Raw genomic sequence first — 106,608 nt, forward strand, 5'->3', positions numbered from 1 at the left:
CTTTTGCATCTACTTGTTGTTGTTTTTCTTCAATTTTTGATTCTTTTTGCTCTAAAATCTCATCTTTTTTATCTAATAGATCAGATTTACGCTCTAAGTTTTCTTCTTTTTGAAGAAGTCGGGTTTCTTGTCTTTGAAGTTCGCTACGTCTTTCACGTAGTTCTGCTTCAGTTTGTTCTCTTAGGATTTGGTTTTCTTCTTTTGCCTCAAGTAATTTCTCTTTTTTGATATTGTCAGCTTCTTTATGTGCTTGATTTACAATATCTTCGGCAGTTTGTCTAGCTTGTGATTGCTTTTGAAGCAACAAATTTCGGGCAACAACATACCCTCCAACAACTCCTAGAATGATCCCCAGCAAAATGAGTAGGAGGCTTAATAAATTCACACAAACACCTCCTTTTCTAGGGTTTGCTCTTTATATGAAATTCAATATGACTTTATGAAATTATATATAAATCATACAAATTAATTGTACGGTTTATAGGAGATAAGTGTCAAGTTATCAATTTGCACTTTTGCACTATATTGAATGCTATTTCTACTATTTTCTAAAGTTTTGAAGCTCGATTATAAAACTATTGATAATGTAATAATAAATAAAATAAAAAACCTTATAGTCTCGATTTGAAGTGCATCCCATAAAGTTAGATATTATTCCAGCTTTATGAGATGAATATCACTTTCAATCAATCCTATAAGGATATTTGCTAAGTTTAACTATAGATATAAATTTGTGTACTATTCTTCGTCAAATAATGACTTTGGTGCATCTTCTGTTTCTTCAACATCACCATCAGATATACCTAATTTTTCTCTCAATTTACGATCAATTTCTTCTTTAATTTGTGGGTTTTCTTTCAAGTACATTTTAACATTTTCCTTACCTTGACCCATTCGTTCGCCATTGTAAGAATACCATGCTCCTGATTTATCAACGATGTCGTTTTCAACACCTAAATCAATAAGTTCACCCTCTTTAGAAATACCTTGTCCATACATAATATCAACTTCAGCTACTCTAAATGGTGGTGCCACTTTATTTTTAACGACTTTAATTTTAGTTCTATTACCTACAATTTCTTGTCCTTGTTTAAGCTGTTCTGCACGACGTACTTCTAGTCTTACTGAACTATAGAATTTTAAAGCACGTCCACCTGGTGTAGTCTCTGGATTACCGAACATAACACCAACTTTTTCACGAATTTGGTTGATGAAAATAGCAGTTGTATTTGATTTAGAAATAGCACCTGAAAGTTTACGTAACGCTTGTGACATTAAACGAGCTTGTAAACCAACGTGAGTGTCTCCCATTTCTCCTTCAATTTCAGCTTTAGGTGTTAAAGCAGCAACTGAGTCTACAACTACAATATCAACTGCACCACTTCTAACAAATGCTTCGGCGATTTCAAGACCTTGTTCACCATGATCCGGTTGCGATAAATATAAATTATCGATATCTACGCCTAATGCTTGAGCATATTCTGGATCTAAAGCATGTTCAGCATCGATAAATGCTGCCACCCCGCCATTACTTTGTACTTCAGCAATAGCGTGAAGCGCTACTGTTGTCTTACCAGAACTTTCAGGACCATAAATTTCAATAATTCGTCCTTTAGGATAGCCACCTACACCTAGCGCATTATCTAATGTAACTGAACCAGTTGATGTAGTTGAAACTCGGCGACCTATATTGTCACCCAACTTCATTACGGCACCTTTACCGAAAGATTTCTCCATATTTTTAATTACTGTATCTAAAGCTTTTTGACGATCGTTATCCAAAGCGAGACCTCCTAATTGAAATTGCTATCTTTTAATTATCTTACCAATACTATACAAGGATTCAAAATAAAATACAAGTGTTTTGCGAATATTTGTTCGTATAAAATCTTGAAATCAAAACACAAAAACGAACAAACGTACTTATATTTTTATCGATAATACAATTAATTTGTTGTTCTAAGCCAATTTAATAATCTTATAAGCGCATAATTTTGACTTCTGTTCTTTAATAAATTTCTAGATTTAGACATTTTAAATTGCTCAGTTTTAAATTCTAAGTTATTATCATAGCCTATATAGACTACACCATCATACTCTAATAGAATAATTGCTGATGGCACATTAAATAATTTATTAACAAATTGCACTGCATCTTTTAATTGCTGCTCAATAGGTTTATTAATATCAACAAAGTTTTCATTGTGATTAATCATACCCTTTAGAACATCGTTTAAATCCACTTCTTTCAATCGATGATATAAAGCACCATTAGTAATACCATCATATATTACAAAAGGTTCATGAATTTTCTTTATTACAGCTTGCTCAATTAATGTGTCATCTGAACCATAATAATATTCTCCAATACGATCAAGAATTTCTTGCTTAACAGGTTGAATCAATGATTGTGCTTGTTCTTTTGAGTCGGCATTTGCAGTCAATCTAATATATACTTCATGACTTCCTGCCAAAGGCGCAATCGTAGGATTAGTCTGTTTATCGATAAGATCTATTAATACTGTTTCTACTTTAGATTCACCTATTCCAGCAAATCTTAATAGTTCAGAGTGTATAATTCGTTTATGGTTTATAAAATGTGACAACAATTCATTTTTTACCATTGGTTGCATTTCTTTCGGTGGACCTGGTAATAAAATAATTTGTTTGTTTTCAAAATTCACCATCATTCCTGGAGCCATGCCATGATGATTTGCTAATACAGTTGAACCTTCAATTACTAAAGCCTGTTGTTTATTATTAGGTGTCATTTCTTGTCCTTGTTCCTCAAAATAGCTTTCAATATATTTTAAAGAAGGCTCATCAATAACTAAATCTTTACTAACAATCTGGGCCACTGTATGCTTCGTTAAATCATCTTTCGTAGGACCTAATCCACCTGTTAAAATAACAGTATCATATTTTTCTAACGCATGACGTACACTTGATTCTAAACGTTTTTTATTATCTCCAATAACTTTATGTTCTAATACATTTTGTCCAATTTCATTAAATACTTTAGATAGAAATTGTCCGTTGGTATTAGCGATTTGACCTAGCAATAGTTCTGAGCCTACAGCAATAATGGCAATTGACATTTGTATCCCCCTTGTATCGTTTAATTCTTTTTTTCATGTATTCCATTTAAAAATTCACATCAATTTTAGATTCAATGTATCAGATGCTACAACACATTTTCCTAATAAAATGAACAAGAGCCTGAGACATAAATCAATGTTCAATGCTCTACAAAGTTATATTGGCAGAAGTTGACTGAACGAAAATACGCTTGTAACAAGCTTTTTTCAATTCTAGTCAGGGGCCCCAACACAGAGAATTTCGAAAAGAAATTCTACAGGCAATGCAAGTTGGGGTGTGGGCCCCAACACAGAGAATTTCGAAAAGAAATTCTACAGGCAATGCAAGTTGGGGTGTGGGCCCCAACACAGAGAATTTCGAAAAGAAATTCTACAGGCAATGCAAGTTGGGGTGTGGGCCCCAACACAGAGAATTTCGAAAAGAAATTCTACAGGCAATGCGAGTTGGGGCGGGGCCCCAACATAGAAGCTGGCGGAAAGTCAACTTACAATAATGTGCAAGTTGGCGGGGCCCCAACAAAGAGAAATTGGATTCCCAATTTCTACAGACAATGCAAGTTGGGGTGGGACGACGATAAAGAAATACTTTTTCTATAGAAATTAGTATTTCTTATGCATGAGTTTTACTCATGTATTCCTATTTTTAAGTACACATTAGCTGTGGCTAATGTGTAAGAACCACTACATAATAAATCATTAGTGGCTCTTTATCATTTCTGTCCCACTCCCATCATTATAAACAATTGCGTGGCTAATTTCTAAAATTGGGATTAAAAAACTAGATTCCATATGAAAATGAAATCTAGTATAAACAAATATTTATTTTTGTTTAAAAACATCTCTACCTTTATAAAAGTATTCAATACCAGATAAGATAGTAAAAATAACGCCAATGTATAATAAAATTTGTCCTAATGACAAACCAATCAATGTTGCCAATGGATCACCTAATAACAACCAAGTAATTGCTACCATAGTAACTGCTGTTTTAATTTTACCTAATTGACCAGCTGCACTTACGAATCCTTGTTCAATTTGTAGTAAACGTAAACCAGTTACGGCAAATTCTCTGGCAATAATAATGATTGCTACTACAGAATTTGTTAGTCCTAGTTGCACAAGTACAATTAAAGCACTTGCAACTAATAATTTATCCGCTAATGGATCCAAAAATTTCCCCATATTTGTAACTAAATTCCATTTTCTAGCTAAATAACCATCAACAAAATCGCTAAGGGAAGCCAATATAAAAATAAAACCACTGATTAATAACTCAATTCTTATTTCATATCCTCCTAGAAATGACACATTGCCAAATCCAAAATCAACTAACGCAAACAATATAAAAACTGGTATTAACACTACTCTAAAAACCGTAATCTGGTTCGGAATATTCATTATACATCCTCATTTCTCACTAATTTATTTCTGTTAAAATATTAAAACTAACATGATCCATAACAATAAAGTTATTAAAACTGTAATACCCATGATTACTAATAATTGTATTGGCTCTTTTGATTTACTCTTATAATCTAAGTCTTTATTATTATTGAAAACTGTAATTACTTCGTCCCATTCGGCTTGGTTCGATGGAATTTCATCTTGATGAGCTTGAATTAATTGGTTAGGTTCAATATTTACTACGCTTGCATATTTTCTAATAAATCCTTCGCTGTAATTTTTATTCGGTAGTTGATCGAATTCATTATTTTCAATATGCACTAGCATTTCACGTTTAATTCCAGTACGTTGCTCTAATTCTGTTAAAGTCATTCCTAACCTTTCACGTCTACCTTTTAGCGCTTCACCGACCGTTTTCAATTCATAGCCTCCTTACACTTACTCGAAGAAACCAAAACCACCACCAAATGGATCTCCAAAATCTAAATTATTCTTACTTTGGACTGTCTGTTTCTTCATTTCTTCGTATTGTATTTCTTGATTTTCATTTTCTCTCAATTCGATAATATAGTCAAAATCTTCCATTGTACAAGTACTTGTTTCAACAAATAAATCTGGATGTTCAACGACTTTGATTGATGGTAACGTCATAACTTCGTTAACAAGCTCTTGATGTTTTGGATTAGATTCTCTGGCAGTAACTGCACCATCAATAATATATACATGATTGGCATCATATTCCCCTTTGATTAGAGAGCTACGTACAGTTTGTTTTATTAAAGTAGAACTAATAAATAACCATCTCTTATGTGCACAAACACTTCCCGCAACAATTGATTCAGTTTTACCAACCCGTGGCATACCTCTAATGCCAATCAACTTATGACCTTCTTCTTTGAACAATTCAGCTAAAAAGTCTACTAACAAGCCTAAATCTTCACGCTCAAATCGAAAGGTTTTCTTATCTTTTGCATCTTGCTCAATATATCTACCATGTCTAACTGCAAGACGGTCTCTTAATTCTGGTTTTTTAAGCTTTGTTATTTCAATTTCATTTATACCACGAGCTATTTGCTCAAAACGTTCAACTTTTTCAAGATTGTCTGTTTTAATTAAAAGGCCTCGTTTACCTTGATCAACACCATTAATTGTAACAATACTTATACCTAACATACCTAATAAACTAGATACATCACCTAAAAGACCCGGTCTATTAATTTCAATTTCGTATTCTAAGTACCATTCTTTTTTCTCTGCAACTGTCATGGTGAACCTCACCCCTTGTTTAATTAACAAATTATGATTCATTGTAATATTCATATTATAACATCAATCATAAAAACATTTGCTCATAAAAATAGTTCTATATTTTAAATATACCAAGCACCATTAACTTTCTGTATAGTTCCAGTAACACTTCTAGCATTTGGGTGATATAAATAGGCGCATGTATGAGCAACCTCACTCGGTAAAACCAATCGCTGTTGTGGTAATTCAGTTATCATTGCTTGAAGTTCATCTTCTTGCCACTCGCTTGCCATATTACCAGCTACAAATCCAGGTGAGATAGCATTTACTGTCACTGATGTTAGTGCAAGCTCTTGACTAAGCGCCTTAACGAAACCTAATTGTGCACTTTTCATCGTCGAATAAATAGTTTCCATACTAGCTCCTGTCTCACCCCAAATTGATGAAATTACAATAATTCTTCCATTGTCACTTTGACGTAAAACATCAACGAAATATCTACATAATCGAATTAATTGCAAGACATTTAACTGATAACATGCATCAATATCATGGTCTTTCATATCTTGTAAAACACCATATAAAGACTGACCACTTGCATATATTAAACAGTCTAATGATTTAATGTCACCAAATGTTTTGTCAATATCAATTGTTTGAGATAAATCCGCTTGTATAAAATGAACTTTATCATCGTTAAATTTGCTAGTTAATTCATTTATATCAGTACGATAATATTGCACATAAACTTCAAATCCATCAGTTAATAATTGTTTGACTATCTCAGAACCAATTGAACCAGAACCACCTAATACTAATGCTTTCATTACTTTTTAATCTCCAAACGACTATCGACTTGCTGATCTAAATTTAAATATAACGATGACGTTTCGTTAATACTATCTAACGTGATGTTTTCAACAATGTCTAACATGTCAAACACACTAACACCTTCAAAATACAATTTAGTATATTGATTAGCAATATATTCAGGTGAGTTTAAACTTGATATGAACTCACCTATAAATTGCTTTTTCAAAAGTTCAAATGCTTCTGCATCTTGGAAATTGCCTTTTTTATCACGCAACTCATCTAATAATAATTTTTTTAATTTATCTGGTTCTTCAGTAGCGCTTGTCACGATTGAAAAACTATACGTCGGCTCTAGTACAAATTGATAACCAAATGTATCATCGATAAGTCCTTCGTTTAATAAATTCTGATAAAAATCTGTTTCTTCCCCAAAAATTAACTCAAAGAATAATGACATTTCTAAATCACGTTGTACATATTTTTGAGGCGCTTCTTGTAATGGTTTATTTTTAAAACCAAGCATTAGTCTTGGTGATTGAATTTTCATAGATTCAGTAACAAATGCTTCTTTAACATCCTCCGGTTCATCAACAAGTCCTCGTTCGATTTTGGGTTGGTTAACTTTATTACGAGCATCCTCGTGTTGTTTTACTATTCGACATATTTCTTCTGGATTCACATCACCAACAACAAATAAAACCATATTTGATGGATGATAAAACGTTTCATAACATAGATACAAATCATCTTTTGTAATATCGTATATACTTTCTACACTACCGGCAATATCAACACGTATTGGATGTTGTTGATACATTGCACGCAATGTATTAAACATTAATTTATATCCAGGTTGTTCTTGATACATTTTTATTTCTTCTGCAATAATACCTTTTTCTTTATCAACAGTTTCTTTTGTAAAATAAGGCGTTTCAACCATTGTAAGTAAACGTTTAATGTTGTTTTCAATATTATCAGTTGCACTGAACAAGTAGCTTGTACGATCAAAGCTTGTAAACGCATTTGCTTGTGCATTATCTTCAGCAAACGCAGTAAATAAGTCTTCTTCTTCTTTTTCAAATAATTTATGTTCTAAAAAGTGAGCAACTCCATCAGGTACAGTAACAAATTGGTCTTGTCCAAGTGGTTTGAATTGATTATCTAATGAACCAAATTGTGTAGTGTAAGTGACAAATGTCTTTTGAAAACCTGGTTTGGGGATAACAAATAATCGTAAACCATTTTCTAATTCTTGTTCGAATACTCTTTCGTCTATTAATTCATAATAACGCTCTTTCATTATTTATCCCCTCCTTTTGTCAACACATAGATTGTATCTAAAAATGCTTTTTCAGCAACAGAAACAATATCTTCGCGACTTACCTTCTGTATATCATTTATAAATGTTTCTTTGCTTTGTGGTTGCTCTAATAATATTTGGTTATGCATAATCTCTATAATACTTTTCGGACGATCTTCAGATTCATATCGATGAGAAATGATTACTTTTTTAGCTAACTCTAATTTTTCTTCAGTGAAATCTCCTGCTTTTATTTTTTCAAATTCACTTATAATAGTGTCTTTTGCAGTTTCGTACTTATCACTTGAAACCCCACTCAAAACAAATAAATAGCCATTTTTGCCATCAATTTGTGAATGTATAGAGTACGCTAAACTTTGCTTTTCTCGCACTTCATTAAATAAAACAGATGAAGGATCTCCTCCAAACATCATGTTAAATACAACAAAGGCAGCATATCCACTTTGTCCATATTGTGTTGGAAAACGGTATCCCATATTTAATTTAGCTTGATCCACGTCATCATATTCAACAATATAATCAACTTCTTCATCGTGTAAATGATGAGTAGAATGTTGGAATTGATGTTTATCGAATGGTTTAAGTGCAAATTTTTCAAGTATTTGTTTCTCAACACTTTCAGGTTCTACATTGCCGACAACATAAACAGAACATTGATCATTATTAATCATTGATTGATATGTATGATATAGTGTTTCAGCAGTAATATGTGGGATTTGTTCTAGTTGTCCTGTAGATAAGTATTTATATGCTTCATTTTCAAACATATGGTCGAGTAATTTTAAAAACGAATATTGTGCTTTGTTATCTACCATTGCTTCTATTTTTTTGGCTAATAATGTTTTCTCTTGGTTAACAAAATTATCATTGAATGCTTTATTTTCAATTAATGGATTCCAAATGATTTCTTGTAATAAATCTAATCCTTGATTAAATAATGATTCACCGTTTCTTAAATAACGTTCATTAACAATTTCTAATGAAAATGTAATGACATGCTGATCTTTGAATTTTGAAATTGTACTATTCACATACGCACCATATAAATTGGCTAAGTGATTATTAAACGACTTATCAGTTGGCCATTTCTTAGTTGCTCGAACTAATAATTTGCTTAATAATGATCTAGCTGTTATTGTGTCATATTCTAAAGGTGCCATAAATTTAAAAACTATAGTAGTTGTTTTAAATTTAGTTGTTGGTGAAACTTTGATATGTATATTTGGTTGAGATTGTCTACTCAAATATATAGCCTCCTCTATATCTTCTTACATCTATATTTTTCTAGTGATTTTAAATTGAACTAAGCTATTTTTCATATAATTTAATGAATACAAAATAGGTTCATCTGATTCATTGTAGTGCGTAATTTTTAATAAAATCAAACCTTCGTGTGGCGAAGCATTCAGTACTTCGGATATTCGAGGTTCATAATTTACCGCTTCAATTTCTGTATCAGCATAACAAATATTATGATTACTTTGTTCTTTTATCGCACTTAGAATCGATCCATTACTCATTTGATACTCTGTACATGTTAATTCTTTTTTAGCAATTTTATCTAAACAATAGACGACCGGTTCTCCATCGGCAGTTCGTAATCGTTCTATAATGGTTACTGGATATCCTTCTTCAACGCTCAACAAATTTGTATCTAACATAGTTGCTGGTTGCTCATCAAAATTTAAGTATTCAGTTCCGCATTCAAATCCTGCATTTTTAATCATTTGCCCAATACTTATAAGTTCATTCAATGGATAAAAGAAAGGGGGCAGTGACTTAACACTTGTGCCCTCTTCAAAATTATCTTTAATGACTTGTTCAGTAATCAATGCCTGAATTGCTTCATAAACATCGTCGGTTTTTACATTTAATTCTCTGGCAATTGATAAATTACTTGGAAGTTGGTCACCATATTCCAATTTATTTTGCTTAATCAAATTTAAAATGTATTGTTTAACGTTATATACCGCATTCATTTCTGACATTTTTTTACACCTCGTCATTATTAAGATCTATTAAAACTTGTCTAGGCTTGCTTCCTTTTTGTGGACCGATTACCTGATTGCGTTCTAAATCATCCATCAACCTAGATGCTCTATTATAACCAATTCTAAATTGGCGTTGTAACAATGATGTACTTGCCTTTTGTTGTTCAACAACAAACAAATACGCTTCATCATATAAAGCATCTTCACTTTTCATTTCCGATTTATCCACTGGTGCATCTGGTTCCATTTCTTTTACATAATTTGCCTGTTGTTGTTCTACTACATAATTTACAACATCTTGCACCTCTTGGTCACTTAAAAACGCCCCCTGAATACGTGTTTGTGATGAATCACCATTTCCAACGTATAACATGTCACCTTTACCAAGTAACTTTTCTGCGCCACCAGTACCAATAATAGTTCTTGAATCTGTTTGAGAACTCACAGCAAAAGCAATTCTAGATGGAATATTATTTTTAATGATACCTGTAATTACATCCACAGAAGGTCTTTGTGTCGCTACAATCAAATGTATACCTGCTGCACGTGCCATTTGTGTGATACGTTGAATCGCATTTTCAACTTCTTTACCAGCTACCATCATTAAATCTGCAAGCTCATCTACAATAACAACGATATAAGGTAATTCTGGTTGCTTCTCATCTAATTCTTGATTTTGCTTACGGATTAATTCGTTATAACCTTTAATATTTCTAGTTGATGAATGTTGGAATAAATCATAACGTCTTTCCATCTCAGCTACAATTTTTTCTAAAGCTTGAGCAGCTTTATGAGGATTTGTAACAACCGGAATTAATAAATGTGGAATTCCGTTATAAACATTTAGTTCAACCATTTTCGGATCGATTAACATAAGTTTAACTTCATGCGGCTTAGCATTTAATAAAATACTTGTAATAATACCATTTATACAAACAGATTTACCACTACCCGTCGATCCTGCCACCAATAAGTGGGGCATTTCATTAAGTGGAACAGTAATTGGATCACCTGATATATCTCTTCCTAATCCAACTTCTAGTTTATTATTAGACGGGAATTTTTCATCTAAAACTTCTTTTAGTGAAACTAATGAAATTTTCTCATTTGGCACTTCAATACCTACTGCAGAGCGACCAGGTATTGGCGCTTCAATTCTAACATCTTTTGCTGCTAAAGCTAATGCAATATCATTATGCAAGTTTACAATTTTACTCACTTTAACCCCTTGAGCTGGTTGAATTTCATATTGAGTTACTGCAGGACCAATTTTAATTTGTGTCACTTTTGCATTTACCCCAAAATCTTTTAATGTATTCTCTAGTACTTGTCCTTTACGTTGCACTTCAGCTTTAGATGTTGCTTTTTGTTTTGCAGGTTGATTAAGTAAAGTTAACGGTGGAACTACATACGACACATTCGTAACTTCACCAGCTTCTTCAATAGTGTTTTCACTTTCAACACTGTTATGAGTTTGTTCTGTTAATTGTTCTTGCTGATCTGCTTGATGATGATTTACGATGTTATTCGAACTATTCTCTGCATCAAACACTCGTTTTTTTCGACTTGGTTGACTCTGGCTTTTACTTTCATTTTCAGTATGCCCATAAATTGGAATATCTCTTTCTTGAGGCACTTCCGTAAAATCACTCACATCTTTTATTTGTGGCTGTTCATTTTGACGTGCCTTTTGTTCTTCTTTAAGTCTCGCTTTTTCTTCACGCTTCAATTGTTTTTCTTGGTTTCTTTCGGACATTTTTTCATTAAATGAACCAAACCAAGCTTTTATATTTTCCAGTGCAACTTTTGCAACATCACGATGTTGATGGTTTGTTAATAAAATAACACTTGAGCATAATAATAAAATAGTAATAATACATACACCAAATAATGAAATTAAAGGTACGCTTAACTCTAATAAATAAAAGCCTAATACACCGCCACCAAAATTTGGAAAATGACTGTGTTGGTATGACTGATACACATAAGAAAGTACAGGTTCTCTTTCAGCTTTGATACCACTATTAAAATGAAAAACTAACTGTGATACAAATAGCAATGCAATTTGCAATACAATCGAACCAGCCGTTCGTCTAGTTTTAGGAATACGTTTAGAGTATGTAATAAAACCAGTTGCTAAGAGTACTAAAATATATGTTAAATATCTACTGTACCCAAATAAATAATTAAAGAAGCTGTCAATTAGACGACCTATTATTCCTAATTGGAAAACACCCAACACCATTAATACAATTACTAAAATAGCTATGACATAACGTATCGGATTATCATTCTTCTTTTTCCTCGAATTTGTTCTTTTTTTTGATGTTGTTTTTTTCTTAGCTGTCGATTTCTTTTTTGCTTGTGCCAATTGACGCACCTCCTTATGTTACCTTAGTTAAAACGACGTTATTATATATAATTTCCTATTTGATGTTTAGAATATGTAGTCCAAACAGACGATGAAAGAGGTTAGAACAATATCATCTATGTATCAATTTACTTAAGATAACAGATTAATCGTTACCCCTTTCAATTGACCATCATAAAATATAAGTAAATTGTCAATGACAACCATTATATTTCGGTGACTTGTTCTGACCTCTTTTATGTTAATGACTTTTTGATTAAATTTCAGAAATTACTGGAATAATCATAGGACGACGTTTTGTACTTTCGAATAATAGTTTACTAATTTGATCACGCATATTTTGCTTAATTTCAGACCATTCTATGCGTTTTTCTTGTAAACCAGCTTCTACTATTTCACGTACTTTCTCTTCTGCTTCACGTAATAAGTCTTCACTTTCACGTACATATACAAATCCACGAGATTGAATTTCAGGTCCCGCAGCTATACGTCTATTTTTAGGATCTAACGTTACTACAGCAATAAAGATACCATCTTCTGCTAAAAGATGGCGGTCTCTCAACACGATATTTCCTACATCCCCAATACCAATACCATCTATTAAAATATTTCCTGAATTTACCTTTTCATTTAATATCATATCTTTACCGTTGTAATTAATGACATCTCCTTTTTCCACAAGGAAAATCTTTTCTGGTGCAACACCTGCTTCAGCTGCTAGCTTCGCATGTGCTATCTGCATTTTAAATTCACCTTGTACAGGAATAAAGTATTCAGGTTTCATAATATTAATCATCATTTTTAATTCTTCCATGCAACCATGACTTGAAGCATGAATCTTCTTGTTATTTGGAATAATATGTGCGCCAGCACGTACAAGCTCATTTAATGTATTCGCAATGATAACTTCCATATTAGCAGAAGCCGTAATTGCTAAAAATACAGAATCACCTTCTTCGATATTCATAATTTTATGCTTATGTTGCGCCATTTGACTTAAGGCTTCTACAGGTTCTCCTTGCATACCAGTAGCTATAATTATTACTTCATTTTTAGGATAATTATCAACTTCTGTTATAGGAATTAGCAAATCTTTAGGAATGTCGAAATACCCCATTTTACGAGCAATATTAAATGAACTTTCAAGTGATCTTCCTAAAAATGACACTTTACGATTTAGCTTGCTAGCAATATTTAAAACTTGCTGAATACGTATAAAGTTCGAAGCATAACATGAAACTATCAAGCGACCTCGCACTTTTGCAAAAGCATCATACATATGATGTTCAATCACATTTTCCGGAGTATTATATCCAGGTTTCTCTGCCTCAGTAGAATCACTGATTAAGACAAATACGCCTTCTTCACCAATCTCTGCCATACGTTTAATATCTGGTGCATAATGTCCATGTAAACTTTGGTCAAACTTAAATTCACCAGTATACACAATGGCACCATATGAAGTGTGAATACAAACACCTAAACTATCAGGAATACTGTGTGTCGTATTAAAGAAACTAATATTCACGTTTTTGAATCTCATAATTGAATCATTATTAACTGTGTAGTAGCGAACTTTTTTATCAATATTACGGGCTTTCATATTTTCTTTAATTAACGCTATTGTCAATTTAGATCCATATACTGGTGCATCTAATTGTTCTAAAACATAACTCACTGCACCAATCGCGTGCTCATGTCCGTGTGTAAGGAATATCCCCTTCAATTTATCTTTATTTTCAAGTACGTATGAAATGTCTGGTATAACAATATCAATACCTAGCATTTCGTCTTCTGGAAACATAAGTCCAGCATCTAACATAAACATTTCATCGTCTACTTCAACGATATACATATTTTTAGCAATTTCGCCAACACCGCCTAATGGTATAATGCGAATATCTTTATTCTTTTTCTTTATTAAACTCAAAATCTTACCTCCTAAATTTGTTACCCGTCCATATATAAACTCACTATTCATTATAAGTTAAAAAACACTTGATGTACACTATTAATCACTATACATACAGGATAATTAACAGTTGCACACAAAATAATAAAGCGTTTTAAAATGTTCAATACAACAAATTCAAAATGGATCACTTCGTAAAAAATGGCATAAAAAAATCACATGACGATACATTGTCGTCATATGACTTTAAATATTATTCTTCTAATGCTCTGTGTGAAGCATTTACTCGACCTTGTTTATCAATTTCAGTAATCTTAACTTCAATTGTGTCACCGATTTTTAAAACATCTTCCACTTTTTCAATTCTATTTTTTGAAATTTGTGAAATGTGAAGCAACGCATCTTTACCCGGGAATAGGCCTACAAACGCACCGTATTTTTCAATACGTTTAACAGTGGCTTGATAAGTTTGACCTACTTCCGCTTCACGTGTAATTTCCTCAATGATTTCACGAGCACGATTTATCATAGCTTGATCAACGGCACCAATAAAGATAGTACCATCTTGTTCAATATCTAATTTAACGCCTGTTTCATCAATAATTTCGTTGATTTTTTTACCACCAGGTCCGATAACATCTCTAATCTTATCTGGTTTAATTGTCATAGTTACAACTTTTGGCGCGTAAGCACTTAATTCAGTACGTGGTTGATCAATTGTTTGTAACATATGATTCATTATTTCTAAACGACCACGTCTCGCTTGTTCTAGAGCCTCTTCGATAATTTCACGCGTTAAACCGTCAATTTTAATATCCATTTGGATTGCTGTAATACCTTCTTTAGTACCAGCGACTTTAAAGTCCATATCACCTAATGCATCTTCCATACCTTGGATATCAGTTAAAATCGTATAGCTATCTTCACGTGTAACAAGGCCCATAGCAATACCAGCAACTGGTGCTTTAATCGGTACTCCCGCATCCATTAATGCTAATGTTGATCCACAAATTGACGCTTGAGATGATGAACCGTTTGATTCAAGTACCTCACTTACAATACGAATTGTATATGGGAAATCAGCAGTATCAGGAATAATATATTTTAATGCTCTTTCACCTAACGCACCATGTCCAATTTCACGACGACCTGGCGCACGTACTGGACCAGTTTCACCTACTGAAAAATTCGGGAAGTTATAATGATGCATGAATCTTTTTTCTTCTTCAGGTCCTAAACCATCAATTAATTGATAATCGCCTAAAGCACCTAACGTTAAAACTGAAAGTGCTTGAGTCTGACCACGTGTAAATAGACCTGAACCATGCGTTCTAGGTAAAATACCAACTTCAGAATCTAATGGACGGATTTCATCAGGTTTACGGCCGTCTGGTCTAATTTTTTCATCTGCAATTAAACGTCGAACTTCTTCTTTCACTAATTCATTTAAAATTGCATAAACTTCTTTAATAAGTAATTCATTCTCTGGATCTTCTTCATCGATAAATTCATTGACGATTTCTTCTTTTAAGTTATCAAGATTTTCATCTCGTTGTTGTTTATCAAATGTTAAAACTGTTTCTTTAAGTCCTTTTTCTTCAGTTAAAGATTTTACACGTTCAACTAGCGCTTCATCACGCTCTGCTGGAATAAATTCTTGTTTAACAGGTTGAATGTGGTCGACGATTTGTTGTTGGAAATCAACTAAACGTTGAATCTCTTCATGACCAAAGAAAATCGCCTCTAACATTTCTTGTTCAGTAATCTCACTAGCGCCTGCCTCTACCATGTTTACTGCATCTTTATGACCAGCTACTTCAAGGTCTAAACGAGAAACTTCTTTTTCTTCTACTGTTGGGTTAATGATATATTTACCATCAATATAACCCACATTTACACCGGCGATTGGCCCTTGGAATGGAATATCCGACACACTAAGCGCCATAGATGAACCAATCATTGCAGCCATTTGTGGTGAACAATCAGGATCTGCACTTAATACCATGTTCATAATTTGAACATCATGCTTATATCCTTTAGGGAATAAAGGTCTAATTGGTCTATCAATTAATCGCGCAGTTAATGTTGCATCGTCACCAGGACGTCCTTCTCTCTTTTTAAATCCACCAGGAATTTTACCCGCAGCGTACATTTTTTCTTCATAGTTCACTGTTAATGGGAAGAAATCTCCATCACGAGGTTCTTTTGATGCAGTTGCCGTCGATAACACGACTGTATCTCCATAACGAACCAATACAGCGCCATTTGCTTGTTTAGCTAATTGCCCTGTTTCAATCGTTAAAGATCTTCCTGCCCATTCAGTTTTAAAAACTTTCTTTTCTTGAGACATTATAAATCTCCTCTCTTGAATCTAATAGTTATATCATATCATTTATTATCGTATTTTAATATTAGTTATAAAATATTGAATTGGAAAAAAAGAGAGCGGGATATCCATCTATTATTTACAAAATAGACTTATCGTCCCACCCTTATCAGTATAAATATAAGTTATATTTTTTTAAAAAACATACTTTATTTTTAATATCTTGATTATTACTCTAGGTGTACTTATATCATCTTTATCTCATTGTAACCTTATTATTCACTCAATATTAGCTTAACATATAATAAATGTTAATATTTGTAAAAAGCTTTTTTAATATAAATTAAGGTTGGAACATAAATATGCCCCAACCTCAAAGACGTTATATTAAGATTAACGACGGATACCAAGTGATTTAATTAATTCACGGTAACGTTGAATATCTTTACTACGTAAGTAGTTTAATAAATGTCTACGACGACCTACCATTTTTAATAATCCACGACGTGAATGGTGGTCTTTTTTGTGTGTACGTAAGTGTTCGTTTACTGCGTTGATTTCTGCAGTAAGTACAGCGATTTGTACTTCTGGTGAACCAGTATCAGTTTCGTGTACACGGTATTCTTTAATGATTTCGTTTTTACGTTCTTGTGAAATTGCCATAATCAATTTCCTCCTTAAAATGTTTGAATACTCCTTAATCCGAGTTAGGCGTTGGAGATTCGACCTACTAAGAAAAAGGTGTGGTATAGATTGTTTATATAACTATACGCAACTCTAAATATTATAAGCTACTTCATCACCAAAATCAACTGCTAATAAATATTTAGCACGCGATTTATCATCGTTCATTTGTTTAACTAATGGATCGATACCATCAAATTTAATCTCAGGACGTAAGAAATGATGCCAATTCACGGTCACTCGTTCACCATAAATATTATCCTCAAAGTCAAAGATATTCACTTCGATGACAACTTCTGCTTTGTTAGGATCATGAAATGTTGGCTTTACACCTATGTTAGCTACCCCTCGATATAATTTATTTTCAGTGCCGATTTCAATACTAACAGCATAAACACCTTTACGAGGTAACAAATAATCATCACTAGGTTGAATGTTAGCTGTTGGGAAGCCAATAGTTCTTCCCCTTTTTTCACCTTGCACTACAGTGCCTTTAATAGAATAAATATAGCCTAAAGCATCATTCGCTTTTTGCAACTCACCATTGATTAAATCTTGACGAATAGAAGTTGTAGAAATTTTTTCATTTTCAATTTCTTGTTTACTCACAATTGTCGTATTAAACGCATCATATTCTTGAAGAACAGTCATATTACCTTTTCCAAATTTACCAAAAGTAAAATCAAAACCAGCAATGACTTCTTTTACATTATTTTTAATTATATAATTTTCAACAAAATCTTCAACGCTCACATTAGCAAACCTAGATGAAAAATTAACCACTATACAATAATCAATATCATGTTGGCTAATTTTTTCGATCTTATCTGAAAGTGGTGTTAAATACGTTGTTCGTTTTCTTTTAGGATTCAACACGACAGACGGATGCGGATCAAATGTCATCACCGCTTTTTTTAAACTGTGTGCCTCAGCTATTTCGTTTAATATATCAAAGACTTTGTCATGACCTTTATGCATGCCATCGAAAAATCCGAATGCCATTGCAACATCCTCTGTAATATACTGTTTAGATTGTATAGGATGTGTCACTTCTATGACTTTCATAAATTCTATCTCCTTTAATTAAAGACTTTTTTAGGTTTAATTTCTGATTCTTTTGTAGGGTGTACCATATAAATTGCTAATACTTTTTCTGAATCATCATCAATAAATACAATTTGGTCTTTAATTTTGTTATCAAATTCATTTTTATTAAATTTCTGCCCATTTAAAATACGTTTTTTTATGTGCGAATCTTTAATTTTAATGCTTGGCAAACCCTTTAATCCATATTCTAAAGGAAACAATTTATTTTGCAATGAATCCTGCTCATGAAGTTCTTTTATTTGTTCTAATGTAAGGCTATCTTTCAACACAAATCCACCAGACTCGATTCGCGTTAATTTCGACATATGTGCCGGAAAGCCTAATTTCACACCAATATCAGTTGCTAGCGTTCTAATATATGTACCTTTACCACAGATGACGCGTATTTTAAAATGACACTCATTTTCTTTAAAATCTAATTCAGATATACGCCCAATGTCTTTAATATTAACTTTACGCTTTGGTCTTTCAACTGTTTCATTATTACGCGCATATTCATATAATTTTTTACCATTCACCTTGACTGATGAATACATTGGCGGAATTTGTTCAATAACACCTTTAAAATTTTCTAACAAGCGGTCAATATCGTCATTGTTGAAATCAGCTGAATGTACACCCTTCATTTCCAATGTATCACCCGTTTGATCTTCAGTCGTTGTGCTTCTTCCTATCGATACAGTTGCTTCATAAGCTTTGCCCATATCCATAACATAATCACTAACTCTCGTTGCATTACCTATACATACCGGTAACACGCCTGCAACTTCAGGATCAAGCGTACCAGTGTGCCCTATTTTTTTAGTTTTTAATATTTTACGCAATTTGAATACGACGTCATGACTTGTTAAACCACGTTCTTTATATACTGGTAATATACCGTTATACATGTTGTCACCTTCTTTTTTTAAAATATATTTTAATAGCGTATTAACTGAATTTATCCATAAAAAAACTGGAAAATGTTAACTATTTCTACACATCTATGTATTAACTGTTTAATGTTAATATACCGATATTAAGAAATTATCAAACATTTTCCAGATACCTAACACTAAATTATCTATCTTGTTTGTGTAAATCTTGAATCATTCGTTCAATTTTATTACCATATTCGATTGATTGATCATATTCATACATTAATTCCGGCATAATACGTAATCGCATTCTAGAACCTAATTCAGACTTAATGAAGCCTTTTGCTTTATCAAGTGCTTTAAATGTATTTTCTACTTCTTTATCGTTACCTAATACAGTTAAAAATACTTTAGCCTGCGATAAATCATTTGTTAAAACAACATCTGTAATTGTAATAAAACCAACTCGAGGATCTTTGACTTTATTGTTGATGATATCCATTAATTCCTTCTTCATTTGTTCACCAACACGCTCTGCTCTCATACTGCTCATTCTTGTCACCTCTTTATCTTTAAGTTCAATTGTTATTTGCATTTTTTAGTGTAACAATGCTTAAACAATTATTTTAGCTCACACGTTATTTTAATAAATTAAGCCTATAAAATCAAATAAAGTTTGCCGTAAGATAGGCATTTCAACAGAAAATTTTCCAATAATAGTCGACATTATATTTTGTCATTAAAAAGCATTCTAGGTCACCACAAAATTTTATACAAAAATTATGTCTATATAACGTAACTTTTAATAAGTAATCTATTCTAATAAAAATCCAAAAGCTAGTATCAAATATGCTCCCTATAAAGTAGACACTTAAAAAGTGCAATATTTATAGGGAGCATATCAATCTTAACTATACTTTTAGCTTGTAATTTATTTAATTAACGCTTAATTTCAACCATTTCAAATGCTTCGATAACATCGCCTTCTTTAAGGTCATTGTAGTTTTCAATTGTAATACCACATTCATAACCTTTTGCAACTTCCTTAGCATCATCTTTGAAACGTTTAAGTGTATCTAATTCGCCTTCATATTGAACAATACCATCACGAATAATACGTACACCAGCATTTCGCGTAATTTTACCTTCAGTAACATAACATCCAGCAATAGTACCAACTTTAGAAACTTTGAATGTTTGACGAACTTCAGCTTGTCCGATAACTTGTTCTTCAAATTCTGGATCAAGTAAACCTTTCATCGCTGATTCAATTTCTTCGATAACATTATAAATAACTCTGTGTAAACGCATATCAACATTTTCAGCTTCTGCAGCACGTTTTGCACCACTGTCTGGACGAACATTGAAACCAATGATAATACCATTTGAGGCATTAGCAAGTGTCACGTCTGACTCGTTAATCGCACCAACCGCTGTATGAATGATACGAACATTTACGCCTTCAACATCAATTTTCATTAATGATGCAGCTAAAGCTTCAACAGAACCTTGAACATCACCTTTAATAATAACGTTTAAGTCTTTCATTTCACCTTGTTTCATTTGTTCAAACAGGTTATCTAATGAAACATTTTTACTTTCTTGACGTTGTTGTACAATGCTAGCTTCGTGTCTTGATTCACCAATACGACGAGCTTGTTTTTCATCACTAAATACAACAAAGCGATCCCCAGCTTGTGGCACATCATTAATACCTGTAATTTCAACAGGCGTTGATGGACCAGCCGTTTTGATTCTTTGACCTAAGTCATTAACCATTGCACGGATACGGCCGTAAGTATTACCAACTACAATCGCATCCCCAACATTTAATGTACCGTTTTGTACTAATAATGATGCAGAAGGACCACGTGATTTATCTAATTCAGCTTCGATAACTGTACCAACAGCACGGTTTTTAGGATTTGCTTTAAGTTCTTGAACTTCTGCAACTAATCCTATCATTTCTAATAAATCGTCGATACCATCACCACTTAATGCAGAAAGTGGAACGAAAATTGTTTCGCCGCCCCAATCTTCAGGAATTAAACCATATTCAGTTAATTCTTGCATAACTCGATCAGGATTTGAAATTGGTTTGTCAATTTTATTTACTGCAACAATAATTGGTACTTCTGCTTCTTTAGCATGGTTAATTGCTTCAATTGTTTGTGGCATAACACCATCGTCAGCTGCAACTACTAAAATTGTAATATCTGTTACTTGTGCACCACGCGCACGCATCGTTGTAAATGCAGCATGTCCCGGTGTATCTAAGAAAGTGATTTTTTTGCCATCGTTTTCAATTTGATATGCACCAATATGTTGAGTGATTCCGCCTGCTTCACCTGCTGTAACTTTTGTATGACGAATTGAATCTAATAAAGTAGTTTTACCATGGTCAACATGTCCCATAATTGTTACAACTGCTGGTCTCTCAATTGCTTCTGGATCATCTTTTTTATCTTCGAAGTAGATTGATAAATCTTCTTCATTAATCACAACTTCTTCTTCAACCTCAACGCCATAATCATCGGCAATTAATTCGATTGTTTCTTGATTTAATGATTGATTGATATTAGCAACAATACCAAGTAAGAATAATTTTTTGATAATTTCTGATGATTCAACATTTAATTTATCCGCAAATTCGCCTACTGTAATACCTTCTTGATATGTCACTTTTGATGGTATTTCTTTTGGAGCAGCTGGTTGATTTTGTGGTTTATTATTCTTGTTATTTTTCTTATTATTTCTATTATTCTTTTTATTGCCTTTGTTGCCTTTATTATTTTGTTGTTGATTCTTTTTGTTATCTTTTTGTTGCCCTTTATTTTGGTTTTGATTGTTTGATTTTTGGTGATTATTTTGAGTGCTTTGTTTATTGTCGTTCTTTTGTTCTTTTTTGAACTTTTTATCTAATGCTTTAATTTGGTCATCTTCCAAAGCTTGCATATGATTTGAAACCTCAATATTCATGCTTTTTAACTCATCTATAATCTCTTTACTCTTTAGATTTAATTCTTTCGCATATTCGTAAATTCTTTGTTTACTCATATAATCACTCCTTATGATATTCATCTATCATTGATAGCAACTTTTTAGCAAAGCCTGGGTCAGTAATCCCTACATTAACACGCTCACCTTTTCCAAGTGCTATTCCCAATTCATTTCGATTTCCAAACTTTCTGAATGGAACTTTGTAACTCTTACATTTATCTGTAATTAATTTAGCTGTATTATCAGACGCATCATTTGCAACAATAACGAGCTTCAAATTTCCTTTTTTAATTTCATTAACAATGACTGATTCACCTGTTTTTACTTTACCAGCTCTCATTGCTAATCCTAAAAAGTTTAATATTTGATCTATACTCATTTTGGGATCTCTTCTCTATAAATTAATCTAATAATTTCTTTGTAAACAGGATCCAATTGCTCTTTAGATGCTTTAAAATATTTTTCTAAAATTTCTTTTTGTTGTGCTTTTTCAACCATAGCAACATCTTTAGAAACATATGCGCCACGGCCTTGTTTCTTTCCAGTAACATCCGCAAAGATTTCGCCTTCTTTATTAACAACAACACGAATCATATCTTTTTTGGGATGCATTTCATTTGAAAGAATACATTTTCGCATCGGAATTTTTTTCTTTTTCATAGATACTTCACTCCAACCTATTATTCAGATTCTTTCTCTACATTTGTTTCAACTGAAACATCAGTTACCTCTTCGGTTGATTCTGTTGTGTCAGCATCTTCTAAAGCAACATCTTCTTCAGTTACTTTTTCAGCTTCAACTACTGGATAGATACCCGCTTCACGCGCATCTGTTTCTGATTTAATATCAATTTTCCAGCCGGTTAATTTAGCAGCTAGACGTGCGTTTTGTCCTCTTTTACCAATCGCTAATGACAATTGATAATCAGGAACAACAACTACCGTAGATTGATTTGTTTCATCAACAATAACTTCTAACACTTGAGAAGGGCTTAAAGCATTTTTTACAAATACTTTTGGATCTTCATTCCATTGAACGATGTCGATTTTTTCGCCACCTAGCTCTTCAACAACAGCTTCAACACGCGCGCCTTTGGCACCAACACATGCACCAACAGCATCTATATCATTGTTTTCAGAGAAGACACTAATTTTAGAGCGATCGCCAGCTTCACGTGCTACTGATTTAACAATTACAGTACCATCGTAAATTTCTGGAACTTCTTGTTCAAATAAACGTTTTAATAAACCTGGATGGCTACGAGAAACATAGATTTGAGGACCTTTTGTCGTTTGTTCCACTTTGTTAACATATACTTTGATACGTTCGTTAGGAATATATTTTTCGTTAGGACTTCTTTCTGCTTCAGATAAAACAGCTTCAATACGACCTAAATTCACATATACATAACGATGGTCAACACGGTCAATAATTCCAGTAAGTATGTCTTCTTCTTTGTCTATAAATTCTTCAAATAAAATTTCACGTTCAGCATCACGAAGACGTTGCATTACTGCTTGTTTCGCTGCTTGAGCACCTACACGACCAAAATCTTTAGGTGTTACATCTTCTTCGTATATATCTCCAATTTCATATGCAGGGTTTTTAACAAGCGCTGTACTTAAATCCACTTCATCTCTGTCGTCAAATACTTCTTCAACAACATCTTTACGAGCGATAACTTTGAAAGTACCTTGATCCATATTTAATTCCACACGGACATTTCTTGCACTATCATAATTCTTTTTGTATGCAGTAATTAAAGCTGCTTCAATAGCATCAATTAATACTGCTCTAGGAATCTTCTTTTCTTTTTCTAAATACTCAGTAGCTAATAATAATTCATTACTTGACACGTTTTTTCCTCCTCATCACGTTAAATCATAACTGCGTGACGTGCTTTTGCTATTTTGTCTCTCGGTATCTCTATATCTTTCGTTCTTGCTTTGATTTTAACTTGTACTACAATTGTTTCATTATTGACTTCTTGTAAAATGCCTAACCATTCCTTTTCACCTTCAATTGGTACATATAAAGAAACAAATACAGGTTTAGTTATTGCATTTTGGAAATCTTGTTCTTTTTTAATTGGACGTTCTGCACCAGGTGACGCTACGTCTAAATAATACATTTCAGGAATAGGATCATTTGCATCCACAGCTTCACTTATTTTTTCAGAAGCTAGCGTACAATCATTTAAATCTACGCCACCTTCTTTATCAATAGAGATTCTAAGAAAATGATCTCTACCCTCTTTGACATATTCAACGTCTACAAGTTCAAAATTCAAGTCTTCCATAATTGGTTTAACAATCACTTCTACTTGTTCTGTAATTTTACTCATACAGGCCTCCCTTTTTGGCAAATAGAAAAGAGCGGGAATCTCCCACTCTTCTGCCTGAGTTCACTAATTTTTAAGCAACTTAATTATAGCATAAGTTTATGCTTGAAACAAATGACTTCACTATTAATCAGAGATTCTTGTAAAAGTTTGTCCATTTACTTCACCTTTACATTCGAATAGACTCGTAAGACGTTAAAAAGAAATACAGGCATAATTTTGTGTCCAGCAACAATTTTGTATTTCTTTAACTACGCCATACGCATTAAATAAATACCTTGATTATTTCATTTTACATATCGAATATCGAAAGTTGAGCTTTATCTGGTAAATTCGGTAATGAGCCTAACTCATCTAAATACTCAATAATTTTCTGAGATAAACCAGCTTTTTTGTTTAAATCTTCTTTTGATAAAAATGGTCCATCGTCACGAGCTTCAACAATTCGTTTCGCAACGTTTTCACCAAGCCCAGGCACTGATATGAACGGCGGAATAAGTGTATCGCCTTCAATGATAAATTCGAACGCTTGACTCTTTTCTAAACTAATCGGTTGCATTCGATAACCTCGATGCGCCATTTCATTCATAATTTCCAAAACAGTTAATACGTCTTTTTCTTTTTTACCTAGATCCATATAGCGAGAATACATGTCTTTTACAGTATTTCGTATGCTTGTTTTATCTTTAATCATCGTGATTAAATCAAAATCTGACGCACGAATTGTAAAGTAAGATGCATAGTAATAAAGTGGATGATGTACTTTGAAATATGCGATACGTACTGCCATTAAAACGTATGCTGCTGCATGGGCTTTAGGGAACATGTACTTAATTTTAAGACATGAATCTAAATACCAATCCGGCACTTCATTTTCTTTCATCGTTTCAATCATTTCTTCAGTTAAACCTTTACCTTTACGTACTGACTCCATTATTTTAAAAGCCATTGATGGTTTTAAACCAGCATACATTAAATAAACCATGATATCATCACGACAACCAATTACACTTGATAAATCACATATACCTGTTTTAATTAATTCTTGAGCATTACCTAACCACACATCTGTCCCATGAGATAATCCTGAGATTTGAACTAATTCAGAAAATGTTGTTGGCTTTGTATCTTCTAACATTTGACGCACGAATCCTGTACCGAATTCTGGTACCCCAAATGTACCTGTTTTACATAAAATTTCATCTTCAGTAACACCCAAACTTTCAGGTGTACTAAAAATCTGCATAACTTCTTTATCATCTACAGGTATTGTTTTTGGATCAATCCCTGATAAATCTTGAAGCATACGAATCATTGTTGGATCATCGTGTCCAAGTATATCAAGTTTTAATACATTATCATGAATAGAATGGAAATCAAAATGTGTCGTCATCCATGCTGAATTTTGATCATCGGCAGGATATTGTATCGGCGTAAAATCATAAATATCCATGTAATCAGGTACTACAATAATACCCCCTGGATGCTGTCCAGTTGTACGTTTAACACCTGTACATCCTTTAACGAGTCGATCTATTTCAGCGCCTCTTTTGTGGATGCCTTGATCATTCAAATAGCCTTTAACATAACCAAAAGCAGTCTTTTCAGCAACTGTACCAATTGTACCTGCACGGAATACTTTATCCTCACCAAATAATACTTTTGTGTAGTTATGGGCATTCGGTTGATATTCACCACTAAAGTTTAAGTCGATATCAGGAACTTTATCTCCTTTAAATCCTAAAAATGTTTCAAACGGAATATCTTGTCCTTCTTTAATAAGTGGCGCTCCACAAGTTTCGCACGTCTTATCAGGTAAATCGAATCCTGATCCTACTGAACCATCATTGAAAAATTCACTCGTTTTACAGTTCGGACATATATAGTGTGGCGGTAACGGGTTTACTTCAGTAATCTCAGTCATTGTCGCTACAAAACTAGAACCTACTGAACCACGGGAACCAACTAAGTATCCATCATCTAATGATTTTTTAACTAAACGTTGCGAAATTAAGTAAATTACCGCAAATCCATTACCGATAATACTTTTTAATTCTTTTTCTAATCGATCAATTACGATTTTAGGTAGGTCTTCACCATACAGTTTACGCGCATTTGCATAACTTAGTTCTCTAATTTCTTCGTTAGCACCTTCCATACGCGGTGTGTATAATTCATCTTTAATAGGAACAACACGTTCAATTCGATCTGCTAATTCGTTTGTATTTTTCACAACAATTTCATGCGCTTTTTCTTCACCTAAAAAATGAAACTCGTTTAACATTTCATCTGTAGTTCTAAAATGTGCTTCCGGTAAAGTTGAGCGATTAAGTGGATTGCCGGGTTGTGATGCTATTAAAATTTTACGTGCGATACCATCATGTTCAAACAAATAGTGTGCATTTCCTGTCGCAATAACAGGAATACCCGCTGTGTCACCTGCATGTATTAAACGTTGATAAATTTCATGTAATGTTTCAGTATCTCTAATAAGCTCTCTATCAATTAAATCTTGATAAAGTGCCGGTGGTTGAATTTCAATAAAATCATAATATTTGGCAATTTTTTCAACTTGGCTCTGGTCCTTCTGCATAACTGCCGTAAATAATTCACCTTCATCACACGCTGTACCTACCAATAATCCCTCACGATATTCATCTAACAATGAACGTGGAATTCGAGGCGTACGGTAGAAATACTTCACCAATGATGCACTTACAATTTTAAATAGATTTTTAAGACCTTGTTGATTTTGTACAATTAATGTGACATGACTAGGTCTTGCACGTTTATATGCATCTTCATTACTAAGTTTTTTGTTGATTTCGTTATGATTTAATACGCCTAATTCTTTCATTTGTTGAACCATTTTTATGAAAATGTAAGCTGTTGCCTCTGTATCATAAATGGCACGGTGATGTTGCGTTAATTCTACACCGTATTTTTTAGCTAAGAAATTTAAACCATGTTTACCATATTCAGTATTAATCGTACGAGATAATTCTAATGTATCGATAACACCATTCGTAGATGGTCCAAATCCAAGACGTTCGTATCCCGTGTCGATGAAGCCCATATCAAACGAAGCATTATGTGCTACGAATATCGCATCGCCAACCCATTCTTTAAATTCTGTAAGTACTTCTTCAATCTCAGGGGCATCTACTAACATATCATCAGTAATATGCGTCAAATTGATAATCGTTTCCGATAATCGTTCATGCGGATTACTAAACCTTTCAAACTTATCGATGATTTCGCCGTTATGAACTTTCACAGCTGCAAGCTCGATGATTTTATCATACTGATTTGATAAACCAGTTGTCTCGACGTCGAATACAACATAAGTAGCATCTTTTAATACGACATCTTGTGGTTTGTATGCAATCGGAACACCATCATCAACTAACATACCTTCCATACCGTATATCATTTTAATACCATGTTTTTCCGCTGCTGCGTGAGCATCTGGAAATGCTTGCACAACATTATGGTCTGTAACCGCAATGGCTGGATGTCCCCAGTCTGCTGCCTGTTTAACATACGCACCAATATTTGGTATACCATCCATTTGACTCATTGCAGTATGCAAGTGGAATTCTACACGCTTTTCTTCAGCCTTATCTTTTTTTGTCGCTTTTTTAATCTCTTCAATATCAGACATCATCATAACTAAATCTCTAATAAATGTATCTTCTTCAATACGACCTTGAGCCCTAACCCATTTACCAACACTTAGCGCTTTAAAATGTTCTAAATCATCTTTGTTTTTACGAGTAAACATTTTTAAAACTAAAGAGTCCGTATAGTCAGTCACTTTAATTTCTACGATATGACGACCACTTTTAAGTTCTTTTAAGTTAATATCAAAAATGACACCCTCTATTGCAACTTTAAACTCTTCCTCAATAATAGATTCAATTGGTTTAATATTTTCAATTTGAATCGGCTTACCAATTTGACACTTATCGACAGCACTTTCGTTGTTATCTTGTTGTTTCGCTTTTTCAGCTTTCATTTTTTCAAGTTTCTCTGTTGCCAATCGTGCACTTTGTTCGTCTTCTTCTTGAATATGTGCTTCTAAAGAAGCTAAGTTTTGTTCTTGATCATTATCATTTGTTTCGAATATGATTTTATCGATATCAAAACCACAATTTCTAAACGCTTTGATAAGACTTCCATTGCAAGCCTTGTCAAAATGATTACGTTCAATGTCATTTGATACCATTACTTTTAATACTTTTCCAGACATAATAAGCTTTTTCTGTTTCAATTGACCTTTAACTTTTGGAGATAAAGCTGTTTGGTCAATACAGTGCCCAAAGTATTTAATTGCATGTTCATCTTGATTCGTGCCATTTGTTACCGTAAAACGACATGTAACGTTGGCGATATCTTTAAACTCTTGCTCTATTGCATGTATAAATAATAAATAATCTTCATGAGCTAAGAATTGTGGTAATGTAATATGAAATTCCCATGTTCTGTTTTTGTTAGAAACATCTATACGTGTCAGTTCACCTGAATTTAAAATTTCAGCATCTAATTGATTTGAAATTTTAATTTGATCAGCAAGCACTTTAAATTTTTGTTGCTCTGTCATTGCCAAGACAATTACCACCTTAAATAGAAATTACTTTTACGTGTTCGAACAATATTTAGATTATGTGAGCATAGTAATGATAGAAAATTAAATGCTTTATATTTGGCTAATCATAATATTGTTAAAACAAATTTATCTTTAATTATACTATGTCTTCATTCATTTTTCATCGAATAATCATTATATCAAAAATAATAAGAGCAGGACATAAGCATCAGATTTCTTTCAGCTTTTTCCTACTCTTATAATTCATTCGATCTTAATTATTTTAAGTTATCATATTTATTTGTAATGACAGTCATTAAGTCATCAATGTGGACTTCTTCGCTATCACCTGTTAAACGTTCTTTAACTTCTACAATACCTTCCGATGCACGTTTACCAACAACAATTCGCAGTGGTAAACCAATTAAATCGGCATCATTAAATTTGACACCAGCACGTTCCTGACGATCATCGTACAACACATCAAATTTAGTATTAAATTCAGCATATAGTGCATCCGCTAGTTCTCGTTGATCATCTTTCTTAGGATTAATAGAAATTAAATGTAAATCAAATGGAGTAACTGATTTAGGCCAAACAATTCCATTATCATCGTGATTTTGTTCAACAATCGCACTTAGCGTTCTAGAAATTCCAATTCCGTAACAACCCATAATTAAAGGTTGGGCTTTTCCTTGGTTATCTAAGAATGTAGCATTCATTGATTCTGAATACTTAGTACCCAATTTGAATACTTGACCAACTTCAATACCTTCAGCAAAATGTGCAACGCCTGAACCATCACTTAACTTTTCGCCTTCTAAAATAAAACGGAAATCGCCGTATTCATCAACGTTGAAGTCTCTACCTACATTTACATTAATTAAGTGATAACCATCTTCGTTAGCCCCGACAACTAAATTATTTAAATCTTGCACAAAATTATCTGCATAAATTTTGATTTCTTTATCAATTACAGGACCTAGTGAACCAGGATTTGCACCAACTAAATTAACAATTTCGTCTTGTGTTGCTAATTCAATATTATCTGTGCCGAAATAAGATTTTAATTTAATGTCATTAATTTCATGATGTCCACGCACTAAAACCATAATATATTCGCCATCAACTTTGAAAATCATCGTTTTAACGATTTCATCTACTGGTCTACCTAAGAAGTCTGCCAATTCTTGCGCAGTCTTAACATTTGGTGTTTCAATTTTTTCTAAAGATTGCACAGTAGTATGCTTATGATTTGGTTCGTAAACGACTTCTGCTTTTTCGATATTAGCAGCATAGTCACTTTCTTTACTGTAAACGATTGTATCCTCACCGATAGCACTTAATGCCATAAATTCATGTGTATGGCTACCGCCAATAGCACCTGAATCTGCAACTACTGGTCTTGCGTTAATGCCAACTCTCTCAAAAATACGGCTATACGCTTGATACATATCTTGATACGTTTGATCTAATGATGCCTCGTCAGCATGGAATGAATACGCATCTTTCATAATAAATTCACGACCACGAAGTAAACCAAAACGTGGTCTCTTTTCATCACGGAATTTAGATTGAATTTGGAATAATGTCATCGGTAATTGTTTGTATGATTTCAATTCATTTCTTACTATTGATGTAACTAATTCTTCATGTGTTGGACCTAATGCAAATTGTCTTCCATGTCTATCTTGTAAACGCATTAATTCTGGGCCATATGCACCCCAACGTCCTGATTCTTCCCATAATTCAGCTTGTTGTAACGCTGGCATTAAAATTTCAACAGAATCGATACGTTCCATTTCTTGTCGCACAATTGCAGTAATATTATTTAACACACGTGTTGCTAGCGGTAAATAACTATAAATCCCACTTGTACTTTGTTTTATCAAACCCGATTTCAATAATAAACGATGACTTTGTGCTTCTGCTTCTGATGGCACATCACGCATCGTTGGTATAAAAACTTTGGATTGCTTCATAATTATTTATCCTCCTAAATTATAAGAAATATCGTCGAATATCATTCCACGTTACTAATATCATAATAACGACCATGAAAATGGCACCAATAGCGATAATCGTTGTTTCCGCTTTTTTATTAACTGGTTTTCTGAAAATCGCTTCATATATAACAAATAAAATACGACCACCGTCTAGTGCAGGAATAGGAATTAAATTCATAATACCTAAGTTTACACTTAATAACGCAGTGTAACCAATTAAGCTAATGATACCCGCTTTAACAACTGAGTCGACGTTATGATAAATACCAACTGGACCATTTAACATATCAAATGAGAATCCGCCCGTAAATATACTAGCCAACATACCGACTACAGCTGTAAAAATATAAGTACTACCGATTAAAAAGCTTTTAAATCCATATACAATTGGTTTGAAGAGTGTATGTTCACTCGCTGGTTGGAATCCGAGAACATACTTCGTCTCTGAACTTACTTTAGTCAGTTTTCTTTCAGTCTTTTTAGGTGTTAATTCAACTGACTTTGTTTTACCATCACGTTCAAATTTAACAGTCGTCTTATTATCTTTAACTTTATCTAACGCCTTATCAACATCATCAAATTCAGATATTTTATATTTGCCAATTTGGACAATTTTATCGCCTTTTTGTAAGCCTGCTTGTTGAGCTGGATACTTATCTGCGACTTGTTCTACAGTAGAAGTAGGTGTACCTTGATAATATGCAAGACCAATAAATAGGACTAAAGCTAATATAAAGTTAAATAACGGTCCCGCAAATAATGTTAAAAATTTCGGCCATGGCTTTTTATGTGCAAATTGTCTGTCTCTCGGAGCAATTTGAACTAAGCTACCATTTTCAACAAAGAAAGACTTTCTAGCAATTTTAAAATGATGTCTTTCGTTATCATAAGCAGTAATACCTTCTATGAATAAGTCATCTTTAAAATCACATTTTTTAACTTCGATCGCTTCAATTTGTTGAAACTTATGATGATCATCTAATATGATATGTGTTATTTCATTTTCTTCATTCAGTTTAATTTTAACGTTCATACCAGGCTCGACTGGTGGCTCTTCTAAGCCATCTCCTGCCATACGAACATATCCACCAACAGGCAATAACCTAATAGTGTAAAGTGTTTCATTTTTTCTAAAACTAAAAATTTTTGGCCCCATACCGATCGCAAATTCTGGACACATAATGCCTGCTCTTTTCGCAAAAAACATATGGCCATATTCATGAACAGTTACTAGTACACCAAAAACAATAATAAATGCAATTATTGTAACTAAATAGCTCACTCGCTACACCTCGATTGTTTATAAATTTCTTTTATTTTAAAAATGATTGCTGTATACGTAACATAAGTCATTATAATATGATACTGACAAATCACAAAATATAACGTCTAATTTTCAAAGTTAATATTGCGTATAATTTTCAAAAGGAGTTCTGAGATTCATTAAATTATCTCAGCAACTCCTCTTTACGTTTATTGATTTGTTCTCAGCATTAAGATTGTATTAATAAAATATTTAATAATGGTAACACAAACATAAAGCTGTCAAATCGGTCTAAAATACCACCGTGTCCAGGTAGTATTCGACCTGAGTCTTTAACGCCGAAATGACGCTTAAATCCTGATTCCACTAAATCACCTAATTGACCAAATAAACTTAAAATCAATGTCACTCCAAGTAATATCCATACATTCATATTGAAATCTACAAAATATAACATTGCAAGAGGCACTATCAAACTACAGAACAAGCCACCTATGAATCCTTCGATTGTTTTATTCGGGCTTATTACTGGCCAAAGCTTATGTTTACCCATCATTTTACCAAATAAGTAAGCCCCTGTATCTGTAAGCCAAACAATTAAAAAGGCATATAATATGTAATGTAATCCTTCTGATCTCGTTTCATAAAAGAACATAAAACCAATGCCTACATAAGCCACAGACATTAAGCAAAATGCAGCATCCATAAAACTAAATCTGTTTTTAGATAAGACAGTATAACTTAATACAATAAAGCTCATTGCAATTAAACTTTTTAATTGAATTACTTGTACCCATGGCCCTGCATGTTGTGGCAACATAATAATGATAAGACCAACTGCACTAATTAAACCAGGAACTGAAACAAATTTAATCATATTCATATTCAATAATTCTTTTAATGCAATCAATGCTAATATATTAGCAAATATCATTAACACAAGGCCGCCTTTTAACAAGATAGGCAAGAATACGATTAAGGCAATAATAGCTGTCAGCGTTCTAACTTTCATACTATACTACTCCTCACTCAATCCGCCAAAGCGTCTTTGACGTGACTGATAAATTTTAATACATTTAATTAATTCATCTTCGTCAAAGTCAGGCCATAATTTTTGATTAAAGATAAATTCACTATACGAAACTTGCCAAATCAAGAAATTACTTATTCTTTGTTCTCCTGAAGTACGAATTAACAACTCTGGATCAGGATAGTCTTTTGTCATTAAATGATTGTTTATATATGTTTCATCTATGATATCACTATTCAAACCTTGTTGATGAAGCTCGTCAAACATATTTTTAATACTATGAACAAGTTCTGCTCTGCCACCATAATTAATTGCAAATATTAATTTTAAGCCGGTATTATTAGCTGTTTTTTCTTTAGCATTATTTATTGCTTCTATCGTTGATTTTGGCAACTTATCAGTAAATCCAATTGTTTCAACTTTGACATTTTTTTCAATTAGTTCCGGTAAAAATGTCTTTAAGAAATTGACAGGCAAATTCATAATATAATTTACTTCACTTTCAGGTCTTGACCAATTTTCAGTGGAAAAGGCATATAAAGTTAAGTACTTAACACCAATATCACTAGCTACCCTAGTAATTTTTTTTATTGTTTGCATACCTTCGTAATGACCTTTAATTCTAGGCATTTTTCGTTTCTTAGCCCATCGCCCATTACCATCCATAATAATAGCGATATGTTCAGGTATATTAGACGAGTCTAATTCTTCATTATAATTATTTATAGTGTTCTTTTTATTTATTAGCTTTTTAAACATGGTCTTTCCTCCGAGCCTGATCATCTCTGTCATATAGTATAAGTTACTAAACAATCATTATCATTTTATCATACTCATTTAATGCATTGAATAAGCAAATAAAAAAACTGTACCAAAGTCTGACTCGGTACAGTTTACACCAGAAATGTGACATACATACTGAGGTTAAAAATTACATAACTTTATTATAGCAATATACCTAATGCCTATTATTTATATAGTATATGTTTAATTAACTTGTTTAAACACCATTTTTATGCTCATTGTGAATTTAAATTATCACATGCATCTTTGATTTAATTAAACATGCCCATTTTAAATGTTACATTATCGTTTAATACTGGCATTTTAATATGTCATTGTATATTAGTTTTATACTGACATAATATCTTTTTCTTTATCAGCAATCATTTGATCAATTTCTTTTATTGAATTGTCTGTTGCTTTCTGAACATCTTCAGTACCACTTCTCAACTCATCTTCAGTAATGTCGCCATTTTTTTCATCTTTTTTCAACTGATCATTCATATCACGACGAATATTTCGAACAGATACTTTAGCTTCTTCACCAATTTTCTTAACATCTTTAACGCGCTCTTTTCTACGTTCTTCTGTTAAGGCAGGTACAGCAATACGTATCACTTCACCATCACTTGTTGGGTTGACACCTAAGTTAGCTGCTATTATCGCTTTTTCGATGTCAGCTACAGAAGTTTTGTCGTATGGAGAAATAACAAGTAAACGTGCTTCTGGAACATTGATGCTTGCTAATTGTTGTACAGGTGTTGGTGCACCATAGTAATCAACTGTTACGCCGTTTAATAAATTTGAATTAGCTCTTCCTGCACTGATGTTAGCTAATTCACGTGATAAGCTTTCGATTGATTTTTGCATTCTTGATTTAGTTTCATTAATAATGTCACTCATTATTTTACACCTCTAAATTTATTTTGTAATTAACGTACCTATCTTTTCACCCATAACAGCACGTTTAATATTTCCTTCTTCCATAATAGAGAAAACAGTTAACGGAATGTTATTATCCATACAGAATGAGGATGCTGTTGAATCCATTACTTGTAAACCTTCTTGAAGCATTTGAATATGCGTTAAATGTTCATATTTTACCGCATCTTTGTTTACTTTAGGATCTGCAGAATATACACCATCTACATTATTTTTGCCCATTAAAATAACATCTGCTTCAACTTCTGCAGCACGTAATGCCGCTGTAGTATCTGTAGAAAAGTATGGGTTTCCAATGCCTGCAGCAAAAATAACTACACGTTTCTTTTCTAAGTGTCTAATTGCACGACGACGAATATAAGGTTCAGCCACTTGCTTCATTTCAATAGATGTTAATACTCGTGTATCACAATCCAATTGTTCTAAACTATCTTGTAATGCTAAGGCATTCATTACAGTTGCAAGCATACCCATGTAATCAGCAGTTCCACGGTCCATACCTAAGTCACTACCTGTTTTACCTCTCCAAATGTTTCCGCCACCAACGATTACTGCGATTTCACAGTCCATTTTAGCAACTTCAGCCACTTGCTCAGCAACACTTTTAATAATTACTGGATTTATGCCAAATCCTTTTTCTCCAGCTAACGCTTCACCACTTAGTTTCAAAACTACACGTTTATATTTAGAAATTTGAGCCATTTTCTTATCCTCTCTATCGTGAATATATGTAACATATACAAGTAAAGAAGACACAGTTGTCGTTTTATTAGAATGATTTACATTTTAATAAAGCAACATTAAAGGTGTCTTCTTCCTTGTTTTACTTTATGACAGATTATTTCATTTGTCCTTTAACTTCATCCGCAAAGTTTTCTTCGCGTTTTTCCATACCTTCGCCTACTTCATAGCGTACGAAGTCAACAAGTTTTCCACCTTTTGTTTTTAAGAAAGCTTCAACTGTTACATCAGGGTTTTTAACGAAGTCTTGATCTACAGCACAAATTTCTTGTAAGTATTTACGTAAACGTCCTTCCACCATTTTTTCAACGATGTTTTCTGGTTTACCTTCATTTAATGCTTGTTGTTTTAAAACTTCTCTTTCGTGGTTGATTTCTTCTTCGCTAACTTGTTCAGAAGAAACATATTTAGGGTTGATTGCAGCGATATGCATAGCAACGTCTCTTGCTGCTTCTTCGTCAGTTGAACCTTCAACAACTGTTAATACACCAATGCGTCCACCCATGTGTAAGTAAGCGCCGAAAGCATCGTTATCAGTTTTAGTTCTGATAGCAAAACGACGAACACTTAATTTTTCACCGATTGTTAAAATTGCTTCTTTAATTCTTTCATCAACTGATTTACCATTTGGTAAAGTTGTTTCCATTAAAGCTTCAACAGTTTCAGCTTTTGTATCTAATACTTGATTAGCGATTTCCTTAACTAACTCTTGGAATCCTTCGTTACGAGCAACAAAGTCTGTTTCAGAGTTGATTTCTACGATAACTGCGTCGTTACCTTTAGTTTCTACATGTACTAAACCTTCAGCCGCAATACGGTCTGCTTTTTTAGCTGCTTTAGCAATACCTTTTTCACGTAGGTAGTCAATCGCTTTATCGATGTCACCATCAGTTTCAGTTAGCGCTTTTTTACAATCCATCATACCCGCGCCAGTTTTTTCACGTAATTCTTTAACAAGTTTTGCTGAAATAGTTGCCATTCATTATTCCTCCAATAAGTTATCATTTTATATATTATGATTTTAGCATTATTATAGACAAGATTGCCAATACTCTAATTGAATATTTGTAATTTGCCTCGATTTTCTTTTTAAAAAAGGTGATAAGCATTAATATCTTATCACCCATTTAAACTATATCTAAGTCAGATTCAACAGTTGATTATTCTTCAGTTGCTTCTGTTTCTTCTGATTTTTCTTTTTCATCTAAATCGATGTTTTGTTCTGCAGCTACTTCTTCATTAGAAACGCCTTGTTGACCTTCTAAGATTGCATCTGCCATTTTAGCAGTTAATAATTTAACCGCACGGATAGCATCGTCGTTTGCTGGGATAACGTAGTCAATTTCGTCAGGATCACAGTTAGTGTCAACGATACCTACGATAGGAATATTTAATTTACGAGCTTCAGCAATTGCATTACGCTCTTTACGTGGGTCAACTACGAATAATGCTTGAGGCATTGATTTCATATCACGAATTCCGCCTAAGAATTTGATTAAACGGTCGTATTCTTTTTTAAGTTCTACTACTTCTTTTTTAGGTAATACTTCGAATAAACCATCTTCTTCCATTTTTTCAATTTCAGAAATACGTTTGATTCGTTTTGAGATCGTTTTATAGTTAGTTAATAATCCACCTAACCATCTTTGGTTAATGTAGAATTGACCAGCACGTTCTGCTTCAGATTTAACTGATTCTTGTGCTTGTTTTTTAGTTCCTACGAATAAGACTTGTCCACCATCTTCTGAAACTTGTTTCAAGAAGTTGTATGCCTCGTCTACTTTTTTCACTGTTTTTTGTAAGTCGATGATATAAATACCATTTCTCTCAGTGAAGATATATTTTTTCATTTTTGGGTTCCAACGACGTGTTTGGTGACCGAAGTGAACACCCGCTTCTAGTAATTGTTTCATTGAAATTACTGCCATTATAAATTCCTCCTATTGGTTAATTACCTCCATAGCAAACTATTGTAAAGACAATATACAAATATTGCACCCTTTACACAATCACGTTTGATATGTGTGTATTGGCTTTATAGCCGAAAATAAATATAACATAATGCCGTGTCTAAAGCAAATGTTTTTCAAGCATTTTTTCATAAATTTAAAGGTAATTCTATCATGTTAATGTGGAATATCAATTTGATTGAAAATTAGACAAAAATAAAGAAATGACTTCAACATAATCATCAAAGTCATTTCGTTGACTACTGCCAAGATAACATCGTCACGACTAGGACATTGAATTATGTCCCAGACTCATCGACTTACTTACTTTTTTCTAATTCATCTAAGAATTTTTCTTTTTTAACTTTAATGAAAGTACCTTTCATTCCTAAAGAACGTGATTCAATTACACCAGCACTTTCTAATTTACGTAGTGCATTTACAATTACAGATCTAGTAATACCAACTCTATCTGCAACTTTTGATGCGATTAATAGGCCTTCTGTACCGCCAAGTTCTTCAAAGATATGTTCAATTGCTTCTTTTTCAGAATAAGATAATGAATTAATTGCCATTGTAATAGCAGCTTTATCGCGCGCTTCTTTTTCTACTTCACTATGCTTCTCACGTAAGATTTCCATACCAATAACTGTAGCAGCATATTCACCTAGTACCAAATCATTTTCATTAAAATCATCATGTACTCGACCAAGTACTAATGTACCTAATCTTTCTCCTCCACCTAAAATTGGGAAGATAGTTGTACGACTATCTATGAATAATTCTCTGTTTTCAGGTGGGAAAACTGTTAATACATTGTCGATATCAATATTTGATTCTGTTTGTTTAACTTCCATTAATCGTTCTGTATATTCACTTGGAATATGTCTTTCTTCCAACATTTGAATAATTCTTTGACTTTTTAATAATTCATTTAGACTCGACCCTAAAATTTTACCTCGACGCGATACAATAAATACATTTGTTACAGTTACGCTACTAATCGTTTGTGCTACATCTTTAAAATCAACCGCAATACCTTTGTGTTTTTGAAGTAACGTGTTTAACTCTCTCGTTTTAGATAATAAGCTCATGAATTTTTCTCCTTTTGTATATTTTTATAGAATAAATGCACTTAAATCTTTATTTGTTGAAATTGATTTTAATTTATCATCAACATATTGTGGGGTAATATCTACAACTGCATTCGGCATACTTGGTGCTTCGAATGATAAATCTTCTAACATCTTTTCTAAAATTGTATGAAGTCGACGTGCACCAATGTTGTCTGTATCTTGATTTACTTGATAAGCAATCTCAGCTAAGCGAGTAATTGCTTCATCGGTAAAGTTTACAGTAACTTCTTCTGTTTGAAGCAATGCTTCATATTGTTTAATTAATGACAATTTTGGTTCTGTCAAAATTCTTACAAAATCTTCTACCGATAAACTATCAAGTTCAACTCTAATCGGAAAACGACCTTGCAATTCTGGTATCAAGTCACTCGGCTTAGATACATGGAAAGCTCCAGCACCTATAAACAGCATATGTTCAGTATTCACAGTACCATATTTGGTTTGAATAACGCTACCTTCAAGTATAGGTAAAATATCTCTTTGAACACCTTGTCTTGAGACATCTTGACCACTATTATGATTATTCGTCGCAACTTTGTCGATTTCATCTATAAAGATGATACCCATTTGTTCTGCTAATTCAAGTGCTTCTTGGTTAGCGCTTTCTTGATCAATTAGTTCATCCGCATAACTATCAGCTAAGATTTTCCTTGCCGTCTCAACAGCAACTTCTCGCTCAACTTTCTTTTTAGGCATTAATTGATTCATCATCTCTTGCATTTGCTGATTTTGATTTGTACCTAGCATACCTAAAGCACCAGGATCTTGTTCGACTTTAATTCTTACCTTTTCTTTTTCAAGTTTGCCTTCTTCTAATTGTCTCTTAATCTCAGAACGTTTTGTTTTAATTTCCTCAGTAGGTGGTTCTTCTTCATCTTCGTTATTTTGTCCGAAATTTGGAATTGCACCTCCGAAAAGTGACTCTAAAGGATTATTCGTTTGAGATGCTTTCTTTTTCATACTTGGAACTAATAACTTAACAAGTTTTTCATTGGCCTTAGCTGTTGCTTCATCTTGTACCAATGATTTTTTCTGCGCCTTGACTAATCTTACTGAAACATCAACAAGATCTCTAACCATACTTTCAACATCTCGTCCTACATAACCTACCTCAGTAAATTTAGTAGCTTCTACTTTTATAAATGGTGCGCCGACAACCTTGGCCATTCTTCTTGCAATTTCAGTTTTACCAACGCCGGTTGGACCAATCATCAAAATATTTTTAGGTGAAATTTCTTGCTTTGATTCCTCATCTAATAAACTTCTTCTGTATCGATTACGTAGGGCAATTGCCACTTTACGTTTAGCATCATTTTGTCCAACGATGTATTCATTTAATTTAGATACGATTTCTTTTGGAGTTAATCTTATTCCAGCTGTATCCATTAATTTCATTCCTCCGTCTTTTAACTAAAATTAATTGCTCGTAATTATTTATCGTGCTCTGATTATTATAGTGTTTCGACAACAATATTATCGTTGGTAAAGACACAAATATCAGCCGCTACTTTCAAGCTCTCATATGCCATTTCTTCAGCAGACAAATGCGATGCATGGCGCTTCAATGCACGTCCTGCGCTTAATGCGTAGTTGCCTCCTGATCCAATAGCGATAAGGTCATCATCTGGGGCAATAACTTCGCCAGTTCCACTGACAACTAAAATAGCATCTTTATCCATTACAATTAGCATAGCTTCTAATTGACGTAATTGTTTATCGCCTCGCCATTCTTGTGCCAATTCAACAGCAGCTCTTTCTAAGTTACCACTAAACTGTTGTAATTTTGTTTCGAATTTTTCAAATAACGTAAACGCATCTGCTACACTACCTGCGAAACCAGCTAACACTTTACCTTCATATAAACGTCGCACTTTTCTTGCCGTTTGTTTCATGATGACTTGTTGACCAAGCGTTACTTGCCCATCTCCAGCCATAGCTGCTTTCCCATTATGTATTACAGCATAAATTGTTGTTGCATGTAATGTTGTATTACTCATGTTTCATTCTCCTTTTTCGCTCGAGGATGTGCATTTAGATACACTTTTCTTAATTGTTGGTTAGATACGTGTGTATATTTACCAGTTGTTGACAAATTAACATGACCTAATAACGATTGTACTGTTCTTAGGTCTGCACCTTGATTCAATAAATGCGTTGCAAATGTATGTCTGAGCTTGTGGGGATGAATCTCACTTACGCCTGCTGTTCGTTTAACAATATCATTCAAAACATATCGTACACCGCGTTCAGTGATTGCTTCACCCTTCATATTTACAATAAGAAAATCATGATTGCATGACTGAATTGGTTTGAAATGTTCTAAATAATTTTCGATGCTTTGTCTACAATAAGCACCAAACGGTACAAAGCGCTCTTTGCTCCCTTTTCCTAATACGGTAACACCATTCGCGTAAAAATCTATATCTTGTTTTTTAATATTAACTAATTCCGAAACACGGATGCCTGTAGCATATAACAATTCAAGAATAACTCGATCCCGTAAACTTTTTGAAGTGTCCTCTTCTACAGTTTTAAATAACGCTTCCATTTCTTCTTCGTAAAAGAATTGCGGAAGATATTTTTCTTTTTTCGGATGTACTAATTGAACAAATGGATTAATAATGTTCTCATCAAGCGTCATCCAATATTCATAGAAAGTTCTTAACGTTGAGATTTTACGAGAAACAGATGTTCTTTTCAAATGATTTGAATATAAATAGCTCAAATAATTTCTAGCATCTCTGTATTCAAAAGTATTCAACTGTAAATGTTCTTGTTCTAAAAATTGATTAAACTGAATTAAGTCATCTTGATATGATTTCAATGTATGTTCCGAAAAATTCCGTTCAACTTTCAATGTATTTAAAAACGCTTCTTGAATATGATTCAATACATTTACCCTCCATCAATAAGAATTGTAGCATATACAGCAAAGGGCTTACAGTAATTTGATAATCAATTCTAAATCTTTTGAGAATTAAATAATTGTAACTAATCGGAAAACCTGTTAATTAGAATACCTCTTTTTTAAATTAATTACTAAAAGTCTTTATTAATAGCCTTGCCATTTATTATTTCATTGTCTTTTAAATAAAGTTTATTTAAAACATTCTCTTACATGTTACATCAATCAACTTATTGCGTGTTATTTATTTAGATATTTTTTTGAATACGAATTCTAAATTGTCAGAAATACGTAACAATTCCAAAATTAAAAAGACTAGGATAAGTATTTTCCATTTAGAAAGTCATTACTTACTCGTTGATGACTTAAGAATGAATAGCATATCTAGTCTTTCTAACTATTTTATAAAGTTTTTTTGAAATTTTCTAAGTAATCCAAAGCTCTATTAGCTTGTGCTTCATAGCGTTCTTTTTTATCTTTAATTCTAGTTTCTAAAGATGGTAATAACCCGAAGTTAGCATTCATAGGTTGGAAATTCTTATTGTTTTTAGCATGAGAAATATAGTAAGCCATACTTCCAATCATAGTTTCTCTCGGAAATACTACCTCACCTTTGCCTAATATTTTATGCGCAAGATTGATACCTGCAACTAAGCCGCTAGCTGCGCTTTCTACATAACCTTCAACACCAGTCATTTGTCCCGCAAACTGTATGTTTGGTTGTGAAATCAATTCATATTTCTCGTTTAATACGTCCGGTGAGTTAATGAAGGTATTTCTATGCATCACACCATATCTAACAATATCAACATTTTCTAAACCTGGAATTAATTTAATAACTTCTTTTTGAGCTCCCCATTTTAAATGCGTTTGGAAGCCAACAATATTGTAGAGTGTGCCAGCAGCGTCATCTTGTCTTAATTGAACCACTGCATAAGGACGTTTCCCCGTCTTTGGATCTTCTAATCCTACTGGTTTCATTGGTCCAAATAGTAATGTCTTGCGTCCGCGTTCTGCCATTACTTCAAAAGGCATACAACCCTCGAAATATTTTTCTTTTTCAAATGAATTTACAGGCGCAACTTCAGCTTCTAATACTGCATCATAAAAGCGATTAAATTCATCCTCAGTCATAGGACAGTTTAAATAGGCAGCTTCACCTTTATCATAACGGGACTTTAAGTAAACTTTATCCATATCAATTGATTCTTTTTCAATAATTGGAGCAGCTGCATCATAGAAATACAGTTGATCTTTACCAGTAATGTCCACTATTTCTTGCGCAAGGGTTTCTGTAGTAAGTGGTCCTGTTGCGATAATTGTGTATCCATCTGGAATGGCATTAATTTCTTCATTAATAACTGTGATATTTTCATGATTTTTGAGTGTTTCAGTAATATAACCTGAAAAATCGTGTCTATCAACTGCTAATGCACCACCAGCTGGAACTCGTGCCTTATCAGCCGCTTCAATAATTATAGAATTCAATCTTCTCATTTCTTCTTTTAAAACACCCACACCATTAGTTAGAGCATTTCCGCGTAATGAATTGGAACATACAAGTTCCGCAAATTTATCAGTATGGTGCGCTGGTGTTTGTTTAACAGGTCTCATCTCTATTAGATTAACTTTAATTCCTCTTTCAGCTAATTGATATGCCGCTTCTGAACCGGCAAGACCAGCACCTATTACATTTACAGTTTGAGTCATTTCTATACTCCTTTTATTGTCATTTATGTCTTTTAATTATGTTGTTATGTTTATATTATCCGCACTTATATAGATTAATCCATTACTATCTTTAAAATAAGATTCACTAATGATTCTATTTAACAATCTTAAAATGTCTCTAGGAAATAAAAATATTATTTCTGCGCTGCCTCTTTATAATCGCAATTTGAACATATTACTTGTGTTGTCTTGCCTTTTTTATTTTCAACAAGATATTGGTTACATTTTGGACAATCTCTTCCAATCGGCTTATCCCAAGAGATAAAGTCGCATTCAGGATATTTCGAACATCCATAAAAGACACGATTCTTTTTAGATTTTCTTTCTACGACGTCGCCATCATTACATTTTGGACATTTAACACCAATAGATTTAACTATCGCTTTTGTATTACGACAATCCGGGAAGTTTGAGCAAGCCATAAACTTACCATAGCGTCCCATTTTTATAACCATAGGAGAACCACAAACTTCACAGTCTTCACCGGCTGGCTCATCTTTGATTTCAATCTTTTCCATCTCTTCTTCAGCACGTTCAACATCTTGTTTAAAGCTACTAAAGAAACCGTCGATTACTTTTCTCCATGTAATGTCGCCTTCTGCAATCTTATCAAGTAACGTTTCCATATTCACTGTGAATTCCACATCAATAATCTCTGGGAAGTATTCTTTCACTTGTTCATGAACTATTTCTCCCAACTCAGTAGGAACAAAACGCTTACTTTCTAATTTGACATAGTTACGCTTTTGAATCGTATCTATTGTCGGTGCATAAGTTGATGGTCGCCCAATTTTCAATTCTTCTAGTGTTTTTACTAATCTCGCCTCAGTATATCTTGGAGGTGGTTGTGTATAGTGTTGAGCTGGTTCAATTTGAGTTGCTGTGACTTTATCACCTTGCTCTAATTTAGGCAGTTTATTTTCCTTTTCGCTATCACTATCATCTTTAGTTTCAACATAAAGTGTCATAAATCCTTTAAACTTGATTGTTTGACCATTCGCTCTAAATTTAATGTCACCTTGTGTTATATCTAATGAGACTGTATCAAGTATTGCTGGAGCCATTTGACTAGCAACAAATCGTTCCCAAATTAATTTGTATAATCGATATTGGTCTTTCGTCAAAAATGACTTCATATCTTCTGGCGTACGCATAGTACTTGAAGGTCTAATAGCCTCATGGGCATCTTGGTCACCTTGTTTCCCTGATGCTTTACGTTTAGAAGTGTAAGATTCACCGTATTTATCAGTTATATACTGTTTTGCTTCAGCTTTGGCAGTATCTGAAATACGTGTAGAATCGGTTCTCATATATGTTATTAAACCAATCGTACCTTGTTTTTTCAAATCTATACCTTCATATAATTGTTGTGCGACCATCATTGTTTTTCTAGCTTTAAAGTTTAATTTACGTGCCGCCTCTTGTTGTAATGTAGAAGTTGTAAATGGGTTTGCTGGATTACGCGTTTTTTCTTTTTTAGTCACGTTTGTAATTTCGAATTGATCTCCATCTAATGCAGCTGTAATTTTCTCAACATCTTTTTTCGTTTTTAGTTTAAAAGGTTTATTTTTATAATGAAGGAATTTAGCATTGAATTTTGATTTTTTGTATCTAAATTCTCCTTCAATAGTCCAATATTCTTCTGGTTTAAAGTTTCGAATTTCATTTTCACGGTCAATGACTAAACGAAGTGCAACAGATTGAACTCGACCCGCTGACAACCCTTTTTTTACTTTTTTCCAAAGAACTGGCGAGATGTTATAGCCAACTAATCTATCTAATATTCGACGCGCTTGTTGTGCATCGACTAAGTTCATTTCAATTTCTCTAGGATTTTTAAAACTTTCTTTAACAGCGTCTTTAGTTATTTCGTTGAAAACAACGCGATTTTCTTTAGAATCTTCAAGCTCTAAAATTTTTGATAAATGCCAAGCAATTGCTTCACCTTCACGGTCGGGGTCACTTGCGAGAAAGACGTTTTTCGCTTTTTTTGCATGTTTTTTCAATTCTTTTACAACAGGACCTTTTCCGCGTATTGTTATATATTTTGGTTCGTAATTATCTTCAGTGTCGACACCCATTTGACTTCTTGGTAAGTCTCTGACGTGTCCCATTGAAGCTATAACTTTATATTTCTTACCTAAATACTTTTCAATGGTTTTTGCTTTTGCAGGCGATTCAACAATGACTAAATTATCTGCCAATGTCATTTCCCCCTCGCTAATCTAATTACTAAAGATAAATGATAAACGCTTAATTTTGCTTTTGTCAACGTTTTATATCTAAACAAATGATTTTCACTGTCTATTTTTTATAGATTTTATTAAAAAATAAATTACAAAGGGTAACAAAAGAAATATGAAGCAACTCGTTATTTTAGTTTTAAATATAGTAGTCTTCAAATATATCATTAGCGTTTAATACTACCTTAGCTCCTTCTTGGATACGTAATAAATTACCTTTTGTCATAGGATTAAACATAGATCCAGGTAAAACATAAACATTTCTATTTTGCTCTAATGCAAAATCTATCGTGATGTGACTGCCACTTTGTTCCTTAGCCTCAGTAATTAAAACCCCTTTTGACAAACCGCTGATAATTCTATTGCGCTCAGGAAATCTATATTTAGCAATTGGTGTATGTGGTGGATATTCGGATATAACTAAACCTTTTTCTTCTATTTTATTTCTTAATGCTAATGTACTTTTGGGATAATGTATTTGATGGCCAAAGGCTAAAACTGCTATTGTAGGGAGATTGTATTTTAAAGCTATTTGATGTGCCATTGCATCAGCTCCTTGAGCAAGGCCGGAAACAATTGTTAAATATTTGCTTTTATCATTTGATAATAAAAATTCTAAAGACTGTTGGGTATAACTTGTAGAATCTCTTGCACCTACTACTGCCAAATGATGCATATTATTTATTAAATTTATGTTCCCTTTATAGAAAAGAAGTAATGGAAATTGATATATTTCTTTTAATAGCACTGGGTATTCAGTATCCATATATGTAATGTAACTTACTTTTAATTTCTGCAGTTCTTTAATAATATCGTTATGATCAAGTTTTATAAAAGCATAGTATTTACGTAATAAATGAACATTTTCTTCCCTATTCACCCATTCACATAAATAACTATCTTTTTTTCTGCCCCCCTCTTTAATTACATTAGGATATGCCATTAAAAATTGATGAATTTGTTTAGTCGAAAAGTGTGCCCAGTATAACTTAAGCAAAAATAGTCTAATCAATAAATCAACTCCTTTTTTTAATCATACAAAATCATATTCTATTTTTGTTTTACATTTCTAATACAAAAACATTGTCGATGTAATGTTAATTTAAGGAGTAAAATACCGACTTAAAAAGTGAAAAGTATGTTGGAAAGAATTTTAAATTTCAATTTCCAACATACTTTATAATCAAACCTTATAAATAAGTTTTGCAAATTTATATAGAATTGGTCTTACTGGTTTGATGAAATCACCAATTAATTCTTCAACATGTGCATTAAAACCTTTTTTAAATTGTTGTACACCAAAATCATCCGCCTCATTACTAAAGACGCCTGTTATTCCATAAAAATTATACCTATTAATATTATGTGATTTTGCATATTTTATCATATGCCATTGTAGATGATATGCGCCCATATACTGATTATATTTAGGATTTGATCCACTTGATAGATAATAAACTTCATCATCAGTACATATAAATAAAGCAGCAGCTAAATCCAAAACAGGTCCATCTTCTAATATTAGTTCTTCGGTTTTACTAATTCTATTATTAATACTAGATAATTGCATATTTAACTGATTTAATTTAGATTTATTCTTTTTAGAATTTGGATTTTCATTTAATGCTCTGTTCACAGTCATCATTTCATTTTCGATTTTCAATAATTGTATTTTTAATTTATCTTGATATTCATTAAGATCTATGCAAGCTATCTTTAACATTGCCTTATCTTTATATATTTCTTGCATTCGTTTAAAATAATCTTCATTCATGAAATGAAAACCATGTTTTTCTTCAGCCATTTGAAACAATTTATAAAATCGATTTGTTTCTTCAATAGATAAATCTTCAACCTTAACACCAATCTCAATAGTTTTTTTTATATTTCTTCTAGTTTGGTATTCCATTTCTTTTAAAAGTTGATTCTCATCTTTATCTTTTAAATCCAATACAGAAATCCACCTAATTTGGCTTTTATTTGAATATCCTGTTGTATAACCTTGATGGAGATACCCAATTTTTCCTAGCATCTTTACTATCACTGAATTATTATAATTCTTTATTATCCTACCGTTTGCATCTCTCAAATTCTCTATTAAATATGGATCAACAAGAATAAATACTCCTCTATTTTTATAAATGAATTTAGATAATTCTTTAAAAAAGTAACAAACTAATTTAGCATCGAAATAATCAAGTAAAGGACCTCTATGAGAGTAGAAATATTTGTAGAATTTAAAAATACGTGCCTCTGTTAATAAACATGCAGCTATAACTTCATTTTTATCATCCTTCACTCCCACAATATGTGCTTCATGATTTATTTTATTTCTATAATTATATAATTCTATAGACTGTGTATAATGTTTGAAGTGCTTTTTGGTGTAGTTGGTAAATTCTTCTTCACTTAAAGTTGAAAATTTCATATTTCAATGTCCTGCCTTCGATTTAAATTATGCTTTTTTAAATGGTCTAATAAAAATCATATCATTTTCATAATTATGAACAACTTTATGTGCAACCTCTGCTTTACGCCATCCACCATTATTCCAGTTTTGATCTAAACTTTGGAACTTCATTAATTTTCCATCATAATCACCATTTAAAAATGTTCCAAAACGAACTTTTCTAATTGAATCACGTAGTTTACTTTGTTATTTATTCATGATGCTATAACCCCGCTTTAATATATTGTTATTATAACATAGCGAACTATATATTATAGAAAGATATTTGATTTGTTTTAGAAATCTATTGTAGGAGGTAAAATAATTAACTTGCCTTTCCGAAATATGAAAAGTGTACTAAAATTCATCGCAAGACAAATAGCCCATTTCCGATACTTTTATAAAGTATGGAATGGGCTATAGCCATTTATATCATCTTTTAACTTTATTTATTAACTGTTAATAATGATTCATAAATACCTGCTTCTTTAGCAGCTTCAATTAATGTTGAACCAATTTCTGAAGGTGTTGCCGCTGTTTTCACACCGCAACTATTTAATGTTTTAATTTTCTCTTCAGCAGTACCTTTACCACCTGAAATGATCGCACCAGCATGTCCCATACGTTTTCCAGGAGGTGCTGTTTGTCCACCGATAAAGCCTACAACTGGTTTTGTCATATTCGCTTTAATCCATTCAGCTGCTTCTTCTTCAGCTGTACCACCGATTTCACCAATCATAACAACTGCTTTCGTTTCGTCATCTTCATTGAATGCTTTTAAAACATCAATAAAGTTTGTTCCGTTGACTGGGTCTCCACCAATACCAACAGCTGTAGTTTGACCAATACCTTCTTCAGTCAATTGGTGCACTGCTTCATATGTTAGTGTACCTGAACGTGATACTACACCAACATGACCTTTTTTGTGAATATAGCCAGGCATAATACCAATTTTACATTCATCTGCTGTAATCACACCTGGACAGTTTGGACCAACTAAACGTGTTTTTCTACCTTGTAAGTAGCGTTTAACTTTAACCATGTCTAATACAGGAATATGTTCAGTGATACAAATAACCATATCTAAGTCTGCATCAGCTGCTTCTAAAATTGAGTCTGCAGCAAATGGTGCTGGAACGTAAATGACTGAAACCGTTGCCCCAGTTTCATTTTTAGCTTCTTCAACAGTGTTGAAAACAGGAACGCCTTCAACAACTTGACCACCTTTACCAGGCGTCACACCTGCTACTATTTTCGTACCATAATCAAGCATTTGTTTTGTATGGAAAAGGGCAGTAGACCCTGTAATACCTTGTACCATTACTTTAGTATTCTTATCTATAAATACACTCATCTTAGTGCTCCCATCCTTTCCTTATGCTTCTTTGACTAGTTTAACAATTTTTTGTGCACCTTCAGCCATTGTTGCTGCTGGTTCAATTGCTAATCCTGAGTCTTTTAAGATTTTTTTACCTAACTCAACATTTGTACCTTCTAAGCGTACAACTAGTGGTAAAGTTAAATCTACTTCTTTTACAGCTTCAACGATACCTTCTGCGATAACATCACATTTCATAATGCCACCGAAAATGTTTACAAAAATACCTTTAACATTTTCATCACCTAAAATGATTTTAAATGCTTCAGTTACTTTTTCTCTAGTAGCGCTTCCGCCTGCATCTAAGAAATTGGCTGGGTTTCCACCGAAATGATTAATCGTATCCATTGTTGCCATGGCTAAACCTGCACCATTCACCATACATCCGATGTCACCATCTAATGCAATGTATGATAAATCATGTTTAGACGCTTCAATCTCTTTTGGATCTTCTTCTTCTAAATCACGTAATTCTACAACATCTTTATGTCTGAATAATGCATTATCATCAAAATTAATTTTAGCATCTAATGCCAATACATCACCATCAGCTGTTGTAACTAATGGGTTGATTTCTACGATTGAACAATCTTTTTCAATGAATACATTATAAAGTGCTAATAAGAATTTAGCAGCTTTGTTAACAGATTCTTTAGGAATATTAATATTAAACGCAATTCGTCTTGCTTGGAATGGTGAAAGTCCGATTACTGGATCGATAGTTTCTTTGAAGATCTTTTCAGGAGTCTTCGCAGCAACTTCTTCAATCTCAGTGCCCCCTTCTTCAGACGCCATCAATGTTACTTGGTCAGTCGCACGATCAATAACGAATCCAACGTAATATTCTTTTTGAATAGCACAACCTTCTTCGATATATAAACGCTTAATTTCTTTACCTTCTGGACCAGTTTGATGTGTCACCAAAGTTTTCCCTAATAATTCTTTTGCATATGTTTCTACCTCAGATAAAGATTTAGCAATTTTTACTCCGCCTGCTTTACCTCTACCTCCAGCATGAATTTGTGCTTTTACAACATATACATCAGAATTTAATTCTTTTGCTTTCTCCACCGCTTCTTCAGCAGTAAATGCTACTCGTCCTTCTGGAACTGCAACGCCCATTGAACGAAATATTTCTTTACCTTGATACTCGTGGATATTCATCTTCCATCCTCCTGTTACTTAGGTTAAGTTCCCTTACAATTATAAAAAATGTAAGCGCTATTGTAAACTTAAATGCTACTTTTTTATCATTTAATTGAATTTTACGATTTACAGTAACGATTTTATAGGTTCAAAGCTTTTTCTATGCTCTTTCATTATGCCAATATCATCGATTGCTAGTAAATGTTGTTTGGTACCGTAACCCGCATTTTTTTCAAAACCATATTCAGGATAATCTTTAGATAACTGTGTCATATAATCATCACGAAAAACCTTTGCCATGATACTTGCAGCTGCAATGGACACACTTCTTGCATCACCCTTGATTAAAGATACTTGAGGCAGTGCATTATCAAGTGTCATCGCGTCTATCAATAAATGCGTTGGTTGTACTGATAATCCATCAATAGCTCGCTGCATGGCGATTTGAGTAGCTTTATAAATATTAAATTCATCTATTTCTTCAGCTGTCGCGATACCATATGCAAAAGCAGTAACTTCATTTTTTAGTGCTTCATTTAATTCTAGACGTTTCGTAACAGGTACTTTTTTCGAGTCATCAAGGCCCAAATAATTGTGATTTGAATTTAAAATTGTTGCGCATGCAACGACTGGACCTGCTAAAGGTCCCCTTCCAACTTCATCAATACCACAAATAATAGCATTGGGATTCTCTTTTAATATTTCATTTTCAAAGTAAGTCATTTCAACATATTTTTCTTTTAAAGCTTGTTCTTTTTCTAACGCTTTTCTTCGTCTGGCTATGGCATTTTGTACACCTTTTCGCTCATCTAAAAAGCATTCATGATTTTCTAATTCTTCTATTGTATTAACCGCATTAATCAACTGCGTTACTTCTTTAATTGTTAGCGTCATTTGCTAATTCCTCAGTCATATCTTTAAAAATATCAAAACAATAATTTCCTATTTTAGCATTTCGAATATCATAAATAATCAGTTCAATGACTGCTTCGTAATCAATTTCATTACCACGTCGAATTAAGCCACGTTTTTTCCCTATCGCATCAAACCACGCTATGATTTCTGCATCTTCAGGAACTTCGATTTTATAATGTGCTTTTAAGCGCGCTAAATCATTTTGAATTAAAAAGTTCAGACCATAGATGGCAACTTCATCTAAGTGCACAATACTATCTTTAATGGCACCAGTTAAACTCAACTTCTTACCTACTTCTTCATCTTCAAATTTAGGCCAAAGAATCCCTGGTGTATCTAATAGTTGTAATGCATTACCAACTTTGATCCATTGTTGTTGTTTGGTCACACCTGGTTTATTACCAGTCTGTGCAATACTACGCTTTGCCAGTTTATTTATTAATGTGGACTTACCAACATTTGGAATTCCAACAATCATTGCTCTTATCGCTCTAGGTTTAAGTCCTTTCGCTTTTTCGCGTTCAAATTTTTCAGCAGTCGCCTTAATTGCTGCAGCTTCCACTTTCTTTAAATTTTTACCGTGCTTAGCATCCACTGATACAGGATAGTATCCTTTATCAATAAAAAATTGTTCCCATTTTGACATCTCATTTAAATTAGACATATCTTTTTTATTTAATATAACAACACGTGGTTTTTGGTTAATAACTTCATCTATCATAGGGTTTCTTGAACTATATGGAATTCTTGCATCTACTAGTTCAAACACTACATCTACTTTTTTTAATTGTTCACTTACTTCTCTTTTGGCTTTCGCCATATGTCCTGGATACCATTGAATAACCATTCAATTCACCTTACTTTCGTCAATTCTTTTCTCATTATTAAAATCTATAACTTGTTAATTATAGAACAAATTCATTAATTCAACTATATTTATTTTAACATTGTCACACTTCTTAACAATGCTTTAGATTAAGGTATAAGTGATTATTCCAAGTTTTCTCTAATTAAAAATTATCATTTATTAAATCTAAGCTGCTTATTAGGTGATATTCATTTAATACAGTATGACATTTTTATTATTCAATATATTTGTTTAATGATAAACTAAAAATAATCCAAAGTTTAAGTAACTATGATAAGGTATCTGTTCCACAGTCATCTTCGTCTTTACCTATCGAGAACCTCATTAACTTTAGTTTCAGTTAAACTTAATTTTAAATTTGAAAGTTGAGGATAATGTTGTGTTAAAAAAGTGGCTAAATTCAAACGTCAAACAATTCTTTGTTATAACTTTCATGAGTGTAATATTAACGCTTATTTTATTTTCTACTCATATCTATGATTATATTGTGAATGGTACTGTTTTTAGTGGGGCTGGAGATGGATTCCGTCAAATGATGCCATTTCAAATGTATTTGTATGAACATCTAAGTAGTTTTTCTAGTTTATATGATGCATCGTTTGGATTAGGTGGCGATTATATGAAAGGACTATCATATTATTATTCGCTGTCACCATTAATGTGGCTAAATTTTCTATTCATTAAAATAGGAGAAACTGTTGGTATATTTAATCCGACAACAATACATTTTTGGCCGACAAACCAACTTATTATGGCTATGATACGAGCTATCATAACATTTGTCGTGACCTTCTACTTATTTAAAATATTACACTTTAAACGCTCAACAAATATGATCGCTACGATTTTATACGGCATGTCAACTGTCGTTATATACTTTAATTTTACTTGGTCATTTTATGGAAATTTATTATATTTATTGCCATTATCGATCCTTGGTTTGGAAAGATATTTTCAACAACGCAAAATCGGTATTTTCATTGTTGCGATAGCCCTAACACTATTCAGCAATTTTTATTTCAGTTATTATCAAGCTATTATTATAGGTTGCTACTATTTATATCGACTCATTTTCACATACAAATATGACATTGTCTCTAGAACACAAAAATTAATTTGCGTCATATCTGCTACAGTATTGAGTGTGTTATCAAGTGTATTTGGTTTATTCACTGGCATTTCTGCGTTTTTGGAAAATGACAGAAAGCAAAATCCCAATGTTGATATACCGTTTTTGACACCACTTGATTATCATTATTTTTTCTTTAGCGATGGATTTTTCATTACGATTTCAATTCTTACTTTCGTTGCATTATTGTCATTCAAACTGTATCGTTTTTACTTTTATAGACTTTTCGCAATAATAACATGGATATTATTTATTGGTTCATTATCACAGTATTTCGACAGTGCTTTTAATGGTTTTTCATTTCCAGAAAGGCGTTGGGTGTATATCTTAGCACTATCATCAAGTGCTCTTTGCGGATTGTTTATTCAACATTTATCAACATTAAATATGAAATATTATTTAATCAGAACAATACCAGTAAGCATCATCGCATTACTTTATGTATTACTATCACCGACACACCCTCTCGCACTTATAGTAGGTATTATCCTGCTAATGGTGCTTGCCGTTATTTTAAAATTTAGTTTATGGCGTTATAAAAAATTAACCGTTGCAATATTAGTATTAATCGTTATGATTCAACAAATCGTCATTTTAGATAACAACAAAAATATGGCAATCAAACCTTATCAACAATCATTATCAACGTTGAAACAACATGATTACCATAGTAACTATGTAAACCAGCTTATAAAAAAGATAAATCAAAATGCAACAGGCCCATTTAATCGCATTGATTATATGTCAGACTATGCATTAAATTCACCATTTATATATCATTATAATGGCATTTCATTATATTCTAGTATTTTTAATGGAGACATTTTAAAATATTATGACAAGACACTCCAAATTAATATGCCAATTGATAAAAACAGCACTTATAGACTACTTGGCAATCGTCAAAATTTACTATCACTTTGGAATGTTAATGATCGAATTAGAGTGAATCATGATGACAACTTACCATATGGATTTAAAATTAACTCTGAACACAAAGACAATAAAGTTCGTTGGATTCATTCTAAAAATACCATCCATTATCCAAGTGCACATATTACAAATAAGGTCTTTTCCAATAAAGAATTAAAATCTCCATTAGATAAAGAACAAGCAATGTTGCAAGGGATTGTTTCTAACAATACTAAAGATGTTAATACACATTTTAAAGCCAATAAAAATTTACTATCAGATTCAACAATTAAATTAAATAGTGCAGCCTGGCAATCTCCTACAAAACATTTATTACAAGTTAAACAAAATAATGGTGGTCTAACTGTACAGTTGCCAAAATCAGTTTCTAATCAATTTAAAGATTTGTATTTTGAAATGGATTTAGAATTACTTTCGCCGGATAAAGCTCATGATGTTAAAGTGAATGAATATACACAAGAAAGAAATAAACTCACTTATAAATATCGACGCTTTGTAACACCCGTAACGATACGCATTAAAGCTTCAGATAGGATTAGATTATCATTGCCTAAAGGTAAGTATCGTGTAAATTTAAAAGGGATATACGGCGAAGATTATACCACGCTTAAAGACGCTTCAAATTCATTAGAGGCTGTCAAAGTTAGTAAGACAAAGCAAGGTTATACTATTACTAAAAATAAAAATTCATCTGGGTATATTGTTTTGCCAACAGCATATAATCAAGGTATGAAAGCGACATCAGGTGATCAAAGTCTTAAAGTTGAACAAGTAAATGGTGTTATGACCGGCATTAAAGCACCTAAAAATATAACAAAGATTCAATTGAGCTATACCCCACCATACTATTATTTACTTATAACAATTACTATATTTGGCATTATATGTAGTATTATTTTCACGAGATGGGCAAGACAAAAATAATGTTGCTACGCATATATTTAATAAATCTACTAAGTCCTTTTCAATGGCACTTAGTAGATTTTTGTTTATATAACCATTTTGAGCAAACACGTTATGAATAAAGAAGGGAAAAACAATTACATTATCAACTTTACATTAACTAAACAGCAAAAAAGCCATCTATATCACTCCATAAAAGTGACCTAGATGGCTTTGTTGTTTGAGTCGAATATGACTCATACATAGCTTTGTTTAAATGCTGATTAACGAATTTCTTGGATTCTAGCAGCTTTACCACGTAAACTACGTAAGTAATATAATTTAGCACGACGTACTTTACCACGACGTTTAACTTCGATTTTTTCAATTTTTGGTGTGTGTAATGGGAATGTACGTTCCACGCCAACACCTGATGAAATTTTACGAACTGTAAACGTTTCAGAAACGCCACCGCCACGACGTTTAATTACAACGCCTTCGAATACTTGGATACGCTCACGAGTACCCTCAATGATACGTACGTGTACACGTAAAGTATCACCAGGACGGAAACTTGGTAAGTCTGTACGTAATTGTGATTTAGTTACTGCTTCGATTAATTTGTGATTTGTCATTATAAATTCTCCTCTTCAACCTATGTTCTTGCCTCGACAAATATATAGCAGCGGATCATAGTGATTTTTGTGTTTCCACACTCAGATTATGTTAGCACAATACTAACCTTTTTTCAATCCTATTTTATATCTTTCTAATATTTGCTTATCTGCATTAGTTAATGGATATTTTTCAATTAAGTCAGGTCTTTTATTATATGTGCGGATCAACTTTTGCTCATGTCTCCATGCATCAATATTGGCATGATTTCCAGACAATAAAACATCTGGAACTGTTAGACCCTTAAATTCACGCGGACGTGTATATTGCGGAAACTCTAATAACCCATCTGAAAATGAATCGTCTTGATGTGACTGTTCATTACCTAAAACACCTGGAATCAGTCTAACAATAGCATCAGTCATGGTCATCGCTGGCAATTCTCCACCTGTTAAAACATAGTCACCCATTGATATTTCATCTGTGACAAGATGTGTTCGGATACGTTCATCGTAACCTTCATAATGTCCGCATATGAAAACGATGTGGTCAGCCTTGCTTAATTCAACAGCTTTCTGATGTGAAAATGGCTCGCCTTGTGGACACATTAAAATAACGCGTGTTTGTTCTGTGACATCTAAGTCTTCCATCGCATTAAAAACAGGTTCAGGCTTTAACACCATACCTTGTCCGCCACCATACGGATAATCATCTACTTGGTTGTGCTTGTTAATTGCATAATCTCTAAAATTAACCGTATTGATTTGTAATTTATTGTTTTCTTGGGCACGTTTCATAATTGAATGATTTAAAACACCAGCAAACATTTCAGGAAATAAAGTTAAATAATCAATTTTCATTAATCCAACAATCCTTCCATTGGCGTGATGATAATTTTTTTATTTTCAACATCCACTTCTTTTACAACATCAGCAATATAAGGAATCAAATATTCTTTAGATCCTTTAATCACCCACACATCATTCGCACCTGTTTCAAATATATTAATTACACGACCTATTGGTGTTTCTTGATCATCAAAAACTGTACATCCTATAATATCTGAATAATAATATTCATTTTCCTCAAGTACGATATCTTCATGATCACGCTCTTGATAAATAGAACTCCCTTTTAAATGCTCAATATCATTAATATTATTAATACCTTCAAATGTGAGCATATGAAGCCCTTTATGCACTCTATGTGACTTAACAGTATATTCAAGGTCGTTATTGTTATGCACAACTGTCAGCACTTGACCGGGTTGAAAACGAACGTCTGTAAAGTCTGAATTGGATTTTACTTTAATTTCACCTTTAATACCATGTGTGTTAACAATTTGACCAACTTCAACTCTCATTCTATTACCTCCAACTCTATGCTTTGAACACTTCTATTTTAATTGAAAATAATTCAAAGAAAAAGGGCACCATTATGGTACCCAATACGTTCTATATTACTAACATGTGATATTCCCAACGTATCATTGAGTAATAACTGTCAGTGTAAACGAGTTATTCTTATTGTTAGAACAATTTTACGCTAAATTACTTAGCTTTCTTTTGTTCGTCAAATTTTTTCATAATACCTTCTTTTGATAAGATATTGTGAACTGTATCAGTTGGTTTCGCACCATCATTTAACCATTTTAAAGCTAACGCTTCGTCAACTTTAATTTCTGGAGCATTAGCGCTCGTTGGGTTATAAGTACCGATTTGTTCGATGATACGTCCGTCACGTGGAGAACGAGCATCTGCTACTACGATACGATAGAATGGATTTCTTTTTGAACCTAAACGTGTTAAACGAATTTTAACTGCCATTTATAAAATCTCCTTTAAGTCATGTTTTAATTTTTATTTTCTACAAGAAATAATATTAACAGGTGTATGAATGTTTGTAAAGAGTTTTTTCTTTACCTAGAAATTTATTGAATATTTTATCCCAAAATCTAGAAAAATTAAATTAGCTCGATGAAACGCTTAATACTTTTCCTGAGTGCATTTACTACCAAGTTATACAAAATGATATAATTAAACATTATATTCACATGAACGGTACTACTTACTACAACTGTACATGTCCCTCTAAATAACTTTAATTACAATATTATTAATGCAAAAACACCAACCTTAAGTTGAAATAAAGATTGGTGTTTATATTAAACATTAAAACGGTAAATTCATACCTTTTAACATATTTTGCATTTGATTGCGTTTACCTTTTTTACCTTTACCGCCACCAGTGAATTGTTTCATCATTTTCTTCATATCGTTAAATTGTTTCATCAAACGATTGACTTCTTGTAATGAACGACCAGAACCTTTAGCAATACGCTTTTTACGTGATACATTCAATGTGTCTGGATTGTTTCTTTCAGCCGGCGTCATTGACTGGATAATCGCTTTAATATGATCAATTTGCTTTTCACTCATATTAAGCTTATCTAGACCTTTCATTTTATTCATACCTGGAATCATTTTCATAATATCATCCAGTGGTCCTAAATTTTTCACCTGATCAAGTTGTTCTAAAAAATCATCTAAAGTAAATGATGACTCACGCATCTTTTTCTCTAAATCTTTTGCTTTTTCTTGATCCACATCTTGTTGCGCTTTTTCAATTAAACTTAACACATCACCCATACCTAAAATACGTGATGCCATACGTTCAGGATGGAATAGCTCTAAACCATCTAACTTTTCACTCATACCAACAAATTTAATTGGTTTTTGTGTCACCGAACGAATAGATAAAGCTGCACCACCACGTGTATCACCATCTAATTTAGTTAAGGTAACACCTGTGACATCAAGTTGATCGTCAAAAGATTCTGCAACATTGACAGCATCTTGACCCGTCATTGAATCGACAACTAACATAATTTCGTTTGGTTTAGCAATGTCTTTTACTTCTTTTAATTCATTCATCAATGCTTCATCGATGTGTAATCGACCTGCTGTATCAATGATTACAAAGTCTAAATGTTCTTCTTTAGCATGTTTTAATGCATTAGTTACAATTTGTTGTGGCTTTACTTGATCTCCTTCACTGTATACAGGAATATCAATTTGTTTCCCTACTGTTTGTAATTGATTTATCGCTGCTGGACGATAAATATCTGCTGCAACTAACATAGGTTTTTTGTTGTATTTTTTACGCATCAATAATGCTAATTTACCTGCAGTTGTTGTTTTACCAGCTCCTTGTAAACCAACCATCATAACAACAGTAGGTGGTTTATTCGACATATTAATCGATGTATTTTCTCCACCCATCAACTTCGTTAATTCATCTTGAACTATTTTAATAACTTGTTGCCCTGGTGTTAATGATTGCATTACATCGGAACCTAATGCGCGTTCTGATACTGTTTTAATAAATTCTTTTACCACTTTAAAGTTTACATCAGCCTCAAGTAACGCTAATCTTACTTCACGCATCATTATCTTTATATCAGCTTCAGTAAGTTTACCCTTACCACGCATTTTTTGCATCGTCGCTTGCAGGCGTTCTGATAAGCCTTCAAATGCCATATCGATGTCCTCCCTCAATTTATATCTATTCTAAGTCTTCTAATTGTTGAATATAACGTTGTATTTGTTCTGGATTACTTAAATGTTGTTTCATTTCATCATATATTTCTCGGCGTTGCTCAAATTTCTGGTATAATTCCAATTTCTTTTCATAATCTTCAACTAAATCGCCAGTTCTTCTTATATTATCATAAACTGCTTGTCTACTCACATTAAAAGTATCTGCGATTTCACTTAAAGAATAATCTTCGAGATAAAATAATTCCAAATAATTACGTTGTTTATTCGTCAATAAGGATTGATAAAAATCAAACAAATAATTCATTCGTAACGTTTTAACTAAATCATTTTGCCCCATGATTATCGTCCTTTTCTTCTGTTACAATTTGATCATTTTCAACTGTTGTTATTTCTTCATTTTGTTCAATCATATCAGCGAATAAGCCGTAGACATAACTTTCAGGGTTAAATGGTTGTAAGTCATCTAACTGCTCACCTAAACCTACATATTTAACTGGAATGTGCAATTCATTACGAATGGCTAATACGATACCACCTTTGGCTGTACCATCTAATTTCGTTAATACAATACCTGTAACGTTTGTTACTTCTTTGAAGTTTCTAGCTTGTGACAACGCATTCTGACCAGTTGTAGCATCTAAACATAGTAATGCTTCGTGAGGCGCATCTGGCACTGCTCGATTAATTACACGCTTAACTTTTTCTAATTCTTGCATTAGATTTGTTTTATTTTGTAAACGTCCAGCGGTATCACAGATTAAAATATCAACACCTTTGTTTTTAGCGGCATTAATCGCATCATACATAACAGCAGCTGGATCAGAACCTTCACTTTGGCTAATTACATCTACACCAACACGTTCGCCCCAAACTTTCAATTGATCAATAGCACCCGCTCTAAAAGTATCGCCCGCAGCTAACATTACTTTTTTACCTTCCATTTTATATCGGTAAGCTAATTTTCCAATTGTTGTTGTTTTACCAACACCATTCACACCGACCATTAAAATGACATTTAAACGACCATCTTCTAAGTTCATAGCTTCTGAATTATCATCTTCTTGATGGTAAATCTCTACGATTTTTTCAACAATGACTTCACGCAAATCTTCAGTATCTTGAATATTACGTCGTTGTGCTTCCATACGTAATTCTTCAGTTAACGTCATCACTGTATTAAAACCGACGTCTGCAGTGATTAACATTTCTTCTAAAGCTTCAAAAAAGTCTTCATCTACTTTACGATATCTCGCTATCAAATTATTTAATTGTTCTTGGAAATTTTGACGAGATTTTTCGAGTCCTGCTTTAAATTTAGCACCCATTTTTTGAGCTTCAATTTCTTCAAAATCTTCAATTGATATTAAGCCATCGTCATCAAAATCCGCTTCACTCAACTTGCGTGGCTTCTTTTTCACTTCAGCATTTTCTGCTAAATCATTTACGTCCTGCGTTGAACCTTCAGAATGTGTATCTTCTAATTTGTCTTGACCTTGTTCTTCTGTTAAGGATTTAACTTCTTCATTTTCTTTATTTGTTGCAAACTTATCTTTTAAGCGTTTAAAAAAGCTCATTATTGCTCCTCCTTCAACACATCATCTATTGTATTTAAATTCACACTCACAAGTTTAGTAACACCTGATTCTTGCATTGTTACACCGTATAACCTATCTGCAAATTCCATTGTTCCTTTACGGTGTGTAATAACAATGAATTGTGTTTCGTCTGATAACTCATTTAAATATTTTGCGTATCTAATAACATTCGCTTCATCTAATGCAGCTTCAACCTCATCTAATATAACAAAAGGTGCAGATCTTACTTTTAAAATTGCAAATAGTAAAGCAATAGCAGTTAATGCACGCTCACCACCACTTAGTAACGATAAATGTTGCAACTTTTTACCCGGTGGTTGTACCACAATATCAATACCAGCTGTTAAATAATCGGCTTCAGTTAATTGCAATTCTGCATCACCTCCACCAAACAATTGTTTGAACACAGCTGTAAAATGTCCTTGAATAGCATGGAAAGTTTCTTTAAATCTTTCAGTAACCTCTTGATCCATTTCACTTATAATTTGCTCTAATGTTTCTTTAGCTTTACGAAGATCTGTACGTTGCTCACTTAAAAATGTATAACGTTCATTTAACTCTTCAAATTGTTCAATTGCATTTAAGTTTACAGGACCTAGTTCATCAATCGACATCTTCATTAATTTAACCTTTTTACGTAATGCGTCAATCGATTCATCACTCGTATATTCAGATTTTGCACGTTCAACAGTCAATTGATATTCATCATTTAAATGATCTATCGCATGATGAATTAATACATCTAGTTTTGATTGTTCAGCTTTAATATCTTGGTAGTGATTTTCGATAGCTAAAATATCTTGGTGACAAACTTGTAGTGTAGCTTCTTGCGCATCGATTTGTTCATTCAACTCAATACGTTGTTGTTTCAATTTATCTAATTCATCAGATAAGCGTGTTCTCGTTTCTTGTTGACCATTAATTTGATCTTTAATATTTTGAAAAGCTTGTTCGCCCATCACTTCATCCGAATTAAAGAATGCAATTTTTTCTTTAACATCATTTAATTGATGTTTGGTTTGTTGACTTTGATTATTTAATCGATCTATTGTCTGTTGTTGTGTTTTAATACGCTCTTTAACCACAGCAAGATCAGATTGTTTCTGATGTAACGTTTGTTGTGTTTTAGTTACGCTTTCCTTACCTTCTTTAGAAAGTTTTGTGTAGCGTTCAATTTCATCTTCTAGTCGTTTTAAAGATGATTTAATACTTTCTAAATGAGTTTCTTTTTCACTCAAAGTTTGTCGACTTTTGTCACTCGTATAACCATCATTTTTTTCAAATTCGAATTCTTCATGATCATTTTTTATTTGTGTTTCTTGTGTAGTTAATCTATCGAGCTCCATTTCAAAATGATGCACTTGCTCTTTAAGTGTATTATGCTTTTGACTTTTTTCAAAATACAGTTCACTTAATTGATCACTTTTTATCTTCAACTCTTTAAATTGTTGTTCAAATGATTCTGTTTGACGCAAGTAATCTTCTAATTGGTGTCTCATTGTTGTCAACTCGTCTTTTTGAGACAGAATACTTTTTGACTTACGAGCACCACCACCAGTCATAGAACCACCAGGATTTACAATATCACCTTCCAAAGTAACAATACGAGTTCGATATTTAATAGCACGTGCCAATTCATTTGCATGCTTTAAATGATCAACGATAATCGTATTACCTAATAAATTCCCGATAATATTTTGATATTCTGGTGCTACTTTCACTGCTTCCGAAGCAATACTAATAAATCCGTTTGCCTCTTTAGCAATAGACTTAATATCAGTCGCTACCACTCTACTCTTTATAACATTTAATGGTAAAAACGTCGCACGACCTAAATTACGTTCTTTTAAAAATTGAATAGCCTGGCGTCCATCTTTTTCTGAATCTACAATGACATGTTGTAATGAAGCACCTAATGCTGTTTCAATTGCCTGAGTTAATTTAGATGGCACATCAATAATTTCCGCAACTGCACCATGAATACCCTTTAATTCTTTATTTTTAGCTTTCAAAATATGTTTGACGCCATTGAAAAAATAAGTATATTCTTCCTCTTGCGTTGCCAAACTATCAATACGTGTTTTCATTTTTTCGGTATATCGATATGCTTGATACAATTTTTCTTCGTATTCGTTTTGTGCTTTTTTTGTATCAGTGAGGTCTTTTTCTATATTTTTAATTTCTTTATCTACAGCAGAAAGTTCTTTGTTGGTCTGTTGATATTCTTTTTTAGTCGTTTTTATTTGACCCTGAATATCTTTCAATTGCTCAAAGACTTCAACTAATCGAGAATCTAGTCTTGATTTTTTAGCCTCATTCTCTTCTATAGTATGCTTTAAAAAACGAATATCATTGTTAACATCTGATTGCTCTGACATTAATGTATAGTATTCGTTTTTAATTTCTTCCAATTTTTCATCGTGTGCTTCGTCTGAAACATATAGTTGTTCTTCTAATTCACGAATGACAGCGTTGAGTTCTTTTTGTTTACTTTTCAGAGACTTATAAGTATCTTGAGCTTCAGAAATCTCATTTGATATATTTTCTAAAAGCTCAATTAAATTTTCTTGTTCTTCTTCATATCGTGCATTTGTTTCAGATTGATTTTTCTTACGTTCTTCTAAAACATTTAATTGTCCCGTATATTTTTCAAAGGCTTCCGTAGCTTTTACTAATTGATAATTAAGCGATTCAACATCATTATCAAGTTGATGACGTTTACCTTTATATTGTTGAATTTGTTGGCTTAAACGTTGCTTGTCAGCTTCTTTATTTGCTTGTTGACCTTGTAAATCATTTAAACGTTGATCTAATTGTCTATTGTCATTTGTATATTGATCAATATCGTGCACTGTAACTACAATGTCACTATGTTTCATTTGGTGCGAAAGTGTCTTATATTCTTTAGCTATAGCTGCCTCCTCTTTTAGAGGTTCTACGCGACCTTCCAAATCATATAAAATGTCTTCTACTCTCGTTAAATTATCTTCTGTTTGGTCAAGTTTATTTAATGATTCAGCTTTACGTTTTTTATATTTAAGTACACCAGCCGATTCTTCAATAATTTGACGTCTATCAATTGGTTTAGCATTTAGTATTTCATCAACTCTACCTTGCGAGATAATGCTATATGCTTCTTTCCCCAATCCAGAATCTAAAAATAAATCGGCAATATCTTTTAATCTTGCACGGTCATTATTTATGTAGTACTCACTTTCACCACTTCGATACAATCTTCTTGTTACAATAACTTCGTTTTCATCAACACTGAGCTTTTTAGAATGATTATCTAATCTTAACTGTACTTCAGCATAATTTTGAGCTTTGCGATGTTCTGCACCTGAGAAGATAATATCTTCCATTTTTGAGCCACGTAATGATTTAGCCGATTGTTCACCCAACACCCATTTAATAGCATCTGTAATATTACTTTTACCACTTCCATTTGGACCAACAATTGCAGTTACACCTTTATCGAATTGAACATTGGTTTGATCTGCAAAAGACTTAAATCCAATGGCATCTATTGATTTTAAATAAACCATCCTAAACTCCTTATCACAATTTTAAAGAACATACGTATACGATATTTTAGTATTTGTATATTAAATTTCGAGGTTGTTCCATAAAATATTAAAAATTCTTCCATAAATCCTAAATCGAACACCTATATGTCGTATCATATAAATTTCTATTTAATTTGCTTTAATTGCTTATAGGCACTTTCAGCAGCACGTTGTTCTGATTCTTTTTTCGTTTTCCCTTTACCTTCAGCTATTGCTTCCCCTTGCAGAATAACTTCTGAAGTGAATAGACGATGATGTGCCGGTCCCTCTTCTTTTATTAAATTATAGGTTACATCACCTTTATTTTGCTGGTGCACATATTCTTGGAATTGTGTTTTAAAATCTACCACGCCTAATAACTCATTTTGTTCTACATGTGGGAAAATGACTTTCTCAGCAAATTTCCAAACTATATCTAGTCCTTGATCCAAATACAATGCCCCAATAAATGCTTCGAATGCATCTGATATTAATGATGGTCTTGTACGTCCCCCTGTTTTCTCTTCACCTTTACCAAGTAAAATCATTTCGTTCAATCCAATTTTATTCGCAAATATTACAAGTGAGGGCTCACATACAATAGTGGCACGCATTTTTGTTAAATTCCCTTCTGGCAAGTTGGGATGTTTATCAAATAAATATCGTGAAACCGTCAATTCTAATACCGCATCACCCAAAAACTCTAAACGCTCATTATGGTCTAAACGATTCATATTAAAATCATTAATAAAACTCGAATGCGAAAATGCTTGTTGGTATAAATCAATATTTTGATAAGTAAAGCCTAACTCTGTCATTTTAGTATCAAAGCGCTTTCTAAAACGATTAACTATCTCACTTTTCTTTTGTTTAGACATTATTTTATCTCCTTTATGTGTTGCTCTTGAATCATCTTTAATTTTACGTTAAAACTATTGATAATTAAAGAAAAAAACTGAGTCGACAATACTGACGACCCAGATGTAAGATTTATTATTTTTCAAGACTGTTAATAAATTTAACAGCATCACCAACAGTGTTGATTTTTTCAGCTTCTTCATCAGGAATTTCAGTACCAAACTCGTCTTCTAATTCCATTACTAATTCAGCGATATCAAGTGAGTCAGCGCCTAAATCATCTTTGAAAGATGCATCTTCAGTTACTTTATCAGCGTCTACACCTAAACGGTCAACGATGATATCTTTTACTTTATCGAAATTTTCCACGTCGATTCACCTCCTTTAAAAATGCCTATACATAGACTATTATATTTTCCCATTTTAAATTCTAAAAAACAAGTAGAAATTTTAGAAACAGTTATCAATTTATTGATTACTGTTTCTTATGCATGAGCTTTAGCTCAGGCGTTCCGCTTATTAGTTATCAATTTATTGATTACTGTTTCTTAGGGAGAAATTCTGGAACCTTATCTTGGTTGCTTAGAATTTCCCCCGCAAACTTGACTAGGTCAGGCAATTCTCCATTGGATGACCAGTCAACCACTGTGTCAATGAGCTTTAGCTCAAATATATTACATGTACATTCCACCATTTACATGGATTGTTTGACCTGTAATATATTTTGCTTTGTCTGATGCTAAGAACGCTACTGTATTAGCAATATCTGTGTCTTGACCAAAACGTGCTAACGGAATTTGAGTCAACATTTGTTCTTTAAGCTCATCACTTAAAGCATCTGTCATATCAGAAACAATAAAACCAGGTGCAACTGCATTTACAGTGATACCACGAGATGCTAATTCACGCGCCGCAGATTTAGTTAAACCAATAACACCTGCTTTTGTTGCAACATAGTTTGCTTGTCCCGGATTACCTACTGCTCCAACAACACTTGATAAATTGATGATAGCACCACTACGTTGTCTTAACATTTGTGGTGTTGCTTTTTGGATACAGTTAAATACACCTTTTAAGTTTGTGTCAATAACATCGTCCCACTCTTGTTCTTTCATACGCATTAATAAATTATCGCGAGTAATACCTGCATTATTTACTAAAACATCTAAAGAACCAAATTGGCTAACTACTTCTTTAATCATTGCTTTAACTTCATCAGCATCGGCAACATTTGCTTGGATCGCAAAACTGTCAACACCTTTAGCTTTGATTTCTTCGACTACTGCTTCAGCTTTCTCTTTGCTGCCTGCATAGTTTACTGCTACATTATATCCTTCTTCTGCTAATTGTAACGCAATGCTACGTCCAATTCCTCTTGATGCACCTGTTACTAAAGCACTCTTAGTCATTTTCATTCCATCCTTTCACATCTTCTAAAGTTTGAATTGATGTTAACTTAACATCTCTATTTATTTTTTTAATTAAGCCAGACAAAACTTTTCCAGGACCAATTTCAATAAAATGATCAACACCTTGGTCTATTAGCCATTCTGTTGAGTTAATGAATTGTACTGGTGAATATAATTGTTTGACCATATTAGATTTAATTACTTCTTTGTCAGTTTCACCTTGCGCATTTACATTTTGAACTACAGGAAACTTAGCATCACGCCATTCAAATTGATTAATATAACTTGAAAAATCTTCTTCAATCACTTTCATTAGCGATGAATGGAATGGGCCAGATACTGCTAAAGGCATGACACGTTTTGCACCTAATGATTTACCTTTTTCTACTAGCTCATCAATTAAAGCTTTGTGACCTGAAACAACAATTTGACCTGGGCAATTAATGTTTGCTGGTTCAATTATTTTGTCATCAGATGATAATGACTTACAAATTTCATCGACTTTATCAAAATCTAAGCCCAATACTGCAGCCATGCTTCCTACACCAGTAGGAAATGCTTGCGCCATTAATTGACCACGTTTTCTAACAATTTTAACTGCATCTTCAAATGATAATACGTCAGCTGCAACTAAACTTGAATATTCACCTAAACTATGCCCCATAGTAAAATCGGGATTCAAATTTTTTAGTGCTGCTAATAATGCCGAACTATGCGTCAATAAAGCTGGTTGCGTGTTTTCAGTTTCACCCAATTTGCCGTCTTCGTCAGTAAACATTGTCTCTAAAATATCAAAGTCTAACGTGTTTGCTGCTGAAGTTAAAATTTCAGTTGCTTGATCGTTGTTGTTATATAAATCTTGTGCCATACCAACTTTTTGGGCACCTTGTCCCGGAAAAATAATTGCTGTTTTATTCATTTGATTCACCTACAGTCTCTTTCATTGTTTGCACAATATTTTGCTCTCCTGCGATTTTCGCTTGTCTAATTGCAGAATAAAAAGCTTTAGCATTTGAACTACCGTGTGCTTTAACTACGGTACCTTCCAATCCTAATAAAACGGAACCACCGTATTCTGAGTAATCCATCTTTTTAGCGAATTCGGCTAAATCTTTCTTCAATATTGCACCTGCTAATTTATTTTTAGTACTACTCATAATCGTATCTTTTAACATTTTACCGATTGATTTTGCAGTACCTTCTAAATTTTTAAGGACCATGTTCCCAGTATAGCCATCGGTAACTACAACATCTGTATCGCCATCCATTAATGTCTTCGCTTCAATATTCCCAACAAAATTCAATGAATGATCTTGATTTAATAACTCATATGATTTTTTCGTTAAACTATTACCTTTAGCTGGCTCGGTACCTATATTTAATAATGAGATTTTCGGATTATCAATACCTCTAATTTTTTGAGCATAAATATCCCCTAGTTGCGCATACTGTAATAAGTGTTCAGGTTTAGCATCTGCATTTGCACCAACGTCTAAAAATACAAAACCTTTTCCATCAATCGTTGGCAATGTTACTACTAAAGCCGGTCTAGCTACACCTTTAATACGTCCAACAATGAATAAACCAGCTGACATTAAAGCACCAGTATTTCCTGCTGACACACATCCATCTGCCTCACCAGATTTCACAGCTTCAGCCATTTTTACCATTGAGCTATCTTTTTTACGTTTAATCGCTCTAACAGGCTCATCTTCCATTTCAATCTTTTCAGAACAATGTCTAAATTCGATTCGTTCATGGTTCAGTTTATACTTTTTTTCGTCACCGAAAAGTATAATTTCTAGATCTTTAAAGTCTTCAACAGCCTTTTGTACGGCTTCTAATACGATATCAGGCGCATTGTCGCCACCCATCATATCAATTGCTAATTTAACCATAATTTTATCCTCGCTTATCATAAAACATTTTAAAATTTCCTTTGAAAACTAATGTATGTTTAACATATGACTTTACTTCGACGTAATAATGTTTTGCAGTTTGATTTACAACTCGCGCTTCTGCTCTTACCGTATCATTTAATTTTACTTTTTCAATAAATTGAATGCTACTCTCATGAGTTAAAACTGTTGGTTGCTTAATTAGCGCAACACATAATGAATTTGCCTGAGCAAACAGCACATGACCACGCGCAATTCCAGTTTTATGAAAAACAGAATCCGATGTAATATCTAAAATTGATTGCGCTTTAACATTTGGATTGACTTGAATCAAATCACCAATAAATTCTTGTTCTTCAATAGAACTTATTTGGTCATAATTCTTTTCAGCAACTAATTTAATACGCTTCCTTAATTCTGGTATGTTTAAATAAGTGCGATCTAAACGAATTGTTTGTATACTCACTTGAAATAAGTCGCTTAGTTCATGGTCTGTGATGAAGGGATTGCTATCAATTTGTTGTCTGATTGCTTCTCTACGTTTATCTTTCTTTAGTTTCAACGTCTCACCCCTCATTTTTTAGTACCTAGTCTTAAACATTCCTCACATATCATAACACTTTCTATTTAACCGACTCAACAAATAACTGTAATATTTAGCTATTATTTAGTCGAAAATTTATATTTTTTAAAATCCCACTTTACATTTAAATAGTTCAAGTGTCATATCACTCAATTAACGAAGTGTTGCACTCAAATTGACAAATCAGCATGGTAATTAGTCAAAACTACGATGTAATAAATTTTCTTCAACAAAATGACGTAAATGTTGATACGTATTTTCAAAGAATACGCCAGATTGAATAAGTTCAGCTGCTTCATCACGAGCAACTTCTAACATACGATAATCTTCAACTAAATTGGCAACTAAGAAATCTGGCAATCCACTTTGTTTAACACCAAAGAAATCGCCAGGGCCACGCATTTCTAAGTCTCGTTCACTCAATTCAAATCCATCCGTTGTTTGTGTCATAATTGTCATTCTTTCAATTCCTGTTTCTGTTTTAGGGGAGGCAATTAAAACACAGTAACTTTGCTGGTCACTTCTACCCACACGTCCGCGTAACTGATGTAAAGTTGATAATCCAAAGCGATCCGCATCATAAATCATCATAAAAGTTGCATTCGGTACATTAACACCTACTTCAACAACAGTAGTAGAAACTAAAACATCTATCTCATGATTGCTAAACTTTTGCATGACTTCATCTTTTTCATCGGCAGACAACTTACCATGCAATAACCCTACACGGGAAACACCATAATACTGTTGTAAAGACTCGTACAATGCGACAACATTTTGAACATCTTCGAGATGCTCAGAACTTTCTATAAGCGGGCAAATGACATATGCTTGACGACCTTTTTTCAACTCTGAGGTCATTTGCATCAAAACATTATCGTATTGCTCGTGCTTTGCCCAAGTAGTAATGATAGGTTTACGACCTTTTGGTAATTGTTTAATTGAAGACACATCCATCTCACCAAAAACTGATATTGCTAGTGTTCTTGGTATCGGGGTTGCTGTCATAAATAACACATTCGTCATTGCACCTTTTTCTCTTAAAAGCTGGCGTTGATTCACACCAAATCGATGTTGTTCATCTGTAATTACTAAACCAACATTATGGAAAATTACATCATCTTGAATCAATGCATGGGTTCCAATTAAACAATCAATCGTACCATTTTCAAGTTGTTCTAAAAGTATTTTTCGTTTCTTACCTTTTACTGACCCAGTTAACAATGCAACGTTCATAGAATCTCCAAATAAAGCCATTAAACTTTCAGCATGTTGCTCTGCTAAAATTTCAGTTGGTACCATCAATGCTGATTGATAACCAGCCGTTTTTAACGCATACATACAAATTGCAGCAACTACTGTTTTTCCTGAACCTACATCACCTTGAAGTAATCGATGCATACGTATTGGTGCTTTTAAATCTCTAAAAATTTCATTAACACTGGATTTCTGTGCTTCAGTTAGTTCAAAAGGTAAACAATCAATAAATGATTTAACTTGGTCTAAGTCATAATCAATTTCAATTGCTTCGTCAGATGACTTTTCTAATCTATTTAGCCATTGCATACGTAATTCGAATAAAAACAGTTCAGTAAATGCATAGGTTCTACGAGCACGTAATAAATCCTCTTTACTTTTAGGATGATGTAACGTGTTCAAAGTAAAGTCCAAGGTCTCTAATTTATATTTTTCTCTTAGTTCATCAGTTAACCATTCATGAATTGTCACATCATTTAATGCTTGTCTAATTTGGTCTCGTATTTGCTTTTGTTTAATACCTTCCTTAATACGATAGACTGGTTCTAATTGAACATCTGCGTTTTCTTGATTTTGTGTACCTTGTGAATTAAAGAAAACCCTATTACCAGTAATTTCCTGTTTAACCCTATTCCACTTACCTTTAACAGTTATAGTTTGATTTAATTCGATTTTCTTTTTTAAATACGGTTGGTTGAAAAAAATACATTTGACAGCAATATTATTTACCATTAAATGAACAGTTAATTTTGATTTATTTCTTCCAAAAAATGCAACTACTGGAGCTGTATATACTTGTCCTTCTATCGTAACGTTAGATTGATCTTCTGCTTGATTCAAATCAATCACTGTATTATCTTCATATCTGGTTGGCAAATAAAGAACAAGATCTTCCACTGTATGAATATTTAATTGTTGCAATACTTCTATTTTCTTAGGACCTATACCTTTTAATTGTAAAAGAGAATATGGACTTTCTATTAAGTTTACTTTCGCCAAAATAAATCACCTATGTTTTATTTGATTTTACGTATCATTTAGTATGTTATTTATTTTATCATGACTAAGTTGAACATGACATTGTTAGCAACTCGAGAATGATACTTTTAACCCGCTATCTCACTAAAATAGAAAAATAAAAAACTACCAACTGATGATTTATCATTGGTAGTTTTTTATTTTAAATTTTTATTCTACTGAAAAGAAATATTGATAAATTGGTTGTCCACCTTCATGAACTTCCACTTCTACATCTGGATATTGCTCTTCGATCCAGTTTATCATGTTATCTGTAACTGCTTGCTCTGCATCTTGACCAATAATCACAGTAAATATTTCACTATCTTCTGCTAACATCTCAATTAACAACTCAGTAACCGTTGTTAATTGATCACTTTGGCTGCTTACAATCTTATCTTCAATCAAGCCCATAAAGGCGTCTTTTTTAATCTCAACGCCATCAATTTTCGTATCACGAACAGCGTACGTTAATGAACCAGATTTAACGTTATTTACTGAATCAGCCATTTGCGCTTTATTTTCTTCAAGTGTTGCGTCCACATCATATTGGAATAGTGCGCTTATACCTTGAGGAATAGATTTCGTTGGAATAACAACTGCTTCTGCATCAACAATACTCGCTGCTTGTTCACTTGCCATTAAGATATTTTTATTATTCGGTAAAATAATTGCACGTTTACATTTTGATTGTTCAATGACTTTAACGATATCTTCTGTAGAAGGATTCATCGTTTGTCCACCACTAATGATATGTGTGGCACCCATTGATTTAAATATCTCTGAAATACCTTCACCCATAGAAATAGTAATAATTGCTGTTTCAACCGTTTCCATTTTCGGTTTAGCTGTGTGCTGTTCTTTTCGAATCACTTCACGGTGCTGTTCTCTCATATTTTCAACCTTAAGTTTAATTAATTCACCATATTGTTGACCATAATTAAACACTTTACCTGGATATTCGGTATGCACGTGAACTTTCACAATTTCTTCATCATTAATGACTAATAAAGAATCACCAAATTGACTCATATCTTGCCTGAATTCTTGTTCATCAAAGGCTTTTTTATTCTTTCCAAAACGAACCATCATTTCAGTACAATAGCCATAAATAATATCTTCAGTATTAATTACACCATGGAAATCATGTTCATCATGTACAAATTCATCTTTATCTAGCTTTGCAACTTTGGCTTCAACTTTTTCACCTTTAAGCGCTTTTAAGAATCCTTCGTAAACGCATAACAAACCTTTACCACCACTATCAACAACACCAACTTCTTTAAGTACAGCTAATAAGTTTGGTGTGTTTTCAAGTGATTCATTGGCTTTTACAATAATGTACTCCATTAATTCTATACAATCTTCAGTATTATTTGCTTTTTCTACTGCAGCTTGCGCAGCATCTTTTGCAACTGTAAGTATTGTACCTTCAACTGGTTTCATAACAGCTTTATATGCCGTTTCAACACCAGCTTGAAAACTTTCAGCTAACAATTTTGAATTAATTTCAGATTCACTTTCAATATTTTTACAAAATCCTCTGAATAATTGTGACAAGATGACACCAGAGTTACCTCTTGCACCCATTAGTAAACCTTTCGAGAATGTTTTACCTAATTCGCCGATATTTTTCGACAAATTATTCTCTACTTCTTCGCGACCTGAAGTCATAGTAAGATTCATATTTGTTCCTGTATCACCATCTGGCACTGGATACACATTCAAAGAATCTACCAAATCTGCATTGTTAGATAAATTTTGTGCCCCTTGTATAATCATATCGGCAAATAATTTACCATTAATTTTGCTAATCATTTCAAGTTGTCCTCCTAAGCTTTCTTGCCTGTATTATTCACACGTACACCTTGTACATATATATTGATTGAATTTACTGATACATTAAGTGATTTTTCCAAAGTATATTTCACTGTTGATTGTACATTATTGGCAACTTCAGATATTTTCACACCGTAACTTACAATAATGTACATATCTATATCCACTACACCATTATTTTCAGTTACTTTGATGCCTTTAGCATAATTTTCATGTCCTAGTATTTCCGCAATACCATCTCTAACTTGTTGTCTAGATGCCATACCTACAATACCATAACATTCAACGGCCTTTCCACCTACAACCGAAGCAATCACTTCGTTTGAAATATCAATTTTACCGTAATCATTTGAAATCTCTAATGTCATATCTTTGTCCCTCCTAAATTTCAAAGTTTATTATTCGTTTTCCCTAATCACTTTTAAAATTTTACCACTTAGTGTAGTCATAAACGCTTTAAGTTTCATTGATTATTTTTATAAAATATCAATGGTACAACTTATCAGAATGACTTACGCTTAAATCACCTATTATATTTTGAGTAAACTGAATTTACACTCATGACGATTATCTATAGGCGTTTTCTTTTAATAGATGTAGTATCATTAAATAAAAAGTTTAAATGTTTCATTCACTTATTTCTCTAAAATATCATACTACATAACTTCACAGTCTACAATTATATCACAAAACTCAGTATTTTTGACTTTTATGTGAAAATTATTCATTGTTTTTCAAATGAAACTATGCTATCTTAGTTAAGTATATAAGTAGTTATGTGTATTTATATTTATTAAAGGAGGTACTCATATGGGTAAACAATGTTTCGTAACAGGTCGTAAAGCTTCGACTGGTAACAGACGTTCACACGCTTTAAACTCTACTAAACGTAGATGGAACGCTAATCTTCAAAAAGTTAGAATCCTAGTTGACGGTAAACCTAAAAAAGTTTGGGTTTCTGCACGTGCTTTAAAATCTGGTAAAGTAACTAGAGTTTAATAAATATATTGCACATAAAAAATGTGACCTTATGTGGAGGATGCATTTACTTAAGAACTAAGAGCTCAACCTCTTAGTTCTTTTTTTGTTACAAAACAATACATAATGGTTCATAGTGAAATTCGAAATATCAATATAATTTGGTTAAAACGTTTAATAATGGTTCTCTGTCAAATTGGACTTATGGGTTCAATATCGATTTTGGCACATTAATCAATGTACTAGGACCTACAATTTTCCTTTCAATAATAAATCACGCCATAATCTTCATTAATTACAGCGTGATTCATCTATTATTATGCTATAAATTCTATACTATAAACGTCACTTTATTAGATACCTCATGCACTTTATTAAAAATCTTCACAAATTTGTATATACTCAATTTAAATCTGTACTTCTAATTTGCAAAATCAACCCATCGTGTACAGTTACTTTCGCTTGCAAAGACTCAATTTCATTTGAAATAGTTAAAGTAGAACCTATATTAAGCATTTGTCTAGCTAAATTATATTTAAAACCTGCTAGAGAAAGTTCTACATCATCAGTCATCGGTATAAATGAAATGTACGGATAACTCTTATCTTTTTCAACTGTATGTTGACCTTTAGGCAATAATTCAATTTTATTTTGTTGATCGATAACTTCTATATGAACATCATGTTTATAATATGCTTTTTTCAATAATAACTGAATTGCCCCAAAAAAGTGATCTAATCGTCCGCCTGTTGCACCATAAATTGTAATACTATCAAATCCAAGTGCAACAGCTTTATCAACCGCTAAAGCTAAATCCGTATCAGCTTTTTCAGCTTGAACAGGTTTGATTTGTAACTGTTCTGTTAGAAGTTGGCGTTCTTCTTTACTGACTGAATCAAAGTCTCCTACTGAGAAAAAAGGGATAATTTGATGCTTCAATAAAATCAAAGCACCTCTATCAACGCCGCCCCATTTACCTTCATTACTTTTGGCCCAAATATCTTGCGGCAAGTGTCGATCAGAACATAATAAATTTATATGCATATACACTCAACCTTTCAATGCTTGTGTGACTTTTTTATAATCCTCTTGTTTAAAGAAAAATGAACCTGTTACTAGCATTGTAGCACCATTTTCAACACATACTTTCGCAGTATCGGTATTTACGCCTCCATCAACTTCAATATCAAAGTTTAATTGACGTTCCATTTTAATAGCATTAAGACCCGCTATTTTTTCTACGCATTGATCAATAAATGATTGACCACCAAACCCTGGGTTAACTGTCATCACCAGTACATAATCAACAATGTCTAAAATAGGTTCAATTTGTGATATTGGTGTACCAGGATTAATTACTACACCAGCTTTTTTATCTAAATGTTTAATCATTTGAATAGCACGATGGATATGAGGCGTTGATTCGACATGAATTGAAATCATATCGGCACCATGTTCTGCAAATGATGCAATATACTTTTCTGGATTTTCAATCATCAAATGTACGTCTATAGGTAATGTTGTGCCTTTTCTTACTGCATCTAATATTGGTAAACCAATAGATATATTAGGCACAAATTGACCATCCATAACATCAAAATGAACCCCGTCGACACCTGCTTCTTCAAGTCGTTTTAATTCATGTTGTAAAACCAAAAAATCAACAGATAATAATGATGGATATAGTTTTGTCATTTAATATCTAACCTTTCTATTTGAAATTTCATTAAATAGTTGTAAATAATGGTCGTATCTAAATTGCGCAATATTCCCTATCTCTAATTGATGCTTAACATTACAATTAGGTTCTTTGATATGATTACAATTTCTAAACTTACATGTTTCACCATATCGATTTAATTCAAGAAAATAATCTTTTATTTCATCTTTATCTATATGATCAAAATCTAAAGCACTGAATCCAGGTGTGTCTGCAATATAACCGTTTTGACGTTCGAATAGTTCGACATGTCTTGTAGTATGCTTTCCTCGATTTAATGATTTTGATATATCATTTGTCTCAAGATTAAGTTCTGGACGATAATGATTTAAGAAAGTGGACTTACCGACACCTGATTGACCACTAAGTACTATAAGTCCAGCTGGCCAAGCTTCTACAATTTTTTTCCGATCATCATCATTTCCAATAAATTCAGTCTCATAGCCAATATTTTCATATATTTTCAACAACTCATTAATTTCGAGCTGCTTTTCAATTGGTGTTTTATCTTTTTTTGTCACCAAAATTCTCGCATTTAACTGATACGAATGTGCAATAACTAAAAATCGATCTAATAATTGCGTTGAAAAATTTGGCTCGACAGCACTCATTACAATTACTAGTGTATCTATATTACTTACAGGTGGTCTTTTCAACTCATTTTTCCGCTCATACACTTGATGAATATAGCCTTCGTTAATGTTTTGTACATCAAATTCCACTATATCTCCAACTACCGGTGAAAATTTTTTCTTTCTAAATAATCCTCGTGGTTTTGTATTGAAACGTTCGCCATTAACGTCTACTTGATATACCCCACTAATTGATTTCACTATTCGACCTGTCTTCAAAATGGCACCTCTCGATTAATTTTACTGCATTTATTATATCAAAGACTGGAAAATTAATATATAAATGATCATTTCAAATGATATAAATATTGCGGGAGTGAAACAGAATTCATAGACAATGCTCACCTGTATATGATGACATGAAGCATTTTAAAACTACCGCAATCTCAATATAAAAATACCGAGACTTCTAAATAGAAACCTCGGTACATTTACTTCAATTATATTTAAATATCATCATAGCTGACTTCTTTTTCAGCTACAGTTTTACCGTCTACTTTAACAATATAACTTGCTGTTTTTCCTTTTTCAATTCTTAAAGGAATGTCTATACGTTGATCACTAGTAATGTCGAAACTACCTTTTTCAGTTGAACCGTCATTATCTTTATCTTTAATATAAACTTTAACTTTTTGTGACTTATCATTTTTACCAGTGTATGGTACATCTACCGATTCAGTTGTCGTTTTGACATCTGATGAGTCGCTTTTTTTACCTTTAGAAACAACAAACGAAATCGTTGACCCCTCATCTACTGATTTCCCTTTTGGAGATTGAGAAATTACATCACCCTCATCAATATCGTCGCTATACTCTTCTTTACTTTCAACTTTAAATCCTTTTTCTTCTAAGGCTTTTTTAGCTTTGCTAAAGGATTTATGTTCAAAGTCTTCTACATAAACTTGCTTAATGCCTAAAGATTCATATAGTTTAATATTAGAATCATGAATAGCGATTTCAGTATTTGCGGTTACACTTTGATTTGCAATGTATCCTTTTGGTGCTTGATTATTATATACTTTTTCAATCGTAACATCTTTAAGACCTAACGATTTTAATTTCTGTAAGGCTTCCTCCTTAGGTAAACCAATGACATTTGGCATTTTAACCTTTTCAGGGCCTTTTGATATAACAACATCAACACTGTCACCACGTTCAACACGTTCACCTGTATTAGGGGTTGTCTTAATAATTTCATTTTCAGGATATTTATCACTATAACTTCTAGAAATTTTACCTAATTTCAGATTATTTTTATTGAATATTTGCTCTGCTTCTTTTACAGATTTCCCGATTACATCAGGTGTCTCTTCGTATTTATTACCAAACATTGCCATTGCCACAAAAGAAACAAGTGCAATCATTAACAACGAAAAGATTAGTGATAAGAGCACAATCTTTCGTGTTGATTTCTTTTTAGGTTTTGGTTCATACAACATACCTTCTGGCTTTTGGAATTGCTGATGATGAGCAGGCCCATTTACAATAGGTACTTGCGTCGTTTCACGTTTAGGTTGATTCGACTTATGTTCACTAATATGCTTTGCTAGATCTTCTTTTTTCAAAGGTACCGCTATCGTTTTCATTTTATCGAGTTCATAGACGTCTTCATTCGCTCGATTTTCATGTAAAACACTACTCAAATCATCTTTCATTTCTTGAATTGTTTTGTAACGATTCGCTTTGTCTTTTTCTGTAGCGCGTAAAATGACATTACTTAAAGATTGCGGAATATCCTTACGTACATCTGTTGTCACATTTGGCACAGAATCCTGAATATGTTTAATCGCAATGCTAACTGCAGTTTCTCCATTAAATGGTGGTTCACCAACAAGCATTTCATATAACACAATACCTATAGAATAAATATCTGTACATTCATCCGTTGCCTCACCTTTTGCTTGTTCTGGCGAAAAGTACTGCACAGTACCTAACACATGATTAGTCTGAGTTAAAGACGTCTCACTTAAAGCTTTAGCAATTCCAAAATCAAATATTTTCAACGTTTTATTGCTGTCAATTAATATATTTTGTGGCTTAATATCTCTATGTACAATACGCATATCATGTGCATGTTTAATGCCATCCAATATTTGATTCGTAAAATTAATCGCCGTGTCAACACTTAATGGCCCATGACTTTCTATATACTCAGACAAAGTCGGACCTTCAATATATTCCATTACTAAGTAGTAACAGTCATCTTCTTCATCAACATCGATCATACTTACTATATTTTGATGTGATAGCTGTGATGAGTTATGTACTTCTCGTTCAAAACGTTTTAATGTTTCTTCTTTTTCTCTAGGTGGTATAAAAATCGCCTTAATTGCAACTTTAATGTTAAGTATCGTATCTTCTGCAAGATAAACGGTACTCATGCCACCGCCGCCAAGCTTATCTACAATTTTATATCGTTCATTTATTATTTTACCTATCATACTTTATCACCTTCAATAGCCGCGAGTATGAAAGTAACGTTATCTTTCGAATGGTTATCTAATGCCAATTGCATTAATTGATCACCATGACCTTCTATTGTACCTTCTTTTACTAACAAACGCTTAATTTCATTGTCTTTAACATAATCAGTTAATCCATCTGAATTTAATAATAAATAATCATAAAAATTTAATCGCTTAATAAACAAATCTGGACTCACACGTTTATCTGTGCCCATCACCTTCGTAATAATATTACGTTGTGGATGTGTAAATGCTTCTTCCGGCGTAATTTGACCCGTTAAAACAAGATGATTAACAAATGAGTGATCACTAGTAATTTGTTCAATTTGTCGACTATTAATAACATAGGCTCTAGAATCACCGACATTTGCTATCACAACTGATTTTTCAAAAACAAGTGCACAAACACATGTTGTACCCATACCTTTATATTCTGCATTTTCTTGTGCATAGTGATATAACTGAAAATTTATATCTTTTATATTATTACGCAACCAATTTTCAGCTTGATGTTCTTCTATAAGATTTTCCGCTTCAAAACGGGATTTCAACTCATCTGTAACAAATTTACTTGCAACTTCTCCTGCTTTATGGCCGCCCATACCATCACACAGAACTAAAAGTTGTTGATTAGTTTGATTATAAAAAATACCACCCGCATCTTCATTCTTATCTCTATGTTGTCCAGTATCAGTAAAAAATTGTGCCTCTAGCATTTGTCTTTACCTCGTTTCTACTTGTCGTTCCTTTGCTCTTAATTGACCACAAGCTGCGTCAATATCTGAACCTTGTTCACGACGTATTGTGGCATTAATTCCTAGTCTCTTTAATTCTTTTTCAAATTTAAAGATATCATTTTTAGCTGTTTTTACATAATTTCTTTCTGGAACATGGTTGACAGGAATTAAGTTAACATGGCAGTTTAAGCCTTTTATTAAATGTGCTAATTCTCTTGCATGTTCTAGTTGGTCATTCACACCACCAAACAGACCATATTCAAAAGTAACACGACGATTTGTTTTTTCTTGATAATATTGAATTGCTTCGATTAACTTCTCAACATTATATGCACGGTTAATTGGCATCAAGCGTGATCGCACTTCATCTTTTGCGGCGTGTAAGCTTACAGCAAAATTAATTTGGATATCTTCATCCGCAAAGTCATATATTCTAGGAATGATACCTGATGTTGATATTGTAATGTGACGTGCACCAATATTTAAACTGTTATCATCATTGACGATTCTTAAAAAGTCCATCATTTCATCATAATTTTCAAATGGTTCACCGATACCCATTATGACAATTTGAGATACGCGCTCTTCTGTAGCATCAAGGGCTTTTTGAACTGTTAAAACTTGTGAAACAATTTCGCCAGCTTCAAGGTTTCTTTTTAAACCGCCAAGTGTAGAAGCACAAAACGTACATCCGATACGACAACCTACTTGTGTCGTTACACATACTGAATTTCCATAATCATGTCTCATTAAAACAGTTTCAATTGTATAGCCATCTTGTAATTCAAATAAAAATTTAATTGTACCGTCTTTACTTTCTTGTTTTACTACAGTTGTTAAAGTTGTAACAGTAAAGTTATCTTTTAAAAGCTGTCGTAAGCCTTTCGATAAGTTCGTCATTTCATCAATCGAATCTACTCTTTTTTGATATAACCATTCAAAAATCTGTTTCGCTCGAAATTTTTGTTGACCTTGTTCAACGAGCCAGTTTTGCATTTCGTCAAATCGCAATGAATATATTGATTGCTTGTCAAAATTTGGAAGAAATTTATTCTTCTTTTTCTTTTCAGCAGTTATCATTCCTAATTGTCCTTTCTTTTTATCTTAGTGATAAAGAATCCATCTGAATTAAAGTCTTGCGGCATGATTTGTAACGTTTTGACCAACTCTCCAGTTATCGGATGTTGAAACGGTTCAAATTCGAAGTTTTTATTATTTTTCAAAAACGTATAAATCACGTTTTCATTTTCTAGTTGCTCAATTGTACATGTTGAATAGATGATTTCGCCACCTATTTTTACATTGTTTTTTACATTTTCCAATATTTCAAGCTGTAAATCAACTAGTGACTCAATATGTTGTTTGCTTTGAGTATATTTAATCTCTGGCTTGTGTCTCATAACACCTAATCCGCTACATGGTGCATCAACAAGTATCTTATCGTATGTTTTATCATAAGGTTTTGTCGCATCATGTTGAAAAGCTTTAATATTTGTTAATCGTAATTTTTTTATATTAAAATTAATTAAGTCTATTTTGTGATCATGTATATCTGAAGCGTCAACTTGCCCTTCCGGCATTAAAACTTCAGCAATGTGACAAGCCTTACCGCCAGGTGCACTACATGCATCTAATACGTGATCATGTCGGTCTACATTCATAATGTGCGCAACAAACATTGAGCTTTTATCTTGAATTGAAACGAATCCATCTTTAAATGAACGAGAATGAATAATTGGTTGTCCTCCTATATGGAGACAATAAGGTAAGTCATGATCTTTTTCAACGTTATAACCTTCGTCTTGCAACTTTTCAATAATATCATCTAATGATGCTCGCGTCAGGTTGGCACGCACAGTTGTTGATGTCGTTTCTAAAAATGACTGTAAAATTGTTTCAGTTTCTTCGAGACCAAAATGTGTTGCCCAATGATCTATAATCCACTTCGGCATACTATACTCGATTGCCATTCTTTTTTTAGGATCTGCAATTTCATTAAAATCAGGTAAGTCACTACGCATCATTGTTCGTAAAATGCCATTTACGACATTTCCGTTGTGATAGCCACCTCGTTCTTTTGCTATTTCAACTGCTTCATTAATGATGGCGTGATTTGGAACTTTATCTAAATAAACATATTGATAAATACTCATCCATAATAATTGCCTAACCCATGCCTTAATCTTTGTTTTCACAAAAGGCTTTAAATAAAAATCTAACGTATATTTTCTTTTAACGGTTCCGTAGACAATTTCTGTAAATAAAGCTTTATCCATTACATTTAATTCATTTTCTGACAACACTTCATTGATACGCAAGTTACTATACGCACCTTCATTTAATATATCTTGAATCGTGTCAAAAGCAAGACTTCTCACGTTTTCTATCATATAAGTTTCTTCCCTACTAGTGTGTTTTGCGCACCACTTAAATAATTGGCAGCTAACATTCTCTTTTTCCCAGCCAATTGCATATCTTTAATTGCAACAGCTTCATTATCATTTGTAGCAACAATAATGGCTTTTTTAGTCGTTTCTATAATTGTTCCGGGCTCGTTTATCTTATTAGTCTCAACGAGTTCAGCATCGTATATTTTCAAGTTAGTGTCATCCATAGTTGTATAAGCAACTGGCCATGGTGATAATCCTCGAATTTGATTAAACACTTGTCTTCCTGGTTTATTCCAGCTAATTCGCTCATCTTCGCGTCGAATATTGGAAGCAAATGTTGCTTGCGTATCATCTTGAGGTACACTTTCATTTGTGCCCACTATAATAGATGGTAAAGTTTCTTTTAATAAATCTGCCCCTAATACACTTAATTTATCATGCATCGTACCGACATTATCATTTTCTTCTATTTTAATTGCTTGTTGCGAAATAATATTACCCGCATCTAATTTTTTAACCATATACATAATTGTTATGCCGGTTTCTTGTTCACCATCGATAATTGCCTGATGAATTGGTGCACCACCTCTATACTTCGGTAACAATGATGCATGTACATTAATTGCGCCAAGTTTTGGTAATGCCAACAATGATTCAGGTAATAATTGTCCAAAAGCAGCAGTTACAATTAAATCTACATCTAATTGAAGCAATTGTTCTAATTCTTCTGATCCACTTAATTTTTCAGGCTGATATACAGGTAAATCATGTTTCATTGCAACTTTTTTAACTGGTGGTGGTGTCATAACACGTTTGCGTCCAACAGGTCGATCTGGTTGCGTTACGACTGCAATGACATCATGTTCTGCAATAAGCATTTCTAAAACAGTTGTTGAAAAGTCTGGTGTACCCATAAATATTATTTTAGTCATTTATAAAATATGCCTCCACTTCTTTATCTGTTAAAATACGGTCCGCACGTTCTGTAAAAGGGATACCGTTCATTTGATCTATAATATGCAAAATCATTCTTGCTACATCTTCATGTGCAGTTAGTTCAACTTTGTTCCCATTGACGTCATAACTTTCGACAACGATCATTTTACTTCTTGTCACTTCGCCGTAAACATTTGGCAATGTAATTGAACCTTCTAAGTCTGTTATCGTTTCATTTGATTGACTAATAATTTTCGGATTAACAAGTTGTAATAATCCTTCCATTTCCATATCAATGATTGCCACTTTCAATGACTGATTAATTTGAGGTGCACATAAGCCAGCAGCTTCTTGTGCATACATTGTATCTTCTAAATCTTGTAATAATCTTTTTAACGAATCATCAAATTTTATAACTGCTTGCGCTTTTTTCGTTAAAATAGGATGCGATGCTGGTACTAACTTTTTAATCGCCATAGCTCTTACTCCTCAATAAAATTCATCAAACCATTATAACGTAAATATATTAAAAATGCGACCTTACATCATAGAATGTATATTTTTCAATTTAAAGATTGTCATGTGATTCATTACGTATATTTCACACGTAAAATAATACAATGCAACTGAAGTGTAATCCTAAATTTATTGTAAGGATTGAATAACTGAAATTTAGATGATTGGGAATGCTTAAACTAGAATGTTTAAACTAAAAGTGGGTATAATAAACAGAGAAGCTAATGTCATTATAAGCAATTCAACTGGAGGGAAAGAAATGCAAGTAAACAAAGTTATTTATATTTTATTAGCATTGTTCTTAGGTAGTTTTGGTATTCATAAATTTTATGCCGGCAAAAATATGCAAGGTATTCTACACTTAATATTCTGTTGGACAGGTATCCCACACATTTTAGCAATTATTAGTGCAGTGATTACTGTTTTCAAACCTGCAGATGAACAAGGTAATGTCACTTTATAAATGGATAAAAATAAATCCCGATGACAATCATTTATTAATTGCGAATCATAGAGTTATAGTTATTACGAACTCTATATGATAAGCAGTAATGCTGATTGTTTATCGGGATTATTATTGCGATTATTTAATGTAGTACACTATTTATCAAGGTCCAATGAACGACTCGCTAATTTCTCTTTCATTTCTTTTGAAAGATTATTTAAAACAGAGTAATGCGCGTTCCCAAAATCTCTAGATGCATTTAAGTATGGCAAGGCAACTAATCCAATTATATGCGGATCTGGATGCTCTTTATCATGGTATAGCTGTGGTGAAACAGTTAAATAAGCTAGTTGTGGCATATCAACTTGTTCTTTCTCTGGATTAGTATCTTTATGATTCCCTCCCTTTGTTACGAAAGATACACTTGTAACTGGGACGCTTGATATTTCCATTTGAGCAACACTATATGGTACTGGTTTAGGATCTTTCAGATTAGAGAACATACTTAAATCATCAAGTTCTTCAACTTTATCTAGATTTACCGCATTCTTATTTGAATATGAATATGATCCAGGTTCAACTGATGCATAAATCAACTTTCCATCTTTATACTTCGTTAAAATTTCAGCATAAAAAACAGGTGTGTCTGAACCACCAATTTTTTTACCACTTTTATCTACATACCAATAGTTAACTTGTTTCAAACCATCATAAGTAGTAACTTCTTTACGTTTTACACCTTTTTTATTTTTAAAAAACTTATCAACATCTTCCATTGAAGCACCTTTAGACTCTTTTGTAAAATTATAATCTGCTAACTTCACTTGATTCATTAAAGATTTATAATCTTTCCACCCTTGCATACCTGTGCTATTCATAAATGTCTTTTCGGTTATAAATGGTTCTATCTTTTCTAAAACAGGTACTGCTTTAACTTTCGATATTTTTTCCTTATTTTTTTTATAGTGTGCAACTTCTGGGTCTTTCTCTTCTTCCGATTCTTTTTTTACAGTTTCTTGTTTTGATTCTTCTGATTTCTTTGATGATAATTTATGATTCCCACCAAACGAACAACCTGCTACGACTAAAAGCATAATTAAAAGTAAACATCCCAGTGTCTTTTTCATAAACTTTCTCCTCTTAAGTTATTTTGTTTGAATCAAATAAACATACATAAATTTAAAAAACTTATTTATATTGATATTTTACATTAACCATCAATATTTTTAAATACTTTAATTGATAATTTAAGGAAATTGTTTTGTCTAATAATTTAAGTAATTAAAACATAGATAGATATAAAATAGTTTATAACCATTAATTTATAAGCGTAAAATTTGCACTATTTCAATTTGCCATTAAAAAATAGTTTGCTTAATCATTAGTACTTTTGTTTATCAGTAAGTATGGTACTTACATTAAAATCAGAATTCATAAATGAAAATACTAATAAATCCCTAATCAAATCAAAATCACGTAAGTTATAAAGCCATATAAAAAGACAGAATATAAACTGCTAATTTAAATGGTTAACAGTTGTATATTCTGCCCTTTTTCTGCCCTTAAAGTAAATATTCAAAGACTGGTTCAAATACTCGTACATACTGAACTTGTTTCTAATAATTAGTAATGTTACATCATCATCTGTGGATCAATATCAATCTTCAATGCTAATTTTTCTTTTATAAATTTTTCATGGTAATAGTCATCTAAAAATTGAATGGCTTGTAATAATCCAGGTTCACTTTTATATTTCACTAAAATTTGGAATCTAAATTCATTGTTGATTCTCGCAAGTGCTGCCGGAGATGGACCTAGTACAAGCGCTTTTTCTGTTAAATGCTGTAATAAAATTTTATGAACATGCTGTGATGCTTCCATAACCTTCTTCATTTCTTTATGTGAGATTGTGAAATTAATCAAATAATAATACGGTGGATACTTTCCTAATTTACGATATTCCATTTCCTGACGATAAAATGTTAAATAATCATTTTTTTGAACATCCAATATTGAATAATGGTCTGGATTATACGTTTGAATGATGACTTGACCTGCCTTTTCATGACGACCAGCTCTACCAGCCACTTGCGTTAATAGTTGATAAGTACGTTCGCTCGCCCGAAAATCAGGTAAATTTAACATTGTATCTGCATTCAGCACACCAACTAAAGTAATGTTTGGATAATCTAATCCTTTCGCAATCATCTGAGTACCTAGTAAAATGTCACCGTTACCTTTTTCGAATTCAGTCAATAACTTTTCATGTGCACCTTTCTTTGAGGTTGTATCTACATCCATCCTAATTATGCGCGCATCTTCAAATTCTTGTTGCAATAGTTCTTCAACTTTTTGTGTTCCTATACCTACTTGTCGAATGTGTTCACTCTCACAATTTGGACATTGATTCGGTGGCGTCTCTTGGTAACCACAATAGTGACATTTTAATAAGTCTGTCGTTTTATGATACGTTAATGAAATGTCACAGTTTGGACATTGCGGTACATATCCACAATCTCGACATAACATAAATGATGCATAACCACGTCGATTTAAAAATAAAACAACTTGTTCCTGTCGATCTAATCTTAATTGTATGGCTTCACGTAAATCTTTTGAAAACATTGACCGATTACCTTCACTCAATTCTTCACGCATGTCTACTATATCAATTTCAGGTAAAGCTTGTTGGTTCACTCTGTTTGATAATGATAGCAAATGATAAACGCCTTTTTCAGCTCGTGCATAACTTTCAAGACATGGTGTTGCACTTCCTAAAATGACTGGGCAGTGATGATATTCACTTCGCCATTGGGCAATTTCTCTTGCGTGATATCTCGGATAATCTTCTTGCTTATATGTAGATTCATGTTCTTCATCAATGATGATTAACCCTAAATTTTTGAAAGGTGCGAACACACTTGACCTTGCACCAACACTTACTCTCGCACGACCATCCCTAATTTTTTGCCACTCATCATAACGTTCCCCATTAGATAAGCCAGAATGTAATACAGCAACGTCATCACCAAATCGACGTTTGAAGCGTAAAACCATTTGCGGTGTTAGAGCGATTTCAGGAACTAACATCATCGCCTGTTTTCCTTGGCTTAAAACATCTTCTATCGTTTGTAAATATACTTCTGTTTTACCTGATCCCGTCACACCATGAAGTAAAAATGTTTCTTGCTCTTGGCTTACAATTTTAGCTTTAATCGCTTCATATGCTTTATATTGGTCTTCTGTTAATTGCTGTTTTGATTCTTGTTCGAAAACACGATCTTTAAATGGGTCTCTTTCAACAACCGCGTCATATTTTTCAACATAACCTTTTTTGATAAGTCCATCTAAACTGGATTTTGAAAAGCCCATATCCTCAATATCAGTTAAAAATATTGTTTTATGTTGTTCTTCAGACAAGTAAGCATACAAATCGTATTGTTTAATAACTTTCTCCAACTTAGCTAATACTTCATCAGGATGATACCCTTCAATGACACGAACAGCACGCTTGGTTTTTTTAGTTATATTTTGTGTGAGAATCGTTTTTTCTTCAACGATATCATCTTTTAACAACTTCATAAGCAATTGAATATCATTATTTTTTTGCGCATCTTTATAATAATAGTAACCATGCTTATCAAATTTTTGTAATAAAGCTGAAGGTAGCTCTATGTCATCTTTCATCTTAAATGCTTTTTTATACTTCGCTTTAATAGCACTCGGAAGCATCACTTCTAGCATAGAAATACGTTTAATGACATGAGTTGAACCCATCCACTCACTTAAAGCTATTAATTCTGATGTTAATTCAGGTTGTATATCTTTCACTTCTATGATTTTTTTTAACTTCGAAACGTCAAGTTGTGCATCAGGTTCTGCTGTTACTTCCATTACATAACCTTGAATCGTTCTTGGTCCAAAAGGTACAATCACACGCACACCAGGTTGGATGACAGATTCGAGTTGTTCGGGAATTATATAATCAAATTTATAGTCAACGCTCTTCGACGCGACATCGACTATGACTTTCGCTATCATTATTGCCACCTAGTTTCTAGTTCATCTAAAATTTGTGCAGCTAATACTACTTTTTTTCCTTTCTTGATATTTACTTTTTCATTATTTTTAAAATGCATTGTCAATTCATTATCATCAGAACTAAATCCGATAGACATATCCCCAACATTATTTGAAATAATCACATCTGCATTTTTCTTGCGTAATTTTTGTTGTGCATAATTTTCAATATCTTCAGTCTCTGCTGCAAAGCCTATTAAATACTGTGATGTTTTATGTTCACCTAAATATTTAAGAATATCTTTAGTACGTTTAAAAGATACTGACAAATCACCATCCTGCTTTTTCATCTTATGTTCTAATACATCAACCGGTGTATAGTCAGATACTGCTGCTGCTTTTACAACAATATCTTGTTCTTCAAATCGGCTTGTCACTTGTTCAAACATTTCTTCAGCACTTTGAACATGAATAACTTCAATATCTTTTGGATCCTCTAGTGTTGTAGGACCCGCAACTAACGTCACGATAGCTCCTCGATTTCGTAATGCTTCAGCTATTGCATAACCCATTTTTCCAGAAGAACGATTGGATACAAATCTGACTGGATCGATAACTTCAATAGTTGGTCCAGCTGTGACCAATGCTCGTTTATCTTGAAATGAACTATTAGCTAAACGATTACTATTTTGAAAATGAGCATCAATAACAGAAACGATTTGAAGCGGTTCTTCCATACGTCCTTTAGCAACATAACCACATGCTAGAAATCCGCTTCCTGGTTCGATAAAATGATACCCATCTTCTTTTAAAATATTAATATTTTGCTGCGTACGTTTATTTTCATACATATGCACATTCATAGCAGGCGCAATAAATTTCGGTGTCTCTGTTGCTAGCAACGTTGATGTCACCAAATCATCAGCAATACCTACACTCAATTTTGCAATTGTATTTGCCGTTGCAGGTGCAACAATGATTGCATCTGCCCAATCACCTAATGCAATATGCTGTATTTCTGAAGGATTTTCTTCTATAAAAGTATCTGTATAAACAGCATTTCGACTTATTGCTTGAAATGCTAATGGTGTCACAAATTTTTGCGCGTGATTCGTTAACATAACGCGAACTTCATATCCAGATTGTGTTAACTTACTTGTCAAATCAATCGCTTTATATGCCGCAATGCCACCTGTAACGGCTAATAAAATTTTCTTCATATTCAATCTCCCTTAAATATCACTATGACATTTACGCTTTACATCATCATATGCGCACAAATGCTCATTACTTTTTTATAGATACAAATTTAGTATTATTATAACATCAATCATTGGATAAACTAAAAAAACACACCTACATAGGTGCGTTTGATTTGGATATGCCTTGACGTATTTGATGTACGTCTTGCTTCACATATTTTTAATGGTCGAAACTATTCTTTACCATAATAATCACTTGAAATAACAGGGCGAATTTTACCGTCAGCAATTTCTTCTAACGCTCTACCAACTGGTTTAAATGAATGATATTCACTTAATAATTCAGTTTCAGGTTGTTCATCAATTTCACACGCTCTTTTCGCTGCAGTTGTTGCAATTAAATACTTTGATTTAATTTGTGACGTTAATTGGTTTAATGGTGGATTTAACATTATTTTTTAGCCTCCAAAATCATTTTTCTATACTTAGCTTCTACGCGCTCTCTTTTTAAGTGCTCAGCTTCTACAATACATTGAATTCTATTCTTCGCAAGTTCTACTTCATCATTAACTACAACGTAATCGTATAAATTCATCATTTCGACTTCTTTACGTGCTTCGTTAATACGACTTTGTATTTTCTCATCAGATTCTGTTCCTCTACCTACTAATCGCTCTCTCAAGTGATCTAAACTTGGAGGTGCTAAGAAAATAAATAACGCATCTGGAAATTTCTTTCTAACTTGCTTTGCACCTTCTACTTCAATTTCTAAAAATACATCATGACCTTCGTCCATTGTATCTTTAACATATTGAACTGGTGTACCATAATAGTTGCCTACATATTCAGCATATTCTATAAATTGGTCATCTTTAATTAAAGCTTCAAACGCATCCCTAGTTTTAAAAAAGTAATCTACGCCATCAACTTCACCTTCACGCATTTGACGTGTTGTCATTGAAATAGAATACTTATATGATGTACTTGGATCTTCAAATATTCGTTTTCTAACAGTACCTTTACCTACTCCAGATGGTCCTGATAAAACGATTAACAATCCTTTTTCATTATCCATGCCTTACGACCTCTCTAAGCTAATCTTCTATTATTTAAATATGATATCACATTGTTCTTTATATTGTATAGCATATTTGAAATTGCATGCCATAATTTCTATTAGGTCTAACAATATCGTTATATTGCACGATTAATTTTAATTAAATAAATTGAATTGCGAACTTTTAGATAATGTAAAATGTGTGGCATAATGTATGATTCAATAACTATACCGAAAAGTTACAATCATGTTAAAATGAAACGAATGATATGAAGAAGGTGGAAGATAAATTATGGCTTATGATGGCTTATTTACAAAGAAAATGGTTGAGTCTTTACAATTTTTAACAACTGGACGCGTTCACAAAATCAATCAACCTGATAATGACACGATACTAATGGTTGTACGTCAAAATAGACAAAACCATCAATTGTTATTGTCAATCCATCCAAACTTTTCAAGATTACAATTGACTACAAAAAAATATGATAATCCATTTAATCCACCCATGTTTGCGCGTGTTTTTAGAAAACACTTAGAAGGTGGTATTATCGAATCGATTAAGCAAATTGGTAATGATCGTCGTATTGAAATCGATATAAAGAGTAAAGATGAAATTGGCGATACTATTTACCGTACTGTCATCCTGGAGATTATGGGTAAACATAGTAACTTAATTTTAGTAGATGAAAATCGCAAAATAATTGAAGGATTTAAACACTTAACACCAAATACGAATCACTATCGTACAGTAATGCCAGGTTTTAATTATGAAGCACCACCTACTCAGCACAAAATGAATCCGTATGATATTACAGGTGCAGAGGTGTTGAAATATATCGATTTTAACACAGGTAATATTGCTAAACAATTATTGAATCAGTTTGAAGGATTTAGCCCTTTAATTACGAATGAAATCGTTAATCGTCGTCAATTTATGACTTCATCAACATTACCAGAAGCATTCGATGAAGTAATGGCAGAAACCAAGTTACCACCTACTCCTATTTTTCATAAAAATCATGAAACAGGTAAAGAGGATTTCTATTTTATAAAGTTAAATCAATTTAATGATGATACAGTTACGTACGATTCATTAAATGATTTACTTGATCGTTTTTATGATGCGCGTGGCGAACGTGAACGCGTTAAACAACGTGCGAATGATTTAGTTCGATTTGTTCAACAGCAGTTGCACAAATATCAAAATAAATTAGCGAAGTTGATTGAAGAATATGAGCAGTCTAAAAATAAAGATACTGAACAGTTATATGGTGAATTGATCATTGCTAATATATATCGAATTAAGCAAGGCGATAAAGAAGTAACGGCATTGAATTATTATACGAATGAAGAAGTTGTCATTCCTTTAAATCCTACAAAATCCCCATCTGCAAATGCTCAATATTATTATAAACAATATAATCGTATGAAAACGAGAGAACGTGAATTACAACATCAAATTCAATTGACGAAAGACAATATAGATTATTTTTCAACAATCGAACAACAATTACATCATATTTCTGTCCATGACATTGATGAAATTAGAGATGAATTAGCAGAACAAGGCTTTATGAAACAGCGTAAAAATCAAACTAAGAAAAAGAAAGAGCAGATTCAATTACAACATTATGTATCAACTGATGGCGACGATATATATGTTGGCAAGAATAACAAGCAAAATGATTATTTAACAAATAAAAAAGCTAAAAAAACTCACACATGGTTACACACAAAAGATATTCCGGGTTCACATGTCGTTATATTTAATGATGCACCAAGTGATACGACAATCAAGGAAGCGGCTATGTTAGCAGGATATTTTTCAAAAGCTGGTAATTCTGGACAAATACCTGTTGATTACACGTTAATTAAAAATGTGCACAAACCATCAGGTGCAAAGCCTGGGTTTGTAACATATGACAATCAAAAAACTTTGTATGCTACACCTGATTATGAACATATTCAAAAAATGAAACAATCATAATCAAGTTGTCGACAAATAAACACCTCACCATAAGAAAGGCCTACTTTCTTTTGCGAGGTGTTTTTTTTAATTTAATGCGTTCATTGAAACGAAGTATCGTGTTTTTTAATAACGCATCATCATTTAAGTTACAAATTATCTTTGTGATTTTAAAAATGAGTGAAACTAAAATAATAAAGAACTACTATTGATTTATGGTTCTATAATAAATCGGACTGATGGAAAAAGTATTTTACTTTTCATCTGTCCGATTTTTTGATTTTGAATATAAAAAAAGCGCAATTATCCCTATAATTAAAAGTGCCTAAACAAATAACTAAAGGAGATAATGCGCCTATGAACAATGTTATACTAAATACCTTTGATTTGAAATATAAAAATATTATATTTGACGGTAAACTTGAGAAAATTAAGTATAAAGGGAAAAAGTGTTTCTTTATCATTCAACGCTGTACGAATCCTTTTACTCAGGTAATGCTAATTGAAAACTTACTCCAAACTTATCTTGAACCCAAGCAAACTCTCTGTATGGTGGCATATTCGTTTTTGGCATTAAAATGGCACCTTCATCTTTTAATCCATTAAATAGTCGTTCCATTTCAATAGTATCTTTTACTGTAACAAATAATGAAATCGCAGGATTCATTGGTAATTCTGTGCCACTATTAGCATCAATCGCCATGAATACTTGTCCATTTAATGTAAATATTGAGTGTTGTACAGTCCCAGGATCACCAGGTCCATTTTCACCATACTTAGCCATTGTTATAATCTCACTATCTTCAAATAAGCTTGTGTATAGTTTAACAGCTTCTTCAGCTTGGTTATTAAACATTAAAAATGTCGTAATTTTTGGAATATCCATGCTATGCCTCCTATAGATTGAACTTCTATAACTACTATTATCTTAACATAATTAAAATGACAAAAGCGCGTCGTACCGTTATTTGCACGAATGACAAATGTCTTATTAGCCTGTTGATTAAATCACATAGTTAACGATAAAAATTACGCAAGATTAAAAATATGATACATATGTTAATAAATGATACTTATCATAGGTATTAATGTTTTGACTTATTGTCAAATTTGATTACAATTAAAATTAAGTTAAAGGAGGGACGTTATGTTACATTATGTGATTCCAGTATTAGTCCTATTACTCGTATTCTTAATTGGTTGGATTTTAATAAAGTTAATTATCCGCTAATAATTTTTTTATATAATAAAAGCTATAGTGTTTGTAATATTCGGATGCGGTTAAGCAGCCCCTGATATTAAACACTATAGCTTTTTTGTTTTTAAATTTGTCCTTGTTTACGTAATATATCCTTTACATGTTTAAATAAATCATCATTATGATTTATAGTTGTTTTATTTTTTATATGCTTTTGCTTCGTTGAACTTTCGTCGACATCGTGACTACTAGATAGATTGGAATCATTTGAATGATTGATAAATTCGTTACAATGTTTTATCTTCCCATATAAATCATTAGATGTTTTGTCATTCATTTGTTGAATTCCTCCTTCTAGTGTCTATATTATGCTAAGTTGTCTCTCCATTCAACTAATGTTTGGATATCTTCACTAGAAATTTTACCTTCATTTTCAGCTACTTCAATTAATTCATTGTAATCACTTAAAGTGTAAAAAGGCAGTTGAATATTGCTAAATGTATCATCTGCTTTTTTCAAACCGTAAGTAAAGATAGCTACAACACCTAATACTTCTGCACCTGCTTGTTTTAAGGCTTCAACTGCTGTGACTGAAGATCCCCCTGTCGAAATTAAATCTTCTATCACAACTACTTTTTTACCTTCGCTTTTAGCACCTTCGATTTGATTTTGCTTACCATGACTTTTATTTGATGAACGAACATAATTCATTGGTAATTTTAATTTTTCAGCAATAAAAGCTGCATGTGGAATACCAGCTGTTGCAGTACCAGAAATAACTTCTACTTCAGGAAAGTGTTCTTTAATTAAGTTAATTAAACCATCGCGGATTGCGCCTCGAACTAAAGGATAACCTAACGTAACACGGTTATCACAGTAAATCGGTGATTTAATGCCTGAACTCCATGTATATAAATCATTTGGTGATAATGTTACAGCTTCAATATCTAATAATGATTTTGCAATTTCTTTAGCCATTATACTAACCAACTTTCTTTAATTTTATGATAACTTTCGACTGGATTGTCACTTTGTGTAATCGGTCTACCGACTACAATATGCGTCGAACCAAGCTGTCTTGCTTCTTCCGGTGTCGTAATACGGTGTTGGTCATCTTGAGATGCACCTTTAGGTCTAATGCCTGGTGTTACTTTTAAAAATGATGTACCTAACTTTTCAGTCAACATACGACTTTCAAGAGGTGAACAAACAACGCCATCTAAACCAGCTGCATTTGCTAACTTGGCATAATTTAAAACGGCCTCTTCAATCGATGTTTGTATATTTTGTTCGCGTCGTAACATGTCTTCTGTTGTTGACGTAAGCTGTGTTACTGCAATAATTTTTGTATGTTGATTATGTTTTCTTAATCCTTTAATGGCCTCAGACATCATTTTTACGCCACCAGCAGCATGAACATTTACCAGATCAACATTCAATTTAGCTAGTCCTTCCATCGCCTTACCAACTGTATTAGGAATATCATGCAGTTTTAAATCTAAAAATACATCATGGCCTCTTTCTTTTATCTCATTAATTAATTGAGGACCTTCTTGATAGAAAAGTTCCATACCTACTTTTACGAATAATGATTCATCAAATAAATCTAAAAATTGATTTACTTTTTCTTTTGATTCAAAATCTAATGCAATAATTGGTAAATCTTTCATCATATATGTCTCCCTTTACGTTAAGAAATTCATTAAAATAATGAGGCTGTAATATAAACTTCTTTAAGTAAATGGTTAATTACAGCCCCACCGATACAGTTTGATTGATTTACATTTGACGCATTGTAAATGTCATACTTTCAATTACATTTGTTAAGGCATTAGCTGTATCTAAAGATGTCAAACATGGAATACCATTTTCAACTGTAGTACGTCTAATTTGGAAGCCATCTCTTTCTACTTCTTTACCTTTAGTCATTGTATTTATAACGATTTGAACATCACCATTTTGAATACGTGTTAATAAATCATTTTCGCCACCAATTTTGCCTACTACTTCTGCAGGTATGTCATACTCAGCTAATTTATTAGCTGTTCCAGACGTTGCTAAAATTTTATAGCCAACTTCATTTAAGCGTTGTGCCAATTTAACAACTTCCTCTTTATCTTTGTCACTGACGGTCATTAATACTGTACCGTGATCTTTAACTTCAACACCACTACCTGTTAACCCTTTGAATAACGCCTTTTCTAATGTTGTATCTTTCCCCATTACTTCTCCTGTAGACTTCATTTCAGGTCCTAAAGTAATATCAACATTTTTCAATTTATTAAAACTAAATACCGGTGCTTTCACAAATACACCCTCAGCATATGGTTGAACCCCTTCTTGATAACCCATATCTGTTAGTTTTTCCCCAATGATTGCTCGCATAGCTAATTGTGCCATTGGAATATCAGTAATTTTACTTAAGAATGGTACCGTTCTACTAGAACGTGGATTTACTTCTAAAACATACACACCATCGTGAGCTATAACGAATTGAATGTTGATTAAGCCAATGATGTTTAAACCTTTAGCTAATTTTATAGTATAGTCCTCAAGTGTTGTTAACTCGTCTTCTGTCAAAGTTTGTGGCGGATATACAGCGATTGAGTCACCACTATGCACACCAGCACGTTCAATATGTTCCATGATTCCTGGAATAATGACTGTTTCTCCATCACAAATCGCATCAACTTCAATTTCTTTACCAGTTAAATATCTATCGACTAGTACCGGATGTTCCGGACTCGCTTTTACAGCCTGGGTCATATAGTTTTCTAACTCTTTGTCATTGTCTACAATTTCCATTGCGCGACCACCTAATACATAAGAAGGTCTTACTACAACCGGATATCCGATTTCTGCAGCATTCGCTAATGCTTCCTCAGGTGAGGTAGCTGTTTTCCCTTGTGGCTGTGGCACGTTAATTTTTCTTAATAGTGCTTCAAATTCTTTTCTATCTTCAGCACGATTTAGATTTTCTAGTGAAGTACCAAGTATTTTAACACCATGTTTAGCCAATTTGTCTGCTAAATTAATCGCTGTTTGTCCTCCAAATTGTACAACGACACCTTTAGGTTTTTCTAAATTAATGATATTCATCACATCTTCTTCAGTTAAAGGTTCAAAGTATAATTTGTCAGAAATTGAGAAGTCTGTTGATACTGTTTCTGGATTGTTATTCACAATTATCGCTTCGTACCCTGCTTTTTGAATTGCCCAAACGGCGTGAACTGTCGCATAGTCAAATTCTACACCTTGGCCGATTCGAATTGGTCCAGAGCCTAATACTAAGATTTTTTCTTTGTCAGTAATTATGGATTCATTTTCAGTTTCATATGTACCATAATAATATGGTGTTGAAGATTCAAATTCAGCTGCGCAAGTATCAACCATCTTGTAAACAGGTTTAATATCATTTTCCATACGCAATTGATATACTTCTTCTTCCGTCATATTAAAGCGATGCGCTATTGTTTTATCACTAAATCCATAATCTTTTGCATATTTAAGATATTCTAAATCACCTTGAAGCTCTTTTAATTGATGCTCAATATCAATAATGTTTTGGAACTTGTGTAAGAAGAAGTAATCTATCTGAGTCATATTATGAATTTCTTCTAATGTTGTGCCTCTTCTAATTGCTTCGCCGATGAAAAATAATCGTTCATCATCTTGGTGTGAAATACGTTCTTTAATATAATCAAGATCGAAGCTTTCACCATTTGGTAATCCTAAGTGATGCACACCATACTCAAGTGATCGAATTGCTTTTAACAATGATTCTTCGTAAGTTCGACCAATGGCCATAACTTCACCTGTTGCTTTCATTTGTGTGCCAAGCTCTCGTTCTCCTTTTTCAAATTTATCAAAAGGAAATCTTGGTATTTTTGAAATCACATAGTCTAAAGTTGGTTCAAACGCTGCATAAGATGTTCCTGTAATTGGATTTAACATTTCATCTAATGTTAGACCAACCGCGATTTTAGCTGCTAATTTTGCAATAGGATATCCTGTTGCTTTTGAAGCTAACGCTGATGAACGTGATACACGCGGATTTACTTCTATAATATAATAATCGAATGAATGCGGATCTAATGCTAATTGAACATTACAACCACCTTCGATACCTAAAGCTCGAATAACTTTTAATGAAACATCACGTAACATTTGATACTCAACATCTGATAATGTTTGGCTAGGAGCCACAACAATTGAATCGCCTGTATGAATACCAACTGGATCAATATTTTCCATGTTACATACAACGATGGCATTATCGTTTTTATCACGCATTACTTCGTATTCGATTTCTTTAAAACCTGCGATAGATTTTTCTAATAAACATTGAGTTGCTGGACTATAATGAAGACCATTTGAGACGATTTCATGTAATTCTTCATCATTATGACAAATACCGCCTCCGGTACCACCCATCGTAAATGCTGGTCTAACAATTAGCGGGTATCCCACTTGCTCTTTGAATTTAAAGGCTTGTTCTACTGTATTTACAATGTCACTCTCTGGCACAGGAACGTTTAAATCATTCATTAATGTTCTAAACATTTCACGGTCTTCTGCTTGTTGAATTGATGTTAGCTCAGTTCCTAATAATTGGACGTTATTATCTTGAAGCACACCACTTTCGTGTAGTTGAATCGCCATATTTAAACCTGTTTGACCACCTAAAGTTGGAAGTAAAGCGTCAGGTTGCTCTTTACGTATAATTCGCGCTATAAAATCATGAGTTAACGGTTCAATATATACTTTATCCGCAATTTCCTTATCAGTCATGATTGTCGCTGGATTTGAATTTACAAGAATAACTCGGTATCCCTCTTCTTTTAAAGCTAGACATGCTTGTGTTCCAGCATAATCAAATTCAGCTGCTTGACCTATGATAATTGGCCCAGACCCTATTACTAAAATTGTTTTGATATCATTACGTTTAGGCATTGATATGACGCTCCTTTTCCTTAAAATTAGTCATCATTGCTACAAAATCATCAAATAGATAGTTTGAATCTGACGGTCCTGGATTTGCTTCAGGATGGTATTGAACAGAAAATGCTGGTAATGTTTTATGTTTTAAACCTTCTACAGTACCATCATTTAATGCAAGATGAGTAACTTCTAAATCAGTACTTTTTAACGAATCTATATCTATTGCATATCCATGGTTTTGACTCGTAATATCAACTTTTCCAGTCTCTAAATTTTTAACTGGATGGTTCGCACCTCGATGACCAAACTTCATTTTAAATGAGCTTGCTCCTTGAGATAATGCAAAAAGTTGATGTCCTAGACAGATACCAAAGAACGGAATTTTCCCTAAAATTCCTTGAATCATTGGAATCGCACATTCTACAACTTCAGGATTACCTGGTCCGTTTGATAGCATAACGCCATCTGGAGCCATTGCTAAAATTTCTTCGGCAGTAGTTGTATATGGTACAACTGTGACGTTACAACCTCTGACGTTTAATTCTCGAACAATATTTTGCTTCTTACCAAAGTCTACAAGTACGACACTTAGATCCTTACCTGTCGAAACATACGGTGTTTTAGTCGAAACGATTTCTACTTCGTTTTTAGGTAATTCTACTTGTTGTAAATGTTTGACAAGTTGATCAATATCTTCTTTTCGATCAGTAAAACCAGCTTTTAACACACCGTGTTGTCGAATTTTACGCGTAATACTTCTTGTATCAACACCTGCAATCCCTGGAATTTGATGCAATTCTAAAACGTCATGAAGTGTCTTTTGTTGTCTAAAATTACTTGGATGCGCACTCGCTTCTTTCACTACAATACCGTTTAATGTAGGTACTAATGATTCAAAATCGTCTCTATTGATACCATAATTACCGATTAATGGATACGTAAAAGTAATGATCTGACCTGTATATGATGGATCTGAAATAGTTTCTTGATAACCTGTCATCGCTGTATTAAATACAATTTCTCCTACAGTTAAGTTATCAGATCCTAAACGGTAACCTTCGTAAAAAGAACCGTCTTCTAACACTAGATAACGTTTGCTTTGCATATTATTTATCCCCCTCAAATTTAACTTCGCCTTCAACCATTGTTAAGATCGGATTTCCATAAACTTTATAGCCGATAAATGGTGTATTATCTGCTTTTGATAAGAAATCTTCACCTTTAATTTCTTGTTCACTATCTAAATCAATGATTGTTAAATCTGCATAACCATTTTCTTTTAATGTGCCGTATTCTAAATTAAATGTCTCACATGGTTTAATTGTTAAGTAATCTACTAATTGTTGTAATGTCCAATCACCATTTTTTACAAAATGCGTATATAATAATGGGAATGCTGTTTCACTACCAACAATTCCGAATGGTGCTTTTTCCATTGGTTGTGCTTTTTCATCACGCGCATGTGGTGCATGGTCTGTTGCGATACAGTCAATTGTACCGTCTAGTAACCCTTCTAACAAAGCCTCTCTATCTTCAGTACTTCTCAATGGTGGATTCATTTTATAAATGGCATTGTTACCAGGAATATCATCTTCTGTTAACAATAAATGGTGTGGTGTAACTTCAGCTGTAACATGAATGCCTGCGCGTTTAGCATCACGAATGACTCTAACACTTTCTTTAGTAGAAACATGACATACATGATAATGACAACCTGCTGCTTCAGCTAATAGTACATCTCTTGCGATTTGAACAGATTCACAAATGTTTGGAATACCTGGTATACCTAACTCTTTACTGCGTTTCCCTTCATGCATTGCACCACCATAGATTAATGAATTATCTTCACAGTGTGCAACGATGGCTTTGTTTACTTTTGCAGCTTCAATCATGCCTTCATACATCATGCTTGCAGTTTGTACTCCTACACCGTCATCTGTAAACGCAAAGGCACCTTCTTTTACTAGTGCTGGGAAATCAACCAATTCTTTACCTAATTGACGTGTTGTAATTGAAGCATAAGGTAATACACGTACTTGAGCATTGTCATCGATTAATTTTTGTAAAGCTTCAAAATGTTCTACAGAATCTGGTACCGGTCTTGTGTTAGGCATTGGACATACAGTTGTAAATCCACCTCTAGCAGCAGCTTTAGTACCAGTTTCAATTGTCTCTTTATATTCACCACCAGGTTCGCGTAAATGAACATGAACATCGACAAATCCAGGTGACACAAAGTGACCTTTCGCATCTATGATGTCAACACCATTGCTTGGTTCAATTGCAGGTGCAATTTGTTTAATTACCTTACCATCAATTAAAATATCTGCTTGTTGTAATTCGCCATTTTGTAATACTTTACCGTTTTTAATTAATTTCATCATTTTCGTCCCCTTACCTATTTTAATAATTCATCAATGACTGCCATTCTTAAGTAAACGCCATTTTCCATTTGCTTAAAAATTCTTGATTTTGAAGCTTCTACTAAATCGCTTTGTATTTCTACTCCTCTATTCACAGGTGCCGGATGCATAACAATAGCATGTTCTTGTAATTTGTTATAGCGCACTTCATTTAAGCCATGCTTTTGATGATAATCATCTGCTGCAAATCTAGTTTCTTCTGCAAGACCATGTCTTTCATGTTGAATTCTTAATAACATAACTATATCTACTGTTTCTATAACATCATCTATATTTACATAAGGTGCTTCTAAAGAATCATCAATCCAAGCATTTGGGCTATTAAACATTACGTTTGCACCTAATGCTTTTAAACTATGGTAATTACTACGTGCGACACGTGAATTTTTAATGTCTCCACAAATCAATACATTCAAGCCTTCAAAATATCCATATTCTTCATATATCGTCATTAAATCAAGCAAACTTTGTGTTGGATGTTGTCCACTACCATCACCAGCATTCGCAATTGGGATGTTAATATTCGCTAATTTTTCATAGTAGTTATTAAACGGATGTCTAATGACTAATAAATCACAGCCAATACTTTCTAAAGTTTTACATGTGTCATATAAAGATTCACCTTTTGAAACAGATGATGTTGATGTTTCAAAGCTAATCGTTTTTAACCCTAGCTTAAGTTCTGCCATTTCAAAACTACATTTTGTTCGAGTAGAATTTTCAAAGAATAAATTTGCGACATATTTTCCTTCAAAGTTTGGTAGTTGACGTTCACCAGACTTAAATTGACTTGCCTTTTGGATAAGTTTGTATATTTGATCTGTAGATAAATGTTCCATTGATAATAAATGATTCATAAAAGCGCCCTCCTTAATTTGTAAATCTTAATTGTTTTGTTTTTTCTCTTTAGGTAAGATTAAGTTCAAAATAATTCCTGAAAGTGCAGCTAATGCCATCCCCTCAATTTGAAGGTTGATACCAATTTCTTTTAAGTTAAATACTAAATTACCGATACCTACAACTAAAATTACTGAAGCTATAACTAAATTTCGATTGTTCGCAAAATCTACTTTGCTTTCAACTAACATTCTTAAGCCACTTGCTGCAATAATACCGAAAAGTAATATAGATACTCCTCCCATAACTGGTGTAGGTATAGAAGAAATTAATGCAGTGAACTTACCAATGAATGCTAAAACAATTGCTATAACTGCTGCACCACCAATGACGTAAATACTGTATATTCTTGTAATCGCTAATACACCGATATTTTCACCATATGTTGTACTTGGTGGTCCACCAATAATACTGGCAAACATTGTAGAAACACCATCACCAATGATTGATTTATCAAGTCCTGGCTTTTCAAAGAAGTTTCTACCTACGATTTTATTCAGTACCATTTGGTGCCCAATATGTTCACTTACTGTTACGAACACAATCGGAATCATTACAAGTACAAGTCCTAAGTGAAATGAAGGTACATAATCTTTAAATGGCAGATAAATATGAGGGAAATCTATCCATTTTGCTGACATAATTGCATCAAATTTCACAATCCCCATAAAAATCGCTACCACATAACCTACGATAATACCTACAAGTACTGGAATTAAAGATAGGAATCCTTTAAAAAATCCTTGAACGGCTATTGTTACAAGCAAGGTTATCATTGCAACAATTAAGAAACTGATATTGTAACCTTTCATATCTCCAGGATTTTCATACATTGCCATATTGACTGCAGTAGGCGCTAAGCTTAAACCAATTACCATGATGACTGGTCCTACAACAACTGGTGGTAATAATTTCATTAACCATGCTGTCCCACTTAATTTGATTAGAATCCCAATGATGACGTACATAACACCACTCATGAATAATGCTACAAGCATGTCTCCTAAGCTATGCGTACTTATTCCCGTGATAATTGGTGTGATAAATGCAAAGCTAGATCCCAAGTATGCTGGTATTTGTGCCTTCGTTATTAAGATATAAAGTAATGTACCGATTCCCGAAGCTAGTAACGCTGCGGATATTGGTAATCCTGTTAAGAATGGTACTAGTACTGTTGCGCCAAACATCGCAAATAAATGTTGTAAGCTTAAAAATGCCCATTGCGCTGGTTGTGGTTTTTCATTTACATCTAGTACAGGTTTTACTGTTCGTTCAAACATTTCATCATTTTGCATAATATTCATTTCCTCCGATAATAAAAAAATCTCTTTACATCAGTATATGTAAAGAGACAAAAAGTGTGACAAGTTGCTACAAGTCATTTTCGTCCATAGAAATTGACTTATAGTTGTCGAACATGAGGGTATTATTAGATAAACAAGCATATGAAAACTTATTTATCATTCAACTCCCCCACCTTTTTCAGTCTCTCGTACTGAATTAAAAGGGGTATTATTTAATTATAACTGCATTTCTTTGATCCATTTCTTCTAAATAGACACTTACCGTTTCCTCTTTAGAAGTAGGTATATTTTTACCAACAAAATCTGCTCGAATTGGTAACTCACGATGTCCTCGATCAACCAAAGCAGCTAAACCAATTTTAATAGGTCTAGCATTTAGCAAAATAGCATCAAGTGAAGCACGAACCGTTCGACCAGTATACAGCACATCATCAATAATGATGACTACTTTATCTGTAATATCTGTGTCGATGTCTATTGCGTCTTTTGTCGTAAGTGATGACATGTGCTCTATATCATCTCTAAAGTATGTAATATCAATTGTTCCAGTAGGTATACGTTGTTGCTCAATTTGATGAATTTTATCTTGTATACGATTCGCTAAATATTCACCTCTTGTTTTGATACCTAAAAGAATTAAATTATCAGTACCTTTGTTATACTCCAAAATTTCATGAGCGATTCTCGTCACTGTACGTTGTATTGCGGCATCATCCATTATGATACGTTCAGACATATTCTCACCCTTTCAAAATTTAGAAACAAAAAACCTCATGTCTTTAATATCGACATGAGGTTTAGTATATACAATCAGCCTATTTACATAGAAGAATCGTAGTATTACTACTTATTCTTGCATATGTGAAAGTGTTATGATTCATTTTAGTATATATCTATATTTTCATGTCTTTGACGTCTCTCTGGACCCTCAATTAAAGACTCTTTATGTTGTACTTAAACTGTTATAAGGATAATACTAATCAGGCGCTTTGTCAATCTATATTGAAAAATTAACCGATCTCAGTAAAAATGTTAACCTTAATCTATTTTATAATGTGTTTTCATTTTAAAAAAACGAAAACGATAAATACTTATAGTTTACATAATAATGTTATCGTAATTATAGCACAACACAATTATGCATCTCTTTTTCGAATTGTATCTAATAAATCTTCAAAGTCTTGTGGTAATTCAGCATGTCTTTCAATATATTCACCTGTTACTGGATGTTCGAATCCAATAAGTCCAGCATGTAGAGCTTGACCACCAATATCCAATGTCTTTTTCGGTCCATACTTAGGATCACCAACTAATGGGAAGCCAATATATTTCATGTGCACACGGATTTGATGCGTACGTCCTGTTTCAAGTTGACATTCAACAAGCGTATAATCTTTAAAATGTTCTAGTACGTTAAAATGTGTCACTGCTTCCTTACCATCATCAACAACAGCCATAGATTGACGATCATTTTTGTTTCTACCAATTGGCGCATCGATTGTACCGTAATCATGAGGAATATTCCCGTGAACTAAAGCGATATATTTTCTTTTAACAGATTTATCCATTAATTGTTCTACAAGTCCACGATGAGCAATATCATTTTTAGCAACCATTAATAAACCAGAAGTATCCATATCTATACGGTGAACAATACCTGGACGAATTTCTCCATTAATACCCGACAAATTTTTAATTTGATACATTAAACCATTAACTAATGTATTGGTATAATGACCTGGTGATGGATGAACTACCATGCCTTTCGGTTTATATACAACTGCAACATCGTCATCTTCATAATAAATATCTAAATTTAAATTTTCAGGTAGAATATCAGCTTCAACCACTTCTTTTTCAGTGACAACTATATGATCATTAAGTTTCACTTTATAATTAGATTTAACAACTTTATCGTTTGCAACGACTAAACCTGCTTTAATCCAATCTTGTATCTGGTTACGAGACCAATCACTATTTAATTCAGGCAGCAACTTATCTACACGCATACCTGTTTGTTCTTTATCTGTAATGTTAAATTCATAAGTCTCCATTACTTAACCTCCTTCTCCTTTTTATTGGAAGTATCCTTTAATAAGGCAATAATAATTAATATTACACCAATTGTTAAACTTGAATCTGCGATATTAAATATTGGAAAATCATAACCAAAAATATTTGTATCAATAAAGTCAACAACTTCTCCTGTTAAAACTCTATCAATAAAGTTTCCAAGTGCACCTGCAAAAAGTAAACTAATAGCAACTTGCATAAACAAATTATATTGAGCATCTTTAATAAAGAAATATACTAAGGCTATTAATATAATAATGGTAATAATAAAGAAAAATGTCATTTTTCCACTCAATATTCCCCATGCAGCACCATTATTTCGATGTGATGTTATGTTTAAAAAGTGCGGTATCACTTCAAATGAATCTCCAATTTTCATTGTAGTAGCTATAATATATTTAGTAACTTGGTCAAATATAACGACAAATACTGCTATTAAAATGGAAGTGCCAATAAAATATTTTTTGTGCATTTTCGTTCCTCCAATCAATCGTCCATAAGACAACTCTTTATATTATAGCTTACACCTGCTAATAAAAAAAGTAAGCATATTACATTAAATCTAATGTTACTAACTCAATACTTGATAAACTACTATGTTTTGACATTAAATATGAACTTAATTATTCATTTATCATATTTAAGATGACATTAAAAATTAGGAAACAGGCTGGGACATAAATCCCTAAAAACAGGCTGGGACATAAATCCCTAAAAACAGGCTGGGACATAAATCCCTAAAAAACAGCAGTAAGATAATTTTCAATTAGAAAATATCTTACTGCTGTTCTCTATTTATACAATACTTCGTATTGAATGGCTTCGCTTTCCTAGGGTGCCGTCTCAGCCTCGGTCTTCGACTGGCACTGCTCCCTCAGGAGTCTCGCCATTAATACTACGTATTAACATGTAATTTTACTTTGAAATACTTTAAAAAATAAGACACTTTCGTATAATTTAATAAATACCACTAAACTAAATTAACGAGGTGCCTTATGTATAAAAATTATAACATGACCCAACTTACACTACCAATAG

At 32.9% G+C, this 106,608-nt stretch carries 92 protein-coding genes and 1 pseudogene (1 of these 93 cut by a window edge); 4 read left to right on the forward strand and 89 right to left on the reverse strand.

Annotated elements, in window-relative coordinates; translation table 11 throughout:
• From rny to ylqF, 46 genes and pseudogenes are all read right to left on the reverse strand, one after another.
• A protein-coding gene (rny, locus tag ACXQH5_RS01630) for a ribonuclease Y (protein ID WP_001050913.1) crosses the window boundary here: on the reverse strand, positions 1-385 show its 5' portion. 1,175 nt of this gene lie to the left of the window's left edge; only the first 385 of its 1,560 coding nucleotides appear in the window; the start codon lies at positions 383-385; its stop codon lies off the left edge, out of view.
• A gap of 353 nt (positions 386-738) precedes the next feature.
• Positions 739-1,782 carry a recombinase RecA gene (gene recA / locus ACXQH5_RS01635; protein ID WP_000368166.1) on the reverse strand — a complete coding sequence of 348 codons (1,044 nt, stop codon included), beginning with the start codon at positions 1,780-1,782 and terminating at the stop codon, positions 739-741.
• A gap of 164 nt (positions 1,783-1,946) precedes the next feature.
• A complete protein-coding gene (locus tag ACXQH5_RS01640; RefSeq protein WP_000020366.1) occupies positions 1,947-3,098 on the reverse strand; it encodes a CinA family nicotinamide mononucleotide deamidase-related protein in 1,152 nt (383 codons plus the stop codon).
• Between the two features lie 819 nt (positions 3,099-3,917).
• The gene (gene pgsA / locus ACXQH5_RS01645; RefSeq protein WP_001025093.1) at positions 3,918-4,496 is read right to left on the reverse strand and encodes a CDP-diacylglycerol--glycerol-3-phosphate 3-phosphatidyltransferase; all 579 of its coding nucleotides are present in this window, start codon (positions 4,494-4,496) and stop codon (positions 3,918-3,920) included.
• Between the two features lie 33 nt (positions 4,497-4,529).
• Positions 4,530-4,922 (reverse strand): helix-turn-helix domain-containing protein, encoded by a 393-nt coding sequence (locus tag ACXQH5_RS01650; protein ID WP_000859443.1) that lies wholly within the window; start codon positions 4,920-4,922, stop codon positions 4,530-4,532.
• A gap of 18 nt (positions 4,923-4,940) precedes the next feature.
• Positions 4,941-5,768 carry a YmfK family protein gene (locus ACXQH5_RS01655; protein ID WP_000214892.1) on the reverse strand — a complete coding sequence of 276 codons (828 nt, stop codon included), beginning with the start codon at positions 5,766-5,768 and terminating at the stop codon, positions 4,941-4,943.
• Between the two features lie 104 nt (positions 5,769-5,872).
• Entirely contained in the window at positions 5,873-6,577 is a 705-nt protein-coding gene (ymfI, locus tag ACXQH5_RS01660) for an elongation factor P 5-aminopentanone reductase (protein ID WP_000646223.1), read from the reverse strand.
• On the reverse strand, positions 6,577-7,863 hold the full coding sequence (yfmH, locus tag ACXQH5_RS01665; protein ID WP_000664781.1) for an EF-P 5-aminopentanol modification-associated protein YfmH: 1,287 nt from the start codon (positions 7,861-7,863) through the stop codon (positions 6,577-6,579). The genes ymfI and yfmH overlap by 1 nt, the downstream gene beginning before the upstream one ends.
• A complete protein-coding gene (gene yfmF / locus ACXQH5_RS01670; RefSeq protein WP_000089949.1) occupies positions 7,863-9,128 on the reverse strand; it encodes an EF-P 5-aminopentanol modification-associated protein YfmF in 1,266 nt (421 codons plus the stop codon). The genes yfmH and yfmF overlap by 1 nt, the downstream gene beginning before the upstream one ends.
• Before the next feature lie 30 nt (positions 9,129-9,158).
• Positions 9,159-9,872, reverse strand: coding sequence for a GntR family transcriptional regulator (locus tag ACXQH5_RS01675; RefSeq protein WP_001293310.1), 714 nt, complete (start codon positions 9,870-9,872; stop codon positions 9,159-9,161).
• A gap of 4 nt (positions 9,873-9,876) precedes the next feature.
• Positions 9,877-12,246, reverse strand: coding sequence for an FtsK/SpoIIIE family DNA translocase (locus ACXQH5_RS01680; RefSeq protein WP_000035750.1), 2,370 nt, complete (start codon positions 12,244-12,246; stop codon positions 9,877-9,879).
• A 256-nt stretch (positions 12,247-12,502) separates the two neighbouring features.
• Positions 12,503-14,176, reverse strand: a complete 1,674-nt coding sequence (rnjB, locus tag ACXQH5_RS01685) for a ribonuclease J2 (RefSeq protein ID WP_000052590.1) — start codon at positions 14,174-14,176, stop codon at positions 12,503-12,505.
• Between the two features lie 235 nt (positions 14,177-14,411).
• Positions 14,412-16,508 (reverse strand): polyribonucleotide nucleotidyltransferase, encoded by a 2,097-nt coding sequence (pnp, locus tag ACXQH5_RS01690; RefSeq protein ID WP_000076690.1) that lies wholly within the window; start codon positions 16,506-16,508, stop codon positions 14,412-14,414.
• Between the two features lie 369 nt (positions 16,509-16,877).
• The gene (rpsO, locus tag ACXQH5_RS01695) at positions 16,878-17,147 is read right to left on the reverse strand and encodes a 30S ribosomal protein S15 (protein ID WP_001018328.1); all 270 of its coding nucleotides are present in this window, start codon (positions 17,145-17,147) and stop codon (positions 16,878-16,880) included.
• 114 nt (positions 17,148-17,261) lie between these two features.
• Positions 17,262-18,233 (reverse strand): riboflavin biosynthesis protein RibF, encoded by a 972-nt coding sequence (ribF, locus tag ACXQH5_RS01700; RefSeq protein ID WP_000864174.1) that lies wholly within the window; start codon positions 18,231-18,233, stop codon positions 17,262-17,264.
• Between the two features lie 14 nt (positions 18,234-18,247).
• Positions 18,248-19,165 carry a tRNA pseudouridine(55) synthase TruB gene (gene truB / locus ACXQH5_RS01705; RefSeq protein ID WP_000282295.1) on the reverse strand — a complete coding sequence of 306 codons (918 nt, stop codon included), beginning with the start codon at positions 19,163-19,165 and terminating at the stop codon, positions 18,248-18,250.
• A 169-nt stretch (positions 19,166-19,334) separates the two neighbouring features.
• On the reverse strand, positions 19,335-19,685 hold the full coding sequence (gene rbfA / locus ACXQH5_RS01710; protein ID WP_000097322.1) for a 30S ribosome-binding factor RbfA: 351 nt from the start codon (positions 19,683-19,685) through the stop codon (positions 19,335-19,337).
• A gap of 386 nt (positions 19,686-20,071) precedes the next feature.
• Entirely contained in the window at positions 20,072-22,189 is a 2,118-nt protein-coding gene (infB, locus tag ACXQH5_RS01715; RefSeq protein ID WP_000043639.1) for a translation initiation factor IF-2, read from the reverse strand.
• Between the two features lie 4 nt (positions 22,190-22,193).
• A complete protein-coding gene (locus ACXQH5_RS01720; protein ID WP_000020853.1) occupies positions 22,194-22,511 on the reverse strand; it encodes a YlxQ family RNA-binding protein in 318 nt (105 codons plus the stop codon).
• On the reverse strand, positions 22,508-22,792 hold the full coding sequence (rnpM, locus tag ACXQH5_RS01725; protein ID WP_000727423.1) for an RNase P modulator RnpM: 285 nt from the start codon (positions 22,790-22,792) through the stop codon (positions 22,508-22,510). The genes ACXQH5_RS01720 and rnpM overlap by 4 nt, the downstream gene beginning before the upstream one ends.
• Positions 22,793-22,812: 20 nt before the next feature.
• The gene (gene nusA, locus ACXQH5_RS01730; RefSeq protein ID WP_000097463.1) at positions 22,813-23,988 is read right to left on the reverse strand and encodes a transcription termination factor NusA; all 1,176 of its coding nucleotides are present in this window, start codon (positions 23,986-23,988) and stop codon (positions 22,813-22,815) included.
• A 20-nt stretch (positions 23,989-24,008) separates the two neighbouring features.
• The gene (gene rimP, locus ACXQH5_RS01735) at positions 24,009-24,476 is read right to left on the reverse strand and encodes a ribosome maturation factor RimP (RefSeq protein WP_458066452.1); all 468 of its coding nucleotides are present in this window, start codon (positions 24,474-24,476) and stop codon (positions 24,009-24,011) included.
• Positions 24,477-24,765: 289 nt separating this feature from the next.
• The gene (locus ACXQH5_RS01740; protein WP_078065168.1) at positions 24,766-29,076 is read right to left on the reverse strand and encodes a PolC-type DNA polymerase III; all 4,311 of its coding nucleotides are present in this window, start codon (positions 29,074-29,076) and stop codon (positions 24,766-24,768) included.
• Between the two features lie 263 nt (positions 29,077-29,339).
• Positions 29,340-31,043: a proline--tRNA ligase gene (locus tag ACXQH5_RS01745; RefSeq protein WP_000814107.1), complete on the reverse strand. Its 1,704-nt coding sequence runs from the start codon at positions 31,041-31,043 to the stop codon at positions 29,340-29,342.
• 19 nt (positions 31,044-31,062) lie between these two features.
• A complete protein-coding gene (gene rseP / locus ACXQH5_RS01750; protein ID WP_000121121.1) occupies positions 31,063-32,349 on the reverse strand; it encodes an RIP metalloprotease RseP in 1,287 nt (428 codons plus the stop codon).
• 211 nt (positions 32,350-32,560) lie between these two features.
• Entirely contained in the window at positions 32,561-33,343 is a 783-nt protein-coding gene (locus ACXQH5_RS01755) for a phosphatidate cytidylyltransferase (RefSeq protein WP_000868413.1), read from the reverse strand.
• Between the two features lie 6 nt (positions 33,344-33,349).
• Positions 33,350-34,120 (reverse strand): isoprenyl transferase, encoded by a 771-nt coding sequence (locus ACXQH5_RS01760; protein WP_000473705.1) that lies wholly within the window; start codon positions 34,118-34,120, stop codon positions 33,350-33,352.
• A gap of 372 nt (positions 34,121-34,492) precedes the next feature.
• Positions 34,493-35,047 carry a ribosome recycling factor gene (gene frr, locus ACXQH5_RS01765; protein WP_001280006.1) on the reverse strand — a complete coding sequence of 185 codons (555 nt, stop codon included), beginning with the start codon at positions 35,045-35,047 and terminating at the stop codon, positions 34,493-34,495.
• A gap of 18 nt (positions 35,048-35,065) precedes the next feature.
• Entirely contained in the window at positions 35,066-35,788 is a 723-nt protein-coding gene (gene pyrH / locus ACXQH5_RS01770) for a UMP kinase (protein WP_000057330.1), read from the reverse strand.
• 136 nt (positions 35,789-35,924) lie between these two features.
• Complete coding sequence (gene tsf, locus ACXQH5_RS01775; protein WP_000201386.1) at positions 35,925-36,806, reverse strand: translation elongation factor Ts; 882 nt, start codon at positions 36,804-36,806, stop codon at positions 35,925-35,927.
• Positions 36,807-36,840: 34 nt separating this feature from the next.
• Complete coding sequence (locus tag ACXQH5_RS01780; protein WP_031845108.1) at positions 36,841-36,954, reverse strand: hypothetical protein; 114 nt, start codon at positions 36,952-36,954, stop codon at positions 36,841-36,843.
• Between the two features lie 33 nt (positions 36,955-36,987).
• Positions 36,988-37,755 (reverse strand): 30S ribosomal protein S2, encoded by a 768-nt coding sequence (gene rpsB, locus ACXQH5_RS01785; RefSeq protein WP_000268484.1) that lies wholly within the window; start codon positions 37,753-37,755, stop codon positions 36,988-36,990.
• Positions 37,756-37,953: 198 nt separating this feature from the next.
• Positions 37,954-38,046: a hypothetical protein gene (locus ACXQH5_RS01790; protein WP_031788481.1), complete on the reverse strand. Its 93-nt coding sequence runs from the start codon at positions 38,044-38,046 to the stop codon at positions 37,954-37,956.
• 50 nt (positions 38,047-38,096) lie between these two features.
• Positions 38,097-38,870 carry a GTP-sensing pleiotropic transcriptional regulator CodY gene (gene codY, locus ACXQH5_RS01795; protein ID WP_000055337.1) on the reverse strand — a complete coding sequence of 258 codons (774 nt, stop codon included), beginning with the start codon at positions 38,868-38,870 and terminating at the stop codon, positions 38,097-38,099.
• 24 nt (positions 38,871-38,894) lie between these two features.
• Complete coding sequence (gene hslU, locus ACXQH5_RS01800; RefSeq protein WP_000379054.1) at positions 38,895-40,298, reverse strand: ATP-dependent protease ATPase subunit HslU; 1,404 nt, start codon at positions 40,296-40,298, stop codon at positions 38,895-38,897.
• 65 nt (positions 40,299-40,363) lie between these two features.
• The gene (gene hslV / locus ACXQH5_RS01805; RefSeq protein ID WP_458066453.1) at positions 40,364-40,909 is read right to left on the reverse strand and encodes an ATP-dependent protease subunit HslV; all 546 of its coding nucleotides are present in this window, start codon (positions 40,907-40,909) and stop codon (positions 40,364-40,366) included.
• On the reverse strand, positions 40,906-41,802 hold the full coding sequence (xerC, locus tag ACXQH5_RS01810) for a tyrosine recombinase XerC (RefSeq protein ID WP_001015609.1): 897 nt from the start codon (positions 41,800-41,802) through the stop codon (positions 40,906-40,908). The genes hslV and xerC overlap by 4 nt, the downstream gene beginning before the upstream one ends.
• Positions 41,803-42,219: 417 nt before the next feature.
• The gene (gene trmFO / locus ACXQH5_RS01815; RefSeq protein WP_000195254.1) at positions 42,220-43,527 is read right to left on the reverse strand and encodes a methylenetetrahydrofolate--tRNA-(uracil(54)-C(5))-methyltransferase (FADH(2)-oxidizing) TrmFO; all 1,308 of its coding nucleotides are present in this window, start codon (positions 43,525-43,527) and stop codon (positions 42,220-42,222) included.
• A gap of 155 nt (positions 43,528-43,682) precedes the next feature.
• Positions 43,683-45,758 carry a type I DNA topoisomerase gene (gene topA / locus ACXQH5_RS01820; protein ID WP_001838647.1) on the reverse strand — a complete coding sequence of 692 codons (2,076 nt, stop codon included), beginning with the start codon at positions 45,756-45,758 and terminating at the stop codon, positions 43,683-43,685.
• A gap of 172 nt (positions 45,759-45,930) precedes the next feature.
• The gene (gene dprA / locus ACXQH5_RS01825) at positions 45,931-46,803 is read right to left on the reverse strand and encodes a DNA-processing protein DprA (RefSeq protein ID WP_000620183.1); all 873 of its coding nucleotides are present in this window, start codon (positions 46,801-46,803) and stop codon (positions 45,931-45,933) included.
• A gap of 171 nt (positions 46,804-46,974) precedes the next feature.
• Positions 46,975-48,219 carry a FemA/FemB family glycyltransferase FmhC gene (fmhC, locus tag ACXQH5_RS01830; RefSeq protein WP_000672856.1) on the reverse strand — a complete coding sequence of 415 codons (1,245 nt, stop codon included), beginning with the start codon at positions 48,217-48,219 and terminating at the stop codon, positions 46,975-46,977.
• A gap of 27 nt (positions 48,220-48,246) precedes the next feature.
• Positions 48,247-48,399 (reverse strand): annotated as a pseudogene (locus ACXQH5_RS01835) (cell wall hydrolase); the annotation flags it as partial.
• A 286-nt stretch (positions 48,400-48,685) separates the two neighbouring features.
• On the reverse strand, positions 48,686-49,594 hold the full coding sequence (sucD, locus tag ACXQH5_RS01840; RefSeq protein ID WP_000110253.1) for a succinate--CoA ligase subunit alpha: 909 nt from the start codon (positions 49,592-49,594) through the stop codon (positions 48,686-48,688).
• Between the two features lie 21 nt (positions 49,595-49,615).
• Positions 49,616-50,782, reverse strand: a complete 1,167-nt coding sequence (gene sucC / locus ACXQH5_RS01845; protein WP_001020801.1) for an ADP-forming succinate--CoA ligase subunit beta — start codon at positions 50,780-50,782, stop codon at positions 49,616-49,618.
• 108 nt (positions 50,783-50,890) lie between these two features.
• On the reverse strand, positions 50,891-51,658 hold the full coding sequence (locus ACXQH5_RS01850; RefSeq protein WP_000176399.1) for a ribonuclease HII: 768 nt from the start codon (positions 51,656-51,658) through the stop codon (positions 50,891-50,893).
• A complete protein-coding gene (ylqF, locus tag ACXQH5_RS01855) occupies positions 51,642-52,526 on the reverse strand; it encodes a ribosome biogenesis GTPase YlqF (protein ID WP_000236718.1) in 885 nt (294 codons plus the stop codon). The genes ACXQH5_RS01850 and ylqF overlap by 17 nt, the downstream gene beginning before the upstream one ends.
• Positions 52,527-52,926: 400 nt before the next feature.
• On the opposite strand from ylqF, the gene yfhO reads away from it, so the two are divergent.
• Positions 52,927-55,533, forward strand: coding sequence for a lipoteichoic acid-specific glycosyltransferase YfhO (gene yfhO, locus ACXQH5_RS01860; RefSeq protein WP_000915249.1), 2,607 nt, complete (start codon positions 52,927-52,929; stop codon positions 55,531-55,533).
• A 242-nt stretch (positions 55,534-55,775) separates the two neighbouring features.
• Here yfhO and rplS read toward each other — a convergent pair whose 3' ends face one another.
• The 17 genes from rplS to ACXQH5_RS01945 all read right to left on the reverse strand — a co-directional run bounded on the left by rplS (position 55,776) and on the right by ACXQH5_RS01945 (position 74,035).
• The gene (gene rplS / locus ACXQH5_RS01865) at positions 55,776-56,126 is read right to left on the reverse strand and encodes a 50S ribosomal protein L19 (RefSeq protein WP_000181404.1); all 351 of its coding nucleotides are present in this window, start codon (positions 56,124-56,126) and stop codon (positions 55,776-55,778) included.
• A 102-nt stretch (positions 56,127-56,228) separates the two neighbouring features.
• The gene (gene trmD, locus ACXQH5_RS01870; RefSeq protein ID WP_000687320.1) at positions 56,229-56,966 is read right to left on the reverse strand and encodes a tRNA (guanosine(37)-N1)-methyltransferase TrmD; all 738 of its coding nucleotides are present in this window, start codon (positions 56,964-56,966) and stop codon (positions 56,229-56,231) included.
• On the reverse strand, positions 56,966-57,469 hold the full coding sequence (rimM, locus tag ACXQH5_RS01875) for a ribosome maturation factor RimM (RefSeq protein WP_001261990.1): 504 nt from the start codon (positions 57,467-57,469) through the stop codon (positions 56,966-56,968). Before rimM ends, trmD begins: the two co-directional genes overlap by 1 nt.
• Positions 57,470-57,656: 187 nt before the next feature.
• The gene (gene rpsP / locus ACXQH5_RS01880) at positions 57,657-57,932 is read right to left on the reverse strand and encodes a 30S ribosomal protein S16 (RefSeq protein ID WP_000268754.1); all 276 of its coding nucleotides are present in this window, start codon (positions 57,930-57,932) and stop codon (positions 57,657-57,659) included.
• Between the two features lie 345 nt (positions 57,933-58,277).
• Positions 58,278-59,645, reverse strand: a complete 1,368-nt coding sequence (ffh, locus tag ACXQH5_RS01885; protein ID WP_000863474.1) for a signal recognition particle protein — start codon at positions 59,643-59,645, stop codon at positions 58,278-58,280.
• 25 nt (positions 59,646-59,670) lie between these two features.
• Entirely contained in the window at positions 59,671-60,003 is a 333-nt protein-coding gene (locus ACXQH5_RS01890; protein WP_000531320.1) for a putative DNA-binding protein, read from the reverse strand.
• On the reverse strand, positions 59,990-61,240 hold the full coding sequence (ftsY, locus tag ACXQH5_RS01895) for a signal recognition particle-docking protein FtsY (RefSeq protein WP_000007686.1): 1,251 nt from the start codon (positions 61,238-61,240) through the stop codon (positions 59,990-59,992). Before ftsY ends, ACXQH5_RS01890 begins: the two co-directional genes overlap by 14 nt.
• Positions 61,240-64,806, reverse strand: coding sequence for a chromosome segregation protein SMC (gene smc / locus ACXQH5_RS01900; protein ID WP_000262685.1), 3,567 nt, complete (start codon positions 64,804-64,806; stop codon positions 61,240-61,242). Before smc ends, ftsY begins: the two co-directional genes overlap by 1 nt.
• A gap of 146 nt (positions 64,807-64,952) precedes the next feature.
• The gene (gene rnc / locus ACXQH5_RS01905; protein ID WP_000043237.1) at positions 64,953-65,684 is read right to left on the reverse strand and encodes a ribonuclease III; all 732 of its coding nucleotides are present in this window, start codon (positions 65,682-65,684) and stop codon (positions 64,953-64,955) included.
• A 115-nt stretch (positions 65,685-65,799) separates the two neighbouring features.
• Positions 65,800-66,033: an acyl carrier protein gene (locus ACXQH5_RS01910; RefSeq protein ID WP_000426914.1), complete on the reverse strand. Its 234-nt coding sequence runs from the start codon at positions 66,031-66,033 to the stop codon at positions 65,800-65,802.
• A gap of 305 nt (positions 66,034-66,338) precedes the next feature.
• Positions 66,339-67,073: a 3-oxoacyl-[acyl-carrier-protein] reductase gene (fabG, locus tag ACXQH5_RS01915; protein WP_000167269.1), complete on the reverse strand. Its 735-nt coding sequence runs from the start codon at positions 67,071-67,073 to the stop codon at positions 66,339-66,341.
• Positions 67,066-67,992, reverse strand: coding sequence for an ACP S-malonyltransferase (gene fabD, locus ACXQH5_RS01920; RefSeq protein ID WP_001043838.1), 927 nt, complete (start codon positions 67,990-67,992; stop codon positions 67,066-67,068). Before fabD ends, fabG begins: the two co-directional genes overlap by 8 nt.
• Positions 67,985-68,971: a phosphate acyltransferase PlsX gene (plsX, locus tag ACXQH5_RS01925; protein WP_000239738.1), complete on the reverse strand. Its 987-nt coding sequence runs from the start codon at positions 68,969-68,971 to the stop codon at positions 67,985-67,987. The genes fabD and plsX overlap by 8 nt, the downstream gene beginning before the upstream one ends.
• A 4-nt stretch (positions 68,972-68,975) precedes the next feature.
• Entirely contained in the window at positions 68,976-69,548 is a 573-nt protein-coding gene (fapR, locus tag ACXQH5_RS01930) for a transcription factor FapR (protein WP_001548538.1), read from the reverse strand.
• Between the two features lie 201 nt (positions 69,549-69,749).
• Positions 69,750-71,810: an ATP-dependent DNA helicase RecG gene (recG, locus tag ACXQH5_RS01935; protein ID WP_001151491.1), complete on the reverse strand. Its 2,061-nt coding sequence runs from the start codon at positions 71,808-71,810 to the stop codon at positions 69,750-69,752.
• A 189-nt stretch (positions 71,811-71,999) separates the two neighbouring features.
• Positions 72,000-73,646 (reverse strand): fatty acid kinase catalytic subunit FakA, encoded by a 1,647-nt coding sequence (fakA, locus tag ACXQH5_RS01940; RefSeq protein WP_057504507.1) that lies wholly within the window; start codon positions 73,644-73,646, stop codon positions 72,000-72,002.
• Between the two features lie 14 nt (positions 73,647-73,660).
• Positions 73,661-74,035, reverse strand: coding sequence for an Asp23/Gls24 family envelope stress response protein (locus tag ACXQH5_RS01945; protein ID WP_000171418.1), 375 nt, complete (start codon positions 74,033-74,035; stop codon positions 73,661-73,663).
• 442 nt (positions 74,036-74,477) lie between these two features.
• Between ACXQH5_RS01945 and rpmB the strand changes: the two genes are divergently transcribed.
• Complete coding sequence (gene rpmB / locus ACXQH5_RS01950; RefSeq protein WP_000517908.1) at positions 74,478-74,666, forward strand: 50S ribosomal protein L28; 189 nt, start codon at positions 74,478-74,480, stop codon at positions 74,664-74,666.
• Between the two features lie 381 nt (positions 74,667-75,047).
• Here the strand turns inward: rpmB and ACXQH5_RS01955 are convergent, their stop codons facing one another.
• The 9 genes from ACXQH5_RS01955 to ACXQH5_RS01995 all read right to left on the reverse strand — a co-directional run bounded on the left by ACXQH5_RS01955 (position 75,048) and on the right by ACXQH5_RS01995 (position 84,002).
• On the reverse strand, positions 75,048-75,689 hold the full coding sequence (locus tag ACXQH5_RS01955; protein ID WP_000547905.1) for a thiamine diphosphokinase: 642 nt from the start codon (positions 75,687-75,689) through the stop codon (positions 75,048-75,050).
• A gap of 6 nt (positions 75,690-75,695) precedes the next feature.
• Complete coding sequence (gene rpe, locus ACXQH5_RS01960; RefSeq protein WP_000164340.1) at positions 75,696-76,340, reverse strand: ribulose-phosphate 3-epimerase; 645 nt, start codon at positions 76,338-76,340, stop codon at positions 75,696-75,698.
• The gene (gene rsgA, locus ACXQH5_RS01965) at positions 76,341-77,216 is read right to left on the reverse strand and encodes a ribosome small subunit-dependent GTPase A (protein WP_000847925.1); all 876 of its coding nucleotides are present in this window, start codon (positions 77,214-77,216) and stop codon (positions 76,341-76,343) included.
• Between the two features lie 227 nt (positions 77,217-77,443).
• A complete protein-coding gene (gene pknB / locus ACXQH5_RS01970; RefSeq protein ID WP_000579552.1) occupies positions 77,444-79,438 on the reverse strand; it encodes a serine/threonine protein kinase Stk1 in 1,995 nt (664 codons plus the stop codon).
• Entirely contained in the window at positions 79,435-80,178 is a 744-nt protein-coding gene (locus tag ACXQH5_RS01975) for a protein-serine/threonine phosphatase Stp1 (protein ID WP_000888487.1), read from the reverse strand. Before ACXQH5_RS01975 ends, pknB begins: the two co-directional genes overlap by 4 nt.
• 6 nt (positions 80,179-80,184) lie before the next feature.
• Entirely contained in the window at positions 80,185-81,279 is a 1,095-nt protein-coding gene (rlmN, locus tag ACXQH5_RS01980) for a 23S rRNA (adenine(2503)-C(2))-methyltransferase RlmN (protein WP_057504508.1), read from the reverse strand.
• Positions 81,280-81,281: 2 nt separating this feature from the next.
• Positions 81,282-82,589 (reverse strand): 16S rRNA (cytosine(967)-C(5))-methyltransferase RsmB, encoded by a 1,308-nt coding sequence (rsmB, locus tag ACXQH5_RS01985; protein WP_000572246.1) that lies wholly within the window; start codon positions 82,587-82,589, stop codon positions 81,282-81,284.
• Positions 82,586-83,521: a methionyl-tRNA formyltransferase gene (gene fmt, locus ACXQH5_RS01990; protein ID WP_000161279.1), complete on the reverse strand. Its 936-nt coding sequence runs from the start codon at positions 83,519-83,521 to the stop codon at positions 82,586-82,588. The genes rsmB and fmt overlap by 4 nt, the downstream gene beginning before the upstream one ends.
• A complete protein-coding gene (locus ACXQH5_RS01995) occupies positions 83,514-84,002 on the reverse strand; it encodes a peptide deformylase (protein WP_000985283.1) in 489 nt (162 codons plus the stop codon). The genes fmt and ACXQH5_RS01995 overlap by 8 nt, the downstream gene beginning before the upstream one ends.
• 298 nt (positions 84,003-84,300) lie before the next feature.
• Between ACXQH5_RS01995 and ACXQH5_RS02000 the strand changes: the two genes are divergently transcribed.
• Entirely contained in the window at positions 84,301-84,504 is a 204-nt protein-coding gene (locus ACXQH5_RS02000; protein ID WP_001198024.1) for a TM2 domain-containing protein, read from the forward strand.
• A gap of 137 nt (positions 84,505-84,641) precedes the next feature.
• Here ACXQH5_RS02000 and ACXQH5_RS02005 read toward each other — a convergent pair whose 3' ends face one another.
• The 5 genes from ACXQH5_RS02005 to gmk all read right to left on the reverse strand — a co-directional run bounded on the left by ACXQH5_RS02005 (position 84,642) and on the right by gmk (position 90,783).
• A complete protein-coding gene (locus tag ACXQH5_RS02005) occupies positions 84,642-85,613 on the reverse strand; it encodes a hypothetical protein (protein ID WP_000751707.1) in 972 nt (323 codons plus the stop codon).
• Positions 85,614-86,118: 505 nt separating this feature from the next.
• Positions 86,119-88,527, reverse strand: coding sequence for a primosomal protein N' (gene priA / locus ACXQH5_RS02010; protein ID WP_458066454.1), 2,409 nt, complete (start codon positions 88,525-88,527; stop codon positions 86,119-86,121).
• A complete protein-coding gene (gene coaBC, locus ACXQH5_RS02015) occupies positions 88,527-89,726 on the reverse strand; it encodes a bifunctional phosphopantothenoylcysteine decarboxylase/phosphopantothenate--cysteine ligase CoaBC (protein WP_000722166.1) in 1,200 nt (399 codons plus the stop codon). Before coaBC ends, priA begins: the two co-directional genes overlap by 1 nt.
• 215 nt (positions 89,727-89,941) lie before the next feature.
• Positions 89,942-90,160 (reverse strand): DNA-directed RNA polymerase subunit omega, encoded by a 219-nt coding sequence (gene rpoZ / locus ACXQH5_RS02020; RefSeq protein WP_115276616.1) that lies wholly within the window; start codon positions 90,158-90,160, stop codon positions 89,942-89,944.
• Entirely contained in the window at positions 90,160-90,783 is a 624-nt protein-coding gene (gene gmk, locus ACXQH5_RS02025; protein WP_000368225.1) for a guanylate kinase, read from the reverse strand. The genes rpoZ and gmk overlap by 1 nt, the downstream gene beginning before the upstream one ends.
• A gap of 274 nt (positions 90,784-91,057) precedes the next feature.
• Between gmk and ACXQH5_RS02030 the strand changes: the two genes are divergently transcribed.
• Positions 91,058-92,755 carry an Rqc2 family fibronectin-binding protein gene (locus ACXQH5_RS02030; RefSeq protein WP_458066455.1) on the forward strand — a complete coding sequence of 566 codons (1,698 nt, stop codon included), beginning with the start codon at positions 91,058-91,060 and terminating at the stop codon, positions 92,753-92,755.
• A gap of 463 nt (positions 92,756-93,218) precedes the next feature.
• Here ACXQH5_RS02030 and ACXQH5_RS02035 read toward each other — a convergent pair whose 3' ends face one another.
• From ACXQH5_RS02035 to lspA, 12 genes are all read right to left on the reverse strand, one after another.
• Positions 93,219-93,620 (reverse strand): VOC family protein, encoded by a 402-nt coding sequence (locus tag ACXQH5_RS02035; RefSeq protein WP_000354184.1) that lies wholly within the window; start codon positions 93,618-93,620, stop codon positions 93,219-93,221.
• Between the two features lie 436 nt (positions 93,621-94,056).
• Positions 94,057-94,269: a hypothetical protein gene (locus tag ACXQH5_RS02040; RefSeq protein ID WP_000998559.1), complete on the reverse strand. Its 213-nt coding sequence runs from the start codon at positions 94,267-94,269 to the stop codon at positions 94,057-94,059.
• A gap of 29 nt (positions 94,270-94,298) precedes the next feature.
• On the reverse strand, positions 94,299-94,910 hold the full coding sequence (gene pyrE, locus ACXQH5_RS02045; protein WP_001040248.1) for an orotate phosphoribosyltransferase: 612 nt from the start codon (positions 94,908-94,910) through the stop codon (positions 94,299-94,301).
• Positions 94,910-95,602 (reverse strand): orotidine-5'-phosphate decarboxylase, encoded by a 693-nt coding sequence (gene pyrF, locus ACXQH5_RS02050; protein WP_000654072.1) that lies wholly within the window; start codon positions 95,600-95,602, stop codon positions 94,910-94,912. The genes pyrE and pyrF overlap by 1 nt, the downstream gene beginning before the upstream one ends.
• Positions 95,603-95,711: 109 nt before the next feature.
• Positions 95,712-98,885 carry a carbamoyl-phosphate synthase large subunit gene (gene carB / locus ACXQH5_RS02055; protein WP_001126269.1) on the reverse strand — a complete coding sequence of 1,058 codons (3,174 nt, stop codon included), beginning with the start codon at positions 98,883-98,885 and terminating at the stop codon, positions 95,712-95,714.
• A complete protein-coding gene (locus tag ACXQH5_RS02060; protein WP_001190913.1) occupies positions 98,878-99,978 on the reverse strand; it encodes a carbamoyl phosphate synthase small subunit in 1,101 nt (366 codons plus the stop codon). Before ACXQH5_RS02060 ends, carB begins: the two co-directional genes overlap by 8 nt.
• Before the next feature lies 1 nt (position 99,979).
• Complete coding sequence (locus tag ACXQH5_RS02065) at positions 99,980-101,254, reverse strand: dihydroorotase (RefSeq protein ID WP_000767028.1); 1,275 nt, start codon at positions 101,252-101,254, stop codon at positions 99,980-99,982.
• A gap of 17 nt (positions 101,255-101,271) precedes the next feature.
• Positions 101,272-102,153 carry an aspartate carbamoyltransferase catalytic subunit gene (locus ACXQH5_RS02070; RefSeq protein WP_001016166.1) on the reverse strand — a complete coding sequence of 294 codons (882 nt, stop codon included), beginning with the start codon at positions 102,151-102,153 and terminating at the stop codon, positions 101,272-101,274.
• 27 nt (positions 102,154-102,180) lie between these two features.
• Positions 102,181-103,488: a uracil-xanthine permease family protein gene (locus ACXQH5_RS02075; RefSeq protein WP_057504510.1), complete on the reverse strand. Its 1,308-nt coding sequence runs from the start codon at positions 103,486-103,488 to the stop codon at positions 102,181-102,183.
• 217 nt (positions 103,489-103,705) lie between these two features.
• The gene (gene pyrR, locus ACXQH5_RS02080) at positions 103,706-104,233 is read right to left on the reverse strand and encodes a bifunctional pyr operon transcriptional regulator/uracil phosphoribosyltransferase PyrR (RefSeq protein ID WP_000003870.1); all 528 of its coding nucleotides are present in this window, start codon (positions 104,231-104,233) and stop codon (positions 103,706-103,708) included.
• Between the two features lie 400 nt (positions 104,234-104,633).
• Positions 104,634-105,551 carry an RluA family pseudouridine synthase gene (locus ACXQH5_RS02085; protein ID WP_000451303.1) on the reverse strand — a complete coding sequence of 306 codons (918 nt, stop codon included), beginning with the start codon at positions 105,549-105,551 and terminating at the stop codon, positions 104,634-104,636.
• Positions 105,551-106,042 (reverse strand): signal peptidase II, encoded by a 492-nt coding sequence (gene lspA, locus ACXQH5_RS02090; RefSeq protein ID WP_000549208.1) that lies wholly within the window; start codon positions 106,040-106,042, stop codon positions 105,551-105,553. Before lspA ends, ACXQH5_RS02085 begins: the two co-directional genes overlap by 1 nt.
• Between the last annotated feature and the right edge of the window lie 566 nt (positions 106,043-106,608).

It is taken from the genome of Staphylococcus sp. SA22, assembly GCF_054165785.1.

What these genes read in the sequence shown, in the direction of transcription:
- ACXQH5_RS01975 (WP_000888487.1), bottom strand. Translation starts at nt 80,178, where the DNA reads ATGCTAGAGGCACAATTTTTTACTGATACTGGACAACATAGAGATAAG.
- rpoZ (WP_115276616.1), bottom strand. Translation starts at nt 90,160, where the DNA reads ATGTTAAATCCACCATTAAACCAATTAACGTCACAAATTAAATCAAAG.
- plsX (WP_000239738.1), bottom strand. Translation starts at nt 68,971, where the DNA reads ATGGTTAAATTAGCAATTGATATGATGGGTGGCGACAATGCGCCTGAT.
- sucC (WP_001020801.1), bottom strand. Translation starts at nt 50,782, where the DNA reads ATGAATATCCACGAGTATCAAGGTAAAGAAATATTTCGTTCAATGGGC.
- rnc (WP_000043237.1), bottom strand. Translation starts at nt 65,684, where the DNA reads ATGTCTAAACAAAAGAAAAGTGAGATAGTTAATCGTTTTAGAAAGCGC.
- ACXQH5_RS01720 (WP_000020853.1), bottom strand. Translation starts at nt 22,511, where the DNA reads ATGAGTATAGATCAAATATTAAACTTTTTAGGATTAGCAATGAGAGCT.
- pnp (WP_000076690.1), bottom strand. Translation starts at nt 16,508, where the DNA reads ATGTCTCAAGAAAAGAAAGTTTTTAAAACTGAATGGGCAGGAAGATCT.
- fmhC (WP_000672856.1), bottom strand. Translation starts at nt 48,219, where the DNA reads ATGAAATTTTCAACTTTAAGTGAAGAAGAATTTACCAACTACACCAAA.
- frr (WP_001280006.1), bottom strand. Translation starts at nt 35,047, where the DNA reads ATGAGTGACATTATTAATGAAACTAAATCAAGAATGCAAAAATCAATC.
- ACXQH5_RS02035 (WP_000354184.1), bottom strand. Translation starts at nt 93,620, where the DNA reads ATGGATATTCCAAAAATTACGACATTTTTAATGTTTAATAACCAAGCT.
- ACXQH5_RS01675 (WP_001293310.1), bottom strand. Translation starts at nt 9,872, where the DNA reads ATGTCAGAAATGAATGCGGTATATAACGTTAAACAATACATTTTAAAT.
- hslV (WP_458066453.1), bottom strand. Translation starts at nt 40,909, where the DNA reads ATGAGTAATACAACATTACATGCAACAACAATTTATGCTGTAATACAT.
- pyrR (WP_000003870.1), bottom strand. Translation starts at nt 104,233, where the DNA reads ATGTCTGAACGTATCATAATGGATGATGCCGCAATACAACGTACAGTG.
- rimP (WP_458066452.1), bottom strand. Translation starts at nt 24,476, where the DNA reads ATGAGTAAAATTACAGAACAAGTAGAAGTGATTGTTAAACCAATTATG.
- rnpM (WP_000727423.1), bottom strand. Translation starts at nt 22,792, where the DNA reads ATGAAAAAGAAAAAAATTCCGATGCGAAAATGTATTCTTTCAAATGAA.
- ACXQH5_RS02005 (WP_000751707.1), bottom strand. Translation starts at nt 85,613, where the DNA reads ATGAAAAAGACACTGGGATGTTTACTTTTAATTATGCTTTTAGTCGTA.
- ACXQH5_RS01760 (WP_000473705.1), bottom strand. Translation starts at nt 34,120, where the DNA reads ATGTTTAAAAAGCTAATAAATAAAAAGAACACTATAAATAATTATAAT.
- rlmN (WP_057504508.1), bottom strand. Translation starts at nt 81,279, where the DNA reads ATGATAACTGCTGAAAAGAAAAAGAAGAATAAATTTCTTCCAAATTTT.
- rimM (WP_001261990.1), bottom strand. Translation starts at nt 57,469, where the DNA reads ATGAGAGTTGAAGTTGGTCAAATTGTTAACACACATGGTATTAAAGGT.
- ACXQH5_RS01945 (WP_000171418.1), bottom strand. Translation starts at nt 74,035, where the DNA reads ATGACATTAGAGATTTCAAATGATTACGGTAAAATTGATATTTCAAAC.
- pyrH (WP_000057330.1), bottom strand. Translation starts at nt 35,788, where the DNA reads ATGGCTCAAATTTCTAAATATAAACGTGTAGTTTTGAAACTAAGTGGT.
- ACXQH5_RS01745 (WP_000814107.1), bottom strand. Translation starts at nt 31,043, where the DNA reads ATGAAGCAATCCAAAGTTTTTATACCAACGATGCGTGATGTGCCATCA.
- ACXQH5_RS01755 (WP_000868413.1), bottom strand. Translation starts at nt 33,343, where the DNA reads ATGAAAGTTAGAACGCTGACAGCTATTATTGCCTTAATCGTATTCTTG.
- ACXQH5_RS01850 (WP_000176399.1), bottom strand. Translation starts at nt 51,658, where the DNA reads ATGACGCTAACAATTAAAGAAGTAACGCAGTTGATTAATGCGGTTAAT.
- fapR (WP_001548538.1), bottom strand. Translation starts at nt 69,548, where the DNA reads ATGAGGGGTGAGACGTTGAAACTAAAGAAAGATAAACGTAGAGAAGCA.
- rpe (WP_000164340.1), bottom strand. Translation starts at nt 76,340, where the DNA reads ATGACAAAACTATATCCATCATTATTATCTGTTGATTTTTTGGTTTTA.
- rpmB (WP_000517908.1), top strand. Translation starts at nt 74,478, where the DNA reads ATGGGTAAACAATGTTTCGTAACAGGTCGTAAAGCTTCGACTGGTAAC.
- ACXQH5_RS02030 (WP_458066455.1), top strand. Translation starts at nt 91,058, where the DNA reads ATGGCTTATGATGGCTTATTTACAAAGAAAATGGTTGAGTCTTTACAA.
- trmD (WP_000687320.1), bottom strand. Translation starts at nt 56,966, where the DNA reads ATGAAAATTGATTATTTAACTTTATTTCCTGAAATGTTTGCTGGTGTT.
- coaBC (WP_000722166.1), bottom strand. Translation starts at nt 89,726, where the DNA reads ATGAAGAAAATTTTATTAGCCGTTACAGGTGGCATTGCGGCATATAAA.
- fmt (WP_000161279.1), bottom strand. Translation starts at nt 83,521, where the DNA reads ATGACTAAAATAATATTTATGGGTACACCAGACTTTTCAACAACTGTT.
- ffh (WP_000863474.1), bottom strand. Translation starts at nt 59,645, where the DNA reads ATGGCATTTGAAGGCTTATCAGAACGCCTGCAAGCGACGATGCAAAAA.
- ftsY (WP_000007686.1), bottom strand. Translation starts at nt 61,240, where the DNA reads ATGAGCTTTTTTAAACGCTTAAAAGATAAGTTTGCAACAAATAAAGAA.
- rpsP (WP_000268754.1), bottom strand. Translation starts at nt 57,932, where the DNA reads ATGGCAGTTAAAATTCGTTTAACACGTTTAGGTTCAAAAAGAAATCCA.
- hslU (WP_000379054.1), bottom strand. Translation starts at nt 40,298, where the DNA reads ATGGATACAGCTGGAATAAGATTAACTCCAAAAGAAATCGTATCTAAA.
- ACXQH5_RS02060 (WP_001190913.1), bottom strand. Translation starts at nt 99,978, where the DNA reads ATGCAAAGCAAACGTTATCTAGTGTTAGAAGACGGTTCTTTTTACGAA.
- pyrF (WP_000654072.1), bottom strand. Translation starts at nt 95,602, where the DNA reads ATGAAAGATTTACCAATTATTGCATTAGATTTTGAATCAAAAGAAAAA.
- ACXQH5_RS01640 (WP_000020366.1), bottom strand. Translation starts at nt 3,098, where the DNA reads ATGTCAATTGCCATTATTGCTGTAGGCTCAGAACTATTGCTAGGTCAA.
- truB (WP_000282295.1), bottom strand. Translation starts at nt 19,165, where the DNA reads ATGTATAACGGTATATTACCAGTATATAAAGAACGTGGTTTAACAAGT.
- tsf (WP_000201386.1), bottom strand. Translation starts at nt 36,806, where the DNA reads ATGGCAACTATTTCAGCAAAACTTGTTAAAGAATTACGTGAAAAAACT.
- ACXQH5_RS02040 (WP_000998559.1), bottom strand. Translation starts at nt 94,269, where the DNA reads ATGAATGACAAAACATCTAATGATTTATATGGGAAGATAAAACATTGT.
- ACXQH5_RS01740 (WP_078065168.1), bottom strand. Translation starts at nt 29,076, where the DNA reads ATGACAGAGCAACAAAAATTTAAAGTGCTTGCTGATCAAATTAAAATT.
- ACXQH5_RS01995 (WP_000985283.1), bottom strand. Translation starts at nt 84,002, where the DNA reads ATGGCGATTAAAAAGTTAGTACCAGCATCGCATCCTATTTTAACGAAA.
- pknB (WP_000579552.1), bottom strand. Translation starts at nt 79,438, where the DNA reads ATGATAGGTAAAATAATAAATGAACGATATAAAATTGTAGATAAGCTT.
- ACXQH5_RS01955 (WP_000547905.1), bottom strand. Translation starts at nt 75,689, where the DNA reads ATGCATATAAATTTATTATGTTCTGATCGACACTTGCCGCAAGATATT.
- rpsB (WP_000268484.1), bottom strand. Translation starts at nt 37,755, where the DNA reads ATGGCAGTAATTTCAATGAAACAATTACTAGAAGCGGGTGTTCACTTC.
- fabD (WP_001043838.1), bottom strand. Translation starts at nt 67,992, where the DNA reads ATGAATAAAACAGCAATTATTTTTCCGGGACAAGGTGCCCAAAAAGTT.
- rbfA (WP_000097322.1), bottom strand. Translation starts at nt 19,685, where the DNA reads ATGAGCAGTATGAGAGCAGAGCGTGTTGGTGAACAAATGAAGAAGGAA.
- fakA (WP_057504507.1), bottom strand. Translation starts at nt 73,646, where the DNA reads ATGATTAGCAAAATTAATGGTAAATTATTTGCCGATATGATTATACAA.
- gmk (WP_000368225.1), bottom strand. Translation starts at nt 90,783, where the DNA reads ATGGATAATGAAAAAGGATTGTTAATCGTTTTATCAGGACCATCTGGA.
- rpsO (WP_001018328.1), bottom strand. Translation starts at nt 17,147, where the DNA reads ATGGCAATTTCACAAGAACGTAAAAACGAAATCATTAAAGAATACCGT.
- rsmB (WP_000572246.1), bottom strand. Translation starts at nt 82,589, where the DNA reads ATGATAGAAAACGTGAGAAGTCTTGCTTTTGACACGATTCAAGATATA.
- ylqF (WP_000236718.1), bottom strand. Translation starts at nt 52,526, where the DNA reads ATGGTTATTCAATGGTATCCAGGACATATGGCGAAAGCCAAAAGAGAA.
- ACXQH5_RS02070 (WP_001016166.1), bottom strand. Translation starts at nt 102,153, where the DNA reads ATGAATCATTTATTATCAATGGAACATTTATCTACAGATCAAATATAC.
- ACXQH5_RS02085 (WP_000451303.1), bottom strand. Translation starts at nt 105,551, where the DNA reads ATGGAGACTTATGAATTTAACATTACAGATAAAGAACAAACAGGTATG.
- rplS (WP_000181404.1), bottom strand. Translation starts at nt 56,126, where the DNA reads ATGACAAATCACAAATTAATCGAAGCAGTAACTAAATCACAATTACGT.
- infB (WP_000043639.1), bottom strand. Translation starts at nt 22,189, where the DNA reads ATGAGTAAACAAAGAATTTACGAATATGCGAAAGAATTAAATCTAAAG.
- priA (WP_458066454.1), bottom strand. Translation starts at nt 88,527, where the DNA reads ATGATAGCGAAAGTCATAGTCGATGTCGCGTCGAAGAGCGTTGACTAT.
- ACXQH5_RS01780 (WP_031845108.1), bottom strand. Translation starts at nt 36,954, where the DNA reads ATGGGTGATAAGATATTAATGCTTATCACCTTTTTTAAAAAGAAAATC.
- lspA (WP_000549208.1), bottom strand. Translation starts at nt 106,042, where the DNA reads ATGCACAAAAAATATTTTATTGGCACTTCCATTTTAATAGCAGTATTT.
- ACXQH5_RS02075 (WP_057504510.1), bottom strand. Translation starts at nt 103,488, where the DNA reads ATGCAAAATGATGAAATGTTTGAACGAACAGTAAAACCTGTACTAGAT.
- smc (WP_000262685.1), bottom strand. Translation starts at nt 64,806, where the DNA reads ATGGTTTATTTAAAATCAATAGATGCCATTGGATTTAAGTCTTTTGCA.
- ribF (WP_000864174.1), bottom strand. Translation starts at nt 18,233, where the DNA reads ATGAAAGTCATAGAAGTGACACATCCTATACAATCTAAACAGTATATT.
- carB (WP_001126269.1), bottom strand. Translation starts at nt 98,885, where the DNA reads ATGCCTAAACGTAATGATATCAAAACAATTTTAGTAATAGGGTCTGGG.
- ymfI (WP_000646223.1), bottom strand. Translation starts at nt 6,577, where the DNA reads ATGAAAGCATTAGTATTAGGTGGTTCTGGTTCAATTGGTTCTGAGATA.
- ACXQH5_RS01655 (WP_000214892.1), bottom strand. Translation starts at nt 5,768, where the DNA reads ATGACAGTTGCAGAGAAAAAAGAATGGTACTTAGAATACGAAATTGAA.
- trmFO (WP_000195254.1), bottom strand. Translation starts at nt 43,527, where the DNA reads ATGACTCAAACTGTAAATGTAATAGGTGCTGGTCTTGCCGGTTCAGAA.
- ACXQH5_RS01890 (WP_000531320.1), bottom strand. Translation starts at nt 60,003, where the DNA reads ATGGGGCAAAATGATTTAGTTAAAACGTTACGAATGAATTATTTGTTT.
- ACXQH5_RS02065 (WP_000767028.1), bottom strand. Translation starts at nt 101,254, where the DNA reads ATGAAATTAATTAAAAACGGTAAAGTATTACAAAATGGCGAATTACAA.
- pyrE (WP_001040248.1), bottom strand. Translation starts at nt 94,910, where the DNA reads ATGGCTAAAGAAATTGCAAAATCATTATTAGATATTGAAGCTGTAACA.
- codY (WP_000055337.1), bottom strand. Translation starts at nt 38,870, where the DNA reads ATGAGCTTATTATCTAAAACGAGAGAGTTAAACACGTTACTTCAAAAA.
- ACXQH5_RS02000 (WP_001198024.1), top strand. Translation starts at nt 84,301, where the DNA reads ATGCAAGTAAACAAAGTTATTTATATTTTATTAGCATTGTTCTTAGGT.
- yfmH (WP_000664781.1), bottom strand. Translation starts at nt 7,863, where the DNA reads ATGAAAGAGCGTTATTATGAATTAATAGACGAAAGAGTATTCGAACAA.
- pgsA (WP_001025093.1), bottom strand. Translation starts at nt 4,496, where the DNA reads ATGAATATTCCGAACCAGATTACGGTTTTTAGAGTAGTGTTAATACCA.
- sucD (WP_000110253.1), bottom strand. Translation starts at nt 49,594, where the DNA reads ATGAGTGTATTTATAGATAAGAATACTAAAGTAATGGTACAAGGTATT.
- topA (WP_001838647.1), bottom strand. Translation starts at nt 45,758, where the DNA reads ATGACATTGGCAGATAATTTAGTCATTGTTGAATCGCCTGCAAAAGCA.
- fabG (WP_000167269.1), bottom strand. Translation starts at nt 67,073, where the DNA reads ATGACTAAGAGTGCTTTAGTAACAGGTGCATCAAGAGGAATTGGACGT.